The organism is Streptococcus mutans (assembly GCF_006739205.1).
Lineage (GTDB): Bacteria > Bacillota > Bacilli > Lactobacillales > Streptococcaceae > Streptococcus > Streptococcus mutans.
In genome coordinates this window covers 807,401-922,743 of sequence record NZ_AP019720.1, presented here as the reverse complement: position 1 = coordinate 922,743, position 115,343 = coordinate 807,401, and the positions used below count along the sequence as shown (strand labels likewise).

Genomic DNA, 115,343 nt, shown 5'->3' with positions numbered 1-115,343 from the left:
ATTCGCGAAGTGTCAATACAGCTTCAACACCTGTCCCGTCAATAACAAGGTTTGCTTGTTCTCCATCTACAGTTAAGACTTCTGCAGTCACAACGTCGCCTGGATTTACTTCACTAACACTGTTTAGCAAATCTTCAAATTCATTCATTCTAAAAAAACCTCCGACAAGAAATAAACCCTCTTTATCTCTTGATAACAATATATTTCACAAGGTATCCCGCAAGGACAAACAACTAGACGCATATCTCTGACGGTCTTAGACTTGGTCTAATACCTCTGACTGGGGTAGCTGGATTCGAACCAACGCATGAGGGAGTCAAAGTCCCTTGCCTTACCGCTTGGCTATACCCCAAAATTAAATAATACAGACTCAAGAATAATTGGCAAAACTAAGTTGAACACAACCTAAAATCCTAGTGAAAAAGATAAACTTCCTAGCGTTGTAAACAACGGTTCATTAGTTTTCTATTTTCATACGGATTTTTTAACAATCTTTGTATCCTGAGTATGGAAGGGGAGGGATTCGAACCCCCGAACCCGAAGGAGCGGATTTACAGTCCGCCGCGTTTAGCCTCTTCGCTACCCTTCCAGTGACAACAAAAACTAGTTTATCATAATCTCCTGCTAAAATCAAGCGTTTTTCTATTTTTAGTGATTCAAATTATAGGTTTGAATGATAGCTTCAACAGCAGTTTCTAAATTTTTATGGAAATCAACAACTGCAGCATTTTTGATAACAGCAAACTTGTCATCAATCTCAGCAATCTCACCTACAAGTTTGTTTCCAATTGTTAATTGATAACCGACCATTTTTGTCCCATTTGCCTCAACTTGCTTGTCACTTATTTGAATTTCAATCTTCTTATCTTTTTTACGCATAACTTACCTCTCAAGTATTTTACACAAAAAAATAAAAGCTTGCAAGAGCAAGCTCGCTAATTATTTAGTCATCAACTTTATATATCCAGCCCTCTGGTGCTTTAACATCGCCGAATTGGATACCTGTTAACTCATCATACAATTTATGCGTTACAGGACCAACTTCCGTTTCACTGTAAAAGACATGGAAATCATCACCATGCTGTACACCTCCGATTGGTGAGATAACAGCTGCTGTACCGCAGGCTCCTGCTTCAACAAATTTATCTAATTCATCTACGCAGACATCGCCTTCAATGGCTTTCATGCCGAAACGATGTTCAGCTAAATAAAGCAGAGAATATTTGGTAACAGAAGGAAGAATGGACGGACTAAGAGGTGTAATAAACTCATTATCTTTAGTGATACCAAAGAAGTTAGCTGAACCGACTTCTTCAATCTTGGTATGCGTTGCTGGATCAAGATAAATAACATCTGAAAACTGGCATTCATGAGCAACCTTACCTGGCAAAAGACTCGCCGCGTAGTTCCCGCCAACTTTGGCAGCTCCTGTGCCATGTGGCGCAGCGCGGTCATAATCATCTTGAATAAGAAAATTCGTCGGAGCCAAACCACCTTTAAAGTAGTTACCTACTGGCATAGCAAAGATGGTAAAGATATATTCATCAGCTGGATGAACACCGATCACATCGCCGACACCAATCAAAAGTGGGCGAAGATAAAGCGTTGCCCCTGTACCATATGGTGGAACATACTCTTCATTGGCACGAACGACTTGTTTGGCAGCATCAATGAATTTGTCAGTTGGCACTTGCGGCATCAAGAGACGATCAGCTGTACGTTGTAAGCGCTCAGCATTCATATTAGGACGGAAAAGCTGAACAGATCCATCTTTTGTGCGGTAGGCTTTCAAACCTTCAAAAGCTTCTTGCCCATAATGAAGAGCTGGTGAGCTTTCAGAAATGTGGAGAGTCGCATCTTCTGTCAGTTTACCGTCATCCCATTTCCCATCTTTGTAGTAAGAAATATAGCGAAATGGAAGTTTGTGATATTCAAATCCTAAATTTTTCCAATCTAAATCTACTGTCATTTTAATACCTCTTTCCTCGTTTTTTTCTATTGTACGCTTTTTGCTAGAATTTTCAAGTATTTTTTCATAAAATTCTGAAAATTTCTTTAAAAGATAAAATGGAGCAGAATAAAAAGTCGTACAACTATGTAAGTATGACTTTCTATCCTATGTTTTTCTCCATCTTTCAATCTGTTTCCTTAAAAAATAACAAACCTTATCTATTGTTTAATGACTCCTGTCTTTTTGTAAGAAATGTTATCTTAAATTTTGATTTTTGCTGCATAGACTCCTTGATCAGAGATAGTATCTGAGATAAAGGAACCGTTGCTAGTCCGTTCTGATAGCGAGAGTTCAGCCAGATTAACTTCGTATTTTTCTAAACTTTGCGATTGAATTTCTAGAATTTCTTCTTGTCCTTGTTCACCTACAGTGGTAAATAGGTCAATCTCCCCTGCTGCTTCGGAAAAGACTGGTCCTGCCGCAAAAACACGATGAGGTTTACTCTTAAGCTCACGAAGTACTTGAAGCCCACGTTTAGCACGGCTAGTCACTGGGATAAGATTGGTTGACATCCGTTTGAGACTACCTCTTTGTGTCAAAATATAAATACTATCCGTATTGGCAATAAAGGCAGCAGCCAAAGAATCCCCCTCTTTGAGGTTAATAGCCTTAACCCCTGCTGCTTTAGGACCGACAATAGGTACTTCTTCAATATTGAAACGAAGCGCATAGCCTCTAGCAGTAATTAGCATCACATCATCTAATTTAATTGGTGAAATTCTGATAACTTGATCGTCATTACCTTTTAATTTAGCATATTTGACTGCTTTAGACTTATAACTCCGCCAAGGTGTCAAATCACGACGTTCAAACCGTTTAATTTGCCCCAGACGAGTTGCAGCATAATAGGTACCTTCTTCAAAATGATCCACTAAATCAACATAAAGAATTTCTTCATCCGTTGCAAAATTGGTAATGTTTTGGCTGAGGTGCTCACCGATTTCCTTCCAGCGGATATCAGCTAATTCATGAATCGGCCGATAAATAACATTGCCTAAATTAGTAAAAATCAGCAGTTCTTGTGTGGTCTTAGCATTCTGAATGAAGATGACATCATCATCATCACGCTTACCGAGTTCTTCAACTGTTGAAGCATTAAAGGAACGTGGACTTGTTCGTTTAATATAACCGCCGCGTGTGACACTGACATAGGTTTCTTCTTCCACAATCAGACTGGCTGTGTCAATTTCAATGGTTTGTGTCTCAGCCTGTAATTCACTCAAACGTGGATTGCCAAATTTCTTTTTGACTTCACGCAGTTCACGCTTCATAACATTATACATGGTGCGCTCATCACCAATAATAGCATTGAGAGTTGTAATACGTTCACGCAATTCAGCTTCTTCATTTTCCAAAGTAACAATATCGGTATTGGTCAAACGATACAGTTGCAAGGTGACAATAGCCTCTGCCTGTTCTTCTGAAAAGTCATAGCTAATCTTAAGATTTTCCTTGGCATCAGCTTTATTTTCCGAAGCTCGAATAAGTGCAATGACCTCGTCCAGGATGGAAATAACACGAATAAGCCCTTCAACAATATGGAGACGTTTTTCGGCTTTTTCCTTGTCAAATTTAGAACGTGCAACAATAATGTCTTTACGATGGGCGATATAGCTCGTTAACATTGGAATAATGCCAACTTGCCGCGGCGTATAATTATCGATAGCCACCATATTAAAATTATAGTTGATTTGCAAATCGGTGTATTTAAAAAGATAATTTAGAATCGTTTGCTCATCAGCATCTTTCTTGAGCTCGATAGCAATGCGCAGACCCTCACGGTCAGATTCGTCACGAACTTCGGCAATTCCAGGAACCTTATTGTTAAGACGAACATCATCAATTTTCTTAACTAGAGCTGCTTTATTGACTTCATAAGGAATCTCTGTCGCTACAATCTGCTTCTTCCCACCCTTAAGATTTTCAATTTCAGTGCGAGAGCGAACAACAACGCGTCCTTTACCTGTTTCGTAAGCTTTGCGAATTTCATCTTTACCTTGAATAATGGCTCCTGTTGGAAAATCGGGTCCAGGTAGAAATTCCATGAGTTTATCGAGCTTAGCTGATGGGTGATCAATAAGATAGACAACTGTATCAATTACTTCTGCTAAATTGTGCGGTGGAATATCGGTCGCATAACCCGCAGAAATCCCTGTTGCACCATTGACCAAGAGATTAGGAAAGGCCGCTGGCAAAACAGTTGGTTCTTTTTCGGTATCATCAAAGTTCCAAGCCCAAGCTACCGTATTCTTGTCAATATCTTGGAGCAAATAATCTGCAATCTCTGATAGGCGCGCTTCTGTATAACGCATGGCTGCTGGCGGATCACCGTCCATAGAACCGTTGTTCCCGTGCATTTCAATCAGGGTTTCGCGGTTCTTCCAATCCTGACTCATACGAACCATGGCATCATAAATTGAAGAATCCCCGTGCGGGTGGAAATTCCCCATAACATTACCGACAGACTTAGCTGATTTACGGTAACCTTTATCATATGTATTGCCATCTTTATTCATAGAATAAAGAATACGGCGCTGTACGGGCTTGAGACCATCGCGAATATCTGGCAAAGCCCGTTCTTGAATGATGTATTTGGAGTAACGACCGAAACGCTCTCCCATGATGTCCTCAAGGGACATGATTTGAATATTGGACATAATTAAGATACAAAGGGACGTTTCGGCTTGCCGAAAAATTTCGTAGAAAAATAGGAAATCTGACGAAGATGCTTCAGCATCTAGGAAGATTTATCTTTTTTCCTAGACATTTAGTCCCGTGTTCAGTTTTAAAGAATCAACTGAACTTTCCTTTCTTATTTTTTTTTCTAAATTTTGTAAGACTTTCCTAAGTGATGGAGGCACCAGAGAACATCTACACCACTCCATGACTCATTCTAATGTCTAAAATTTTTTGAATTCCCTCAAGTGACTAAATAACTTTTTATTATAGCGGAGACTTCCCAACTTGCTATTCCATATTTCCATAGATAAGTAGAGTTTCTAAACATTGTCTCTTCCTACCTATCTCACTTTTAACTATCTTTTTGAAAGATTCGATAATCCCAAACGCTTTAGATTTTCACTCGTGCAAATTTTCTAGCGGCTTTATACCTATCAAAAATTAATTCTTTATTTAAAGAGGCAATCAAATCCTTGTCATATTTGAATGAACTCTCTAAGTTGTTTTTATTAACTAATAAAAATTGGTAAAAATCTCCAAAAAAACCACCTCGCTCTTGGACATAAACAGGCACTCTAATAATAAGATTATAGGTATTCTTATCTTCAAAGGATTTCTTACCACTTTTTAATTTTATTTTATACTCTAATTGACATGTTCTATCAACTAAAATTGTAAAATCAACTTCATTTGCGCCAGCTGAAACTTTTTGAACACAGTCAGCTGATTGCTTTTTAGTATCATTAGTCAAATCAAGCAGTGGAACATCTTCAATGGGGGCTCCAGCAAAGCCTCTAGGATGATTAACAAACTTTTTATTCTTTCTGTCATAATGAAGCCATAACAATAAGCTTTCAAGCTCTTTACTTTCTCCATCTACTATAACGATTTTTAACTCTTGAAGTTTATCATATGTTTCAAAGAGGTCATAAAACTGAACAAAAGAATCAATAATTAAGCTTTGGACATCCCCTGATTTTATTATAGTCTTTTCCAATTGAAGATTTTTAATCAAATGTCCTTCTTGAAATATACTTTCATAAGCATAATAATTTATACTATCTCCATTGATAAGTGCGTCTGTATTGCCATTATTGTAAGCTATTAAAACAAATTTTTGGTTTTTATCATAAAAGCCACCGTCGTATTGGATATCTTGTATAAGGTAATCTTGCTTCTTAATATCGTATAACTCAATTTCAGTTATTGCCTGTGAAACACTTCTTTTATTTTCCACTGTCAAATGATTAAATATAAAATTTGAATAAACTTTTGGGTTTGAAATTATAGGTTCCTTCATGCCAGACTGATTATTTATATTTGAAATAACATTTCCAGATATTATAATCTTTTTACTATTATCAAAAATATTTTTACCAAAGTGAACAAAAAGCGGGCCAAGAACGCTAGGTATCAGAACTGAGAGCATTATCCACCAATTTTGTTGACTTAATAGTCCTACATTTCTGGTAAAAACGAGCAACAGTATCTTTATCGAAATGCCATAGTCCATCTTAAAACACTCCACTCTCTTCCAGCGTAAACTTAACGTTATCTTCAATCCATTTGCGGCGGGGTGGAACCTTGTCGCCCATGAGGACGTTGACGCGGCGTTCGGCACGCGCCAGATCTTCAATAGTCACACGGATAAGGGTACGATTTTCAGGATTCATGGTTGTTTCCCAGAGCTGGTCGGCATTCATTTCCCCCAGACCCTTGTAGCGCTGGAGCATAGCTCCTTTACCAAATTTTTTGCGGAGATCTTCTAACTCACCGTCTGTCCATGCGTATTCTACGACCTCTTTGGCTCCTTTACCTTTAGACATCTTGTAGAGAGGTGGTAAGGCGATGTAAACATGTCCTGTCTCCACCAATGGTCTCATGTAACGATAGAAAAAGGTTAAGAGCAGGGTCTGAATATGGGCTCCATCGGTATCGGCATCGGTCATGATAATGATTTTATCGTAATTAGAATCGTCAACCTTGAAATCAGGACCGGCACCAGCGCCTATGGTATAAATCATGGTATTGATTTCTTCGTTTTTAATAATATCATCCATTTTGGCCTTAGCGGTATTGAGTACCTTACCACGTAAAGGGAGAATAGCCTGAAACTTCCGATCGCGTCCTTGTTTGGCTGACCCACCGGCAGAATCTCCTTCGACCAGATAGAGTTCATTTTTTTTAGGGTTTTTAGATTGGGCTGGTGTGAGTTTTCCTGAAAGAAGACCTTTATCTTTCTTATTTTTCTTGCCATTTCTGCTATCGTCTCTGGCTTTACGGGCTGCTTCACGCGCTTCACGCGCTTTAATAGCTTTGCGGATAAGATTGGAAGCTAATTCACCATTTTCCATTAAGAAATAGGTCAATTGCTCTGACACCAAACCATCAACGATGGGACGGGCTAAGGGACTTCCCAACTTATCCTTGGTTTGCCCTTCAAATTGCAGGTGCTCTTCTGGAACAAGTATAGAAAGGACGGCAGATAAACCTTCACGGTAATCGGACCCTTCCAAATTCTTATCTTTTTCCTTGAGCAAACCTGTCTTTCTGGCATAATCATTCATAGCCTTGGTAATAGCAGATTTGAGTCCCGTTTCGTGCGTTCCGCCATCTTTGGTACGAACATTATTGACAAAAGAGAGAATATTGTCTGAGAAACCATCATTGTATTGCAGAGCAACTTCTACCTGAAAATCAGCTTCTTCCCCTTCAAAATAAATAACTGGTGTCAAGATTTCCTTGTCTTCATTAAGATATTCTACAAAGTCTTGAACCCCATTTTCATAATGAAAGGCAACATGTTCGGTCTCTTCTGATCTTTCATCTGTCAAGGTCAAAGTCACATTCTTAAGCAGAAAAGCGGACTCATTAAGTCTTTCAGCAATAGTATTATAAACAAAATTAGTCGTGGAGAAAATGCCGGCATCTGGCATAAAGGTGACCTTGGTTCCCGATTTTGACTTGGGAGCCTTGCCAACCTTCTCCAAGGTTGTTGCTGGTTTGCCACCATCTTCAAAACGTTGTTTGTAAACTATACCATCGCGTGTAATTTCAACTTCCAACCAACTGGACAGTGCATTGACAACAGAAGAACCCACACCATGCAAGCCTCCAGAAGTCTTATAGCCACCTTGTCCAAACTTACCGCCCGCATGAAGAACAGTAAAGATAACCTCAACAGTCGGAATACCCATAGCATGTTTACCTGTTGGCATCCCTCGTCCATGGTCAGCTACCGTTATACTGCCATCTTTGTTAATGATAACATCAATTTGATTACCAAAACCAGATAGAGCTTCATCAACAGCATTATCAACGATTTCCCAAACCAAATGGTGCAGGCCTGTCCCATCTGTTGAACCAATGTACATTCCCGGACGTTTACGAACGGCATCCAAACCTTCTAAAACCTGAATGGCATCATCATTATAATTATTAATATTAATTTTCTTTTTAGCCAAAGTTGACCTCCGATTATTTCATCTTTTTTATCTTACAAGTTTTTTAGAAATTTTGCAAAGTAATTTTTGAAAATCAAGAGATTTTCCTTAAAGGATTTGTTATAATAATTTTATGAAACTAATTATTTTGATAATTGCAGCCTATCTTCTAGGATCTATCCCAACAGGACTTTGGATTGGCAAATATTTTTACGGTAAAAATTTACGAGACTATGGCAGCGGCAATATGGGAACCACTAATACTTTTCGTGTCTTAGGCCCAAAAGCTGGGTTATTAACGTTTACAGTTGACTTTTTAAAGGGAACGCTGGCAACTCTGCTGCCCATGTGGTTAGGAGTAACCCATATTTCTCCTTTGCTGTTTGGTTTTTTTGCTATTTTAGGACACACTTTCCCTATTTTTGCTAATTTCAAGGGTGGTAAGGCTGTGGCAACTTCAGCAGGTATTTTATTAGGTTTTGCTCCTTTCTATCTTATTTTCCTTTTGTTCATTTTCTTCTTTACTCTTTATCTAACCAGCATGATTTCCTTATCAAGTGTCATTGCTGCCAGTATTGCTATTATTACCGTATTGATTTTTCCTGCTCTACACTTTCTTTTAAAAGACTATGATTTTCTGTTTGTCTTAATTGTTATTTCAGCAGGCAGTTTGATTATCATACGCCATCGTGAAAATTTGCTACGTATTAAAAATAAAACCGAAAGTTTAGTTCCTTTTGGTCTCAATATTACTAAACAAAAAACACATTAAAAAGAGTTCCCTCAATCGAAATAATTGAGGGAATTTTTACGCGTTTAAGAAATTAAGAAATAGTGATAGTCTTTATTTTTCTTTCCCATAAGCTTTACGATAGCTACTGTACAAGCCATAAGAAGTTAAGGAAAGGCCAGCTAAAATCACAAGAACAGAATTACAGCTGCCAGTTAATGGCAATTCTTGTTTTTCCTGATAGGAAGAAAATTTTTCTGCTAATGGAGCTGTCTGATGAAGAGCAGAGATTAGTAAGGATTGGTCTGCTCTCCAATTTTTTGAATAAGACAAGGTAATAACTTCTGACTTGTCTTGACCAGAGTCAAACCCCTTTTGAGGAACAGTGGCCTTGTTATCAGCAATTAATTGCAAATAATCAGGCTGTCCATCACCATCTGAGTCCTTGGTTGATGATATGGAAATGCTACGCGAATTAGGGTTAATCACTCGATATTGCGTCAAATTAGCACGAGATAGATAATCAGTGAAGATACTGTCCATAGATGGACCTTCTTCGCGGCTACCTCCCAACATGGTATAGCCATCACCGCCTGCTGCTAAAAAGTCATTCGTGACGAGATAGTAAATTTTTGTCAAATCCAGAGGCTGATAGGTCTTTGTTTCTGGATCTAAAATTGCAATATAAAGGATACGTTTTCTCGGTTCTAAGCTAGTATCATAGTAAACCTTAGCACCAGCAATTTGTAAGAAACCGCCGCTTGGCTCAAACAATGGCTGACCATTTTCGTCAAGAACAGACTTGCCTTTAGCATCTGCTTGTAAAATAGAACCTAGAGATTTGGTAAACATATCTTTGATATTCTGCCCTGTCGCGGCGACTTGCGCAACGCTATTACCAAAAGGCAAAACAGCAATAATATCTCCTTTGGTAATAGGCTTATCCTTGGCAATTGTTTCACGAAGACCACCGCCATTAGTAACAGCTAAATTGGACTTATGTGAAAAGCCCGTTTGTCCATAATCAAGCAAGGCATCTGCCACTGCATTCCCCAGATTTGTCTCACGAACACGCACATTCATGCGATCGCCATTGAGTTCAACTGGACTATTGGCAATTAAAATAGTAGAACTGTCAGCTTTATACTTAGTCTCAATCTGATCAACCATCATCTGCACATTGGGGTCAGCTGCTACTGTCTTGGCATCCTGAGCAGAAATCAACGCATTGCTTAGGATCTCCTTGGAATTGAGCTTAATCAGACCAACATTATTGAGATAACTTCCTGTTTGATTATAGGTCACATTGCCATAGGTTTGCGTTTTAGCTGTATGCGAATGACCATCAAGTACAATGACATTTTTACCAGCCAGCAGACTATTCTTAGCCAGTGCTTGAGCGAGACTGTCTCCGCGCCATTCTTCCTTGGTTGTTGTATCAACCCCTAGATGTCCCAAAATAATATAATTTTTATAAGTCTTTCCTTGCGCTCTAGCCTGTGCTTCGGTTTGAGCAATAACATTGTTAACCTCAGTAATCGGATCAGTAAAAGTCACACCCAGAACATTGCGCGGATGGGTTTTAGTGGCTGTTTCAGGTGTCGTGACACCAATAACAACATATTCATCCCCATCAATGTTTTTATTTTTGTCAATAACTGTAGAAGCTTGAAAAAGACGGACGCCATTGACATAAATATTAGAACTGATAATTGGAAAATCAAGTTTCTTGACCAAAGTCTTTAATTGATCTAAGCCAAAATCAAATTCATGATTGCCCACCGTCATGGCATCATAACCCGTAGCATTCATGAGAGCTACTGCATCTTCTCCCTTACTGTTATTGGTAATTGGCAGACCTTGGATAGCATCTCCGGAATCCAATAGCAAGGTAGTCCCTTTTTTTCTGGATTCAGCTGCAATTCCTGCTAATTTTGGCATGCCAATAACACCATTGCTGCTATCTTCTAAGAAACGCCCATGCATATCATTGGTGTGGAGAATGGTGGTTGTTGCTTCATCTGATACGCAATTAACAGCAGGTTTAGGGCTGCTGCTTGCTGAAGATGATGAGACTTCATCAGAATGACTATCTTCAAAAACTGATTTGGAATCATCAGCAGATTTTACTGCTGCAACAGAAGAAATTGCATCAGAGACCTGACTAGTCTCTTGTCCTGAGTCAGCCGTCTGTTCAGAAAAGGAAAGACTGCTTGATTGAGTACTGCTATCAGCAGATGGTTCCGTCGTTAAATCGTCTGCATGAACGTGTGCTGTTAAAATAGCACCAGATAAAAGCAAAGTTGATAAGACCGGTATAATAATTGCTTTCTTTTTCATCATATTCCTTACATTAGATATATCATTTTTTTAAATCGTTAAGAACTTATATTTATAACCCTTTTTGATAGTTTGCTTGGGTAGGCGGAATTTCTTTGATTAGATAAACTTTAACAAGTTCCCTGATGCGAAAATTCCAATCACTATGTTAAACCGAAGCTTCTGCACAATAAAATGTTTTGCCTCATTTATGCTTGATAAATCATTTCACCAGAACAGATGGTATATTTGACTTGACCCTTTAAGGTTTCACCAATAAAGGGTGAATTGGCGGCCTTAGAGGCAAAATGATTAGAAACCAGACGGTCCTCCTTATCCGCAAATATCACAAGATCAGCAGGACCATTTTCTGCTAAATAGCCAGCATCAAAATCATAAAGCTGTGCTGGATTGATGGTCATTTTGGCTAAGAAGTCCATCAAACTAAGATGTCCTGCTTCTACCAAATAAGTCAAGCCTAATGATAAAGAAGTTTCCAAGCCCGTCATTCCTGATGGCGCCTTAGTCACGTCTGCTACATTTTTTTCATCCGCATGATGGGGAGCGTGGTCTGTTGCGATGACAGAAATAACACCTGACTTGAGCCCTTCAATCACAGCCAGACGATCCGCCTCCAAACGAAGAGGAGGATTCATCTTAGCATTGGCTCCCTTTTCCAACAAAAGATTTTCTGTTTTGGAAAAATGCTGCGGTGCTGCTTCTGCTGTTACTTGAGTGCCTAATTTTTGTGCAAATTCAACCACTTTGACAGACTCTGCCTTGGATAAATGCTGAATATGGATATGAGCCTGCCTATCGTAAGCAATCATGACATCACGCGCAATCATACTGTATTCTGCAACGCCTGTTGCTCCACAGATTTTAAAACGTTCTTTGGCAATTTTTTCATTAAAACCTAAAATGCCATTTAACTCTGGATCTTCTTCATGCAGACTAATAAAAGTGTCATTCTTCTTGGCCAAATCCAGAGCTTCCTTGACAACCTTAGAACTTGTCAAAGGAATGCCATCATCCGAAAATCCAACTGCTCCTGCTTTTAAAAGTGTTTCAAAATCAGTCAAATGCTGACCATCAAAATGCTTCGTAATGGTAGCTACTGTTTTAATATGAATATTTTCTTTAGCGGCGCTTTCTAAAACTTCTGTCAGAGTTGCCACATCAGAAATAGTCGGTGTGGTATTAGCCATCATAACAACTGTCGTTACTCCGCCAGCTGCTGCTGCCAAAGCTCCTGTATGAATATCTTCCTTATGGGTTTGGCCAGGTTCACGAAAATGAACATGAACATCAACCAAACCAGGTGCTACAACAAGACCTTCTGCATCGATAACCTGAGCATCCACAGACTCAATATTTTCTGCAATCTTGACGACCTTTTCACCATCAAGCAAAACATCTAATACCCGATCAAGACCAGACTTAGGATCAAGAACACGGCCATTTTTTATAAGTAACATAACATCTCCTTATTTAAGCCAATCAATGGGTTCTAAACCTTGTGCCACTAAAAAATGATTTGTCTGTGAGAAAGGTTTACTGCCAAAAAATCCTCGGTGAGCAGACAAGGGGCTAGGATGGGGCGATTCAATAATATGGTGAATGGAATTGGTAATAAGTGCCTTTTTCTTACGTGCAAAACCACCCCAAAGAATAAAGACAACCGGTGTCTCTTTTTGATTAACAACCTTAATAACGGCATCCGTAAAAGGTTCCCAGATACCATTGGCATGGGCATTAGCCTGATGTTCAGGAACCGTTAAGCTAGCATTTAACAAAAGCACACCTTGCTTGGCCCAAGAGGTCAAATCATGACTTTGTTTTTGTCCAATATCATCTGCCAGTTCCTTTAAAATATTTTGGAGAGATGGCGGAGCAGGCACTTGATCGGGTACAGAAAAAGATAATCCCTGTGCCTGATTGGGTCCGTGATAAGGATCCTGACCAATAATAACAACCTTAACCTTATCCAAAGGTGTGGTCTGAATGGCATTAAAGACCTTATCTCTAGGTGGATAAATAACACCTTGCGCATACACTTCATTCATAAAATGATTAATCTGAGCAAAATAGCCTTCTGGAAGTTCTTTCTTAATCAAATCATGCCAAGCTGAATGTTCCATACATTTCTCCTTACTAAGTTAATCAATAAACACTGAGTTTTGCTTCCAAATGATTTTGAAACATTTCAAACAAAAAACAAAGAAGCCAATAAATAAAAGCAATCAAAATATACATAGACATGTAATCATACTCGCGGCCACCGATAATTTTCGCATTTTGAAAAATATCCGGTACTGTAATCATAGCCGCTAATGAAGAGCTTTTGAGTATATCCAACATAACATTTCCCAAAGGCGCAATAGCAATCCGAAAAGCTTGCGGTAAAATAATACTTTTTAAAATGGATGTCATAGGCAAACCAAGAGCCCTTGCTGCTTCCCATTGTCCCTTATCTACTGCTGAGATAGAAGCTCGAAATATTTCAGATATGTAGGCGGCACTGACTGCGCTAAAACCAATATAGGCACAAAGCAAGGCAGGCAGCTGCACCTCAAAATAAGGCAGACCAAAATAAAGGACAAATAAAACGACAAGCATGGGAACACCACGCATGATAGAAATATATATCCGCGCCAAGGACCTAAGCCAAGAATTCTGAGACATCCTCAGGAAAGAAATAAAGATTCCCAAGAGGCAGCCTGTCAGAAAACTAAGAACTGAAATACCTAAGGTATATGGAATGCCTGTCAAAACAAAGGATAAACTTTTGATGATCAGATGAAAATTAATAAACATTACATCTATCCTTATCTTTCTATCTAGGGCTGAAATAGCTGAAAAGCATCACGCACCTATCAAACCTATTGTAACAAATTTTCAAACAGCATTCCAGTTACGAAAAAAGACAAAACTAAAGCGATCTCTTGAAAAGAGATCGCCTGCTATTAATCAATGTCAGAAATATCAATTTTTTTATAGCTATTATGATGTTTTTTAGTGACGTCTTCTCCTTGGAAAAACTTCTTAGATAGCTTGGTTAGGGTGCCATCTTTGCGCATGTCTTTCACAGCCTTATTGATTTTCTTTTGCAGTACTTTGTTTTTCAAAGACAATGTAAAACTAGTGCTGTAAGGATTGGCATAAAGTCCTTGGTTTATTTTGATAGCGTATTTGTCTTTGACTGCTGCAACAGCTATCTTTTGCAGATAATAATCATTGATAATGACATCTGTACGACCATTAACTAAATCTTTCATATAAACATCGTTGGTGACATTATCATAAACAACTAATTTTGCTCCTAATTTTTTAGCAATCTTCATATAATTAGTGCTGGCAGCTCCGGCAGCTTTTTTTCCCTTAATGTCTGACCAAGAATGAATACCTGAATCATCTTTAGAGCGGACAACCATTGACGTAAAAGAATATTTATAGGGAGAGGTTCTCAAAAACTTACTGATATTTTTGTTGCCGTCTTCTAGGGAATAATTAGCAACATCGATCTGACCGCTCTTGATGGCTGTCAGCATACCATCAACACCCATTTCAGTAAACTGAACTTTCAATCCCAAACGTTTTCCTATTTCTTTTAGAATTTCAACATCATAACCTGTCAATTTATTATGATCATCATGATAAGATTGCGGATAAAGCGTTCCTGCAGTAGCAATTTTAAGCATTCCTCTCTTATTTATCTTATCCCAATTCCTCTGTCCAGAATCGGAAAGATTGGAACAAGCAACTAGAAAAACAGCCGCTAGCAAGAGGCTAAAAGTCATGAAAAAATGCTTTTTCATTATGTATTTTCTCCTTAAATAAAATCAAGTATTTTGCAAGTTTGAAAAGGCTTACTTTGCGAAAATACACTTTTCTCAGAAATTTTTCAAGTATTTTGTCTGCAATCTTCCCGCTTAGACAAAAAGTGACTGCTCCTCAAATGACTGTGCAAGAGCTAAAAGCAAATCTTCTCTGCCTTTAGCAGCTGTCAATTGAACACCAAGTGACAGACCCTGCTTATCTCGATAAAGCGGTAGAGAGATGGCGGGCTGTCCTGTTAGATTGGCCTGCTGTGTAAAGGGCGTCCAAGCTAAACTGTCAGCAAACATCTCCCAAATGAGCTCTTGCTGGCAATTCCTATCAAAATCAGCTATATGCTTTAATTTATTTTCTAAGGTACTTGACAATTGAAATTGATCGTGTTTAGGTGCAACTTCAGCTGTTGTCGGTGTTAGAATAAGATCATACTTTTCATGAAAGACAGCCATGCGATGACTGTATTGATCCCATTGATTGAGTATCTTAGAATAAGATTTGGCAGGAATCTTTTGACCGGATTGATAGAGTGCCCAAGACATGACCTCCATATCATCCAGTGTCAAAAGGCGTCCCAAGGAAGCGGCAAGCTCGTCAAACATGGCAGCCGTTTCGACACTATTCATAATATAGTAGGACTTCATGGCCTCTATACCATTTAAAGGTTGTGACACTTCTTCTACCCTATGACCCGCTGCTTCCAGAAATTTAACCGTTTGCTGAACGGCAGAAATAGCTGAGCGAGAAATACGACTAGCAATAGGCGAATCAAACAATACGGCTATTTTCAGTTTTTTCTTCAAAGGCTGTTCCAGCGATTCTTTGGATAAGGTCGGCAAAACAAAGGGACTTTCCATCTGACAGGTCTGAAGATAATAAAGCAGCCGCTTGGTATCACGCACCGTCTTGGTCAGGGCAAACTGAACAGAGGCGCCCTGCCAGCCTCTAAAAGAAGTGGGTCCAACTGGAATGCGACCACGTGTTGGTTTCAGACCAATAAGACCATTAAAAGAAGCAGGAATCCGAATGGAGCCACCACCATCGCTGGCAGCCGCTAAAGGCACAACATCTGAGCTAACCAAGGCTGCGGCGCCACCACTGGAGCCACCCGCATTGCGGCTGACATCATCAGGCAAATTGACCTGACCATGCAAACTAGAGTCACTAATATTCTTAAAACCAAACTCTGGTGTATTGGTGCGACCAAGAATAATAAAACCCAAGGCTTCTAAGCTTTTGACATAGTTGTCAGAATGACTGGCACGATAATTAGCCAGTAGACGAGAGCCTGATGTTGATAATTCCCCAGCCTGTTCCTGTCCTAAATCTTTGAGAAAGAGAGGAACACCTGCAAAAGGTTTTCCTGTGAAATCGCGTTCCCGCGCTTCTTGCAAAGCTCTTTCATAGCGTTGACTGACGATAGCATTTAAGGAAGGATTATGCTTTTCAGCTTTTTCAATCGTCCATTTTACTAGTTCTCTAGGAGAAACGTCTTTTTGCTTCACTGCATTGGCCATAGCTGTTGCATCTGGAAATTGCATCTTATGCTCCTTTCGTCTAATTCATGAAGGGATTCTTTTCCTATCCAATGATTTGTTTATTAGCCCTGCGTCAATTGACTGCTTTCCAATACCATATTTTTCAATTCATTCTCCGTTAATTCTGTTTCGTTAACCAAAACTGTAAGCCAGTGTTTCTTATTCATATGATAGGCTGGAATCACACCTTTAGTTTCTAGCATATTTTCTACCTGTTCTGGTTTGAGCTTAAGATTTAGAAGGAGATTACCATCTTTTTCTGTTACTAAAGCCAGCATCTTTTGATTACGCCTATGTCGAATGACGGGCGTGTACTTGCTTTTTTCTCGGGTAAAAGGATAGACTTCCTCAGCTCCCGTTACATCCAACAGCCAATCTAAAAGCTGACGTTTTGTGAATTTCATACCAAGCACCTCCTTGATTAAATAGCAAAAGAGAGGTTAAGGTCACATCCTTAGCCTCTTTATCTTCTTTTCAATCTGTCCAAGCTTTTGACCTTCCATAAACTTTTTAGAAACTGTGGTCCATCTGCATTGACACAGATTTAAACCTTGACAGTCATAAGATGTCTCCTTGATTATGCTCTGCCCACCAAATCCATTTGAGCTTGGGCAATTACATGACCTTCAATTGCATGTAAGAGTTCATTAAGATAGAAACCCGCATTAAGAGATAAGTCATCATCAAGCGCATAGACAGTAAGGGTATAGTGATGATCTTTGTCTGGCGGATAAGGGCCAAGGTAACCATCGTACATATCAGAATAATCAGTTGTTAGGAACTTGCTGACCAGACTGTTTTTCCCCTTTAAATGCTTTTGATCTTGTCTTGCAAAATCCTCTGAAATAACAGTGACATCTGTTGGTACATTAGCAACAGTCCAATGAATATAGGCAAAACCGCAAACAGGAATAGAATCATAATCTACCAAAGTCCAAGCTAAGGTTTTAGCATTCTCTGGAATGTCTACAATTTCAAAAGGAAAAGATTTAACAGCATAACCTTTATTAGTTTCACTTGCTTTTTTAGCATAAGCATCAGGGATAATATGATTTTTAAATGGCACATGAATTTTCATCAGAAACCTCCTTTATTAAGATACAAAGGCGTAAAACGACACACCGCAAAATAGGAAAGCTGACGAAGATGCACCAGCATCTAGGCAGTCTTTATCTTTTTGCACAGTGTCGTAGCCGTGTTCAGTTTATTAACGTTTTAATGGCACTTTTAGATTATTACTCAAATAAGAAAAAGGGAAAATTCCATCTATAATGTCCTACCTTTTTGATATTATTTTAGTCTTGCCAAGTCTCTTGGTTTTCTTTAAATTTCTTGAGCAGGGTTAAACCGTCTGCATCAATATAGCCTTGTACCTTAGCAACTTTAATCAGTTCGCTGTAGTTTGACAAAGTCACCAATTTCACACTAGCCTTTTCAAAATTGGCTGTTGCTTTTGGTAATTCGTAGGTAAAAATGGCAACCACACCAAGCACGTCAGCACCTTCACGTTGCGCAGCTGCCACGGCATCCAGTACAGAGCCACCTGTTGAAATCAAATCTTCAATGATGACCATTTTTTGTCCCTTAGTCACACGACCTTCAATTTGATTACCTGCACCATGATCTTTTGGTTTGCTGCGAATATAAGCAAAGGGTAAATTCATCTTATCTGCAATAATAGCACCATGAGGAATCCCTGCTGTTGCTGTTCCTGCAATAACTTCTACCTCAGGAAATGCTTCCTTGATGGTTTCCACAAAACCATTTTCAATCAAAGTACGTGTTTCAGGATAAGAAAGCGTGATGCGATTGTCTGTGTAAATGGGTGATTTAATGCCAGATGCCCAAGTAAAAGGTTCTTCTGGCTTAAGATATACGGCCTTGATATCTAGTAAATCACGAGCAATGTCTTTTGCTAATGTCATAATTATTCTCCTTTATTTCTTCAGTTCTACCAATAAAACCAAGAACTTTCAATTTCATTCCTTTAGTAATTTTTTACTAATTCCTACTTGATAAGTCTCCCTAGCCATTCCATTCAGCTTTAATCGCTTGATAGGCGGCTATTGGCTCCTCTGCTCGCGTGATAGGGCGTCCTAGCACGATATAGTCTGAACCAATGGTACGTGCGTCTGCTGGTGTCATGATGCGTTTTTGGTCACCAATGGCAGAGCCCGCTGGACGAATACCCGGTGTTAGACAGACAAAATCATTCGACGTGGCTGATTTGATGGCATCCACTTCATGAGCAGAGCAGACAACTCCATCAAGACCAGCTTCCGCAGTCTTCTTGGCATAATGAACAACTGACTCCGCTAAGCTGGTTTGAATGTTTTGGAAATCATGCATCTGTTCTTCAGACGTTGAAGTTAATTGGGTCACCGCGATCAGTTTTGGACCTTTTCCCAAACCTTCACGCGCTGCCTTCATCATTTCAACACCGCCAGCCGCATGAACATTAGTCATATCTACACCAAGATCAGATAGCACCTTCATAGCTGATTTGACCGTATTGGGAATATCATGCAATTTTAAATCAAGAAAGACCGAATGGCCAAGACCTTTCACATAGCGCACAATCTCTGGACCGACAGCATAATAGAGTTCCATACCAATTTTAACATAAAGTTTCTCTTCTGGTGGGAATTGTGCTAAGAAGGATTTCACATCATCAAAAGAAGGAAAATCAAGAGCAATTAAGGGACGGGGTTCACGCATTTCTAACATCCTTTCTGAGTTGTTCAAGCGTTTCAATACCATATTTATCCATAACCTTAGGTAAGTCTTCAATGATATTAGGACAGGCAAAGGGGTCTGTAAAATTAGCTGTCCCAACAGCTATCGCCGAGGCACCAGCTATCATCATTTCTAAGGCGGCTTCAGCTGAATCAACACCACCCATACCAATGATTGGCAACTGAGACGACTGAGCCACTTGATGAATTAATTTGAGAGCTACTGGAAAGACTGCTGGACCACTCATACCACCTGTACCATTGGCAATGATAGGTTTTTTAGTCTTTAAATCAAAACGCATACCAACCAAAGTGTTGATCATGGTAAAGCCAGTCGCTCCAGCAGCTTCAACTGCCTTAGCAACAGTTGTAATATCGGCAACACTAGGTGTCAGCTTAACATAAACGGGTACCTGAGAAGCCTCAACAGCAGCTTTAACTGCAGCATAAGTTAGTTCTGGCACCTGTCCAACAAGCAGGCCATGATTCCCGTGGTCAACGTTAGGACAGGAAATATTAAGCTCAATAGCCTTGACATTTGGTGCCTGTGAGATTTTTTCAGACACATAAGCATATTCTTCATTGGAAAAACCAGCAACATTGGCAATAATTGGTAAATCTGGGTAATGCTCTGCCAGCCAAGGCAATTTTTGAGCAATGACAGCATCAACACCCGGATTTTGCAGACCAATGGCATTGAGCATTCCTGAAGGGGTTTCTGCAACACGTGCTGTGGGATTTCCAAAGCGCGGCTGCTGGGTCGTTGCCTTAATCATGATAGAACCCAATTTATTTAAGTCATAATATTTAGCATATTCTTGACCAAAGCCAAAACAGCCTGAGGCTGGAATGATAGGATTTTTCAAATCCAAGCCCGGCAATTTAAGAGCAAGTCTATTTGTCATATCAGCCTCCTAATCTAGAATAATCTGACCAGTTTCAAATATAGGCCCATCTTCACAAACACGCAGGTTTTGAGCATCTTCTTGACCTTTGACATGAACGACGCAGGCATAACATGCTCCCATACCGCAAGCCATCCGTTCCTCTGTTGATAAATAAGCATGCGGGTGCTTTTCAAATTTCTTATCAACATATTTAAGCATTCCAGGTGCGCCGCAAGCATAGATGGCGTCAGCAAGAAAATCCAAATTATCAACGACCGTTGATACATAACCCTTTTGACCGTAAGAACCATCATCTGTTGTTACCACAACAGTCGCATATTGAGACATCTTTTCTTCCAAAATCACCACATCTTTGTTGGCAAAGCCCAAAACAGCATAGGCTTCCACGCCTTTTTTGCAAAGTTGCTTAGCCACTTCCAATAAAGGCGGAACACCAATACCACCGCCAATAATCAAAGCCTTTTGACCTTTATCAATGACAGAAAGGTCAAAGCCATTGCCTTGAGGACCTAAACAATCAAGCTTATCTCCTGCTTTAAGTTGAGAAAAGATAGCCGTTCCCCTACCTTCAATACGGTAAATAATGATAGCTTCTTGAGCTTCTTTGTTAATGTCAGCTATGGAAATTGGTCGGCGCAAGAGTTTACTAGCATCAGGAACACGAATATGTAAGAACTGACCGGCCTGCATTTGCGCAACCATATCACCCTTTAAAACCATTTCAAAAATACGAGGAGCAATTTCACGTTGACTAACTACCGTTAGACTTTCTTTTAAAATCATAACTGCCTTTCTATGAAAAAAACCTTACCAACTAACTGGCAAGGTTACACAAAAAAGTGGGCAGATTGTACCTCTGCCTGTTAATCTTGATTTCCCTTGACAGCCTCTCTGGACTAAATTAAAGGTTATTCATTTTTTACATTATAGCTTGAAATGAAAAAAATGTCAACTAAGAATCAGTTGACGTATATGTCTGCAATCATCACAAGGGAACGCTATTCATAATACTAATTTTGTGCTAAAATAAAGGCATGCGTATTCAACAGTTACATTATATTATCAAAATTGTCGAAACTGGCAGCATGAATGAGGCTGCCAAACAACTATTTATTACTCAGCCTTCACTTTCAAACGCGGTTCGTGATTTGGAACGCGAAATGGGTATTGAAATCTTTATCCGCAACCCTAAAGGGATCACCCTGACTAAGGATGGTGTTGAATTCCTATCCTATGCCCGCCAAGTTGTTGAGCAGACAGCTCTTTTAGAGGAACGCTATAAAAGCCAAGGTCATACGCGTGAACTTTTTAGTGTTTCAGCTCAGCACTACGCCTTTGTGGTTAATGCCTTTGTCAGTCTGCTTAAGGAAACGGATATGACGCGTTATGAACTTTTTTTACGTGAAACCAGAACCTACGAAATTATTGACGACGTGAAAAATTTCCGCTCTGAAATTGGGGTGCTTTTCCTAAATAGTTACAATCATGATGTTCTCACCAAAATGTTTGATGACAATCATTTGACTTATACCAGCCTTTTCAAAGCACATCCCCATATTTTTGTCAGTAAGGATAATCCTTTAGCCAAACATCAGTCCGTATCTCTCAGCGATTTAGAAGACTTTCCCTATCTCAGTTATGACCAGGGTATCCATAATTCCTTCTACTTTTCAGAGGAAATTATGTCACAGATTTCTCATAAAAAATCCATTGTTGTTTCCGACCGAGCGACTCTCTTCAATCTGATGATTGGACTTGACGGCTATACCATTGCAACTGGGATTTTAAATAGTAACCTTAACGGCGACAATATCGTTTCGATTCCGCTTGAAGTAGACGATGAAATTGACATCATTTACCTTAAGCATGAAAAAGCTAACCTTTCCAAAATGGGGGAAAAATTTATCGACTATCTTCTTGAAGAAGTTAAATTTGATAAATAGTATGCAAAAAGGCGACAGCTGCAACTGTTGCCTTTTTTATTATAAACAAAATTGATGAATATTTGCTAATTCTGATAGATACGCTTAATGAGTTCATTCACTTTGTCAAAATAAAACTTGTCATTATCATAATGAATTCCAGAAAATACAGCCAATTGAATGATTTTTTCCAAAAAGGTTTGGGAAGAAAAGCCTGTCGTGCGATGAAGCTCTTCTTCATCAAAAGGTTTGATAAGATGAGCCAGAGGATTTCGTACTGATTTTTCAAAATCTCTTAAAAGCAAAATGTTGTCTTTAATAGCCTGAGGCAAATCAGTTAACTGAATAAAATCCGCCAGACTTCTTGAAGTAATCTTGCTGTCTCTTCCCTTAGCAACAAAGTTTTGAACAAAGGGGTTGGCAGAGTCATGCATCTTGTCAAACTTCCAAGTATCGTATTGATCATTTTTAGCATCATAAATATAATCATTAATATCTGCTACTTGACTTTGAATCAGTCGCATCAATAAACGATACAAAATGGGACTGACACTTCTGACAAAATCAATAATATGATCATTGCGCAACTTGGCTTCTAAATCCATGATATAGTTAGCCAAAAGCTCTTCTTCATAAGCATTATCCAAGAGAGAAATGTGATAAGTCAGTTCCAATTCTTGCAGGTGCACTTGGTTCTGAAAGAGAAAATCAACATTAAGCTCGCGTCTTTCCTTTAACAATTCTAAGAGAAAGATAATATCATCTGAAAAAAACTGACTGGCTTTTACAATTTGGTAAGCCTGATAATAAGCATAGACATCCAAAAGGATAGTTAAGGTTTCTTGTTCAGTCATATTAAGCAATTAAAGTTTCTAAACCTACCTTCATCATGTCAGTAAAGGTTGTTTGGCGTTCCTCAGCTGTTGTATCTTCGTCAGCAACTAAACTGTCTGAAATGGTCATAATTCCCAAAGCTTGGACACCATGTTTAGCAGCCAAATAATAAAGAGCTGCCGCTTCCATTTCAACGGCTTTAACCCCAATTTGTCCAAGCTTAATATTGTTGTCAGCAAAATCTGAATAAAAAGCATCAATAGACAGAACACTTCCCACATGTGTTGTCAGCTCCATATCCTCAGCAATATGATAAGCCTTATCAAGCATTGAGAAATCAGCAATCTGCGGAAAATCGTATTGTGGCCATTCGTTTTTAATCATGCTGGAAGTTGTCCCTGCTGCCTGCGCCAAAACGAGATCACGCACATGGACATCCTTGTTAAGCGAACCTGCTGTTCCAACACGAATTAATTTTTTAACACCATAAGAACGAATGAGCTCATTCACATAAATTGAGATAGAAGGCATGCCCATGCCAGTTCCCATAACAGAAACGCGATGACCTTTATAAATTCCCGTAAATCCAAGCATGCCACGAACTTCGTTAAAACATACCGCATCTTCAAGAAAATTTTCTGCAATGAATTTAGCACGAAGAGGATCACCCGGAAGTAAAATTTTATCAGCAATTTGACCCACTTGGGCTCCAATATGAATAGACATAATTTATGATACAGAAGAGCAACCAGAAAGCGACTGAAAATTAGGAAACCGCAGGAAAAGCCTGATTTCCCATGAGGTTTATCTATTTTCCAAGCTTTCCGCTCGAGTTCAAATTAAAAAATCTGCTCTCTTTCCTTTCTTTTATTTTCAGAATAAAACTCAGAAACGGAGTCAATTCCTTTCATTTTAATTTCTTCATATTATTTTCTTTCTGTCAGTCGATCCAAAAATGAATACAAGGCTTGATTCATTGACGAGTAATCAAAGGTCTGCATTTCCTCAGCTGTCTGTACATAAGTTTCTGTTTGACTTTGAGTATCCAAATCATCTTCTTGCGCAATTAGGGCAGCGACCAATTCAGGTGTAAATTCCAAATGACATTGAAAAGCGTATTGCTTAGGACCAAATTTAATAATTTGTCTAGGACAGCCCTGACTGATGGCCAAAACTTGAGCCTTATCTGGCAAACCAGGCATATCTCCATGCCAATGACCAACAAGCAAGTCATCTGAAAAATCGCTTAAATAAGAATCCATTTTCCCAGCTTCTGTCAAAGAAATCAAGTAATTGCCAATTTCTTTTTTAGGACTATGCAAATAATCTGCACCATAAGCTACTCCCATCAATTGAGCACCCAGACAGACGCCAACAATGATTTTCTCAGCCTTAGCAGCCTTTTGAATTAATTTAACTTCTGCTTGGGCGTCGTAATAAGGAAATTCTTTTTTCGTACTGGAAGGACTTTGAGGTCCTCCCATAAGAATTAACATATCAAAGTCATCAATGTCTTTAGGAAGCTTTTCATAACGATAAACCTTAGTCATAGATACGTCGTGACCACGAAGAGCTGCCCAAGCTAAGTAGGCACCCGGTGCCTCAAATGTTTCGTGAAGGATAAAATGAATTCTCATACTGACTCCTTATAATTCTACTAAAATAGCTTTTACCAGTCCCTTAAAATCTTCTTTTATCTGCTGTGTCACTGCAACAACTTCTTCATGATTGAGTTCCGATTGAAAACCAGATGCATAGTTCGTAATGGCAGAAATACCCAAAACCTTAAGACCTGAATGTGCAGCTACGATAACTTCTGGTACTGTTGACATACCAACTGCATCAGCTCCAAGAGTCTTGAAAGCTCGGATTTCAGCAGGCGTTTCATAGGATGGACCAGAAACACCGATGTAAACACCCTCATCTAACTTGATCCCAATCTTATCTGCAACTTGGTGAGCAACCTCACGATAATCTGCTGTATAAGCATTGGACATATCAGGAAAACGAAATCCAAAATCATCAAGATTTTCCCCCATCAAAGGATTGGCTCCTGTCAGATTGATGTGATCTGAAATAGCCATTAAAGTTCCCGGACCAAAGCCAATTCCGCCAGCCGCATTAGTGACGATAAGTCCCTGACAGCCAAGTGCTTTCATAATACGAATTGGGAAGGTTACAAGCTCCATAGAATTTCCTTCATAATAATGAAAACGTCCCTGCAAGGCCAAAACTTTACGACCTGCTAATTCACCATAAATAAGTTTACCAGCATGACCCGAAACTGTCGAGCGTCCCCAGTTAGGGATGTCAGCATAGTCAAGGACAAGAGCATTTTCAATTTCTTCAGCTAATTCACCAAGACCAGAACCTAGAATGAGACCGAATTCTGGCTTTTGGACTCCTTTTGCTGTTAGAAAATCACGTGTTTCATAAATTTTTTTAAGTAATGACATAGTTTTTCCTTTATTTATATTTAATGAGTGAAATTTCTTTTTTCAAATAAAATGGATGCTTCGGTTCGCCACTCTTATTTTGCCCAAAACAATATATTTCTTCTAGTAAGTTGGTCACTTCTTTTGAGCGCTTTTGGTAAGAACCACGATTGCCCCAACAAGCGACAACCTTATCTGATAATTTAGCGTAATGTGAGATATAACTATCATTATTATCACCAATAGGGTTATCAACTATTCGTATATTGTTGGGATTAGTGCTACGATAAGCAAAAAGATTAACCATATATAGCCCACCATATCCCCATGATTTAGCAAAGTTGATACAACGCCTAATTGTCGGATCATCTGTTGTTTCATCGGCTGTAGAGGGATTTAGCCCAACAAACATAATATTAGGCAAAGTTTCATCCCATGTTCTAGTAAGAACGTAACGATACTTCCTATCTACTGACAAAATTGCTTCTGACTTCATTCTATTATCCATTTTTCAATAAACTTAAAATCCTCTCAGCTGTTTTGCTATTTCAAATGGTTACCTGTCGGTAAAAATCTTCTTTGATGAGCTGTTTATGGTAGCTTGTTTTCAGATACTCCGCCTCTGTGTATTTGCCCCAGTAAATACACAATTCTCCAAAATGAATCACTTCATCTCTCAGAGAAAAAGATTTGATACGCTCAATAACTCTTTTTTTATGCATTTTCTCTGTGAAAAAGAGGGCTCCCTTTCGAGCCAAGTCTTGAAGCCACCAGTCAGGCAGTTCTTGGTAATCTTTCTCGTACTCCTCTTGTGAAAAAGAGGGAAAAATACTAGACAAAGGGATAATGGTCTGCAAAGAATTGTTCAAACCGAGAACTGATGTTCGCACGAGGACAATCCGACTGAAAGAAGAGATTGCCACTATTGATATAGGTTTTGACATTGACAAATCCCATATCGGTTACCTGCTGGCGAAGATCGCTCATCACAAGCTTATTCTTGCCACCAACATTGACACCTCTTAAGAGGACGACATAATTTCCCATCTTATATTAATTTATCTAGGAAACTCTTACCAATCATAGCTGTATCTACACCAAAGTTATCAGCAATCGTTGCTGAAATATCAGCGTAATGACCAACAGGTAGGACTCCATTACCAGTAAATGATGGACTGTAAGCTAAAAGCGGAACATATTCGCGTGTATGATCCGTTCCCGCATAGGTTGGGTCATTACCATGGTCAGCTGTAATCAAAAGCAAGTCATCTACTTTCATCGCTACGATAATTTCTGGAAGGCGTTCATCAAACTCATGCAAACAATCACGATAACCATGTGCATTGCGACGGTGACCATAAAGGGCATCAAAATCAACCAAGTTGGTAAACGAGAAGCCTTTGGTGAACGCAGACAAGCCCATTGTCTTAATCAAAGTGTCCACACCGTGGCTGTTTGATTTGTTGTGTCCCATATCGTTGGTAATACCTGAACCATTGAAAATATCATTGATTTTACCGACAGCATAAGTTGAAACACCCGCATTCGCTAACTTATTCAACACTGTTGGTGCAAATGGCGATAGGGCATAATCATGACGATTAGCTGTCCGCGTGAAATTCCTAGGCTTGCCGACATAAGGACGAGCAATGATACGACCAAGCAAAGCTGGACGTTCTAGGGTAATGCTGCGTGCGTATTCACAAATACGGTAAAGTTCATCAAGTGGAATCACATCCTCATGTGCTGCAATTTGCAGAACAGGGTCAGCTGACGTATAGATAATCAATTCACCAGTCTCCATCTGACGGGGACCGAAGTCATCAATAACAGCTGTACCAGAGTATGGTTTATTAGCTTCACGAATGACCTTACGCCCTGAAAATTTTTCAATTTTGCTGATGATTTCTTCGGGAAAACCATTCCAGAAGGTATCAAAAGGTTCAGTAATGTTAAGTCCCATGATTTCCCAGTGTCCGGTCATCGTATCTTTACCTAAAGAGACTTCTTCTAATTTTGTAACATAACCAGTTGGATGGTTTTCCGCAGGAACTGTCTTAAGCGGCGTATCACGGGGGATATTTCCCAAACCAATTTTAGCCATATTAGGCACATTAAGTCCAACGGTTTTTGAAATGTGTCCTAGTGTGTCTGATGCACCATCTGGAACACCAGCATTAGAGAAATTGTTAGCATCGGGTGCTGCCCCAATTCCAACGGAGTCTAAAACAACAAGATGAATACGATTAAAAGTTGACATAGTTTTCCAATCTAAGACGACGGGACAAACACTCCGCCATCATCATTAATTAATTTATTTATTAGCTTCCAAAATACGAACACCATCTTTACCTGCAACAATCACACGATTAACCATACCATTGAAGAGGCCGTGTTCAACAACACCGACTTGATGATCTAACATATTGCCAAAAGCAATAGGATCAGGGATAGAGCCCAAATCCAAATCAATGATAAAGTTTTTCATGTCAGTCACAAAGCGAACACCATCATATTCGCGAAAAGAAGGTTTATAGCCTTTTTTCTCAAACTCTCGAAAAAGACGCTCAGCACCATATTGAACTACTTCAACGGGTAACCTAAAGGCTCCCAAAGTATCAACCATCTTGCTTTCATCAACCACCCAGATATAGTCTTTTGTCAATGTTCCTACTATCTTTTCCATCAGCAGAGCACCACCGCCGCCTTTAATACCATTGAAATTAGGATCAACCTCATCAGCTCCATCCACTGTCACATCAACAGAGTCAACCTCATCAATAGATTTGAGAGGAATACCTAAAGCTTGAGCTTGAGCAGTTGTCCGACTTGACGTCGTCACACCAATCACTTGCAAGCCCTCTTCTTGCACACGGCGACCGATTTCTTCAACAAAATAATAGGCTGTTGAACCTGTCCCAAGTCCCACAATCATACCATTTTCAACATATTGAGCTGCCCTAACACCAGCAATCTTTTTAAGTTCTTCCATGCGCTCTCCTTCATTCAGATATAATCACTTTATTATAACATGAATTGGATTTCTTGTTAAAGGAAATCTTCTTTGCCTACCTATTTCAAAATCTTGCGGCTTCCTTTTTTTTGCGCTAAAATAAAGCTATGATAACAAATGAATTTGATACTATTACTGCTATCGCTACACCTCTTGGCGAAGGGGCAATCGGCATCGTCCGTATTTCAGGATCGAAAGCACTAGCTATTATTAAAAAGATTTTTAAGGGAAAAAATTTGGATGATGTTCCCTCCCATACCATTAATTACGGACATATTGTTGAGAATGGGGCAATCATTGATGAAGTGATGGTCTCAGTCATGCGCGCTCCAAAAACGTTCACACGTGAAGATGTGATTGAAATCAATACGCATGGCGGTGTGGCTGTCACCAATGAAATCCTGCAGTTGGTTCTCCGCTCTGGTGCTCGTATGGCAGATCCCGGTGAATTTACCAAGCGTGCCTTTCTCAATGGACGTGTTGATTTAGCGCAAGCTGAAGCTGTAATGGATCTCATTCGCGCCAAAACAGACAAAGCCATGGCTGTTGCCGTTCAACAACTGGATGGCTCCCTTTCAAATCTTATCAATAACACACGTCAGGAAATTCTCAATACTCTGGCCCAAGTTGAGGTTAACATTGACTATCCTGAGTATGATGATGTGGAAGAAATGACGACAGCACTCATGCGAGAGAAGACTCAGGAATTCGAAACCCTCTTAACCAATCTTTTAAAGACAGCCCGCCGCGGGAAAATTTTGCGTGAAGGCTTATCTACTGCTATCATTGGACGTCCCAATGTTGGCAAATCCAGTCTGCTCAACAATCTTTTACGAGAAGAAAAAGCTATCGTTACTGACATTGAAGGGACAACTCGCGATGTCATTGAAGAGTATGTCAATATCAAGGGTGTTCCTCTCAAACTGATTGATACGGCTGGTATTCGTGAAACTGATGATCTGGTTGAAAAAATTGGGGTGGAACGGTCTAAAAAAGCTTTAGAAGAAGCTGATCTGGTCTTACTCGTTCTCAACAGTGCTGAGAAACTGACTGATCAAGATCGAACTCTTTTAGAAATCAGCCAAAACAGCAACCGTCTTATCCTTCTTAATAAGACAGACCTCCCAGAGCAAATTGAAACGGATCAGCTTCCAGAAGATTGCATCAAAATCTCTGTCATCAAAAACCAGAATATTGATGTCATTGAAGAGCGCATCAATAAGCTTTTCTTTGATAATGCCGCCATTGTCGAAAAAGATGCCACCTATCTATCCAATGCCCGCCATATTTCCTTAATTGAAAAAGCTCTTAAAAGTCTACAGGCCGTTAATGACGGTCTGGAACTCGGCATGCCTGTTGATCTCTTGCAAGTTGATATGACGCGAACTTGGGAAATTCTTGGTGAGATTACTGGTGATGCAGCGCCAGATGAACTCATTACACAACTCTTTAGCCAGTTTTGTTTGGGGAAATAATTGCCTTCTGCAAAAACATTAAATATAAAAAAGGTCGGAACACTTTTGCCCCATCCTTTTTTATCTTATTCATTACAGCTACAACTTTAACCACATTAAACATTTCGTTTGATAAGTGATACTTTTCGATCTCACTAGCTCTCTCTTAATTAGACAGCTCTAACAATTTTTGAATATTTCCTCCCAATACCATATCTCTAATAGTATCAGTAGGTGCCAAGTATTCAACCAATTCCTTACTCATAAAGGGTTCTCCATAAGGAGCGTCAGAACCAAATAAACATTTTTGAGGAATTTCAGTGATAGCCATCCTTACAGCCAAAGTAGAGAAGGTTCCAGATAAGTCAATAAAAGCATTTGGCGTTTCTTTGACAAAATCAATAACATTCATCCAATAATACCCTCCCATATGTCCAAAGATTACAGAAATATGAGGGTATTTTTTTGTTAAGTTCATCAAAATTTGGATGCCTTTTAAACTGACTGGATTAAAAGTATGTACCCAAACAGGTAAACTAGGAAATTTAGCTAACGCTTGGAAAATAGTTTCTAATTGTCCAACCTGTTCATCTGAACCGGGAGTAAACTCTCCTAAGCCTTTCAAACCATTTCTTACAATTTGTTCTTCGATCCAATCAATAGTATCATTTAAAGATAAACCAAGCGGAACAGAACCAAAGCCATAAAACTTTTGCGGATACTTTTGAATCGCTTGCACAACTTTTTGATTATTTTGTTTCATTCTGTCTAGTGAAACAACCTGCAGTCCATCTCCACTTAGAACTTTAAAAAGTATTGACATCTCTTCTTTTAGTTCTTTATAGGAACGAGCTCTTTCAGGATGCGGTGTCGTACAAAATAAAATAGCTTTATCAACTTTTGCTTTCTCCAGTTTTTCAACCTGCGCTGCTATTGGAAACATAACATGCTGGATATTATCAATAATCATAAACTTACCCTCATTTACTAATTATTACTAGTAATGGTTAAATGACTGATTTTCCCGTCTTCAACCTCGGCAATATCGGTACCAGTCAAGGCAATATATGCTCCATTTTTTCTTCTGCAAACAACTCCCCAGTTGGCCTGTTGAACAGTATCCGATAATTCTCGGATATCATATAAATGTCTTGTTTCAGCATTCCTACTAAAAAATTCTGTAAAAAATGAATCGATCTCTCTTCTTCCAGAATATCTATGCCCATCATTAGCCTCTATAATCGCATCATCTTTGAAGAGACAGCACAATTTCTGGAGACTTCTTTTATCAGTTACTGCCAAATCAGATAAATAAAAATAGTGTTCAAGTATTGTCATAAACAACCTCCTTTTTATTGTTCAATAATTATTGAACAATTTTATTATAATACTCTTTGTGTTAAAATGTCAATAAAAAGGAAGAAATAAATGAAATCACTATCACATCCATCTATTAATGATATTAATTTAGAGCAGATTCTCTCTGCACTTAGCGAACCAACAAGATTAGCGATATTCAAAGAACTGTATTCTGCTCAAGATGAAAAAAACTGTAGCTCATTTTCTAGTTTAGGACAAAAAAATAATCTCTCCCATCATTTTAAGACTTTAAGAGAATGCGGAATTATATATGTACGCATCGAAGGCCGAAAACGTTGTATTTCCTTACGAAATGAGGAATTAAACGAAAAATTTCCTAACTTATTAAAGGTTATCTACGATAATTCTTGACTGATACTTAACAAGCTGACTGAACATGCTTTTATCCATAAAAATACCTCTGCCTTCTAGTTTACTAGATCTCAGCAGAGGTATTTTTATATGTTCAGGTTTGTAGATACAGTGTCATGTCTGATTTTTATGATGATTGAATAATTTGCTGAATGATTTTCTTTAAATCCGGCACGACCTGCGCTTCAAACCAAGGATGCCTAGACATCCAAATTTGATTTCTGGGAGAGGGGTGAACGAGAGGGAAATAGTCAGGCAAGTATTTTTTGTAATGTGCAACTGTATCGGTCAATTTAACAGAAGACTTTTGATGTAAATAATATTTTTGTGCATAATTGCCGATTAAAATCGTCAACTGGATATCAGGCAGCAAATCCAAAATCGGCTGATGCCATTTCTGGGCAAAACCCTTTCGAGGCGGTAAGTCTCCTGATTTCCCTTTACCAGGATAATAGAAATCCATAGGGATAACAGCAAAATAGCCTGAATGATAAAAAGTATCATAGTCCACTCCCATCCACTCACGCAGACGATCTCCACTTTTATCATTCCAATACAGACGCGATTCTTGAGCCTTAATTCCCGGTGCTTGACCAACAATATTAATACGAGCCGTTTTAGGCGCTGCAAAAAGCGGTTCAATATTTTTTTCTGTAAAAACTTTATTTTGACTGTCTGCCATAATGGCTTTGGTAATTTCTTCAAGACTTGTCATAATAACCTCTTTCTCGTTATTAATTGGATAAGACCGTTACACAAATAATATTCGTTGAACTTTCTTGTCTCGCTATTTGATCAATTCATAAATGGCTTCTGCATAAATAGCAGCTGCTTTATACAGATCGTTCACTTCAACAAATTCATTAGCTTGATGCATGGTATCTGTCGAATGGGGGAACATAGCGCCAAAAGCAACTCCGCGCTTGAGCAAACGTCCAAAGGTACCACCACCGATAACCCATTCATGCCCTTTATCTCCTGTATGTTTTTCATAAACCGCTAGCAAGGTAGCTACTAACGGATCATCCATCGGCACATAATGGGGTTTTTGTTCATGCTCAGACAGAGTAACCTCTCTAACACCTGATAATTGTTCTAGGCTGGCCTTGATGGTCTGTGCATCTATCCCTTGAGGATAGCGGAAATTAAGCGCAATGCTATTGTCTTCAGATTGGGAATCAAAACTAAAGACACCAGGATTCATGGAAACAGAACCCATCTTCTCATCCTTATAGGCAACTCCCAGTTTTTCACCCGCATGATCATCTAATAAAACATTGGCAGCTAAATCCAAGTAAGCTTTAGCATCACCAGCAAAATCAAACTGTGACAAGAAGCGTGCCAAATAAGTAGCTCCATTGATACCTGCTTCTGGTGTTGAACCGTGAGCAGACTTGCCATGCAAGGTCAAGACAAAATTCCCTGCTTCTTCCTTAAGATCCGCTGTTAAAGCATGTTGTTCTGTAAAAGCGGTCAAAGATTCTTGCAATTCAGCTAAACGAATCGTTGCTGAAAAAACAGCTGTTGCTGATTCCGGTACCATGTTTTCACGCAGCCCACCTTTGAAAGATTTAAGGATAAAAGAACCATCATTGCTATTGCCAAAATGAAGGTATTCCGTAATATTCCCTTTTTCTCCATTGATAATTGGAAAATAAGCATCTGGTGAAAAACCAAAATCTGGCTCTGGCATGTCAACATGTTCAAAATAATAATCCATATCAGCCCAACCAGACTCTTCATCAGTACCAACAACAAAACGAACTTTCTTAGAGACTGGTAAACCTAATTCCTTAATAATTTTTAAACCATAATAACAGGCAATCGTTGGGCCTTTGTCATCACTAGCACCACGCGCATAGAGTTTGCCATTGATGATTTCTGGCAAATAAGGAGAGGTTTTCCAACCGCTACCCGCTGGCACCACATCCAGATGGGCAAAAATGCCTAAGACCTCATCTCCTTGACCGTATTCAAAATGACCGGCATAGTTATTAACATTTTTAGTCTCATAACCATCACGCTCTGCCATTTTCAAAAAATGTTCAAGAGCTTGAACAGGACCGGGCCCAAAAGGATGTTTTTTATCAGCCTTACTGTCATCACGCTCAGAATTAATCTGTAAAATCCGAAACAAATCGGCCAAAATATCTCCGCGGCGTTTATCTACCTCTTTTTGAAAATCTACAAACATCTTAGGTACAGCTCCTATCTTTCTTCAATAATTTCATCAACCGGCAAACGATAACTTGGTTCTATCTTCTCATCTGTATAACCAACTGTAATCAAGAGTTCTGGGCGAAAACGCTCATCAATATCTAAAATAGTATTGGTTTTCGTCTTATCAAAACCAAGAATAATATTAGACGAAATGCCTTGGTCAGTTAGAGCCAAGACTAGATTCATAGCTACTAAACCTGCATTTAAAGCCAAATATTCTCCTTTGGTTTGTTCATCAAAATCCGCAAACCGAGCTGGCAAAGTTTCCATGAAATAACCAATCATATCATCAGGCAGGTTTTTGCTGCCAATACGTGCAATTTTGCGCGCACGCTGAACTAAGTCGGTGTCGGTAAACAAAGCAATGACATACTGAGCGCCTTCAACCTGATCCTTATTTAAAGCAGGCAGGTCTTTAGCCAAGACTGCCTTTTTATCTTTAACAAGGACAAACTTCCAAGGCTGTATATTATGAGCACTAGGAGCTAATTGGGCAATCTCAATGGCTGTTCTAACATCTTTAAAATCAACTGTTTTATCATTAAAATGTTTAGTTGCATGGCGCTTTTTATTCAGTTCTAAAAATTTCATAAACGAACATCCTTCTAATTCTGTTATAGTTGTTCTTTTATTTTACCACTTTTTGAAACTGTTTACAGCTTTTTCAACATCTTCTTTTATGATTCCATAATAAGTTGCTGATGTATATTGCCTAAAATTAAAACAGTATCTAACATTTAACCTTTTTCTCTTTCCTCTCGCAAGCTCTCTTGAATGTTCTCTGCGACATTTTTTGGAATGCCGCAGTTGATAATATCATCTAGGCTGGCCTTTTGAATATTAGGAAGATTCTTAAAGTGTTTCATCAGCAATTGCTTGCGCTTAGGGCCGAGCCCTGCAATACCGTTCAACTTTGATGAGAAGGTGTTTTTACCGCGCAGCTGCCTATGAAATGTAATGGCAAAGCGATGCACTTCGTCTTGAATGCGCTGCAAGAGAAAGAACTCTTCTGAATTTCTAGGCAGAGGAATCACTTCCAGCGGATCACCAAAGAGCAGCTCATGGGTTTGGTGCTTATCATTTTTTTGCAAACCAGCGATAGGAATATCGAGTCCCAATTTATTTTCGATAACGTCACGCGCTACATTAACCTGACCTTGTCCCCCATCAATAATAATCAGGTCTGGTGGTGTCAGTCCATCTCGCATGACACGGCTATATCTGCGATAAATAACCTCACGCATGCTGGCATAGTCATCAGGTCCGATAACGGTTTTGATTTTAAATTTACGATAATCCTTCTTACTTGGCTTGCCGTCCACAAAAACAACCATAGCTGCAACAGGACTGGTTCCTTGAATGTTGGAATTATCAAAGGCTTCAATGCGCACTGGCTTAGGAATATTAAGTAAATCTCCAATATTTTCAATCGCACCATGCGTTTTTCGAATATCTTTTTCCAAGAGATCAAATTTCTGCTGCAGGCTAACACGAGCATTTTTCGTTGCCAGATTGACTAACTGCTTCTTCTCGCCGCGCTGCGGTTTGATAATCTTAGTATTGACCACCGCTTTAACCAAAGTTTCATCAATATTTCTAGGAATAAAAATCTCCTTTGGAATAAAGTGACGGTTATCCTGATAGAACTGTCCTACATAGGTCAGAAAATCTTCCTCAGACTCATTGTAATAAGGAAACATATTGACATCGCGCTGAATAAGCTTTCCCTGACGAATAAAGAAAACCTGCACACACATCCAGCCTTTATCAACATAATAACCAAAAATATCACGATCCTGCATATCCTGATTCATGACGCGCTGCTTAGTTCGCAACAGACCAATGCCCTCAATAAGATCTCGGTATTCAGCTGCACGTTCAAATTCCATGAGCTCAGAAGCTTTGGTCATTTTATCGCGCAGTTCATTGACAATCTTATCGTCCCTGCCATTGAGAAAGTTTTTCACATCTTCTTTAAGACTATCCCAATAGGTTTGGTCGGTCTGACAAATGGTATGCGCCTTGCATTGCCCGAGATGATAATAAAAACAGACCTTGTTGGCTGGGTTGGTGCATTTTTTAAAGGGAAAGAGACGATCTAAAAGTCGCTTAATTTCAGTAGCAGCTCCCGAATCAGGGTAGGGACCAAAATAAAGACCGCCATCCTTTTTCACCTGACGGGTAATCAATAAACGCGGATAAGGTTCATTGGTAATTTTAATAAAAGGATAAGACTTATCATCTTTGAGTCTGATATTGTACTTGGGCTTATTTTCCTGAATGAGATTAATCTCAAGAAGTAAAGCTTCTGTATTTGACCCAGTAACAATGTATTCAAAATCCTCAATTTCCGAAACCAACAATTCTGTCTTGGTATTATGGCTGCCGTGAAAATAGCTACGCACACGGTTTTTTAAGTTCTTGGCCTTACCGACATAGATAATGGTGCCGTTTTTATCCTTGTGAATATAACAGCCAGGACTATCTGGCAGCAATTCCAGCTTATGTTTAATCAGTTCGTTCATAATCTTTATTATAGCAAAAATGACCTAACTTTTCTGACTTTACTGCGATTAGTTTTACTTTTATTCCTTCTGCTTTTTTGGTAAAATAACGACGTATTTTTAAAGAAAGGAAAAAGAATGTCTCAGTTTTTATCAAAACGTGTCTCCAACTATGAACTCTTTTTCGATCTTGCTGTTGTTTTGGCTATTGGTCAGCTGACTTCTGCTATTCATCTCAACCACATTGGTCTTCAAGAAGTTTTAGCTTTTATTACGACTAATATTATTATCTTTAATATCTGGCATAATGAAGTGCTTTATTTTAATAAATACGGAGATTCTAGACTGCAGGATATTTACACGATTATTGCTCTCATGTTTATAGTGGGCAATATTTCGCTCAACTTCAGTCTCAATATTAAGGGCTACTATGCTGGAAATCCTCAGCTGATGCTCTTTAATTTCCTGCTGATGCTAGCCTATGCTTTTATTGCTCTGCAATATTTTTTAAAAGGGAAAAAATTAGGTTTTAGTCATAATATTAAGCTCAACATACTATCGCAGCTGAGTTACAGTCTGCCTTTGGCGGGTTTAGCCCTAGGTTTGCTACCTCTCAATATCTGGACGGCTCTTATTTATCTCCTGCCCAATCTTCTTCCTATCTTCAGCAGAAAATTTTACAATCATCAGCTGCTCAACTTCCCGCATATCGTTGAACGTCTGCATTTGGTAACTCTTTTAACCTTTGGAGAATCCGTTATTGCTATTATCAAAACCTATCCTTTAAAAGATCAGCCTTTAACTGGATTCATGATCTTTTTTGGAATGGCAACACTTTTTGTTTTTTATATGGGACAAACTTTTTTAAATATCAATCATCACCAAGAAACAACTGCTAGTATTCTCTTTTATGCTCACCTACCAATCTTTGCTGGTATTAATATTTTCACTGTAGGTATCGAATTTCTGGCTGAATCCCACCATGCTAATATTGGTTTTATACTGTTTCTTGCTGGTATTATTAGCTTTTATCTGGGTGTTCTAGCGACTTCCCGCTATAACAAAGACCTTTTTATCGCTTTGACCTAAAAGCTTGGCTGCAATATAGTTGCACTATCTTAACAGGTTTTATACTAATGATTTTACTGAAATCCCATCTCATTTTCTTAGCTTTGATTTTAGTCCTGCAAAATCGGCTTATGATGCGCATCAATATGGCTAATCGTCATAGAGCCCGTGAACGTCACAATGTTCCTCATCCAGATCCCAGCAAAAACTTCAGAGATTTTTCTTAGAATCAGTAAATCTATAAAAAACTGAGTCCATTATGAACAGTCTCAGCTTTTTCGTACTAATAAGGCAAGGAGTTGCTTGTAATCATTGACTTCATAAGTCGGTCTTATACCGGTCTCATTGGTTTTGATATAAGGGTTGTACCAAACAGTATCAATTCCTGCATTATTGCCGCCTTGAATATCAGCTAAGAGACTATCGCCAATCATCAGTGCTCTGCTATAATCAAAATAAGCAATATCATCAGCAATATAATCGTAAAAAGCCTTGTCAGGTTTTTGAAAACCAATCCTATCTGAGATAAAGACTTGTTCAAAATAAGATGCAATGTTGGAATTAGCCATACGCCCTGTCTGAATATTGGCGATACCATTGGTTGCTCCAAAAATACGATAACCCTCATCAGTTAGTTTTTCTAACAAAGTCTCAGCACCAGTCAAAGTCTGCCCTTGCTGGCTTAGAAAATTCTGATAACGATTCGCAAGGGTACGACCATCCACTTTCTGACCAAAATGGGCAAAAAGCTTAGCAAAACGTGTGTTGACCAATTCTTTTTTGCTGATTTTATTCAAGGTCAAATCCTGCCAAAGTTGCTGATTCATGGGAATATAAAAATCCTTATAAGTCTGAACGTCAGGTACTTGGGCCTCTTCCAATAATTGTGTTAAAGCCACATCTTCTGCTGCTTCAAAATCTAAAAGCGTGTGATCAAGGTCAAAAAGCAAAAATTTATAGTTCACAATAGTCTCTCCTCAGTAATTCACTATGCTTATTATAGCATAATAAAAAGCAGGATTTCTACGAATAAAAGCAGGACTTGTAACCACAACCTAATGATATTAGTCTTTAAATTTATTAAAATCATAAGAAAGAAGTTTGGCATAATTTTCCTATATATTCCAAGAAATAAAAACTATGGATCGAAAAAGTTTGTCAATGTTTTCTACATCATCCTAATCATTAAAAACGCAATCTGTGTCACTGATTAATAAGACATAAAAACTTTGAAAGCGCTGAAGGAGGAGATTTTCAAAAAACTTTAGTTCTCGGTCAATCAGTTGCTCCGCTAAATCATATTTATCTAAATAATGGGCATAAAAGGTCCCTTTACTAATTATGCACTCCTTAATCAAACGAGTCGTCGTTAATTTCTCAAAAGGAACCTCGGTTAACAGCTTCAAGAAAGTTTCTTCAATACAGCAGCGAGTTTTAATCACTCGAGAGTCCGTTTTCTTTTTTGATTTATCCATTCTTTAACCTTATATCTTAAAAAGCGCACCCTTTTAGATGCGCTCTTTGTTTTAAATAACTTATTATTTTTTCAAGTTGTAGAATGATTTAAGACCACGGTATTCAGCGACTTCACCAAGTTGATCTTCGATACGAAGCAATTGGTTGTATTTAGCAATACGATCTGTACGTGACAATGAACCAGTCTTGATTTGTCCAGCGTTGGTTGCAACTGAAATATCAGCGATTGTTGAATCTTCAGTTTCACCTGAACGGTGTGATACAACGGCAGTATAACCAGCTTCTTTAGCCATTTCGATAGCTTCAAATGTTTCAGTCAAAGTACCGATTTGGTTAACTTTGATAAGGATTGAGTTTGCAGCACCTTCTTTGATACCACGAGCAAGGTAGTCCGTATTTGTAACGAAGAAGTCGTCACCAACCAATTGTACACGGTCACCAAGGCGAGCAGTCAATGCTTTCCAGCCATCCCAGTCATTTTCGTCCATAGCATCTTCAATTGTGATAATTGGGTATTTGTTAACCAATTCTTCAATATAATCAATTTGTTCTGCAGCTGAACGCTTAGCACCTTTTTCACCTTCGAATTTAGTGTAGTCATAAACACCATTATCATAGAATTCTGATGACGCACAGTCAAATCCAAGGAAGACTTCTTCACCTGGTTTGTAACCAGCTGTTTCAATAGCTTTGATAATTGTTTCTACAGCGTCTTCAGTTCCATCAAACTTAGGAGCGAATCCACCTTCGTCACCAACAGCTGTTTCAAGTCCGCGTTCCTTAAGAATTTTCTTAAGTGCATGGAAGATTTCAGCACCCCAACGAAGAGCTTCTTTGAATGTAGGTGCACCAGCAGGTACAATCATAAATTCTTGGAAAGCGATTGGAGCATCTGAGTGAGAACCACCGTTGATGATGTTCATCATTGGAGTTGGCAGAACTTTAGTGTTAAATCCACCAAGGTAGCTGTAAAGTGGAATTTCAAGGAAATCAGCAGCAGCACGAGCTACAGCAATAGAAACACCAAGAATAGCATTAGCACCAAGTTTACCTTTGTTTGGAGTACCGTCAAGTGCGATCATTGCTTTATCAATAGCTTGTTGATCACGAACATCATATCCGATAAGTGCTTCAGCAATAATATTGTTTACATTATCAACAGCTTTTTGAGTACCAAGACCACCATAACGTGATTTATCTCCATCGCGAAGTTCAACTGCTTCGTGTTCACCAGTAGAAGCTCCTGAAGGAACCATACCACGTCCGAATGCACCTGATTCAGTGTAAACTTCTACTTCAAGTGTTGGGTTACCGCGTGAGTCAAGGACTTCGCGAGCGTAAACATCAGTAATAATTGACATTTGTTCTCTCCTTATGAGTTTTAATTTTTACATGTTAATCATACCACAAAGTTGGAACTTAGGCAAACCAAAAAAGATTTGAGAGTGGGAAACAGTCGCTATTTCTTAAGAACGGGGGTTCTTCTCTCTCATTTCTAGGCGTTCAATACAGAACGCTCTTACAAACAAACCGTTTCACTCCCAGTCTTTCGCATAAATCGATCAAAAAGTGATCCGAACAGAGCTCACGGAATGAAATAATCTCTAATGTGCTAACTTACCATGCTTAAATGTATATTGAAACGAAACTTCGTCCTAACTTTCTTACAACAAAAAGAAAAATCAAAGCAAGGTTTGAAACAATCTTGTATGAGCTCACAACCCTTGTTTTTGATTTTTTATTTCTGTTTAATTTAATTAGACAGTCCTTGATTTCTTTTGCGTCTGTGTTTGTGGTATCCAGTAAGCATTTTCAAAGTTTACTATATAAGGAGAAGACTTGGGAATAGTATAATAAAGCTTAACCTCAATTGTCTTTCCTGCTTCAATAATATCAGGAATTTTTTGCTTACCTGTATAATTACTTGGCTCAGCAATATCATAGTTTCTATCATAGATAAAGAAATCATCCGGACTAAATTGGATCATTTTATCAGTCGTATTCTTAACACTAACAGTAAGGACGATCTTCTTATCCTTTTTAGAAACACCTTTCATCTTGACTTTAGAATCTTCTTTGACTCCTGTTACCGTGACTTCTTCTCCTGTACTCATTTTAGCACTCTCTCCAAAAATATATCTGGTCACCTTGTCAGTAGACTCATAGTCATCACCATAATAATTATCTCTAATTTTTTCTCGAATTTTAAGATTTTTTATGGCCTTTTTCTTATTAGTAATGGTCCGATCTTGCATGCTATTTGTCGCTGTCCACTTATTAAAATCCTGTCTTGATGTCGCATACAAAGCCGTCATAACAATCGTAGCAATGAAAAAGATACTGGCTGTCACTATAAAAATAATGCCAAGGACTTTCCAAACATTGGTTTTATTTTCCATTTTTTACTCCTAAATATTTCCTGACTTCTTTTTCTGCTTAATCATCATAGCTACTAGAGGAATCATAGTCATCATAACTGTAACTATTTTTATAATCTTCGACTTCTTTTTCCTTATATTTTCTAATTCTCTTGCGATAATGAACAATTTTGTCTTCTTTATCTTCTGATCTTTCAACTAACTGATGAACATCGTGATTGGACAAAACATATAAAGTCGTCAGCGTTGCTGTGGAGATAAAGAAAATAGCAGTTAAAACGATAAAGATAATTCCTAGAACCTGCCAAACATTGGTTTTATTTTCCATCTTCTACTCCCCAAACATTTAGTTATTGCTTGGTATTATAACACTAAAGCACCTAAAAAAGCAAATAACATTTAGCATTTCAAGCTTTCTTTTTTAAAATAGTGTATAATTTTTTTAAAAGCTAATAAACGTAGAAAGTGAAGAAAAGATGACTGATTTAGATAAGAAGATTTTAGAAAGTGCCCATGGTGAGCATCGTTTAAATCCCGATGAGCAAAGAAAATATTTCGGTACTTTTGCTGAACGCCTCGTTTTAAGCATTCTCTTAGCGGATGCAGAAAATCAAGCTATCCTTGCAAATTTTGATCAGGTTCTACAGGATCTTAAGGCAAAATATGATTCTCTTTCTCTTAAAATTTCACCAAAATTATCCCTGACCAATCAGATGCTATACATGAAAAAAACACAAGAAGCTGGTCTGATAGCTACTATTGTTTCCGAAGATAAGAGCGATTCACCTTTTGGACTCCTAGTACATACTGACAAAGCTGAAAACATTGATAATCCAGATATTAAGGCTCTTTATCCCCAACTCTTCACAAACGGCAAAGAAACTGGACAGCCACATAAAAAAACCTTTTGGCAAAAATGGTTCCAATAATTAAAAACAAGCAAGTCTCAGCTCATTTGCCTTAGTTTTAAAAACTAAGCAGAAGAAACTGGTATTGCTTGTTTTTTTATAAATCTAAGCTTAAAAGATTACCAATATTTTGTGCTGTTCTCTCCAGATTTTGGCTAGCCTGCGCCAGCGTATTTTCCAAGGAATCAACCCTTGAAATGATAGGAAAGGCTGCTGCAATATGCGCAACTGGAAAATCAGGAAGATCATCCTTGAGACTACCACAAATAGAAATGACTGGCGTTTTACTCGGCGTGCGTCTAGCTACACCGACTGGCGCCTTACCCGATAAACTCTGCTTATCCATACGTCCTTCACCGACAATTACCAAATCTGCCTTTTGAACATGCTGCTCAAAATCTAAAATATCTAAAACCGCATCAATGCCTGAGACAATTTTTCCAGCTGCAAAGGTGACCAAACCAGCTGCCAAACCACCACCTGCTCCTGCTCCTTGAAGTTCCAAAATAGCTGGATTGACAAGCTCATAGAAACGACGCATTGCTTGATCAACTGCTGCAAATTCCGTTTCTGCCAATCCTTTTTGACCAGCAAAAGTATACGTTGCCCCTTGCGGACCACACAGACAATTCGTCACATCTGTAATAATCGTCACATCCAAATCTCTCAAACAAGCAGGAACAGCCTGATCCGAAAAGCTAACAATTTTACCCAAATTGGCCCCAATGGCTTCAACTTTTTCTCCCCTATCATCAAAAAAAGCATAACCCAATCCGGCTGCCAGACTTAGACCACCATCATTGCTAGAACTGCCGCCAACACCGACCATAACTCTTCTAATCCCTTTTTGAGCGAGAAAGACAAGCAATTCACCAATACCACGATTACTAATTATCAAAGGATTTCTCTTGTCTTTAGGAATGTGTTCCAAACCTGTAATGGCCGCAATTTCAAAAACTGCCAAGTCATCCTTGTAGGCATACTGAACCTCAATAGGATCTCCAAAAGGTCCTGAAACCGTATGACTTGCTTTTGTTAGCTGTAAACCCAAAGCCAAAGCTTCTAAGGTTCCTTCGCCACCATCACCAACGGGCAATAGATCAAAAGTTGCTTGAGGCAAGGATTTAGAGAATCCCTTTTGAAGAGCCTGTGCTACTTCCAGAGCTGATAAAGACTCTTTAAAAGAATCTGGTGCAATAAGAATATGCATGGCCACCTCCTTATAACTTATAGACAAAATAATAAGTCGTCACACCCTCAAAAGGCACATCTGCTAACTAGCCATAGATATGAAAACCCTGCTTGAGATAAAAATCCTTGGCCTGATAGGAGCGCGTGCTTAAGGTCAGAGTCAAAATGTTATGAGCACGCGCATAGTCTTTGATATAATCCAATAACTGACTGCCAAATTTTTGCTTTTGAAAGACACTGTCCACTGCCAAATTTTCAATCTTCAGCGTTTGGTAAAGTTGCTGACAAGAAGCTGCTGCCAAAATGCGCGCAGCATCATCTTTGACCACAAACTGTACTTGTTTTTTCTGATTTTTAGGTTTTGCTTCTTGAAAGTACTGAACATATTGTTCTTCAAAAATCTGATTAAAAAAAGATGTTAACTCTTCACTTGTTTCTGAAAAATGAACGATCATCACCGCTACTCCTTTTTCTTTCATTATACAATAAAACAGCCATTTTTAATGCATTTTTTGTGCTATACTAATTTAATGAGGTAAAACCATGTATCAAACCATTCTTTTTGATTTAGACGGAACTCTGACCAATCCTGCTTTAGGAATCACCAACTCTCTTGCTTATGCTCTAGAGAAATTTAACATTGAAGTGACTGATAAGAAGGAACTTTACCGTTTCATCGGCCCACCCTTACAAGATTCTTTTGAAAACTTCTACCATTTTTCAAAGGAAGATAGCCTTAAAGCTGTGGATTTTTACAGAGACTATTTCCGCCATAAGGGGCTTTATGAAAATGAGGTTTATCAAGGCATTCCTGATTTATTGGAAAGATTGAAGGCTCAAGGAAAAAAGCTATTAGTGGCAACCTCAAAGCCTGAAGAATTTGCCAGACAAATCCTGAAGCATTTTGAACTTTTTGATTATTTTGACCTTGTCGCAGGTGCTAGTATGGATGGTAGCAAGCGTCTAAAAGGCGATGTCATTGCCTATGCTCTAACAAGTGCACAAGTCTCTGACCTTTCAGCGACCATCATGATCGGTGACCGAGAGCATGACATCATTGGTGCCAAAAAAAATGGTCTAGATGCCATCGGTGTCCTTTACGGATTTGGAAATCGTGAAGAATTGGAAACGGCAGGTGCTAAGTTTATCGTAGAAACAGTAGAAAACTTGAGAAAGATACTTTTATAACAAAAAACTCTGAGCAGCTCCTATCTGCTCAGAGTTTTTGCAATAAAGAGATATAGGGAAGTTCCGAAGGCAGGATGGCAATGATTCAAAGGTGGTGTTTATGACACACTCTTTTTAGTAAGGTGACCATCATGTCGGTTTACGAGGCACTCGTGTTCATGTTAAACTTTGACATTCTGTTATTGGCTTTATTGACCTATCTTAAGGATAAAAAATAAAACAGTAAAACCGCTCTTCCAACTTTGACAGAGTTGCGAAAAAGCAGTTTTTACTGTTAACTTCATCCGTCTCGTCTTTAAAACGGTCCTGTGAGAGTGGGACAAAAATCGGTAAATCGTCATGAAATAGTGATTTCGATTTTGTTGTCCCACCTCCGCACAGTTTATTAGGATGGCCGCTATCAAATGCCTAGCAAGAGATAAGGACTTCCAATAAACCACTGCGTCAAACATTTGATGTTGCACAGATTGAAGGAGTTTGAAACTTTTGTTCCAAACTTTTTGAAAACTTCTCGATGGGAAATACGTGTTCCATCATCTTCTGCCATGGCTTGACGTAAAATTTGTAAATCATCTTCTATTTTTTCCAACATGGCTTGCCTTGCAAACTCAGAAATGGTAAGACCGTGTGCTTGGACATATTCTGATAAATCATCTGCCTTAAAACAAGCATAAAGAGCCTCTCTATTAGCCTTATCAATTTCCGTAACAAAAACAGGCTGCTTACAGTTATCACAAACAGCTTCCTGACACTTAAAAGTATAATCTTTCCCTTTTAATTTTCGTGTTAACTCACGATTCTCAATATGAAAAGGAACATCATCCAAGAAATGTTCACAAAAGATTCTTTTATCTGCCATGATATACTCCTTTGCCAATATTTCACTAGACTAAAGATTTTTCTGCAATTCTTCTAAATTCATTCCCATAACAGTAAGAATTTCAGAAAAAGTAACCGTCCGAAAACGATCTTCATACTTTTTGCACAATTTAACAAAATCACTAAAAAACATCTTGAAATATGGTTTGTCCAATACCACTTTCAAAAACAAGATAATAACGACTAACCGTTTGTTATCATAGTTTGTAATATTATGATAGGAAGCAATATTTATCATCCGCACATTCTTCAGATTAACGTTATAAAGCCGTTCATCGTGTGCACAGATATTCCTAATAAGATTTACAGCCTTTAGGCCTGAACTAAAATCTTGGTTTGATAACTTCAAACTTTTAATATTATCTTTACATTGCTTATTATATTTGTCACCATAAAATTTAGCAATCTTATTTTTCATGGAGTCTGTTAAGATATTATAAAAATAGGCAATATTACCTATAGTTAAAAAATTTACCAGAACCCATAATGGAACCTCCCCATGTTCTTCTATGTAATGTTTAACAGCTCCCGTTTTATCCACTTTGTCATGAATCGTTTTTGTAAGAATTGAAATCTGTTGAAGAACTTTCTTAGGGGCATCATCCACAAAATTACTAATATCAAGATAAGCATTCTTTTTAGGATACTCTTGTGTAAATGTATGAGCAACCGTTGTTTTCAACGAATTCTCAAAAATTAGTAAGTATTTTAAAAACAGCATACGAAGTTCTCTGTCAAATAAGAATAAATTTTTCAATTCATCAAAATGAGTATTCACAAGATATTCTTCTGGAATGACTGGCCGATTGTTAGCATCTTTCCTTAGAAACAAATCCTTATACCCATTAATTACATTATAATAATTTTCTTGCTCTAAAAATCTTTTAGGCTGACCATTTGTCGGCACTACCATCCCCCGTCCACGAAGGATAGTTAATTGTTGATTAAATGTTTTATGTTCTTTCATCTTTCTCCAAAAAAAATAGCCAGGGCGCCATACGCTTCCTGACCTAATCTTATGTTTGTATTTTATCTTGTACTCTGTGTTTTGTCAAGTATTTTTATTCCATAGTCTTAACCTTCTCCTCAATAAAATCAATTTCATCTTTGGATAAACCATATTTCCTATAAAGCTGTTGGTCAATCTCTGGAATAGATTTGCTCCAGTCAATATCAGAATTAGAAGTGAAATCTTGGAGAGGGACATATTTCCACTTATCACGAGTATTATCTTGGGTAATTTTTAAAATTCCAAGCATAGTTCGAGCAAACTTCCCTTTGATATATTTCAATGCTGATTTAGCTTCACCTTCAGTTTCAAAAGTACCAATTGATAAGAACGTTTCTGTAGCTCCTTCATTAGGAATTCCTATTACAGGTTCTCCAATTAATACTGTGCTTTCTTTCTCTCCAATAGTACCACTCCCACCAGATTTAGGAATAAATACTTTGTATTTATAAAAACTTTCTGGTGTAATAAGATAATCTTTTGCTATCCAATATCTAACCCTTGCTGATTGAAGTAGACCTAATATTTGAACATAGTCCTTGTCAGTCTTTGGTTTATCTTCAAAATAAATAATATCTTTAAGTATTTTAAATGCTGAAGAACCTACGTCAAATTTATGACCTTTTGATTGTATATCTGCTATTTCAGGATAATCCTTTAACGCTACATCAGATAATTTATAAACTCCTCTACCACTTATAATAGTAGATACCATGAAAACTTCTCTTGAAGAAGCAAAAACAAAGATTGAGGAGGCATTAAATCATGTGAAATTTGATGTCGTTATCTATCGGTAATCCGCCATATCAAGATACTGCCTTAGGAAATAATATAACTTATGCACCACCAATTTACCATGAGTTTATGGAAGAGGCTTATATTATTGCAAATAAGGTTAGTTTGATAACGCCAGCTCGTTTTCTGTTTAATGCTGGTAGTACTCCAAAATTATGGAATGAAAAAATGTTATCAGATGAACATTTAAAAATAGTCTTTTATGAAGCTAATAGTGTTAATGTCTTTCCAAATACAGGTATTGCTGGTAGAGTTGTTGTTACTTATGTGGATACTAAATTGTCTACAAAACGAACATTTGTTCTGTAAGGCTTATAGCCAGATAGCGTTCGTTCTGTGATGCTTTTCACCTCCTTGCATCGCAGCGCTGCAGGCAGTACTGGAGTATGGCAAAACGAACTAACGAAGTAAGCAAAGATAAACTAAAACACTATAAAAGCACAACATCTTCTGGTTGACCTTAGTCATCCAACTATTGATGGGTTCGTTAATCCTTTTCAACTCCATACCTTTGATTATAGGGCAAGAAACATCCAAAAGGTTGGACAATTAGATACGGAGGCATTTCAAAAGATCGTGCAACTGTATCACTATATTTTCGTAGATTAATTTTAATACTATCAAAAAAGCTGTCAAAAATGTTTGACAGCTTTTTGAATGATTTATAAATCTCACTGGTCTTCTTTTAGTCTTTTCACTTGCCGTTTAAAGGATTGATTTTCTTTTTCTAGGGTCTTCAAAGTTTCTGTAATGTCATCAAGAAACTCATCAACTTCTTCCTGATTATAACCTCGAAACGTGGCAGAAAACTGTTTTTCTACAATGTCTTCTGCTGTTATCATTTTTGCTACTCCCTAATAATCCGTAATCTCTTTGCGATCATGAACATTACTTTGTTTGCCTTGGCGAGACTTGAGAACGGCTTCGACATCGGCTGGTGTTACACCAGTCTCAACCAGCATGACAGCCAAATGATAAAGAAGGTCGGCTGTTTCACTCGCAATCTCAATCTTGTCAGCATTTTTGGCACCGATAACCACTTCGGTTGCTTCTTCACCAACTTTTTTGAGAATCTTGTCCAATCCCTTATCAAAAAGATAATTGGTATAAGAGCCTTCCTTAGGGTTTTCTTTGCGATCTAGCGCTTCTTTGTAAAGTGTTTCTAGCATAATTAAAATGTGAGAGTGTCTAAAAAGCGACCGAATTTTAGGAAATTATCGGGAAATCAGGATTTCCCAGATAATTTATCTCAATTCCGAGCTTTTAGCTTGAACTCATTTCCTTTCTTTCGATTTTTTGAAAATAGCAGAGCTTAATTTTCATCTTGTTCTTGACCATAAATCTCATTAAAAAAACAAGAGTAAGCTCCTGTATGGCAGGCGGCGCCGACTTGTTCTACGGCAATGAGGAGGGTGTCTTGGTCACAATCTGTCTTGATGGACTTGACATACTGATAATGGCCACTGGTATCTCCCTTATGCCAGAGTTCATTGCGAGAGCGGCTCCAGTAGTACATTTCTTTGCTTTCTAAAGTTTTTTGATAAGCCTCTTCATTCATATAAGCCAGCATGAGAACTCGTCCCGTCTGACAGTCTGTCACAATAACTGGTAATAGACCACCTTGTTTTTTAAAATCTAATGATAAATCGGTCATTATCTCACCTCGATTCCATGCTCTTTCATGGCTTTTTTGGTATCCGCGATAGAAACCTCGCCATAATGGAAAATGGATGCTGCTAAGGCACCTGTTGCTGGGGTCTTTTCAAAAACTTCCACCATATGCTCCATATTTCCGGCACCACCTGAGGCAATGATGGGAATATCAGCCAATTGGGCAACAGCATTTAACATATCTAAGTCAAAACCAGACTTGGTGCCGTCCTTATCCATGCTTGTTAGGAGAATTTCGCCAGCACCCAGCTGAACGGCTTCTTTAACCCAAGATAAGAGATCAATGCCTGTATCTTTTCGGCCACCTGCAATGTAAACATGCCAAGAATCATCTGCTTCTTTGCGCGCATCAATGGCAACGACCACGCATTGACTGCCAAATTTCTCAGCACAATCCTTGATTAACTGGGGATTGGCGATAGCCGATGAATTAACAGCGACCTTATCGGCACCAGCCTTGAGCATTTTATTCATATCATCAACTGAACGAATACCACCGCCAACGGTAAAGGGAATAAAGACTTGGTCCGCTACATGCCTTACCATATCCACTGTCGTTTCTCGATTGTCCGAGGTTGCTGTAATATCTAAAAAGACCAGTTCATCACAACCCGCTTCATAATAAGCACGCGCAGCATCAACAGGATCACCAACATCAGTCAGATTAACAAAATTAACACCCTTAACGACGCGTCCATCCTTGACATCTAGGCAAGGAATAATCCGTTTTTTTAACATGGCTAACCCTCAAATTCTCTTAATTCTTTTAGACTAATATCGCCATTATAATAAGCTTTGCCGACAATGGTTCCGGCAACACCAATCTTTTCTAATTGTTGCAAATCTGACAGGGCATGGATACCACCTGAGGCAATAACCTTGGCACTTGTCAAGTGAGCAATTAGTTTCTCATAATGCTCAAAATTGGGGCCTGTCAATGTGCCATCACGGTCAACGTCAGTATAGACAAAAAGTCTGACACCCATTTTTTCCATCTCTAAAGCTAGGCTGATGTAATCAACGGTGCTAGTCTCCAGCCAACCTTCTGTAGCTACCATCCCATTTTTAGCATCAATACCAACAACAATTTTATCGCTGCCAAATTTATCCAGAGCTTCCTTGACAAATTGGGGATGCTTAACTGCCATAGAACCAATAATCACACGATTAATACCGACAGATAAATAATCTTCAATTTGTTCAATGGTGCGAATACCACCGCCGACTTCAATAGCCAAGCCTGTCATTTCTTTAATCTTGGCAATTAAATCACGATTAGCAGCCCGACCTTCAAGTGCACCATCCAAATCGACAACATGGATGTATTGGATACCTGCTTCCATGAAAATACTAGCTTGGTCGAGAACATTATCATTAACAACCGTCTCTTGCTCAAAATCCCCCTTGACAAGGCGGACAGCATGACCGTTTTTAATATCGATAGCTGGAAGAATTTGCATAATTAAGATACCAAGAGCGTTAAGAAAGCAAGAAGAAAATAGGAAACTGACGACGTGACTTTGTCACTAGGAAGTTTATCTTTTTCTCGATGCTTTTAGCTCGGGTTCAGTTCGAAAAATCTAACTGAACTTTCCTTTCTATATAGTTTAGTCAAGTAAGCGAGCTTTTAGCTCGAACTCATTTCCTTTCTCTTTCTTAATTATCTAGTCAGAAATAACGTGGTCATTCCTAGACTTTAGCTCGGGTTCGGTTCAAAAAATGTTTGAATGAACCGTTCTTTCTAATTTTATTTCCATCAGTCACACAAATCCACAAATTTTTTGAGAATACCTAGTCCGACATCACCCGATTTTTCAGGGTGGAACTGAGCGCCGTAGACATTATCCTTGTGAATCATGGCTGGTACTTCAATAGAATAGTCAACCGTCACATCAATGTATTCTTGGGGGACATCTGTAAAGTAGCTATGCACGAAATAGACAGCCTGACCTTGCAAACCGGCTGTCAAAGCTGACTTCTGCTTGACCTGCAAATCATTCCAGCCCATATGGGGAACAGGAAAACCAGCTTTAGCTGAAATTTCTCGACAAATACCAGAAATAAAGCCAAAACCAGCTGTCTCACAGTGTTCCAAACCTTTTTCCACTAATAATTGCATACCCAGACAAATGCCTAAAAGGGGTATTCCTTTGGCAACAGCTTCTTTGATAACAGTCACAAGGCCTCTTTTTTCAAGTTCAGCCATGGCAGCTGGAAAGGCACCAACTCCTGGCAAAATCAAACCTGAAGCTGCCACAATCTTTTGCGGATCCGCTGATAGTTCTGCCTTGACACCAAGTTTATCCAAAGCCCGCAGGACATTAGCGGTATTGCCTGCGTCGTAATCAATAACTATAATCATAAGGTCTCCTTTCTCTCTAAATCCAAAGCATACATAGCAGTTAAATCAATGACTACTATCAGCGCAAAAATAAGAGTAAAAGTTTGATCATAAATCATCGCAAAACAGAAAATGGTCAGACCGTAGACGAAACATTCCAGAGCGAATTTAGCTCTTCCCTTCAGGCTATTAGTAGACTTCGGAGCACCATAGCGAGACCAAATGAGAGCAATAATCAGTCCCAAGAAAGGATATAAAACTCTGACTACCAGACTGTACTCACAAAATGCTGCTGCGGCTAAACCAATTATTGCCGAAACCTCCAAGACAAAACGAAAAAGAAGTGTCAAACTTGAAAAAATTTTTCTCACGGAATTCACCTTATCTTAAAGCATCCCTTTTGTAGAATTAACGCCCTTAATTTCTGGATTGATGGTCACTGCTTCACGAAGCGCACGGCCAGTTGCTTTAAAGAGACTTTCTGCCTTGTGGTGGTTATTCTTACCATGCAAAATCTTTAAATGCAGATTCATTTGAACATTAAAAGCAAGAGCTTGGAAGAATTCTTCTACCAATTCAGTATCAAAATTGCCTAATTTCGGATTGTCAAATTCCGCATCAAAAACCAAATAAGAACGGCCGGACAGGTCAAGGCTGGCCATGCCCAAGGTTTCGTCCATGGGCACAAAACTTGTCCCATAACGGTTAATACCTACCTTATCTCCCAAGGCTTGGCGCAGGGCTTGACCAAGAGCAATACCGACATCTTCCACCGTATGATGACTATCCACATGCAAATCGCCATCAGCCTTAACCACCAAGGACATCCGTCCATGACGAGCAAAAAGGGTTAGCATATGGTCAAAAAAGCCCACGCCTGTCTGAATATCCACAGGTTCCTGTGTATCTAAATTCAAACTCAGCTTAATCTTGGTTTCAAAGGTATTGCGTTCGATTTTTGCTTGTCTCATTTTTTCACCTCATCTAATATTTCAATCACTTTGTACAAATCTGGTTCATTGATTTGGTAGGGTGCTTGTTGGCGGACAATTGGTTTGGCACAAAAGGCAATACCGATTCCTGCCTCATGAATCATGGGCAAGTCATTGGCACCATCACCCATGGCAATGGTTTGTGAAAGGACAAGTTCATTTTCTGCTGCCCAATCGCGGAGCTTTTGTACTTTGATTTCCTTGGTCACAATATCTCCGTATGTTTTGCCAGTCAGGACACCATCAACGACTTCTAAATGGTTAGCCTTAACATAATCAATGCCAGCTTCTGCTGCTAATCTGTCGACTGTCTCATGAAAGCCACCTGAAACCAGACCGACTTTGTAACCACGCGCATGCAATTCCGCCACCAATTCCTTGGCATTTTTATTGAAATGAATGCGGGCATAAACCTTGTCAACAATAGATTCTGGTAATCCTTCCAAGGTTGCCACACGCTCCTCAAGTGCCTGACGAAAGTCCAACCCCCCTCGCATGGCCCGCTCGGTAATATCGGCAACTTGCTGACCAACTCCAGCCTCATCTCCAAGAAGATCAATGACTTCTTCCTGAACAAGGGTAGAGTCAACATCCATGACCAAAAGTCCCTTAGTTTTTGTCATTTCTCACCTCAATTGCTCTGGCATGTGCCTGCAAACCTTCGGCATAGGCAAGGGTTGTAATGCCTTTTTCAGCTGCATTAACGGCAGCCTTACTGTATTGCGTGTATTGGATGCGTTTGACAAAGTCATGCACACCAAGTGCTGATGAAAAACGACTGGTAGCTGTTGTCGGCAGCACATGGTTGGCACCAGCATAATAATCACCAATTGGTTCACTGGTGTAATGTCCAAGGAAAATCGAACCAGCATTTTGTACCCGTTCCAAATAATCATAAGCTTTATCTATAGCAATTTCTAAGTGCTCTGGCGCCACTAAATTCATGAGTTCAAACATGCTCTCCACATCTTGGGCAATAATAATTCGACCATTATTTTCAATTGAAGGACGAGCGATAGCTTGACGTGGCAAGGTTTGCAACTGCTTTTCAATTTCTAATTCAACCGCATCAGCCAATTCAGCTGAGTTAGTCACGAGAATAGCACGGGCACGTATATCATGTTCTGCTTGAGACAGCAAATCAGCAGCCACATAAACAGGATTGGCTGTACTATCTGCGATGACACCAATTTCCGATGGTCCAGCAATCATATCAATGCCTACCACACCATAAACCAACTTTTTAGCAGTTGCTACAAAGATATTGCCCGGGCCTGTAATCTTATCCACTTTAGGCAGTGTTTGTGTGCCATAAGCCAAAGCTGCAATTCCTTGGGCACCGCCAACCTGATAAATTTTATCAACACCGGCCAGTTTGGCAGCAACCAAAATAGCTGGGACAAAATGTTCCTGCGGCGGTGTAATCATAATGATTTCTTTCACACCAGCAATTTTAGCTGGAATAACATTCATGAGTACAGATGATGGATAAGCTGCTGTTCCACCGGGAACATAGACACCAACGCGCTCAATGGGACGAATCAGCTGTCCGCGAAGCACCCCTTGAGAGGGCTGATCTTCAAAACCTCCTTCTAATTGTTGCTTATGGTAAGATTCAATATTAGCTTTTGCATTTTCAAGTGCTGTGAGAACATCTTTATCAATCTTGTCAAAAGCTTCATTGACAACTTGATCCGAAACGTGCAATTCAGATAATACAACATGATCAAATTTTTCAGAATAAGCTCGTAAAGCCTCATCACCTTCTTCTTTGACTTTTTCGATAATCTCACGAACAGTCGCTTCAACATCTAAATTTTCCTTGCTGAGTTCCAGCTGCTCTTGATATAAAATGTTAGAAATCTCTTCATTTGTTCCTGTTAAACGTTTCATTTAAAAGCCACCTCTCTATCACCGACAAGGTCTTCCATTTTCTTGATGAAAGCCAATAATTCTGGTTTATTTTTCAAACTGGCCTTATTGACAATCATGCGAGCTGAAATACGACAAATATCTTCAAAGACTTCCAAGCCATTAGCGACTAGTGTATTGCCTGTCTCAACAATATCGACAATGGCATCCGCTAAACCAATAACAGGGGCAATTTCCACACTTCCTTGAATAGAAATAATTTCAACATCCTCCCCTTTTTGATTAAAAAAGTCTCTGGCAACTGTTGGATATTTGGTTGCAATCCGCTTGCGTTTATGATCACTAGGATTATAATCTGGTGTGGAGGCTACTGAAAATTTGCAAAGTCCAAAATTGAGATCCAGCATTTCCAAGTAACCTGTTGGATGTTCGATCAGAACATCTTTTCCCACAACACCAATATCAGCTACACCATGACGAACATAGGTTGTGACATCTGGTGCCTTAACAAGCAGAAAACGAAAGCTTTTATCTGGACTTTCAAAAATCAGATTACGGCCCTTATCAGCCATGAAAGACATGTCAAAACCCGCTCTTTCAAGTAATTTGACCGTATCCTTTTCAATTCGCCCTTTTGTCAAGGCAATGGTTAATTGTTTTGTCATAATTCCCTCCTAAAAGCGAATGTGATCATGGATAGCCTGATAAACACTATCAATATCAAGTGCCCAACCGATGGCTGTTAATTCTTTAGCACCAAAACGCTCAAACAGCTTATCATAGCGACCACCTGATACAAAAGCATCTGGAATCTTATCGCCAAATACCTTGAACATAAGTCCCGTATAATAAGGCATACTAGCAATTTGTGCCAAATCCAAAGTAATCTCTGCCAATGAAACCGCCAGTTCTTGCAACAAGTCTTCCAAATCAGTCAGGGCTGATAAGATTGTCTGATGATTAGTTAACTGGCGAGCTTTTTTCAAGACCTGATGACTCTCCCCAAAAAGAAAAGGAAGCTGTCTTATCAAGGCATCAAATTCACTAGGGTAACGATGGGTAAATTCGTTAAGACCTGTGACATTTTTATCTTGAATGAAAGTGGCCAAATCTTTCTTAGCAGTTTCAGGAATGTCTAAATTTGCAAAAATGGTCTGCAAGATATGTGCATGAGAAAATTCAAATTTATAATCTTTTAAGCCACTGGCTTTCAAAGCATCTTTAGCTGAAAGCAGAGCATCTTTAATGGCATCTTGAGTCTTGTAGCCAACAATTTCAACACCTGCTTGTGTGTGCTCATTAGCCAAACCGCGTAGCTCCTCATTATACTTGAAAACCTTGCCCGAATAAGAGAACTTAATCGGTGTTTCAACACGTGTCGAAGCAATGACGCGACCGATTTGGCTGGTAATGTCGGGACGCAGACTGAGGAGATTTCCTTTCTTATCAAAAAGGTGGTAATGCTCAGAAGAAACGTCATCCGCAAAAACTTCAAAATGTTCCAAAGTAGGCGTCTCAATGCGATTAAAACCTTGTTTAATTAAAAGATTACTAATATCTCGCTCAATCTCATACATGACACGTGCTCGCTTGAAGAGCTTATCGTGCATGCCAACTGGTAAACTTGTTTTCTTCATCCTCTTATTTCCTCAATGGCCTTAACGACCTCTTCCATTTCCTCTTGTGTCCCCATCGAAATCCGCAAATAATCTTTAATCCGTTCGACTTTTGGAAAATAGCGGACATAAATTTTTCTAGCTTCTAATTCTTCAAATAGCTTTGCTGTCGCAAGATCATGGGGTTTTGTCAAGACAAAATTTGCTTGACTAGGCAAAACATCAAAACCTTGTTTGACTAACTGCTCAGAAAACCAAGCTCGGGTCTTTTGAATCTTTTTAGCATTTTCCTGATAATAGGACCAGTCTTCAACGGCTGCCGTCGCCAACCTTTCAGCCAACAAATCAACAGAATAAGGATTGATGGAATGTTTAACAGCATTCATAACAGCAATCAAAGGCTCATTGGCAATGGCATAACCAACGCGCAAACCTGCTAAAGCCGCATCCTTAGAAAAGGTACGTGTAATAACAAGATTATTATACTTATTTAATAAGGAAAGAGCCGATTGGCCGCCAAAACTGATATAAGCCTCATCAATAATGACTACGGTATCTTGATTGGCTTTGAGAAGCTTTTCAATTTCATTCAGAGGCTTGTAAATGCCAGTAGGGGCATTAGGATTGGTCAAGATAATCCCGCCATTATCAGCTAAATAGTCTTCTGTGTTTATGGTGAAATCCTCAGCTAAAGGAATTTCATGATAGTTAACCCGATAAAGATCTGCCCAAACCTTATAAAAACCATACGTTAAATCTGGGAAAAGGACGGGTTCATCGTTATTGAAAAAGGCCAAGAAAGCAATAGATAAAACATCATCTGAACCATTAGCAATTATCAACTGTTCAGGCTTAACCTTTAAATTGTTAGCCAAGGCAGCTCGCAAATCAGCCTGTTCAAGCGTCGAATACTTACGTAAATTATCAACATCAAAATTGGCTAAAGCCTCACGAACTTTGGGACTAGCACCATAAGCATTTTCATTGGTATTCAACTTAATCATCTTCCTTTCAGCAGGTTGAACTCCTGCTACATAAGGTTCAATTTGTCGTAATCCTCTAATCATATGTCACCTCAACAAACTATTCAAAAAAGCGCCCTCGCAAAAAATTTGCAAGGACGCTGACACACACGTGGTTCCACCTTCATTCAGTAGCCTGTCGCCAAGACTACCCTCAAGGAGTTTGAAACTCCTATTCGTAACGTGAATAACCCGTCGAGCACTACTTTCCCACGATTTGGCACCCGCACTCAAGAATGTGTTACCTAAGCTTTTTGTATGTTTTCAGCTTCCCATACTCTCTGTTTCATTTCTTAGATTTTTTTCTCTCATCGCTTTTCTATTTTCTTTATTTTACAAGAAAATTCTGAATATTGCAAGCCTTAAATTTTATCTGACTGCCAATAAATGGGCGATAATGCTTATGATATCATCGTAATGGTATTTTATTACTACTATCTCTTATTCAAAGAGCAACGGTTTTGAAGCCGTTGCTCTTTTGTTTGAGCTAGGTCACTATTGTCCCAAGCTCTTGGTTATTAATTGATCTATCTACTGTTTTTCAGATGAAAACTGAAAAATAGCAGCAGCCATAATTAAAATAAATACAAAACCAGCTAAGACCTTTAATATTGGCCACAAGAGCCAAGCAAGTGCCATTGAAGCCAACAGCATGACCAATACAATAATTTCAGTATCTTTTTTGATTCGTTTTTTCTGCCAAAATTCCGCACCTCATTTCCTTACTGCTGAGCATATGCAATTTCAGCAGCTAATGCTAAGTCTGGTACAACCGTTACTTTTCTATATTATTTTTCATAAAATCTATAATGCCTTTGAAGATTTTTACAAAGTCTTTCCAGCAAAATGCAGTGACCAAGATAGATTCAACTATAAAAAGGACAAAAATAACAATCTTAACACTTGTATTTTCTAAAAAGCTGAGGCTAACAAAATAATTGGCAGGCTAAATAAATAGCCATAATTTAGATAAAGTGATCTTTTTGAAAGTATCATGATGACTTGCCTTTCCATATATTAACAACTTATTAAAATGGTAAGTTATATCCGGCAATACCTTTAGTAATAGCACTACCCGCTAATGTGCCAGTGCCGTCTAAATTTGATTGTAAAATAATCAACGATGGTGCCCATTCTATCTTAAATATAGAAAGAGTTTGAGACAAAAGTCGTCCCAAACTCTCAATCTATACAGCATCAAATGTTTGATACAGTATCATTAAAATCGAATGGTTTCACGCGTTTTTTCATAAGAAGAAACAAAACGATCAGTAACGCCGGGTTCTACTGTCTCTAAAGAATAAGAAATTTCATCAAAAGAACCTTGGTAGTCATAATCAGTTTCAAAGAGCTTAAGGGCAATATCAAAGCTTTCTTGAACACTTGGTTCAAAACTGCGGTAACGGTTTGAATATTGCAGCAACTGCTCTGTCAGTGTTGCATTTTGAACAACACGGTAAGCCGTTTCTTCCAAATTCTCTACAGCTACTGTCGCTGCTTCTGTCATCCGATTGACGGTTTCAATATGAATACGAGCACGATTCAACTCATCCATTAAGGCTTCTAACTGAGCACTTGTTGTAAAGAAAACACTGAGAAAATCTTGCGGAATACCAGGCAAATTGCGTTTTTCCATAAAACGTTTAATGGCATGAAGCCGATTAATATAGCTATCTAATTTCTGACGTGCCGTCTTTTCAACATTTTCAATGTTTTTTAAGCTATTAAAAACATCCAGCTGACCTTCTTCAACAAGGTCAAGTTTCTTAATAGCACGATCAAATTTGTCTTCCAAAACAGAGAATGGTTTTTCTTGAGTATCAAAATTCTCAATAATCGGCAAGACATCTTTTTCTACACTAGCTATTTCTTCATTAAAGTCACGCACATTGAGTTCTTCTTTTTCATTTAAGATATATCTGTGATTGAGACGCTCAATTTCTGCTTCTAACTGCTCATTATTTTTCTTGGCATGTTCCAAGTAAGCCGGGATAATCTTTTTGCTTTTGACAATATTCTTATGCGCACGAATTTCACGTTCAAAAATATCATAAAGAGAATCAATTTTTTCCTGAATCGCTTCATTTTCAGACTCAGCCTTATCAAGATCTAGGGAAACAAGTTCATTGGAGTTATTGCCAATAGCTTCACGAACTTCTTGAAAACGTTCCTCAATATTCTTTTCAGGGAAATGATAATTTTCTTCCAAAAGACGGCGGTAGCCTGATTCCAAATCATCCAATTGATCTGGGAAATCATCTTCCAATTTAGCCACAATAGCAGGAATTTTCTCCGTCATTTGCCCAAGAGCAATGGTATGTTCTTCAGCACGATCAAGAATTTCCGATGCTTCAACAGGATCTCCAGATGAATTTAAAGTTACAAATTGCGAGAATTCAGCTTCAATATTTTTGAGCTGCTTTTCGATTTCAGGCATGGTAATACCAAAATTGCTATCTCCTTCTTCAATAGAAGCTTGCAAACTTTCATACATTTCAAGCGCATGTAAAACACGAGCACTGTTTTTTTCTTCCTGCTCTTTCAAAACAGCAAGCGCTTCTCTGATTGCCTTAATATCTTCTTCTGCTAGATTTAACTGGCTTTCAATATTATTAATTTGACTATGAGCACGAATGAAATTAAAGGTATCATTAAGGTTTTCTGCTTCAAAAATATGATTTTCAATATCACTAAATGAATTGAGTGACAAATCAACCCATTTTTGATTCCATTCACGAAAAGTCGTTTGACTTTGACCAATCAAATGCAGTTTCTTTACTTCTTCAATTTCATCATTGACGGGCAAATCAAAAAGATTTTGTTTGCGTTCTTCCAATTTTGTGATTAACGAATCATTTCGTTTTCTGATAATAATAGCAATAAGATAGGCAATAATCACTACCAATACAATTGCCACTATCAGCAATACAATTCCGCTAGACATCTCAATCTCCTTAAATTGTCTTTATTATTATTCAAAGTAGTCCATAACGTTACGATTATAACATACTTCTACTTGCTTTTCAAAAAAATTCCCGATTAAACGTCAAGCGTACTATAAACCGCATTTTCTTCAATAAAACCACGACGAGGTTCAACACGATCTCCCATAAGCATATCAAATATCTTGTCAGCCTCAGCAGCATCGTCCAATGAAACGCGTGCCATCAAGCGATTATCCGGATTCATGGTTGTTTCCCAAAGCTGATGATCATCCATTTCCCCAAGCCCCTTATAGCGCTGAACGGTCGGTTTTGAACGTCCTTGACTGTACTTTTCTAAAGCTTCCTGCAATTTTTCTTCTTGATCATTTCCGGGCTGAATGTATTCTTTAATATCATTGCCAACCTTAATACCATAAATAGGCGGTTGCGCGATATAGACATAGCCTGCTTCAAGCACCGGACGCATGAAACGATAAATAAGTGTCAAAAGTAAGGTTCTAATATGAGCCCCATCAACATCAGCATCAGTCATAATCACCAATTTTTGATAGCGCGATTTAGAAACATCAAATTCTGCCCCAAAACCTGTTCCCATTGCTGTGAAGAGACTTCTGATTTCTTCATTGGCCAAAATCTTATCCATGGTAGCTTTTTCAACATTTAGAATTTTACCGCGGATAGGCAAGATTGCTTGAAATTCACGGTTACGGCCAGACTTAGCAGAACCGCCAGCTGAATCTCCCTCCACGATAAAGAGTTCATTCTGAATGGGATCATTAGAGGAACAGTCTGCCAATTTGCCCGGTAAATTTGAGATTTCAAGTCCGGATTTCTTCCGAGTCACTTCACGCGCTCTTTTAGCCGCAATACGAGCTTTAGATGCTAGTATCCCTTTTTCAACAATCTTTTTAGCGATTTGTGGGTTTTCTAACAAAAAACGATTAAGAGCATCGCTGAAAAGTCGATTGGTAATTTTAACAACTTCTGAATTTCCCAGTTTGGTCTTGGTTTGTCCTTCAAACTGCGGATTGGGATGCTTAACCGAAATGATGGCTGTCAAGCCCTCACGAACATCGTCACCGTTTAAATTATCCTCATTTTCTTTAAGGATTTTATTTTTCTTGGCGTAATCATTGATAACACGTGTCAGAGCCGTACGGAATCCTTGTTCATGCGTTCCACCTTCATGAGTGTGAATATTATTGGCAAAACTCATGATATTTTCATGAAAACCAGTTGTGTATTGCATAGCTACTTCGACAGAAATACCATCCAAAGAACCATCCGTATAAATCGGTTTATCAAAAATAACTTCTTTATTTTCATTGATGAATTCTACATAACTGACAATACCGCCCTCATAGTGAAATTCTTCTTTTCTTTCTTGTCCAGAGCGTTTATCGGTAATTGAAATTTTCAAACCTTTATTCAAGAAAGCAAGTTCTTGAATACGTTTGGCTAATTTATCAAAATCAAATTCAGTTGTTTCCGTAAAAATCTCAGGATCTGGTGTGAAGTGAACAATCGTTCCAGTAATATCTGTATCACCAATGACTTTTAAATCTTCAGCAACCACTCCGCGATGATACTCTTGATAATGAATCTTGCCATTCTTATGGACGCGAACATCCAACTGTGTTGAAAGAGCATTAACGACCGAAGAACCAACACCATGAAGGCCTCCAGATACCTTATAACCGCCACCGCCGAATTTTCCTCCTGCATGGAGAACAGTAAAAACGGTTTCTACAGCTGGTCGACCTGTTTTTTGCTGAATATCAACTGGAATGCCGCGACCATCATCAATAACCGTAATAGAATTATCTTCTTCAATAAAAACCTGAATGTGACTGGCAAAACCCGCCAAAGCTTCATCAATGGAATTATCAACAATTTCCCAAACAAGGTGATGCAGCCCTTCTTTTGAAGTTGAACCAATGTACATCCCTGGACGCATACGAACAGCTTCAAGGCCTTCCAAAACCTGAATTTGACTGGCATCGTACTCTTGTGCTAACTGATCTAAATTTTTATTTTCTTCTGTCATTATTTCATTTTACCTTCATTTATGATTGCTATCAAAGACTTTGACCCATCTACTAAAACAGTATCAAAACCAGCTGCCTGACCTGCTTGAACATCAATCTTTCGATCACCAATGACAAGAGCATTTGTAAGGGCGTATTTTTTCTTTAAATAGAGCATACTGGCTGGATCTGGTTTTCTGGCAAAGCCATTACTGGCAGTAACAACTTCTGTAAAAAGAGAAGCAATCTTTGTTTTATCTAAAATTTCCAAAACTTGATTATCGCGATGAGAGACCAAAAAATTCCGCCCTCCACCAGCAACAATCTTCTCAAGAACTTCCCTAGCTCCTGCAAAAAGAATAGGCTTTTCTAAAAATGCAGCTTCATTTTTCTTATATGCCTCTCGAAATGCTGGACAATTTGGAACAAAATAAGAAATGGCAGTATCCGTCGACTCCCGAAGTTTATCATAAACCTGCTTATAAGTTGCAGTAAGCCCAAAATCAGCTAAAGTCGCAACAAACGCTTTGGTTGACATACCATAGTTATCCAGTAATGTTCCGCCTAAATCCCAGATGTAATCATGATAATCCATACCTTTCATTATAACATATTTTTAAGTTTTTTTACAGATACGATCCTAAGAAAACCAAGCCTTATCCCTTTGTTGCTTTAATATCTTAATCCGATTTCGAGCTTTTTTAGAGTTTGGTTATAATAAGAACCTGTATTCATAACTTTTTTAACAGTTTCCTTGGGTAGTCGGGATGGCAAAACGAAATATCAATGCCATGGCTATTGGCTGCATTTTGTATTAGCTTAGTATGAGAAATATTATTGATTCTTCGTATTGAGCATCGCAGTACTATTTCTCAGTTCCTTTCTAAGCTTTAAACTAAAAGTCTCGAAAATTTCCTTCTTAAATATTGTTATAACAGCCAATTTTCTTTTTGTCAGTGCTTATAGCAACCTTATTGTCGCTTTCTAAAAACTATTTTTACGCTTATTAGTATATCGAAAAGAGCCTTAACTTGTAAGACTCTCCTTTTTGATATGAGCAAAATAGCGTTCTGTGGCTTTTTCCTGATTGAGACTATTTTGATAAGACATAGACAAGACCAATCCAACACCAATTAAATTGGAAATCAAGGAGCTTCCTCCTTGGGAAATAAAAGGAAGCGGAATACCTGTTAAAGGCAAGATACCAACTGCTGCTCCAATGTTCTCAAAAATATGGAAAAGAATCATCATAATAAAACCAGTTGAAATATAAGTATAAAACAGATTGTTTGACGCAAAAGTGACACGCAGCATACGATAAATAAGAATTAAATAGAGGGCCAACACAATACTGCCGCCAATAAAGCCAAAATTCTCAGCAATGACTGTAAAAATCATATCACTTTCACGGACAGGAACAGGAAGTTCAACAATGTTAAAGCCCTTTCCAAATAAGCCACCACTACCAATCGAAATCATGCCTTGAGTTTGTTGGTAAGCAATGCTACCAGCATAATCAAAGGGATTTAGCCAAGCTGAGAGACGATTAATTTGATAGGTATCTACTCCCATATGATGATAGAGAAATTCCTTACCACCAGGAATTAAAAAAACAACCATAAAAAGAGCAACTATCAAGGCAACAGCACCGACGACTGGCAAAATAATCTGCCAAGAGATACCTGCGATTAATACCAGACCAGCTAAAATAGCCATAAAAACCATAGCAGTTCCCAAATCTTTTTGCAAAGCTAAAAGAATCATAATAGGCAGTGTTAACAATGCAAACCAGAGTAAAAGTTTCCCATCTTCTTGCAAATTCTTTTCTTTATACTTTTGTTTAAAAGTGACCGTTAAGCGTGCTAAAATTAAGATATAGGAAATTTTCATAAACTCCGAAGGCTGAAATAAGGTCACTGAACCAATGGAAACCCAGTTTTTAGCACCCGTCGAAGCAACTAATTCAGGACTGTAAAAGATCAAAGGAAAAATCATTAAAATTAACCCTAAGCCATATAAATAAGGAGTGATTTTCCAAAGGAATTCTGTACTAAAGAGCATGACAACAAAACTAATAGCAGCTCCCATAATCAACCAAATCAACTGTTGTCCCATCACGACCATAATTTTACTAGGATAGTCGTGAATTGTCGCTGTATAAACAGAGAAAAGTCCTATCAAAACTAAAAAGAAAACTGGTAAAATAAGAGAATAATCCACCCGACTATCAATCGGCTTTTTTTTGCTTGTCATAATTACTCCATAAGAATGTTATAAAAAACATTATATCATTTTTAAGACTTAATAGTATCTGAAAAATGAAATATTATCATAAAAATAAAGAGTGGAACAAAATCGGGATGTCGTAGATATCAATTTTCTCACTCTCTTGTTTTAAGACTCTGGTAAAAATCATCCACTAGATAAGGTCATCCCCTGCAAAGTTGATTAAGGAAAATTTAAATTTTCAAAACGTCTTTAATAGCCAGCAAAGCTAAATTACTGCCAGCCTGACAATGTTGTTCGCCACCACTTTCCTGCGTAAAAAGATGCGTTTTTATTTCTGCTGCATTGCTGAGTTCTTTTTTGATTTGCCCAAGACGTTTAACTGGCACATATTGATCCTTTTCTCCAGCTAATAGGAGGACTTCTTGATTAATCAGAGGTCCCAAGCCCTTCATATTGTGTTTTTTAATATTTTGAATCAAATCATAAGGTGTTTTTGTCCCAGTCAATTGATAACCTCGCTTTATTTTCCAATTTAAATCCAAATCTCTTGTCATAGCATGCGTAAGCAAAACATCAATCCATGTCTTACACTTAAAATTGACTAAAGTTTTAAAAATAAAAGCTAAAACTGGGTTCATAGCAATGGTCAGAGCATCCAATCCTTGATAAAAAATGTCTAAAGCAATAATCTTCTCAATTCTCTTTTCAAAAGCAGCTGCTCGCATGACAAAGAAACCTCCCCAGGAGAGTCCCAAAGCTGCCACCCTATCCAAAGAAAAATAATCTAAAACAGCTGCCACCGGCTTTTCAAAATTCATTATGAAATGACTTTTCTCTTTTTTAAAAAGCATATTTCCTTGACCCGGACCATCAAAAATAATGAGATTATAACCATTATTTCTTAAAGGTGAAAACCATAGAATGAGTTCTTCCAGATTGCTGTCATAACCTCCAAAGATGAGTAAATTTTTCTTAGCAGAAGGTTGCATAAAAGTGACTGCTGGCAAACTTGTATTATCATAAGGGATTTCATGTTGTTCAAAGCCAAGATCTCCATAGGCACGATAAAAATTTTGCAAACGATGCTCTTGGATTAATTCTCTATCTGTATCATCCTCTAGAAGATAAAAGCTGGCTCCAAAAAAATAAGACGCTGCCAATGCATAATCTCCCTTGGCTTCTCGCATCAAAGCAAACTCTTTCCAAACCTTGTTCCAAGAGGAGATATCTTTTAATTGAGGAACAATTAGCTTGAGATCTTCTTCCACTTTTTCGTTACCTTCAAAAGGGAAGCAAAGACGATTAATTTGTAAATCAAATTGTTGATTTCCTGTATAGCGATAAAACATAACATTTCTCCTTATCATGTGATAATCACAGTATAGAAGGAAGCTTCTTGACAAACAAGCCATAAATTCTTATAATCTATATGAAATTGAACATTTTGTCCAGAAATGTTTGGTAAAAAACAAAAAGGAGCCAATTATATGGCACAAGATATCCGCGTTTTTAAGAGTAAACGCGACGTTGAAACAGCGGTCATCCAACTCATTTTAGAAGAAGATTTTAGTAAATTAACTATCCAGCAAATTTGTCAGAAAGCGCTTGTCAGCCGTTCAACATTCTACAGTCACTACTTAGACAAATATGATGTTGTGGAGCAATTAGTAGCCAAGACAATTACCCAATTAGAAACCATATTTTCTCAAAAATACCAGTCACAGGTTAGCCCAGAAAACTTAAAAGATTATCTAGCAGATATTTATCAATTTTATCAAGAAAATGCCCGCTTACTAAAAGCCCTTCTCAAAACACCATTAACAGGAACGGGTAATTTCGAAGAGGCCTTCAGTAAACTTTGTCAAACCTATATTAACCATCTGGCAGCCACCACCAAAGACAATGACCCTTTACCACCACAACTCTTAGCAGAAATTTTTACGGCAAATGTGGTCACTCTTATGAAATGGATTATTGAGCACGGTCCTTCAGAAAATGTCACTCATTTTGCGGATTGGTTGCATGATCTTTTTCTACAATACCTGCAAGAATGACTTTCGCTGGGAAAACACATGACAGTAGTCGGTTTTGCACCCAGAAAATAACAAAAAGCACTGTTAAGCAGAAAAGTTTTTCTGCTTAACAGTGCTTTTACTATCTTATATCCCCTGCCGGAATCGAACCAGCAACTGCTCCTTAGGAGGGAGATGTTATATCCATTTAACTAAGGGGACAAGCAACTCTTTCTATTGTACCCTAGACTAAAAATGAATGCAAGCCTTACCAAGCTGATTGAAACAATTAAATGAAATATCATTCCTTTTCTGCAATCAAGTAAACACCCTGCCACTCTTCCATTACAGCATTTCCTATCGCCAAAGCAAAGTCTGCATAAGAAATGGATTTACTGAGAAAAAAGTCTTCTTTTTGAGCCGAACTGTAGCGGTTATAACTGCCAGTTCTTGCCCCTTCAGCAACATAAACTGGCGGAGGAATCAAATAGGTCCAAGTGTGGTTAAAAAATGACTTTTCCAAATAGTCTCTAAGCCTAGCATGAGCAATTCCTCTAGGCAGAGTTTGTCTTGGAAAATATTCATTCTCCCAAAAACGCTGATTTGCTTCTAATTTTAGAGCCCCTGCGCCTCCAACCGTAACAAGATGAGTTTTCCTTGATGGATTAAAGGCCTGATGGATCCGTTGATCCAGTTGAATTAAAGCATTCTCTGATATATCTCCCCGTAAACGAATGGCTTGAACAACTATGTCACTGTCAGTAAGAGCCTTACGTAAACTGCAGACGTCAGCAATATCAATCACTACTGTCTCTATGGCTGCATTTATCTTGGGCAGTCTTTCTTTATCTTTTTGACTTCTTAAGCCAGCAATTAACTGAATAGATTTGTATTTGGACAATTCTTTTATGACAAAGCTTCCTGTCCTGCCAGTTGCTCCTAATACCAGTACTCTCTTCATACTACTGTTCTCCTTTAATATCCAAAGTAAATACAACAAGCATACTGAACAACAATAATAAAGCTAAAGTCAAAAAGGTTGCTTTTGCTCCCAGTACAGTCAATAACTGAACACCCGCAATCGGTCCAAAACTAGCACCTAAAAACAAAATAAAGGTGTAAAAAGAGACAGCGATTCCAGCTTGATTCTGTCCAAACCTTCCCCCTAAAATAATTAAAGTGGGAACAATGATTGAAATTCCTGCTACAAATAAAAGACTCATTATAATCAATACATTGAGATATGGACAAAAAGCAATAATAAAAAGGGATACAAGCGAAAACAGCAAAGAAAGGATGAGTAGACATTTTATATCAAATTTTCTAGCTAATTTATCCGCAAAAGGAGCAAACAACATGCCAATCATACCTAAAGCTCTTATCTTAAAAATATTATCTTTACTTAAATGAAATGTATGAACTGAATAACCCTCTAAAACGGTGTAAAAAGCTACAAATGCAAATAATAAAGTCAGAGCAATCAGATAAAGCTTGATTAAATTCTTTTTCCTTAATACCTCCCAATAATGCCTAAACAGTTGAGAAAATAGAATTCCTTTACTTTGGTTAGAAACAGGTGAAGCATAGCTATATAAGATTAGGGCTGTTAGCAAATAAATTATTCCAAATGTACAAAAGACAGCCTGCCAGTTCAACAACCGACTAATGTAAGCACTCATAATTTGCCCGACAATTGCCGAAATCAAAAAACTGGCACTGACAAGGCCTACAACTGTCCCTTTAATCTCTTTTGAAAATTTTTCGGAAATATAAACAACAGCTACAGGGGCAAAGCTAGATGCGGCTATGCCCTGCATGATCCGTCCCATAATTAACCAAGACAACTGATTGCCAAAAGGAATGATAAGAGTAATAACTGATAATAAGATCAACCCTCCAACCATAATTCTTTTTCTGCCAAATCGATCAGATAAAACACCAACTAAGAGACAGCTTAAAGCATAGGCGAAAGAAAAACTGGTTCCCAACCAAGCTGTCTGTTCTGCATTAACATGAAACTGCTGAGTAAAAGCAGACATTAAAGGAATCGTTATGTAATTACTGGCGACAACTATAAGACCACACCAAAATAATAGAATGGCTAAACTTATTTCATTTATTTTGAATTGATTTTCTTTCATTTCCAATCCCTCCCTGAAACAAATAAACATTTTATGTATAAAAACTACATTGATTGTAATATAAATACATATTTAAGTCAAGAAAAATTGTAGTTCTACTCTCAATATTGTAAAATAGAGGTATCAACAAAACTTAAAAGGACTTGTTTTATGGAAAAAAGAAACGAAGATTATTCGGCATTATTAGATGTCAAACTCCTAAAAAAATTAGTTGTCGGTATCGGTGAGGTTTCTAAAATCACTGGTATCCCTATTCGAAAAATCCGTTATTGGGAAGAAAAAGGAATCATCCACTCTCAAAACAATAAAGGGGGAACAACCAGAAGATATGATTATATGAATATCAAAAAAATACTTTTAATTCAAGAAATGCTAGAAGAAGGTTTCACCTTAGAAGCCTCTGTTAAAAAAGTGGAAAAACGTCTGTCTACTTTGAATGATATGTTCAAAAATTTATCCAATCATTTGGAAGACAGGCCATTGAATTCTGAAGACAAATAAAAAAGAGTGGAACACTTTGGTTCCAGTCTTTCAAAATATAGAAAAACTTTGGGATAGAAGATAATAATTATGAACTCTTAGAATTGCCGATATAACAGTATTCTAAGAGTCTTTATTTTGTCAATAAAAAAGATTGAAGAAACCATTTCTTCAATCTAGACAATCTAATAGACCGTTCCTATTGACGGACTTCCTTGATACGTGCAGCTTTACCTTGCAATGCACGAAGGTAATACAATTTAGCGCGACGAACTTTACCATGACGAGTCACTTCGATTTTTTCAACACGTGGTGTGTGAGTTGGAAAAGTACGTTCAACACCAACACCGCTTGAAATCTTACGAACAGTATACATTTCTGAGATACCTTGACCTTTACGGGAAATGACAACACCTTCAAAAATTTGGACACGTTCACGGTTTCCTTCAACAACCTTTGCGTGAACACGAACAGTGTCACCAGAGCGGAAGTTAGGAATGTCTGTACGGAGTTGACTTTCGGTCAAACTTTGGATTAATGGATTCATTTTTTATTCTCCTTCTCTTACTAATCATAAGTGCTCTGTCTCAGCGGATTAGCCGTTTTCGTGCGTCCATTACACACAAAGAGTATTGTAACAAATTTCATCTTGATTGTAAAGGAAAATATTTTAACAGGTATGTGACTCAATTTTTAAGAATGCTGCGTTTTCTCAAAAAGAGTAAGCTACTTTTCTCTAATCTCTAATTTTTTGAAGCGAGTAAATAGACTGCTTACGATTAACAACATAAGCAAAGGTCACCGCGATAAAATAAGCTGGTAAATTCTGATAACCAAAGACTTCACCACCAATTAAAATTGGAGCTAAGAAGGTATTAGTTGCACTGCCAAAGACAGAAATATAGCCCAGAGCTGCCACAAATTCTAAAGGCAGATGAAAAATGCCTGCTAAAACAACGCCCAAAGAAGAACCGATAGCAAATAAAGGCGTCACTTCTCCACCTTGAAAACCTGCTGCCAGAGTTATAACTGTTAGAAAAAGCTTTAGCAGCCAATCATAGACATAAATTTTCCCATCAGAAAAGCTAGCAGAAATCAGATTAGTCCCCAAACCAGAATAACGTCCTTGATAAAGGACTAAAAAAAGTAAACTAAGCAGCAAGCCGACAATAAAAATACGTCTATAAAGATTAGGAAGCAAGCGTGCTTGCACTTGCTTGCACCAAGCTAATAAAAAAGCAAATAAATTGCCTGCTAAACCAAAGATAAGTCCTAAAATAAGCAACTGAATAAAAACAGTCGGTGTCAAAGAAATTGTCCTTGACAGGGTATGTGCAAATTTTTCTAAACCAAGACTATGAGAGGTCAAACTAGCCGTAAAAGAAGCAATGGTCATTGGAACCAAAGCAGAAAGTCCTAGATTACCAAGAACTAATACTTCTAAAGCAAATAATATAGCTGCCATGGGCGTCTGATACAAACCTGCAAAACCTGCCGCCATTCCTGTAAGCAGAAAAATACGCGATTTATTGGGAAAATGGAATAATCGGCTAAACCAGTGAGAAACTGTCGCACCTAGTTGGACAGCGACACCTTCACGGCCAGCGCTGCCGCCACAAAGATGAGTCAACCATGTTGTGACAATAATCATGGGAATGAGGCGTTTAGGGATATGGTCTTCCTCTTCAAAACCTACTTGAAATATTAAACCCATCCCCTTACTGCTTTTAGCACCCCACTTTTGATATAAATAAACAATTATTAAACCAGCGATTCCCAAAAAAGGAAGCCAGTACCAAGGATTAGCATCTCTAACAGCACTCAAATAGATTAAAACTCGTCCAAAGATAGTATCAACAAGACCTACAAGGGCACCAATTAGCAATCCCATAAAAGCTAAGTAAAGCAAAATAGAGTAAGACAGTTCATTTGCTTCTTTAATCTTTTTTTCAATCATAATGCTTTCTTTTTATAAAATACGTGATAAGAAAAGGATACTTATCTTATCAATAGGATTCTTCTTTTTAATTAATCAGGTGATATTAAGCAGTAACCTTTTGTGCACCATAAACACTGATTTGTTTTTTAACAATGCTGGCAAAACAAACCACAATAAAAAAGTAAGGAATGTTTTCAAATCCAAAAATTTCACCACCGATAAAAATTGGTGCTAAAAAAGTACTGGTTCCACTGCCAAATACACTAGCATAACCCAAAGCTGCAACAAAAGCTATTGGTAAATGAAATAGGGGGGCTAATACCGCACCAAGTGTTGCACCAATGGTAAACATAGGCATCACCTCACCGCCTTGATAACCTGCTGATAAGGTTAATACTGTTAGAATTAATTTAAACAGCCAATCAAAAGGATAGACTGTTCCTTTAGCAAAACTAGCAGTAACCAAATCAGTACTCAGCCCTGAGTAACGCCCCATACCAGCAGTAGTAAACAAAACACTTAGTAAAAGCCCTACGATCATAATACGTTGATAGGGTCTTTTAAAGCGTAATATTAAACTTAATTTTGTTCTTCTCAGTAAGTAAGCAAATGATGTTCCAACTAAACCAAAGATAATGCCTAATAAAGCAAATTTCACAAATAAGACAGGATTTAACGTCATGTGAACTTTAATAAGATGGGTAAAATTTTTTAACCCCAATAATTGAGAGGTATAGCTGGCAGTATAAGCAGCTAGGCTGGTGGGTAATAAGGTTGATAATTCCAATCGGCCAATAACAAGAACCTCAAGGGCAAATAATATGGCTGCCATGGGCGTTTGAAATAAACCTGCAAAGCCAGCAGCGATTCCAATAATCAAAAAACTTCTAGAAGACTCTTCAAATTTAAAAACAGGTGAGAACGCATGAGACAAAGCTGCTCCTACCTGAATAGCCACTCCTTCTCGACCAGCGCTGCCACCAAAAAGATGAGTTAACCAAGTGGAAAAAATAGCTAATGGAACCAATCTTTTAGGAATAGTCACTTCTCTTTCATCAGCAACATCAAAAACCAAACTCATTCCTTTGATACTTTTACCGCCAAAATGATCATATATAAAAACAATCAAAAGACCTGCTAGAAAAAGAAAAGGAATCAAATATAAAAAATGCGTTTCTCGAAAAGCAGTCAGAGTATTTAAGACAATTCCAAAAATCATATCAACGATGCCAACCAACAAACCAACTAAAATAGCTGCACCCGAGATGAACAACAGATGACTGTTTTTCTTTAAATCAAGAAAAGACTTGATCTTAATCCCCATCTAATGCTCTCCTTTGATAATTCCTAGAATGTTTTAAAATATCAGCAAAGATAGCTGAAATGGTGGAGCGATATGTATCATTGACAACAAGGCCTGCTACTTTTTCCAACAAGATTTGTTCACGCTTTGTATCTAAGACCGATTTACCAGTTGCTTTTTTATAATCAGCAACCTGACTAACCAAAGTCATTCGTCTTTCTAAACACTGCACCAATTCTTTATCCACATCATCAATTTGTGACCTAATTTCTTGTAAGTCCATAGCCTCTCCTTTTACTTAAATTATAACAAAAAAAAGGCCTTGCTTCTAGCCTTTCTTTTTTTCAAATCGTTTATAAATAGCCAGTAATATCAGTGCAAGTAAAACAATCAGTATTAATTGTTTCATATTTCCAGCTATAATGGCGTGGCCTCCAAATGCATAAAGGATACTGGTTGGTATAACACCTAAGGTGAGGCAAGGCAGCCAACGGTGCCAAGGTATTTTTGTATCTAGAACCATATAATCAACTAAAAAAGAGGGAATAAAAGGTATCATATAGCCCAATGTCAGAGCAAGATAAGGATTTTTTATTTGAGAGAGACTTTCAAGATGATGATTAAATTTACTGTCTCTTTCAGTCAAATCAACACGTGACATCATCTGAATCAGAAAAAAATGTCCTAAGATATTCCCTATGGTATTCATCAAAACGCCAATCCACGGTCCAAAAACTACCCCATTAAAAACAGATAAAACAGAACTAGATAAAAAAGGAATGGCGGCTGTTAAACTCGTTAAAACAGTTAAAACGAGAAAATTAAAGAGATTTTCCGAACGAAATTGCTGCTCAAAATTCTCTATCGCTTTTTGGGGATTACTTAAAAGAAGCCAATGATCCCAATAGCGATAGAGGACAAAGGCTACATAGGCAGCAATAATCACAAGTCCCAGTAAAAGAAAAAAGCGTCTAATTTGCTTATATCTTACATGTATTCTCTTCATAGTATTTCTCTAAAACGAATTAAATAGCATTAATAAATCATATTGTATTGTCTGCCTATTATAAAAGAAAGCAGCAGAAAATTCAAGTATCTTTTCAACCCATCCTTTCCCTTCACCAAAGGGTCTTCCTAACTCTTAAAATTTTCTCTTACGCGCTAATTATTAAAAATGAATACGATTGACAGTAAATTTACAGATAAGCATGAAAAAACAAGCAATATAATCGCAATGTTTAAAATGATTTGAATTAGAATCTCGTGGAAGTTTACACAAAGCTTTATAATCAGCCAACTGACGATAAGCACTGTATACTTATCAGTAAATCTAACTACTGTTTCTGCCCTTCAAGCAAACAATCTAGCTTAGGAGCTTAAGAATGCTTATCTTCCAACTCCTAAGTTCATTATTTAACAAGATTTTTCTAACCAACCGAACCTTCCATACTCATATTAATAAGTGCATTTAATTCTACAGCGTATTCCATCGGAAGTTCTTTAGTAATAGGATCCATGAAACCATTGATAATCATAGCAGTTGCCTCTTCCTCACTAATCCCACGGCTCATAATATAATAAAGTTGTTCTTCAGATACTTTAGAAACCTTTGCTTCATGCTCCAAAGAAACATCTGAATTGTGGATTTCATTGAAAGGGATCGTATCTGAACTAGACTCGCCATCCATTAAAATCGTATCACATTCAATATGTGATTTAGAACCAGCACTGTTTTTTCCAAAAGTAACAGAACCTCGATAATCGGTTTTACCGCCATCTTTGGCAACTGATTTAGAAATCAACGTACTTGAAGTCCGCGGAGCATTGTGATAAACCTTGCAGCCTGCATCCAAATGCTGACCATAATTAGCAAAAGACATAGATAAAACAGAGGTTCTAGCCTGCCTGCCATTTAAAATCGAACAAGGATATTTCATATTAACTTTGCTGCCTAAGTTACCATCAATCCATTCTAAGGTTCCGTTTTCTTCTACCGTGCCTCTTTCAGTAACAAGATTATAGACATTATCAGACCAATTTTGAATAGTGGTGTAACGAAAAGAAGCATCACGTTTGACAATAATTTCAACAGTCGCTGCATGCAAACTATTGGTTGAGTAGGTTGGAGCCGTACAACCTTCAATATATTGAATAGAAGCTCCTTCTTCAATGATCATGAGCGAACGTTCAAATTGACCAGCATTCTCTCCATTAATACGAAAATAAGTCTGCACAGGAATCTGACATTGAACCCCTTTGGGAACATAAATAAACGTTCCGCCTGACCAGACAGCGCCATTTAAAGCTGCAAATTTATGTTCAGCAGGCGAAACAACTGACGCAAAATACTTTTTCACAAGGTCAGGATACTCCTGCAAGGCCGTATCCGTATCAGTAAAAATAATGCCCATTTTTTCAAATTCTTCTTTCATATTGTGGTAAACCACTTCTGACTCATATTGGGCTACTGCACCAGATAAAAACTGACGCTCTGCATTGGGAATACCTAAACGCTCAAACGTTTTTTTGATATCGTCAGGCACATCATCCCAGCTTCTAGAAGGCTGACCGCTAAGTTTCTGATAATAAATAACATCATTAAAATTGATACCAGACAAATCTGGACCCCATTTAGGCATGGGCAATTTGTAAAAAAGTTCCAAACAACGTAAACGATAATCCAGCATCCACTGAGGTTCGTTTTTGATTTCGGAAATATCTCTAACAACTTCTTCTGTCAGCCCTTTACCTGTTGAGTAAAGAGGCTTGACATCATCGTGAAAACCGAAAGCATAATCTCTATTCTTCAATCTGCATCACCTCATATCTAAAAGTAGACCTATTAACACTGAAAGAATTCGTTTTCTTTTTCATTATACTCTTTTTCTCGTGAAAATTCAGTTATAAAACAAAAAAGTAAAACAGTCTAAACTAAGAGTTGCTTTACTTTTATCATTGATAAAGATAACTTATTCTGCCTTTTCAGCAATTTCTTGGGCAAATTTTTCGAGATTTTCAATGTCTTCATCTTCCGCTGCTAAGTCAACCTTAACAGATTCTGCTCCCTTTGTCGCCCCTGTTCCTTCGAAAGCCATTTCAAAATCATCAACAGCCTTACAGAAATAATCATAGAAGGTATCTCCTGAACCAACAACACCATAGATTTTCCCAGATAAATCTAAGTCTTGCAAATCTTCATAAAAATCGACAATTTCATCAGGAAGCTCGCCATCACCATAAGTATAGCTTGCTACAATAGCAATATCAGCATCTTGAAATTCATCAGCATCAACAGTGGTGCATTCATCAACATCAACCGTATGTCCTAGCTCCTCAAGTTTCTGAGCAACAATATCAGCAATTTCCTCCGTATTTCCTGTCATACTAGCAAAAACAATCTTAGCGAAAGCCATAATACCCTCCAAAATAATAATAATTTGATTATAACACAGTTTTTCGACTTTTAAAAATTTAATCAGTCTGTCCATAGGCCTTTTTCAGTTCAGCCAAAAGTTCTGCCTTTTCAGCTTCAGAGGCAAAAGATGCCTCAATCGCATTTTGATTAAAGTGATAAAAATCTGCCAAACTGGTTCCGAAATAATCCACAAATAACTGATATTCCTTCGTTAAATTGGTATTGGAGACAGTACGGTTATCCGTGTTAATTGTTATCTTAGCACCAGCTTCATAGAGCTCTTGATAGGGAAATTCCGCTAGAGATTTGGCTGCCTTAGTTTGAAGGTTACTGGTTAGGCAAAGTTCTGCTGTCACTTTATTCTCAACAAAGTCTGCTATCAATTCCGGATGGTCATGGATAGCTGTGACATGCCCCAAACGTTTGATTCCTAAGGCAATTGATTGGGCAATATGGCTAGGACAGCCGCATTCACCAGCATGAAAAGTCATAGGACGATCCAATCTTTGCGTAAAACGAATGAGATCTGCTATTTCTTGTGGCGGAAAATCATGTTCATTTCCTGCAAAGTCAAAGCCTGCAAATTCTAAACTTTTGGCTTGGTTTATTTGACGAAAAATCTCTTTTGTCAACTGTTTTGAGGACTGTCTCATCCCACAAATTAAAACCTTGGCAACAATATTAAAATCCCTTTGAGCCTTTTGCAGACCCTTTTCAACCGCCTCAACTACCTGAACAGCACTCAATCCCTTATCCATAGATAATTCGGGAGCAAAGCGAATTTCAATATAAAGCACATGTTCAGCAGCAGCCTGCTTGGCCACATCATAAGCTGCTAAACTAAGCGCTTTTTGTGTCTGTAACAGTGGTCGAATAAAGTCAAAAGTTTTTAAATAATCAAGCAAGGTCTCAGAATCCTCAGGAACAGTGACCAATTTTGCAAGTTCACTATCTGATTCAGGCAGCGCTATATTCGCCATTTCAGCTAATTCTCGAATAGTCTCAAATGATAGAGACCCATCCAAATGGCAATGTAATTCGGTCTTTACTAAATCATGTAAAGTATTTTTCATTATCAGACTCCACTTTCTATTGCTATCTATCATAGCACATTTCAGTTGATTTTCTCATTTTTCTGTGCTATATTTTGAAAATATCTTAAAATTTGAAAGGAGAAACGATGTCTTACTATATTCCACCAAAAGTTTGGTCAGCTGAGGAAAGCAACCAAGGAAAATTTTCTGCTATCAATCGTCCAACTGCTGGCAGTCGTTTTGACCAAAAACTACCCCAAGGTGATAAACCATTACAGGTTTATTCATTAGGAACTCCTAACGGACTCAAAGTAGCCGTAATGTTGGAAGAGTTACGCGAACTTGGTGTCAAAGAAGCAGATTATGACCTCTTCAAAATTTCAATCATGGATGGCGACCAATTTGGTTCTGATTTCGTTGCCATTAACCCCAATTCTAAAATTCCTGCTCTTTTGGATAAGTCTGATAGAGAAGCTATTCGCGTCTTTGAATCTGGATCTATCTTACTTTATTTGGCTGATAAATTTAACCATTTTATTCCTGAAGATTGGGCACAAAGAACAGAAGTTCTTAACTGGCTCTTCTGGCAAATGGGAGCTGCTCCCTTTGTTGGCGGCGGTTTCGGTCACTTTTTCAGCTATGCTCCTGAAAAATTAGAATATCCTATCAATCGTTTTACCATGGAAACCAAGCGTCAATTGGACTTATTGGATAAAGAATTAGCTAATAAGCCCTACATTGCAGGTGAAGATTATACCATTGCCGATATAGCTATCTGGTCTTGGTATGGACGTTTAGCACAAGATGCCCTTTATGAAGGAGCTTATAAATTTCTTGCTTTAGGCACCTATCAACACTTATTAGACTGGACTGAAAGAATCGCTCAGCGTCCAGCTGTCAAGCGAGCATTGGAAGTTGATTATAAAGCTATCAAATAAAAATAAGAGTCAATCCTTTCTAAGATTGGTTTTTTCTATGATATAATGTAAAAAAATGAATTGAGGAATTTATGACTGCTTTTAAAACTATTCTAGCTAAAATCAAAGCTTATGACACCATTATTATTCACCGCCATATGAAACCAGACCCTGACGCATTAGGCAGTCAGGTCGGCTTGAAAGAAATGATTACAAGCAATTTCCCCAAAAAGACGGTGAAAGTAACAGGTTATAATGAACCTAGCCTTTCTTGGCTGGCTCAAATGGATGACGTATCTGATAAGGATTACGAAGGAGCTTTGGTCATCGTTGTTGACACAGCTAATCGTCCGCGTATTGATGATCAACGCTATTTAAATGGTAACTTTCTTATTAAAATCGATCACCATCCCAATGAAGACCATTATGGTGACTTATCTTATGTTGATACCAAGGCTTCTAGTGCTAGTGAAATTATCACTGACTTTGCCCTGCAAAATCAACTGAAACTTTCAGATCAAGCAGCCCGTTTGCTTTATGCAGGGATTCTTGGTGATACAGGGCGCTTTCTTTATCCAGCAACAACGTCAAAAACATTTATCATTGCCAGTGAGCTCCTCAAATATGACTTTGATTTTGCTGCCTTAGCACGTCAAATGGATTCTTTCCCTTATAAAATTGCCAAATTACAAGCTTACGTTTTTGAAAATCTTGAAATTGATAAAAACGGTGCAGCACGTATTATTCTAAGCCAGAAAATCCTGAAAAAATTTAATTTGACTGACGCCGAAACATCTGCTATCGTTTCTAGCCCAGGGAAAATTGATACTGTCCAAGTTTGGGCCATTTTTGTGGAACAAGCAGATGGCCATTACCGCGTACGCCTGCGCAGCAAGTCCACTGTCATCAATGAAGTTGCCAAAAGACATGCTGGTGGCGGCCATCCATTAGCAAGTGGTGCCAATTCCTATAGTTTGGCAGAAAATGAGGACATTTATCAGGAATTAAAAAATCTGCTAAAATAGTATAAAAAGCTTGTCAGTCGTCAACTTTTTTGTTAAAATAAAATGGTTACTAACTATGGCTCGAAAAGAGCTATGGCAGAAAGGAAATTTTTAAAAATGAAAAAAGATATTCATCCAGAATACCGTCCAGTTGTCTTTATGGATACTTCAACGGGTTACCAATTCCTCAGCGGTTCAACTAAGACGTCAAAAGAAACCGTTGAATTTGAAGGCGAAACTTATCCACTTATTCGCGTTGAAATTTCATCAGACTCACATCCATTCTACACAGGACGTCAAAAATTCACACAAGCAGATGGACGTGTCGACCGTTTCAACAAAAAATACGGTCTCAAATAAGAAAGAAAACCTTGCATTGGCAAGGTTTTTTGTTTGTATCAATTTCTTTATCATGCCACTTCTATCTGCAACACCTTACTGTTTTCAAGGGCATAGAGATTGTGTACCTGATTGGCAGCAATGCTAATCAATCCTTGATGATTAATAATATGCTTTTCTCCCGCTATTTCCACTTGCAGACTACCTTCTAAAACCTGAATCAATTTGATTAATTTGCTGCTTTCATTGCTAATAGACTCACCAGCTGGCATAGCATAAAGAGTGATGGGATTGTTTGTTTTCAGTTTTTTAGATAAAGAGCGACTGGCAATTTGTCCATCATGGTATTTTATCAAGTCTAAAAGATTATCAATCATGGTCTACCTCTGGTTTCACAACGACTAGAAGCATTTGAAAAGCCTCTTTTGCATACAGACTATGCGGAATATTTGCTGGCATAACAATGGTCTGACCAGCTGCTACTTCAAAGACTTCTTCATCAATGGTGATTTCAGCTAAACCACTCAAAATATTAACCATAGCATCACCGGGTGAAGAATGGCGACCAATTTCTTGATCTTTATCTAAGGAAAAAATAGTCATGCCCAAGTCTTTTCGTTGAACCAAGGTTTTACTGAGCATTTGCTCTTCTTCAATTGGGACTTCTGTTTTTAAGTCTAATACCTGACTATGCTGAATCTTGTCAATATAAACCATAAAGACTCCTTTCTTTTAGCGCCGTTAATAAATTTCATTCTACTTCTAGTATATTATTTTGTGTTGCAAACCGCAATATAGGTCAAATCTTTTCCTGCTTTGTTAAAGACACGGTACATTTTCAGAAATTACTGACGGTTTTCTTTCCTCAAACCTCTGTAAGTAATTCTTAGAGTTCCCCAAAACCCTTCATCCTTAATCATTCCCGGAATAGACATAAGGGTCATTTTACCATAATTCAGTTTGACAGATGAGAAGCCCTGCTCTTCAAACAACTTTTGCCAGTTAGCAACATGCAGGGGCTCAACATTAGCATTGATGGTTTGCCGCAAACTTGCTAATTGTTCTCCCATCCTTTCTTCTGTAAAAGAAACATCATGCGTTAAGAGACGTCCGCCGGGTTTCAAAACACGCAAATATTCCTTAATAGCCTTAATCTTGGCTTCATCGCCTAACATGGTCAACATGGCTTCATTAATAATAATATCAAAAGAATCATCGGGAAAAGGCAGTTTCATAGCGTTAGCTTGCTGCACATGAACCAATTCATCCAAGCCTGCTTCACAGATATTAGCACGCGCTTTTTCCAAGGCCTTAGGATCCCTATCTACACCTTCAATTGAACAACCGTAAGTTTGCGCCAGTTCTATCGAGGTTGTACACATATTGCAAGCGACTTCCAACACGTGGCTGTCCTTACTGAACTGTCCTTGTTCTATTAACCAATTGGTGGCTGTAATTCCACCGGGACGTAAACGTTTCTTGCCTAAACGAGCCAGAAAGTTATGGCCAACTTCTTTTTTTGTCATCTATATCTATCCTTTCGGAAAAAAATTTTGTTTAGGCATTTAGTTTATAAAATATTCTGAAAATAAGCAAGTTTCATTCTGCAAAGTATATAAAAAATAGCCCTCCATGGTTTCATACAATCATGAAAGACTATTTCTTTATTTTTTAACTAAAAGTTATTAATGAGCGACAATTTCTTGAGCAATTTGTTGGCCTGTCAAATTAGCTGGATAATAGGTTGGCCAATTTTCCATTTCTTCCAATAACTTATCTTGACTTTCGCTGCCCCAGAAAAGATGGAAGTGTTCTGCTTTTTGTGATTTAATGCCATGGTCACTAAACTGAACATATTTGAATTCTCCAGCCCCTTTATCCTTAGTTTCAAAGAGATAACGTACACCACGATTTCCTTTTTTATAAGTAAGGATTTTATAACCTACATATTTGTAAGTATATTTGTGCTCCTTACCCTTTTGCACAAAAGTAATAGTGTTCTTCTTACCATCAATCGTAATTTTTTCAACATCTGTCTTGTAACCCTTAGTATAGTATTCTTTGTACTCTTGAGCTGTCATGTCTTTTTTAGATTTGGCCTTATAATCCCAGACACTATCAAGGGTTCCATTTTCTAAATAAGGATAAATAGATTGCCATTTTCCTGACCAATCAGATAATTTGCGATTCTTGATACTCTTATCTTTAAAATATCCATTAGCAACTGTCTTGTCGCTATCCATTTCAGGTTTGATTTCTTTACCGGCAGAATCTGTTGTTTTTTTCAAAGCTTTTAGATTAGCACGCATTACGGAGAAATAATTTTCCCCTGCATCCATTTGCTTTTGTGTTAAACTTTCAAGCGGACTAAGCACAGCTGTTTTAACACCAGCTTCATCAGCTAAAGTTTTAGAAACAGCTGATGAAGCGTTTTCCTCAAAGTAAATATAGTTAATGCCATACTCTTTAACATATTTAGAAAGTTCTGCCAAACGTTTAGCTGAAGGTTCAGACTCAGCTGTTAAACCTGTAATTGGAATTTGAGTCAAGCCATAATCAAGCGCTAAATAGCCAAAGGCCGCATGCTGCGTAACAAAAGATTTTTGCTTGGCATTTGCAAGACCTTCTGCGTATTCCTTGTCCAAGGTCTGAAGTTTGTCAATATAGTTTGCTGCATTTTTCTTGAAGATTTTGGCACGGCGAGGAAATTTTTTAGAAAGAGCGTCACGGATATTTTCCACCAACTTAATAGCACGTTTTGGTGACAGCCAAACGTGAGGATCATAAGCATGGTGATGCCCTTTGTGACCATGTCCTTCTTCTTCTGTTACTCCTGGTGCTAAAATCATATTACCTGTTGCTTTTACAAATGGCACTTTTTGGGTATCAACAGATTTTTTAACAGATTTAACCCAAGTTTCCATACTGTCAGAATCATAAACAAAAGTATCTGCCTCTTGAATCCTTGTCACATCTTTGGTTGAAGGTTCAAAATCATGAACTTCCGTTCCTGCCTTAATCAATAGAGACACCTTGCCTTGATCACCAACAACATTTTTTGTAAATTCATACATAGGATAAAAGGTTGTGACCACATTAAGTTTACCATTACTTCTCTTCTCTCCATCTTTTGCCAATAGAAAAGCTATCACAACCGCTAAAATGACTAACAGAAGAGAAACGATAATAAAAGGTTTTTTCCGCATTTTAAACTCCTTTACTTAACCAGTTAATTATTTACTGGTTAAGTATACCATATTTCAAAATTTTTGCAAGCTTTTATATTTCAAAATTTTTAGCATAAAAAAGAAGCTGAAAAACTTACTATACTGATCCCAAGAATTGGACAGAAAACATCTAACTTGAAAATCATATAAAGTTTAGCTTCTCTATTTTTTAGGTGTTCATATTTGGAAAAATAATCATTTAAAACTAATCACTAACACCATAGCGATTGGTCATCAGATTACTAGCATCAAAGAGAATTTGTTCCAGAAGAACCTGTGTTTGTTCCTCAATAAAATCACTCATGGCTTGATTTTCCCCCTCAAAATCAACTTCTTCTCCTTTTGCTAAAGCTTCATCAACACGGTGGATCATAGCATGCCCTGCTGCCATTGTTTTCTCAACATAGGCTTCTAAATTTCCTTCATGTCTATGATAATGTGAATCGGCAAGGGCTGCAATTAAACGGTTAGTCCAATAAAAATTATCTGTTGTCACCCTTGCACTGGTATTGGCAAAATAGGCTGGTGTTTTTGAAACTTGCGTAAAGAAAGGCACCATCGTATTAAAAGGCATGGAACCATAGGAAAGCCATTGAATCCCCCTAGTTTCTGGTGTTTGATTAGGACGTAATTGCAAAAGAGCTGTCTGGCTGGTTCGATTAATACCAATGGTTCTAAAAGTTGTTTGACTAAGGCGGTCTCCTTCTGATCCATAAGGATCAAAATTTGTATCTTGATAGTGATTGCTCAAAACATACTTAATGTCTTCTACCGTAATCTTGCGATAAGGCTTTTGACACCAAGGAATAAAGAAACTCCGTGGATCTTGTTCGATTTCTGGATTTAAAAAGCGCTGTATAGCCCAAGAACGTGGTGTATTGTAATGTCTATCCTTATCTTTTTGACTGCCAAAAGCATAACGAGGATTAAAGTGCTCATTTGAATAAGTCAAATCAAGATGATTGTCAGCTATGAAATCTTTTAAATCATTGGAATAGCGATAATCATCGGGATTATTAAACTCAAAATGATCAATCCCTAACTGATTAGGATTAGTAACATAAGCATCATCGGGAACACGGCGAGCAATCCAATGATGTCCTCCAATTGTTTCCAACCACCAAATTTCATTGATATCTGAAAAAGCTATACCATTGGATTCATATGTACCATATTCTTCCAGAAGTTTGCCCAGACGCTCAACACCCTCACGCGCTGACTGAATATAAGGCAAAACCAAAGTCAGCATATCTTCTTCCCCAATACCTGATGCTACTAAAGGATCTGCTCCCAACACACGTGCATTAGTTGTGATGGTCTCTGTGGCACTCATAGCAACATTAGCAGCATTAATACCAGCTTCAGCCCAAATACCTTCATTGTCTAAAGCATTGGGAACGGAAGTATAGGATAAAGGGTTATCAGGTAAATCTATTTCAAAATTTGATAAAACCGATCGATAATGCTTTGGTTGATCTTCTGATTTTATCACTTCAAATTTTTTAGGACAAAAGACACCATTTTGTGAATCTTCTGTTCTGGCAATAATGGTAGAACCATCATAACTGGCCTTTTTTCCAACAAGAATGGTTGTACAAATCATCATATTCCTCCTTAAATTAAGATACAAAGGGCGTTAAGCGGATAAAGGCAAAATAGGGAGTACGACGCGGAATCATTAAGATTCTAGGAGGACTCATCTTTTTGCCACAATCCGCAACCCGTGTTCAATTAAATCAAGATACAAAGCCCGTCAAGAAAGCGAGATGAAAATAGGAAACTGACGCCGTGTGACTTGCACACAAGGAAGTTTATCTTTTTCACGACGCTTTTAGGGCGTGTTCAGTTAGTAAGATACAAAGCCCGTCTACCCAGTGATTAGTGGCGGGAGATAAAATCTCCGCGTCACTAAACGAAAATGCTTATAGGCATTTTCTACACTGTGCATTAGCTTTCACTTTCAAAAATAATCGTTTTGAAAGTGAAAGCGTCAAGAAAGCGAGATGAAAATAGGAAACTGACGCCGTGTGACTTGCACACAAGGAAGTTTATCTTTTTCATGACATTTTTAGGGCGTGTTCAGTTAGTAAGATAAAAAGGCGTCAAAAACGAAAAGTCAAAATAGGATAAGACTAAAGAGTCATCAGTCTCTAAGATTTCTGTTTTTTGACACAGCGTTTAATCCTTATTCAATTCCTTTCTTTATTATAAATCTTCAGCAATTTTATTAATTTTTCTTAACCTATGATTAACGCCGCTCTTGGTTAAGGGTACAGCTAAGCTATCAGCAATCTGCTGGATAGAAAAGTCAGGATGGGCTGCTCTGATTTGGGCAATCTGCTGCAATTCTATAGGCAAACTTTCCAAACCAACAGTTTCTTTTATTTTGTTGATATTATTAATCGTTTTGATACTAGCATTAATCGTCTTAGCAATATTAGCTGTTTCGGCATTGCTGGTACGGTTGACATCATTTCTTGTTTCGCGCATAACCTTAATATTTTCAAAAGCTTCCATACCTTCCATACTGCCGATAATAATCAGAAAATCCATGATATCTTCTGCTTTTTGCAAATAAGTAACTGCACCATGCTTATGTTCAATCACCTTGGTATCTAACATAAACTTTTGCATTAGTTTTGCTAAATCTTCAGCATGATCAAGATAAACAGAGAAAATCTCTAGCTGATATTTGCCCGATTCAGGATCTCGGATGGATCCAGTGGAAAGGAAGGCTCCTTTCAAATAAGAACGGCCAGCATTATCATCAGATAAAATTTGCTGTTCAATGCCAGTTTCAATTCCAAAAAAAGAATCCGAAAGCTGTAAATCGGCTAATATTTGTTCAACATTGTCATCTAAAAAAACAGTATAAACACGGTTTTTTCGCAAGTTGGTTTTGTGATGGTACTTTATCTCAGGATTAATCCGATAGAGTCGTTCCAATAATGCGTAAATATGGCGAGCAATTTTAGCATTTTCAGTAATGATGGATAAACTGAGCTTTTTATCTGCCAAGCCTAAACTCCCTGACATTTTAATAATAGCCGACAATTCATTTTTGTCAGCTGAATCCAAATTTAAGATTTCTTCTTTCACCTGTGTGGTAAAACTCATAGCTCTTTCACCTTGATTAAATTCATCAATTCATCCACAACACTTTTACCATTGTGAAAAGCACCGCCATTTTCCAAACAAAGAAAATTAGAAGAAACTACTCGGGGTACCTGCTCTTGAAGTCCAGCAAAGTCATGCTCTACTTGAATGAGGTATTCATCAAATTGATTAGAATTCATATAATCTTGAGGAACTTTTTCTACATTAACCAAAACGGTATCAATAAAGTTTTGCCCCAAATGACGATTGAGAACTCGCACATGATCAGCATCTGTAAAGTGTTCCGTTTCACCATATTGAGTCATAATATTGCAGACATAGGCTACTTCTGCCTCGGTCTCACAGAGTGCTTTTCCAATTTCATCAATGACTAAGTTTGGGAGAATAGAAGTGAAGAGCGAACCCGGACCTAGAACAATCATATCACTTTCCATAATAGCATCAACAACCTTACGACTGGCAGTCGGCTTAGCATCGTCATAGCTATTAGCCACATAGACATGATCAATCATTCCTTTATGCTTGGCAATCTGACTTTCACCAACCACTTCTTGCCCATCCTGAAAAACAGCATGAAGCGTTAAAGCCTTTTCACTTGAAGGATAAATCTTACCTGTTGTATGGAAAAATTTTGACAATATCTGCATAGCATTGTAAGTGGAACCCTGCATCTCAGAAATACCTGCAATGATTAAATTTCCCAAAGGATGACCAGCTAATGCCCCGTCTTCAGCGTTAAAGCGATATTGAAAGATTCTCTCATAAAATTTTGGCATATCACTCATAGCAACTAAGACATTTCTAAGATCTCCTGGAGGTGTTAATTGCATAACATGACGGATAGCACCAGAACTGCCGCCATCATCTGCTACAGTAACGATTGCTGTGATATCTACCTCTTCATGACGCAGACTGTTGAGAATAACAGGTATCCCAGTTCCACCGCCAATAACAGTTATTTTAGGTTTTCTCATGAACGATTCACCGTCTCTTTACGCCGATTTTTATCACGATGGCTCTCATTAACCGTCCAATTTTGTCCTAAATCTTGAGCCAGCCGATGAGCAAAAGCTACACTGCGGTGCTGACCGCCTGTACAGCCAATAGCAATAGTCAGAACAGATTTCCCTTCCTTTTGATAACCCGGTAAAATAGGCGCTAGCAAAGCCAATAAGTGTTGATAAAATTCTTCTGACTCCTGATGCTGCATGACATAATCCGAGACATCTTTATCCAGTCCTGTTTTATCTCGCAGTTCTGGTTTATAGTACGGATTAGGCAGAAAACGCACATCAAAAACTAGATCTGCATCCAAAGGTAAACCATATTTGAATCCAAAGCTGACAACTTCTAAGCGAAAACTCGTTTGACTCTTCTCAACAGAAAATTGATCGGAAATGGTTTTACGGAGTTGACGCGGTGTTAAATCGGTCGTATCAACAACATTTTGGCTGAGATTCTTTAAAGGAGCTAACAATTCCCTCTCAAGAGCAATTCCATCTAGAACACGGCCAGTTGTAGCCAAAGGATGACTGCGACGTGTTTCCTTATACCGTGAAACCAATTCGCTATCTGTTGCATCCAAAAATAGAATGCGAAAATTAATTGTCTCATTTAAGTCAATCTTATCTAAAATAGAACTGACTTCCTTAAAAAAGAGACGGCTACGCATATCAACTACCAAAGCCACTTTATCATTTTCACCGCTGCTTTCAACTAATTCCAAAAATTTGGGAACCAATGCTGGCGGCATATTGTCAATGGTAAAATAACCCAAGTCTTCAAAAGACTGAATGGCAACTGTCTTACCGGCCCCACTCATACCGGTCACAATAACCAAATCAATTTTTTTCTCACTCATTTTCTTCCTTCACTCCCTCCATTTGATTTTGCATGCTTTCTAAACGTGTCAACTGACGGCTAATAGCTGCCAGCATTTCTGTCTGTAGTTTTTGTATTTCTAACAGCTCACTTTGGTCTTGCTGAACAATATGATCCAATTTAGCATGCAGAAAACGGATTTCTTCTTCAGATTTCTTATTAACATTAAAATCATTCAAAGCTTGCAAACGGTCATATTCTGCTGCCCGATTTTGACTCATCATAATGAGCGGAGCCTGCACTGCTGCTAGAGTGGATAGAGCAAGATTGAGTAAAATAAAAGGATAGACATCAAAATGCAGACCAAACAGTCGCAACTGATTGATTAGCATCCAAGCTGCCATCAATAAAATAAAAGAAATAATAAAGGTCCAAGAACCGCCAAATTTAGCCACAGCATCGGCAATTTTTTGTCCAAAGGTAATCTTTGCCTGCAGTTGCTCATCAACATTAATATTGTCTTTTTCCTGACTGAGAGCTGTTACATAACCTTTGATGCTCTCATTTTTTTCCTGAGCCCGAACAATAATTTTACCCATATATCTAAGACTATACTTTGTTAAATGCACATAAGCAATAAAATCATCATCCTTAAGCTTAGGATAATCCTCTAATAACTCATTTTTAATCCCTTGATCTAAATTTTTAAATAAGGCACCATCTACTTTTTGATAACTGCGGCCATCAAAAATATCTTTATAAGTTTGTTTCTTATTCAAAACCGTCGTCATATTTTTCTCCACCCTAACCAGAAAAGAGCCTGAGAATGACTTATTCTCAGAACGGCTTTCTTATGATTAATCATTTGATCCATCAATAAATTTTGCCAAGTGCTCTTTTTGATTCACTATTAAAAACTCTTTAAATAAGTTCAGCAATAACCTCAATTTCAATCTTAACATCTTTGGGCAAACGCGCCACTTCAACGGCTGAACGCGCTGGAAAATCAGATTTAAAAGCTGTTGCATATACCTCATTAAAAGGGACAAAATCATCAATATCACTCAAGAAGCATGTTGTCTTGACGACATGATCAAAGTCTGTTCCAGCCTCAGTTAAAATAGCTGAAATATTTTTTAAGACCTGTTGGGTCTGTTCTTCAATAGTTGTCCCAATCACTTGACCGGTTTCTGGTGACAAGGGAACCTGACCAGAAGCAAAAAGTAAATTTCCCACAATTTTTCCTTGAACATAAGGTCCAATTGCTGCGGGTGCTTTATCAGTATGAATTTTTTTCATATTTTTTCCTTCTTTCTTTTTTATCTCATTTATAATTGCTGACCGAGATAATCAACCGTACGGATAGCTTGAGCAAATTTTTCAGGGTCAAAAGGTGTATTGCGGTATTCATTAGTTGTTAAGGCAACTTCAACAATTTTAGGAATATCTTCCTTAGTCAATCCTAGTTCCTGCAATCTGATTGGCAATCCTAATGCCTTGTTGAAATTAGCCACACGTTCCAGTTCTTCTTGTTCATCAAAATATGCATGCAAGACTAACACACCATAAGAAACAACCATACCATGAAGGTATTCTCCTTCGCGCCTGATGGCAGTTGTACCATTATAAAAAGCATGGGCATGACAAGAGTTGTAGTAAAAATCAGGCTGATTGACCAAGTTAGAAGCATAACCAGTTGATACCACAATATCAAGTGCAATTTCTTCAACTGCCCGAGATACTTTGTTATTTCGTACATCTTCCAGCCCTTGCTGACCATAACGATAAAAGGCCTCTTTTGAAGATAGTGCCACAGCCTCACCTAATCTTGCGGTATGAGGAAACTCTGCTGTCCCTTTTTTCTTTGCTTCCAAGATAGCATGCTCAACTTCAGGAGCTTTTGAAATACCATCGCCAATACCTGCCCAAAAATACTTCTCAGGTGCTTGTGCAATAACACGCGTATTAATAAAAATATGAAGCGGCGAATCAGGATAGCCATATTTTAAAAGAGAATGATCATCATTGTAAACGACTGCAATCGCTGTCCCAGCCGAACAATTAGAGCAAATTGTCGGGAAAGTAAAGGTAGGTTTATCCAATTCTTTAGCAACCATTTTAGCTGTATCAAGTGCTTTTCCGCCTCCAAAACCAAAAATAGCTTCCGCTCTCTGTACATCTGGATTAGCTACCAGTTTATCAATGTTTGTTTGTGTCGAATCAACGCCGTAGACAAAGCTGCCCGTCACTTCGATACCTGCCTGCACCAAAATACTGCGAACCTCATCCTCACTGCTGGCCAAGGCTCTCTCTCCCCCAATTAAGACCACCCGCTTAATATGATAAGGTTTTAAGACTTCGGGAATTTCTTGATAGCAGTCCTCACCATAACTATAGCTTGCCATTATAGTAGTTGTCATTACCTTTCCTCCTATGAAATAATGGCCATCGTCTTTTTCTAGGCGGTGACAATTTATTAACGAAACAGAGACAAAAGATGATTTTCAAGCTATTTGAAGAGCACCTTTTGTATCTGCTTGATGCTTTTTATTATAGCAAAATATTCAGAAGATTAAAACAAGGACTTTACAGAAGAAAAGAACAGCCTTATACTCAGGACTTGTTTAGAATGTAAACAGGACTATTTTTCAACATAAAAATCTATTTAGCTCTGTAAATTCTGGTTTTGTTTTCCTTGTTTGCGAACGAGGTAAGCCCCAAACGAGAGTTTTCACTTCGATAAAAGAGGCTGGGCAAAAACTCATCAAATAGTAAAAAGCCTTAAAATCAAGTTATCAAAAATGTTGGTTTTAAGACTTTTTAAATATCATAATATTTTTGACTAGAAACAGAATTTATGCCCAGCCTCTCGGTCTGAACCAGATTTGTATCTAGGGTTAACTTTCACTAGATTCAGCAATAAAGTTAAGACTATCTATGGTTCAATTCTATGGAGCATCCGCGGGAAAGGAATGGCTTCACGGATGTGTTTCGTTCCTGCTACAAAAGTCACCATACGCTCCAAACCAAGACCGAACCCACAGTGCGGAACAGAACCATATTGACGCAGGTCGAGATAAAAGGCATAATCATCCGGATTAAGTCCGTTCTCTTTGATTTTCGCAAGTAAAGTATCATAATCTGTTTCACGCTCAGAGCCGCCAATGATTTCACCATAACCCTCCGGAGCAAGCAAATCAGCACAGAGAACACGATCCGGATTGCCCGGTACCGGTTTCATGTAAAAGGCTTTCAAGCTAGCTGGATAGTTGACAACAAAAGTTGGTATTCCAAAGTAATTGGAAATCCAAGTTTCATGAGGCGATCCAAAATCATCTCCATGCTCAATATGCTCATAATCAGTATCCTCATCTTCTTCGTGCTCTTGAAGAAGTGTAATCGCATCATCATAAGAGACACGCTTAAACGGTTGGGCAATATACTTCCTAAGTAAATCCGTATCGCGTTCTAAGATACCAAGAGCCTGCGGCGCCCGATCAAGAACACCCTGAATGAGCGTTTTGACATAAGCTTCTTGCAACTCAAGGGACTGTTCATGCGACATGAATGGGTATTCTGCATCCATCATCCAAAACTCTGTCAAATGGCGGCGTGTTTTTGACTTTTCAGCACGGAAAACAGGTCCGAAATCAAAGACGCGGCCAAATGCCATAGCACCTGCTTCCAAATAGAGCTGACCTGACTGACTGAGAAAAGCAGGCTCACCAAAATAGTCTGTCTCAAAAAGATCCGTTGTGTTTTCTGCTGCATTGCCCGATAAGATTGGACTGTCAAATTTGACAAAGCCGTTTTGGTCAAAAAACTCATAAGAAGCATAGATAACAGCGTTACGAATCTGCATAATGGCCATCTGCTTTCGTGAGCGCAGCCAAAGGTGGCGATGATCCATCAAAAAATCAGTTCCATGTTCTTTTGGCGTAATAGGATAATTGTCAGATGTCCCAATGACTTTTAAGTCAGTCGCATCCAACTCATAACCAAATTTCGAACGTTTGTCTTCTTTGACAATCCCCTTAATTTCAATTGCTGTTTCTTGATTAAGATGTTTAATAGTATTGAATTTTTCAAGTCCTGCTTCTTCACCAAATTTTTCGATAAAATTAGGCTTAAAAGCAACCGCTTGGAAAAAAGCTGTTCCATCACGCAACTGTAAGAAAGCGATTTTCCCTTTGCCTGATTTATTAGCAACCCAGGCACCGATAGTAACTTCCTCACCGACATGATTTTTCACATCAATAATAGATATATAGTCTTTAGACACAATAATCTCTTTTCTAATTTTTATTTAAGTTGAATAACTTGTTTTTCTATTTTTCCATAAAAGCTTGTATGCGATTGATAGCTTCCTTAAGAGTGACCATATCTGTTGCATAACTCAAACGGACATTTTCTGGTGCACCAAAGCCAGCACCTGTTACCAAAGCGACACCTGTTTCTTCCAAAAGAGCTGTCGTAAATTCTGTTACATCGGTATACCCCTTCATTTCCATAGCTTTTTTAACATTAGGGAAAAAGTAGAAGGCACCTTCTGGCTTAACAACATGAAATCCCGGAACTTTTGCCAACAAAGGATAAATAGTATTCAAGCGTTCTTCAAAAGCTTGACGCATCACTTCAACTGTATCTTGATTACCTATTAAAGCTTCGATAGCTGCATATTGTGCCGCTGTTGTTAGATTAGAAGTTGTTTGGCTAACAATTTTAGACATAGCTCCAATAATTTCAGGGTCACCAACAGCATAGCCAACACGCCAGCCTGTCATGGAATAGGTTTTAGATACCCCATTAATAACAATTGTTTGCTGGCAAATAGGCTGTGAAATTGTTGAAATAGGCGTAAATCTTGCGCCATTATAAACCAGACGGCCATAAATATCATCAGATAAAATCAAGATATCATGCTTAACAGCCCAATTACCAATAGCTTCCAATTCTTCCTTACTGTAAATCATCCCTGTTGGATTAGATGGACTATTGAGCACAATCATTTTGGTCTTGTTAGTTCTTGCAGCTTCCAATTGTTCGACTGTTGCTTTAAAATGATTTTCTTCACTTGTCCTGATAAACACAGGTACACCATCATTCATCTTGATCTGATCTGCGTAAGACACCCAAAATGGAGTTGGAATAATCACCTCATCTTTTGGATTAATAACAGCTGCAAACAAAGCATAAAGAATAAACTTAGCTCCAGTGCCAACCACAATCTGTTTGCGCTCTACAGAGTATCCATAAAATTTTTCAAAATATTGACTAATGGCATCCTTAAGTTCAGGAAGACCTGAAGCAATTGTGTAAAAAGAAGCACGTCCATCTCTAATTGATTTAATAGCAGCTTCTTGAATATTCTTAGGTGTTACAAAATCAGGCTGTCCTAAAGAAAGTTCTAAAACATCTCGTCCCTGATCCTTAAGTGTTTTAGCGCGAGCACTTGTTGCCAAAGTAACAGACTCTTCCATTTCTAAAACGCGTCTTGATAATTTAGTCATCATGTCTCCTTAATTATTTCCTTTAATTACTAAATCATTTAGCTTTTATACACTAATACTATTTATTATATCAAAAAATGAGTCACTTCAACGAGAATCTTCTGAAAATGTTGACTCGAAACGGAGAAATGACTAGCTAGAGCCTGATAAATTATTTTTCCATAGTTTTTATTGACAACTCGGCTATCTAAAATAACAATTGCTGAAAACTGCCTGTTATTGCGCCTTGTTCGGCCAATAGCCTGTCGCAAGCGTAAAATGCTTGTTGGTAAAGTATAGTCATAAAAAGGATTTTTACCTTCCTGCCGTAATTGACGATTTAATTTCTTAACAAACAAATCCTCCGGATTATCAAACGGCAAACGCGTGATGACCTCAATTAAGCGGTCTTGCTCAACAAAATCAACACCTTCCCAAAAACCTCCTGTTCCAAGCAATATATCAGCTTCTCCACGATCAAAACGCCGCTTAATATTAAAGGGACTTCCATTTTTCTCCTGAGTCAAATGAGTAAGTTTCGCTTCATCCAGCAAATCAGAAACAGCAAACATCGTTTTTTTAGAGTTAAAAAGAACCAACATGGGCTGCTTTAGCTGAGCCAATTGCAACAGCCGTTTGGTAAGCAATGTTTCATACTCTGAATCTGATATATCATTTACTCTAGGCATTGTCTTATCAACCCAAATAGCCTGCTGATGTGACTTTTCTCCCGAAATACTATCAAAAGTAAACTGTTCAAAGCCAAGAAGGTTCGCTAAACTCACTTTGGGACTAATTTGAAGAGTGGCTGAAACCAAGTAAGTCTTTTTGGTAGCCGGTAAAAATTGTGTAAAGTCAGTAAAATCAAGACGGGCTGACTTTAGAAGAACTGTTCGATGATCCCAAAAGAAATCTTCTTCAAACCAAAAGTCTGAATAAGGTTCTTCAAATAAAGCCTGTAAATCCGCTAACTCGGTCAGACTTAATTCTGATAAATGTTGCCGCAAGCGTTCAATAGTTTCTTTCTTAAATAACTGTCGCTTTTCCTTATTAAAAAGATATAACAAATGATTTAATTCAAACTGAATGCTTTCTAACAACCGTTTTTCTAAAATATTTTGAGAATTCTCCAAAAGCTGATTAAGAGTCTGTAAAGTCTCAGTCATGTTGATTTGGCGCCTTGAAAACTGCTCCAAGGTCAAAAAAAGTCTCTGCGCCTCATCAATAACCAAAATCTGATTTTCAACAAAGGCCTGATCATCTTCTATACGCGTTAAGAGATAGGCGTGATTAGTAATAAGCAAACGGCTTGATTTTGCTCTTTGATAACTTTTCTGCCAGAAATCAAGATGATAAAAAAGGGATTGCTTACTCAAAGTGCCATCATGTCTGATTTCGTCAAAATAAGCAGCATAGCGTTGTTTTTGTTTGATCTCATCAAGATCGCCAGTTCTTGTTTCCAACAACCAAACCAAAAGCTGCATCTTATAACGATTGAGCAAACGATTATCATCTTTTCTCATCAAAGTCTTATAAAAGCTATCTAATTTGAGGTAATTTTGAGGACTCTTTAAGCTGTGACTATTGATATGAAAAGCTTCTCTTAAAGCCTGTGCCTCATTAGCCATGATTTGATCTTGAAGAATTTTGGTTGGAACACTGACGATAATCTGTTCCTCCCCATGCTGATTAAGAAGTGGTAAGAGGTAACCATAGGTTTTACCAATGCCTGATTGAGCCTCAATAAAACTAGCCCTACTATCTTCAAATTTCGCTTCAATAACTTGGGCAAATTTAAGCTGCTGAGTTCTTTCTTCAAGGTCTAACAAGGCGATATTAGTCGCAAAATCCTGTGATAACTGCCGTTCTTTTAAAAAAGGCTCTTCTTTTTTTAGGACAATTCCTGCCACTTCCTGATAATCTGATGACAAGTGATTGGAAGCTGCTGCAAAAGCTTCTTCAATAGGTAATTTGGATTCATACAGAAGACTGTCTGAGAATTGCAAGATTCTTTCTAAAGTCAACTTAGGAAGATCTGTCATTTTCTGTTTTAATTTCAAAAAAAGTTCTGCTGTTGCTTTCGCATCGGCAATGGCCGTATGAGCATCTGACAAGTCAATCTTTAAAAGCTCTGTCAAATTTCCTAATGAATATTTTTCAAAAGTTGGGTAAAAAACTTGTGCCAATTCAACCGTATCAACACGAGGTGTTAGCAGCTCAAATCCTTCTAAAAAAAGATGTTCTGCCAAAAGATTGGCATCAAATTTAACATTGTGAGCAACAAAAACACAATCATCAATGAGATGATAGATGTCAGCTGCTACTTCGGAAAAATCAGGCGCCTGCTGCAATTGAGCATCTGTAATTCCTGTCAATCTAATAATAGCTTTAGAAAGCGGCTTATGGGGATTGACATCCGTGGTATAAGTTTGAATAATTTGTTCATTTTCAATAATCACAATCCCAACTTGAATGATGGAAGCTGAGTGGCTAGCACCTGTTGCCTCCAAATCAACCACAGCATACTTTCTTGTTTTTTTCTCCGTCATAACATTAAAATTATACCATATTTCACCAGAAAATGATGGCGTTGTTTCCTTTTCAACTGTGTTCATAAAAGTGAGTTAATTGATCTATAATGACTGTTTAAATACCTAGGCGACAATTACTGAATTAGCTAAATAACAAAACAACTGTTAGGGTAAGTTCATTCACATTCATTTTCTATTTTAAGCGATCTCTGCTATTTTTTCACATTTTTCTATGTTATAATAGGCTTAATTCGATTTCTTCAAGGGAGATATACTGTGAAAAAGAAAACCAAGCTGAATAATTACTATCTTGAAATGATGGAGCATTATCTTGATGTCCCTTATTACAATGAAAAAAGGCGCGTTCGTGTGCTTCTACCCAAGGATTACGACAAGGAAGATTGGGCTACTTACCCCGTTCTTTACATGCACGATGGGCAAAATATTTTTTACAGTAAGGAATCCTTTTCAGGCTACTCTTGGAAAATTATTCCGACCATCAAACAACACAAGGAATTGCCTAAGTTAATTATTGTTGGTATTGACAATTCCGGTGACAACCGCCTCAATGAATATGCTCCTTGGATGACCGATGTTGGAACGACACCTGAAACTGCCAGCAGTGGTGGAGATGGTATGGCTTATGGTGAATGGGTTGTTAATACTGTTAAACCCTTTATTGACCAAACCTATCGTAGCAAGACTGATCCTGCCAATACGCTCTTAGCTGGATCTTCCATGGGTGGTATCATTACGGCCTATATGGGAGCTGCCTATCCTCATATTTTTGGAAATCTCGGCGTTTTTTCTCTAGCCTCTTGGTTCAGCGAACGCGATTTCCTTCGTTTCTTGAATCACCATCCTCTGGATAAAAACAGCAAGGTCTTTATCCAAGTTGGTACCAAAGAAGGTGATGCTGTTGACGATGAATTTGCTCCTAATATGAATCAGGCCTATATTGACTGTACGCTCCACTACTATCAGTCCCTCCTACGCACTGGTCATCCTATGGAGCATATTGATTTACATATCATGGCCAACGAAATTCATCACGAAAAATATTGGGCTAATCATTTTATTGAATTTCTGAAATTCACATTGAAAGGATAACAGAAAAATAGACAGACAGGTAGTTGCCACTTTAGTCTCAAGGATCGAGACTAAAACTGACAAAAAGTAGTCAATCAATAGATGGAAAATAGATTTTCGAATAAGCCTATTAAAAATACGGTTAAACGACATTTAACCGTATTTTTTGATAATACTCAAATGTAAACTTATATTTAGCCGATTTTTTATTTCGCCCAATCAACCTAAAAGGCTATTGTATATCAAAAGCTTGACCAAATGAATGATAATAGGCTAAAAAAGCTGTAAGACTATCATTAAATTTGATTTGTTTGTCCTCAATAAAAATGATTTGTGTTTTTTCAGGAACCAAAAAGTCAAATTGATGAGAGGTGATGATTAACTGCTTTCCTTGATCAAGTTTATCATAAAAGAGACTCAAGATATCAGAGATAACACTGAGATCCAAATTAGCAAACGGTTCGTCGAAAATATATAAGTCTCTTTCGATTTGCAAAAATAACCAGATGGTCAAATACCTGCGCTCTCCCATAGACAAGGAACCAAAAGGTTTATTCAAATTATTTCTAATTTTTTGAGGAAGGTGCTCCATTGTGATAGCACTATCCTCGGACAAATCTCCAATTAAAGTTATTGTATCTTTTACAGTGGCCTCTGCAATAAAGGGTAAGCCTTGACTATGATAAATAATTCGACTATTCTTAGGAAAATCGTGAAAATTTTCAGGTCTATTATGGTCTAAGTCAGAAATTAAATCCAATAACAGTGTCTTTCCTACACCATTTCTACCGATAATAAGATTTAATTTTTGATTGGCAAAGGACATACTGACATTATCCAATAATAACTGCTGATTTATTTTTAAATTAAAATCTTTGATCTGCATTTTAATTCCTATCTTTTATGGAAAATACCGATGACTCTTTCAGACAGTAACTGCCCACAATAAGCCAAGCAAATATTGGCAGGTATAAAGGAGCTGCATCCACAAGCTTACCACTTATAGTTAAGCTAATTTCATTAATCAAAGAAAAAATATTCATAAAATGAAACAAGCCACTTAAAATAATATTTTTAGACGTATACTCCAATGATAGCAAAGAAAGCAACAAATAAGATGTTAAGATAGCCTGCAAGGTTACTGCATTTACAGAAAGCTTTAAAAAGATAGCAAAAGCAAAAAAACAAATTGCTACTCCTAAAAAGGTTAAAATATTAAAAAACACAAATAATTCTAAATCAACACTTTTAGTTATTAATTCAAAAATAAAGAGCAGAATATTAATTTGTACGCTTGTTAAAAGAAAATTGACTAATAAATTAACAGCAAAAATATAAAATTTTGAACCCGTTAGACTAGAAAAAACTTTGAGATAGTTATTTTCTCTAAGAGAAACAATATTTCCTGCCCAGCCAAATAACATGGCAATAACAATAATATAAGAAATATAGGGAGTCAAAAAGACAAATTTCTCTTGAGCATCTAAGCCGATTCCTCTTTTGCTTAAAGCTAAAAACAAATTGACAGCTGGTAAAAGCAGGGTATAAACCAAAAAGAATTTATTGGACAGAGTTATATTTATCTGAAATTTAAACAGTGCCAGTATTTTCTTTAACATGACTAATGATGACCTCCAAGTGATGTTCATACTTAAATTAAGGAAAGGGTAGATATTTTTTCTCATTTGGAAAAGATTGATTTTTATCTTTGTAATAAGAAATGTTATAATTTCGAGGGTCTATCTTTGTATTATCAATTGAAGGAAATCCTTCAGTAGAATAGACTCTAACCAATTTGCAAAAATTCATCACTGAAGCTGTTTCCAATAGTTGAAGACTTATAGGAATATTGAGATGCTTAGAAGCTATCAAGAAATCGTCCATTGAAAAAGTTTTATCTCTCACTACCCAATCTTCAAGAGGTTTAGCTGTTTTTAAGTAGTCATAAGTTTTCAGCAATAACTTTAAAGAAACGTGTTTTTCAAAATAATCTGTATAAATGTTACGAGTATCTTCCTGCTTAGAAATAAATTCTGTAAAGAGAACATCTTCTTTTTCAATATTTGGGAAGAAAGGTTTCCAAATCCAGAAGCTTCCTTAAACGCCTTTAAAAATGCTTCATATTGATCTTTATGGCAACCTAAGCCCATAGAAAAATGCTTCTTCGTCCAATAAATAAAAATAACAACTGAAACATTAGGGACGATACTAATATCATTAACATAATAGTTTCCTTTTTAAAAAAACAAATTGATTTATATTGCTCTTAATTGGAAATAAACAACAAAAATTGTTTTAAAACGAATAAAAAGATACTTTTTATTATAATTTGAATTAAAACACAAGTCAAGAGCTATTTTTTTAAAAACGATTATAAAGTAGCATATTGTTGTTAAATAAATGTAATAAAAATTCTATAATGTCCATCGAAACTATGGGGCTAGCAAAATCTTCATTGCTCGGAATATCAAAAAGAGTTTGGGACAAAAGTCTCAAACTCCTTCAATCTGTGCAACATCAAATGTTTGACGCAGTGGTTTATTGGAAGTCCTTATCCCTTGCTACGCAAGTGATAGCGGACATCCTAATAAACTGTGCGGAGGTGGGACAACAAAATCGAAATTGCCATTTCATAACGATTTACCGATTTTTGTTCCACTCTCAGATATTAGTAGAAGTCAACCCATTAAAGTTGACAATGAACCTATTTTCTATTAAATTCGTCCTTCTTCTTCCAGTTTTCCTAAGAAATAAGGCATCTGCACGCGCCACCATTCCCAGTCATGAGCAACATCTGAACCCCAGAAGTCAAACCATGCTGGAATTGATTTGGCTTCAAAAGCTTCTTTCAAGCGAATGGTATCAATAATATGCGGCTCTTCCCATGCTCCCTGACCGACCGCAACGATGAAGCGATTGCGGCGATAGCGATCTAAGAACCAAGAATCTTCTTGATTCCAGAGGTAATCAATAGGAGAATTGTAGTAAACAGCAGGATCCCCATAAAATTCACCTGTAAAGAAACGCGCATCATAAACCCCAGATAGGGCTACAGAAATATCAAATAAATCTGGATGACGCAGGGAAAAATTCACCGTATGAAAAGCTCCCATTGAACAACCAGTCGCCATCATCATCCCATCCCAATTGGATTCGTAACGAATCAGTGGTACTAATTCATGAACGATATAGCGATCATAGGCTTCATGCGCTAGAGCCATATCATGACCTGATTTTCCCTCAGCTAACCATGACTCCCTATCTAAAGAATCAGGTGTGTAAAATTTTACCAAACCGCGGTCAATAAAACTTTGGCAGGCTTCAATCATACCAAAGTCACCATATTCATTCTGACTGCCGCCCGATGATGGAAAGACAATAATCGGTTTTCCAGCATGTCCGTAAACATTAAAATACATTTCTCGGCCCAATTGACCAGACCAGTGACTTCTTCTCTCAAAATGCATAGTTAAGATACCAAGAGCGAACCAAAAAGTACTTGAAATTAAAAAACTGTTTAAGAAATCAAAATTTGTTAAATAATTTAGTCCCTTTCAAGCTTCTTGACCGCATTTATCCTTTCAATATCATTATTTAATTCTCAAAGTTTAGATTTTAGCATGAGCAAAACAGATAATGTCACGCATTTCATTCATGGTTTCTGTTCGAGCTAAAATACCAACTTCTCCCATAATTTTAGCAAAAATACCCGGAACAGACTCAATTTCAATAATATGATGGCCAAATTTAGTTTCAATATCCTCTATGCTATGCGCATAATGTTTATTAGCCTTACGAGCTATATAAACAACGTTATAAGGACGAGTGATATGAGCTTCAAAACGATTGTCTTTAACAATATGGGCATACTCATTAAAAACATCAAAATCATTGGCATAGTCCCACATATCAATGGTCAGGCCACCTGGCGGACGGCAGTTAACTTCAAGCGCCATTAAATCTTTAGTCTTTTTAATACGGAAGAATTCAAAATGGAAGAAACGTTCTTTAACATTGAAGGCTTCAACACATTGCTCACCTAGTTTAATCAGCTCTGGTGAGATGTCGCGAGGGACATAATAGAACATATCGTTATCTTTTTCTACCGTATCCAAAACCGCTTCAGAATATTCCAAACTAGAATAAAAGACAATATTGCCTTCGTGATCTGTCAAGCCATCGAAAGTAACGATATCACCATCAATGAATTCTTCCATGATATAGTCAACTGTGGGATTTTGATAGCCAAAAAAGTCTTCTAATTCTTCAGCTGACTTGATTTTGTATGTATCCGAAGCACCAACACCAGAGTTGGGTTTAATGATAACCGGAAAACCGAGTTCCTTAGTCAAAGCACGAGCATCTTCAGTGCTAGTAAAGACGCGGCCACGAGCAACTTTAATTCCTGTCTTGCGGAAAATTTCTTTCATACGTGCTTTCGTTTTGATAGAAAGCATATCTTCATTTTTATAACCAAAAACATTAAAATCCGTCCGCAAATGGGCATCTAATTCCAACCAATATTCATTATGGGATTCAATACGATCAATTCTGCCATACTTATGAGCAAAATAAGCAACAGCACGGTAAACCTGATCATAATCTTCCATATTATCAACACGGTAATACTCCGTTAGATGATCACGTAAACCCTGACTTAATTGCTCATAAGGGGTATCCGCAATCCCTAGTGTATTGATACCATTTTCATATAAACGGTGGGCGAAAGTCTCAAAATTTGCTGGAAAATGGGGGGAAATCATTACAAAATTCATTTTTCTATCCATAAATAAATCCTCTTATAGTTTCTACTTCTTTAGTCTAGCACAATTTTTAGGATAATTCTATGGAAATGACAAAATTTTCTGATTATTTACTCTTTTTAAAAATTACTAAAACAAAAAAAGACCCTAAGGCCTTTTTCTCTATTTTAATGAAACTGCATGCCACCATCAACCAATATAGTTTGACCAGTAACATAATCTGAATCAGGGCTAGCCAAGAAAGAAACGACATTGGCAACATCTTCTGGTTTTGATAAACGCTGCAAAGTGATGTCTTTGGCAAATTGTTGCATGCCCCACTCATCATCTTTTCCAGCATTTTGACCGACCTTATGAGCAATATCATACATCATCGGTGTTTTAACAATACCAGGCGCAAAAGCATTAACTGTAATGCCATCTTTAGCTAAGTCACGCGCTGTTACCTGAGTGATTCCGCGTACAGCAAATTTAGTTCCTGAATAGAGTGTCAACTCTGGATTTCCGACAACCCCAGCTTGTGAACTGGCATTGATAATCTTTCCGCCATGTCCCAAAGCTTTAAAATGCTTATAAGCAGCTTGCGTTCCCCAAATGACACCTCCGACATTAACACCGTAGACCTGTTTAAATTGTTCTTCAGTAATTGTTTCAACTGGAGTCGTTGGTCCAAGGCCTGCATTGTTGACCACAACTGACAAATCTCCAAATTTTTTAACAATTTGATCAAAAGCATCAAAAACAGCCTCACGTTTTGAAACATCTACTGTTACTGCTAGGGCATCTTCCTTGGAAATACTAGCAGCAGCTTCTTGAACTGCTTGAGTATTGTAATCAAGCATGCCAATTTTAAAACCATCGGCATGAAGACGTTTAGCAATAGCAAGGCCAATTCCCTGACCTGCACCAGTAACAATTGCAACTTTTGTCATATTAAAAACCTCCATTCTCGAATAATAATAGTATAAACTCGAAAAAAAATAAGGTCAATTAAAAAATGACGGCTTTCCTTTCTTTTTGATTTCAAAAAGAAAGCATTTTTGTTAAACTAAAGATATGAAAATCTTAAGAACTTTAAACGATGCTGCTCGTGAAAGCACCTATTACCTTGTTAATGAAGAGGCAGTCCTCTTGATAGACCCTGGAAGCAATGGTGATGATATCCTTGCTCAATTAAAGGAAATCAATAAACCTATTGCTGCTATTTTACTGACCCATACCCATTACGACCACATTATGAGTCTTGATTTGGTACGGCAGCATTTTAATTATCCGCCAGTCTATGTTTCTGAAAAAGAGGCTTCTTGGCTGGGCAGCCCTATTGACAATTTATCAGGATTGAGTCGTCACAGTGATATGGAAGATGTGGTTGCTGCTCCTGCTGACTTTTTCTTTAATGATAATATGGATTACCATATAGCTGGCTTTCATTTCAAAGTTGTTCCAACACCCGGACATTCTTGGGGAAGTGTTTCCTTTATTTTTATAGATGAAGAAATAGTTTTTTCGGGAGATGCTCTCTTTAAAGAAAGTATTGGGCGTACTGATTTGCCTACTGGAAATTTTGATGAGCTCATTAACAGTATCAAAGAAAACCTTTTTAGCCTGCCAAATCATTTTAAAGTTTTCCCAGGGCATGGCTTTGATACAACAATTGGGCATGAAAAGAACTTCAACCCTTTCTTTAACCAGTAAATAAATGAGAAATCTTCAATCAAGCTACTTGATTTGCTTTATTTAGTAAATATCAAAAAACGGATGATTTAGAATCCATTCTATCATCCCGATAAGCAAAAAAGCCCAATCAAGGGCTTTTTTTATATCTTCAAGAATCGTCTCATTGATAAAATTGAGCCTAAAGCCCCAATCAAAATACCAACGATAAACATGGCACCAATAAGGTAAAAGATGAAAGGACTTGGTTCATAAAGAGAGAGATTTTGAGCAGCAAGATTTGGATTGAATTGCTCAAATGCAAAGATATATAAGTAACCTACAACAACCGCTGGAATAATCGCTCCAATAAGACCAACCCAAGCTCCTTCAAAGAAGAATGGCGTTCTGATATAGCCATTTTTGGCACCAACTAAACGCATGATTTGAATTTCATTACGACGTGACAAAATAGTTATACGAATCGTATTGGAAATCAAAAAGATAGCAACCAAAACTAGGAGGCCAGTTCCTGCAAGTCCCCATGTCCGAACAAAGTTAGCCAAACCAAAAATACGATCAGTATCTGTGCCGCCATAAGCAACTGAATCAACACCAGAAATTTTCCCAATAGCTTTAGCTACTGTTTTGACTTCACTAGGTGAAGTTGTCTGCACAATGTATACATCATATAAAGGATTGGAATCCCCATCAAACAAGTTCCAATCGTCTCCCATGGTTTTCTTAAGTTTCTCTAATTGTTCATCCTTACTTGAAAAGGTAATTGATTTAACGTGTTCAATTTTTTTAATTTGATCATATACCTTATGATAATCAGGATTGTTAACTGTTTTATTGGCATCATTTGAATCTACATAAGATTTAACATTATCCTTAGAATCAACTTGCAAATAAGTATTAATCTGAACATTTTTTTCAATACCAGATGCTAACTTTTCAGTATTTAAGAGAAAGGCTGCAAAGATACCGACCAAGATCAAGGTAATGGTTACAGAGCTAACCGCTGCAACAGTCATCCAGCCATTACGTTTTAAATTTTTAATGGATTGCCATAAATGACGGAAAAATCTTCTAATCATTATATCCATACTCTCCTTCCTCTTCATCACGAACAATACGACCATCTTCAATGGCAACAACACGATGACGAAGTGTATCTACAATTTGGCGATTATGAGTTGCCATCAAAACAGTCGTCCCTTGAAGATTAATACGTTCAAGCAACTGCATAATTTCCCATGAAATTTCAGGATCCAAGTTACCTGTAGGTTCATCGGCAATCAAAACCTGCGGATTATTGACAATGGCACGTGCGATTGCCACCCGTTGCTGTTCACCACCTGATAATTGATCTGGAAAAGAGCGCATTTTGTGTTTCAGCCCGACTAAATCAAGAACTTCTGTTACACGCTTTTTAATAACACGCGGTTTTTCACCGATAACTTCCATGGCAAAAGCAATATTTTCAAAGACCGTTTTGTTAGGCAAGAGTTTATAATCTTGGAAGACAACCCCAATACTACGACGCAGGATGGGAATTTCTCTTTTCTTCATCTTAGCTAAATTAAATTTCCCAACTTTAAGAGCCCCTTTAGTCGTTCTTTCTTCACGATAAAGCAATCTAATAAAGGTTGACTTTCCAGCACCTGATGGACCAACTAAATAAACAAATTCACCTTGATTAACTGAAATTGTTATATTTCGCAGAGCAGTTGCACCGCGGTTATACTTTTTCGTAACACCCTTCATCTGAATTAATGCCATAATTTTTATTTCCTCTCGTTTTTATTCCATACGCCATTTGAGAAAGGCGTCAATAAAACCATCCAGTTCACCATCCATGACCCTATCTACCTGAGAAACTTCATAGTTTGTCCGATGATCTTTCACCATAGTATAAGGTGTGAAAACATAAGAACGAATTTGACTGCCCCAAGTGATTTCCTTTTTGTCACCTTTGAGAGCATCCACTTCTTGAGCCTTTTTTTCCTGCTCCATTTGATAAAGTTTAGCCTGAAGCATTTTCATGGCTCGATCGCGATTTCCATATTGGGTACGATCTACCGTCGAAGCAACAACAATGCCGCTAGGAATATGGGTTAAGCGAACTCCAGTTGACACTTTATTCACATTTTGTCCGCCAGCACCACCAGAACGGAAAGTATCCATCTTGATATCTTCATCTCTAATATCTACTTCTATGGTATCATCAAGCTCTGGCATGACCTCAACAGAGGCAAAGGAAGTGTGGCGACGTTTGGCTGAATCAAATGGTGAGATTCTGACCAAACGGTGAACACCCATTTCTGATTTTAAAAGACCATAAGCATTTGGACCTTCAAAAGATAAAGCGACTGATTTAATACCAGCCTCATCACCAGCTTGATAATCCAAAACGTCTACTTTGAAACCCTTGGCATTCCCAAAGCGGGTATACATTCTCAGCAGCATATCACCCCAGTCTTGGGCTTCTGTACCGCCAGAACCCGGATGGATCTCCAAAATAGCATTGTTAGCATCATAGGGTTCTGATAAAAGAAGCGTCATCTCATAACTGGTCATAATCTTATCAAGCTTGACAAGGTCTTCTTCAAGTTCGCCTTGCAAACTATCATCTTCTTCTAACATTTCTTGCAACAATTCTGTCTCATCCGACAGTTCCTGCATGCTGTTGAAGGTTTCATATTTGAGCTTAAGTTCGTTTAACTCTTGTGATGTCTTTTGGGCAGCAATATTGTCATCCCAGAAGTCTGGTTCTGTCATTTGATTTTCTAAAAGAGCGATCTCTTCTTCTAAGCGATCTAAGTCAAAGAGACCTCCGAAAGCTAGTCAACTTCTCTTTATTTTCTACTATATTTTGGCGAATTTCTGCCATATCCATATTATACATACCTCATTTCCAGCATCTTTTTTATTCTATCATAGTTCTTTTAAAATTGCCATCTATTAAGCAGAGCAGTTCGCTCTTTTATAATAGCGTCATTATCTGAATGAATGCTTAAAATGAAATCATACAATTCTTGAGTTGGCTTTTTAACAATTTCACCCAAAGCCCAGATAGCTGTTGCAGTATGAATGGGATTGTTATTCTTGTCAATGATTTCCATAAGTTTTACAAGAGCACTTTTATCATGACCATTAGCTAGGGCAATAATGGCATTGCGCTGTAAAATATTTTTTCCCCGCCAAGAACCAGCAATCATACCAAATTTTTTCTTAAATTGACTATTAGACAGTTCTAAAAACGGCAGCAGTTCCGGTTCTGCAAGTTCAGGATCGATTTCACTGGCCAAAGGATTATGAATTCCTTTATTGTAAGGACAGCAAATTTGGCAAATATCGCAGCCATAAATAACAGTTTTGATTTTTTTACGAAATTCTAAGTCCATCATTCCCTTATCCTGCGTTTGAAAGGAAAGACAGCGCTTAGCATTCATACTGCCGTCACCAAGAAGACAGGAAGTCGGACAAGCATCTAAGCATCTGTGACAATCACCGCAATCATAATCAACAGGACTGTCAGGCTCAATTTCTAAATTCGTAATAAGTTCACCTAAATACATGTAAGAGCCAAACTCTTTTGAGATGACTAAGCCATTCTTGCCAATAAAACCTATTCCAGAGCGCTGGGCAACGGCTGTATCAACCAAAGCACCCGTATCTACCATAATTTTATGCTCTAAAGGAAAATCTTGACATAAACTTTCAATACCCTGCGCCAAACGCTGTAATTTTTCCTCCAAAACATAATGATAGTCCAAGCCCCAAGAATTTGGCGTAATTTTGCCGCGTTTATACTGAGTTTTAGGTGGTTTAACAGGCAATTTATGGGGATAAGCAATTGCTATTGAAATAATGGTTTTAGCACTAGCTAAAGAAAGTCTGGGCTTGATACGCTCTTCAATATTTTTATGTTCAAAACCTGAAGAACGCCCTTCTTCAACAGAAGCACGTAATGATTTTTCTAAATAATCAAAATCATCAGCTGTTGTAAATCCTATTTTTGAAATCCCAATATCTTGAGCTAATTGTTTGATTGCTTCCTTAATCATCATAATTTTATTTTAAAGAAAAACAGCAAAGACTGCAAGAGTCAGTTATTCTCTCAAACTTTTCCAACAGCTTAAATACACTGATTTGTTATTGTTAAAATCTGTATCTACAAAAAAACTTTTTAGTTAGGTAATTGTAATGAAATGACGATTTCGATTTTGTCAGTTCACCTTCCGCAAAGTTAATTAGGTATTGACAGAAACTAACCTTCATGAACTTAGATAAGCTCCAACTGTTTCCCAAACAATTGGAGCTGTCACTTGCAGTGCAAAGGATACTTTAATAGTTCAGTGGTCTGTTAAAAGTTTGAGTTTAAAAGCCAAGATGCAAAAATTCCAATCAACCACTGTGTTAAATTAAAATCCCTGTACAATAAAAAGGCTGGGGCACTTTTGTTCCAGCCTTAATTAAAAAAACAGGTTCTGCTACAAAATATTAGGTCTCAGAGGCACAATATTTAAGACCTTCAGTTTGAAGCTTAAAAAGAAACTAAGATATTTGCTACGACACTTAGTATGAGAAATCAATAATATACCTCATACTAGGTCAGTACAAAACTCAATCAACAGCTATTCGTTACCCCTGCCACCTAAGGAAACTGTTAAAAAGGTTATAAATTAAGTGTTTTAAGCATCTTTATTAATTAGATATACCCGTGGTGCTAGTTAAACTCAAAATAGCCCAGATTATAAGTCAATAGGATTTGTTCAATCCTAACTTGCAGTCCCGTTAGGCTTCTGGCGAAGGTTTGTTCCATATCAAACAGAAGTACATAATTCAGAAAAACGTGTTTCAACAGTTCGTCTCATAGCTAGCAATCTCCAATTGTTATACTGGCTAGTCCCCTCCATGTTCTGACGCAGTGGTGTCCATAAGTGATACCCTCTTCGTTCCAAGCTATCTTTGAGCTCCTGACTGAGATAGCCTAAGTCTGCTAAAATCACAGATTGCTGGCAACCTTCCAATAAGTCATCTACCACTTTGATATCAGGAACAGATGCTGACGTAACAACATCGTTCAGAATGGAGCCAGATAAGGTAACGAGCATGTGAACTTTGAAACTGTAGAACCATAAGTGCTTAGTCGCATTGTAACCAATGTCTGCTAACCCTTCAAAAATTCTTGCTCTATAGTTGCGAACAGACTAACAAAGAACTAAAGGAAAACTGTCCATGATGACGATAGTATCAGGTAATAGTTGCTTGTTCATAGCTTGGCGAATCAGTTGCACCAGCCAAATTAAGGCTCATTGTCAACTGTAGTGGGTGACTTATAACTAAGCACGAGAGAGAATCAGATTGGTTCTCTCTTTTGTGATGTTCAAAGCGATGAGAATTTTAGTTTTAAAGTTTTTGAAGTTTCGAAAGCCAAAAGCTTGGCGCTTGATATCTTTGATGAGCTTGTTGGTAGCTTCCAACTTGGCATTGGAATAAGGACATTCAAGGGCATTGATGATGTAAGCTTTGTATTTCAGAAAGGTTTTGAAGACTGTTAAAAAGCGATGATTGACTAGGTTCAAATGGTCTTCAATCAGTTCAAAAAATTGAGTTGCTCGCTTTTCTTGAAAATGGAAAAGCAGGAGCTGATAAAGATTGTCATAATAGCGAAGTTCATCAGAGAAAGCCAGCGTCTTGTCGACAATCTCACGGGGTGTTAAGGTTTGCCTGAAAGTTCGTGAATAGAAGGCTTTATCAGAAAGTTTCCGACTATCCTTGTGGAGAATACGCCAATGATTTTTCATAGCTCGATAGGGTAGAGACTTGATGCCAAAACAAACTCTTCATGATGGCTACCCGAGTACTCATCATAGCGCGACTCAGATGTTGGATAATGTGAAACCGGTCCAAAACAATCTGAGCATTTGGAAACAATTGTTTGATGATGGGAATGTAGCTAGCAGACATGTCCACAGTCACGACTTTAACCCGTTCTCGAACCATTCTAGGGTAGTTGTAGAAGTAGTTTTTAATGGTTGATTGCTTGTTGTTCTCAAGGACAGTGACAATCTTTCTCGTCTCAAAATCTTGTGCAATGAAGGCCAATTTGACCTTATTTCGTGAGAATTCATCAAAGGTGAATTGTTCTAATTGTCATTGAACGACAGAAACAGAAATGTGCAATCTTTTAGCGATAGCCGAGTTGGTCAACTTTTCGGTGTGTAATTGCGTGATTTTAGCCCAGATAGCCTTGGAAATCTGACAATTTTTCTGAACGAGAGGTGTCTCGGACACAGAGACTCTACGACAAGCCTTGCACTGAAAACGTCGTTTCTTGAGCTTAAGGACAGTAGGCATTCTTTGACTGTCAAGGATAGGAATGGATGAAGCTTTCTGAAAATCATATTTGCCTGACAATGTGGGCAGGCAGGAGCTTGATAGTCCAGCTTAGCTTTTATTTCGATGTGGGTTTGAAGTTGTCAGACAAACAGGATTTTGATATTTTTGTCTTTCAATCCGATTAAATCTGTGGTATTCTTAAGATGTTCCACATGAGTCTTTCTAATGTAAGTTTGGTCGCTTTTCATTATAAATCATATGGGACTTTTTTCATACACTAAAAAAGCCCTATAATATCCGAAAGGGATTTACCCACTACAGATATTATAGAGTCCAAATTAATTGTCTTGACCGACGATTAAAGCGACTTCTTTCAAGGATTCGGCCACAAGGAAACAGTTGGCAGATTCTATAAAAGTGTCGTTGTGATTTGATTCCTAGTTCAGCTTGCAATAACAATAAAACTAACAGAAATTCGTCCGAAACTTTGGATAGGCTGACATGATGACGATGTGTCAGTGAGTCAGGGCAGTCATCACGATAAAGTTGATGACAAATTTTTGATAATTGCTTCATATTCCATTGTAAATGATGAGATTTAGCAGTATACTGTAAGTGGCTCATTTAGACTACCTCCTGTCTGTTCAGACACTTACAGTATAGTCTATTTGGGCTTTTTATTGTATTTTGATATTAACTAGCACCACGGGTTAGATATACAAAAAAGAAACAGCATTGCACTAACCTCCAAAATTAGACAAGATTTCTATGAGGATGATTGCGTTCTGTATTGCATAAATATTTGATACGGATAATTCTTATTATATCACTTTTAACAAATAACTATGAAAATTATCTATCAGTATAAATTGAATCTTTTTATTAAATCATCAATAAATAATTCTTCTAATTTAGCACAAAAATTATTTTCTTGTGAACAAACAGAAAGGCTGTATCCTTTCTCTATACTATACTTTTTGAAAAAGAATTTTTTATTCAAAGGTTCTTTTGTAAATAATCTAAAATCCTTTCCATCTTTAAGAACAGAAAATTCACTTAATTGCTGAAATAATCCCTTACCTATAGCTTTGATATAAGCTTCTTTTAAAGTCCACATATCATAAAAAGATATTAATTGTTGTGCTTTTCCTAAAGAAAATAAATACTTCCTCTCATCCTTTGAAAAACAATGTTCAACAATTCCAAATTTCATACCTTCAAATTTTTGAATATCTATTCCAATAACTGATTGGCTAATGGCACATACAACCCAATCACCTGAGTGAGAAATATTATAATGAATTGCCCTATATCCTTTTATATGAGGTTTTCCATAAGGATTTTCGACAAGTTTAATCTTATCATTATTTAAATGAAATTGTTGCATAATTGCATATCGTGATAAAAGGTGCCCTAAAAGAGAACGTTGCCTATCTTCCCAAAAATGATAGCGTAAAATTTTTTTTTGATATCTTTCCTCAATTAAAGTTAATAATCTCGAAAACAGATCATATTTCATCAACCTTTTACTATTAATCATTAAAATATTCATTTTATTTTACCTATTACCAGTTTATTTTTAAGTATTGCTAACCTGTGGTAAATCATATTTACTGTAGGTCTTTTCTGTACAGCTATTCCATTCATTTAGTATAGAGCACATGATTTCTTTGCAAGTCTCCTCTTTAGTTAACACTGCTGATATCTGACCTGCCATAACTAAACCATTTTGAACATCTCCATTTTTAACGGCATTTGAAAGCGCATTTATAGTTTTTAAATCAATGTCTTCAATAGATGTACTTCTATTTTTTAAATATTCTAATTCCAACCTTCCAATTAAATTAGTTAATTTGTTTCGAAGACTTCGAATAGGTTTATTTATCATATTTTTTATAACAACAGAATCAAAGTCATTAGAATCAATCACTCTTTTTTTATAATTAGTATGGATGTTACATTCTTTTGCTAATAAAAAACGTGTTCCTATTTGTACTCCCTGTGCACCTAGGTTAAAAGCAGCCATCATACTATATCCACTAGCAATTCCACCTGCTGCTATTACAGGTATAGAAATATCTTTAGTGATGTTAGGTAATAAACACATTGTTGTGATAGAACCAATATGTCCACCCGCTTCCATTCCCTCAGCAATAACGGCTATTGCTCCTAACTTTTCCATACGTTTTGCCATCATATATGAAGAAACTACAGGAATAACTTTCATATTCCATGCATTGAATTTTGGAAAAAACTTACCCGGATCCCCATTTCCTGTAATAACAATATCAACCTTCTCTTCATGAAGAACATCAATGATCTGATCACAAAATTTACTAGAAATAATAATGTTAACTCCAAATGGATAACTAGTCTTTGATTTTGTTTTACGAATTTCTTCTCTAACTTCCTCAGGTTCCATATTACCGGAGGCAAGAATTCCCAACCCTCCAGCTTCACTAACAGCTGAAACTAATGAAGAATCTGAAATATTAGCCATTGCTCCTTGTAAAATTGGATAATTTATCCTTAAAATACTTTCCAAAGTTTGTTTATTTTTCATTGTCTCCATATCCTATTCTTTTGATAAATTTTTGATTACTCTTTGAGTATTAATAAATGCCCCCATCAGTTCATAAACTTCCGAAGTCGAAACATCTGAAATTATGTTCCTAACTGAATTTGCAAGTGTATTTGTAGCACCTAACTCAATATACCGACAACTGTTTCTCTCTAAAATACTAATAACTTCTTCAAAATTTATTGGATCTCGAATCATATCCCAAAACGATTGATCAGAAAAATTACTATCAGTTTTCAATCTCCCTGACGAATAAATTTCATATTCAGAACTTGAATACTGAATACAGTTTTGTTTAACTATTTTTAGATACTCCTCATTTAGATCATCTATCAACCTTGAATGAAATGGAATTTTGACTGGTAAAATTATCGCTGTCTTATTCACAAACGAAGCATAATCCACTATTTTTTGAGCTTTTTCAAACTTCTCAATAGATACTAGATAATTCCCTAGCGAAAACTTTCCCGCAAATTCTGAATTACTAATTTTCAAAATACTTTGTTTAGGATCCTTATTAATATTTATTAAATAACCACTATTTGTTGCATTTTTAAGAAATTCTGATTGAGTCACAATGGTTTTTAAACCATCTTCAAGTGAAATTTTTTTAGAAATGATTGCACAAGAGCATTCTCCGAAGCTAACTCCTACTAAAATATCTGGTAAAATGTCTTCTTTTTCCAAAACTTTAAAAAGTCCATATTGAATAAAAAAGATACCTAAGTTTGATAAAGTTAAATCCTCAAAAGGAGTATTTATTTTTTTTGAATCATCCATAATATTTTCTAAAACAGAGATATTAAACAATTTCTTGACTTTGTTATTTAAATTATTCAATGTATTTCGAAAGAAAAGGTTTTTTTTATAAAAAGATTGTCCCATATGATAATATTGAGATCCTTGTCCATTTAGCAAATAAACTGTCTTCATTTCAACTCCTCATTTTACATTTTATATTTCAGGTTAAAATAAAATTTTTAACTCTATCATTAAATACCATAGAATTCGTTCTAATATGATTATCTGTCGAATTATCAACTATAATTAACTCACTATTTGAAAAATACTCACTTAATAACTTTGCGGACAATCTGTTAGCATTTGTCTCCTTCTCACCAACTAAAATTAAAGCTGGGATATCATTGTCAATAAATAAATTTAAAGGAAGTTTTTTTAGCAAGCCTTCTTGAATAATTTTTATCAGTTGCCTAGGTTTATATCTTTTCATATCATTTAAATAATAATCTTTATATTCTTCTTCAACTCCATAATAATCAAGAGTTTTTTTTATAAAGTCTATATTTTGCAAATTTTTATTCTTTTTTTCGAATTCTTTTTCAATTATTTTAGCAGGTAAAATTTTATGAAATAAGCCTTCTTTAACAGTTTTTATCATAGTACTAGACAAAACAATTTTTTTAACTTTATCATTTGTATATTCTGCTAAATAGTTTAAAATAAGTCTTGCTCCCATTTCATGACCGATTAAAACAACTTCTCCAGAAGCACTTCTGACAGTTTTATCAATCATTTTAATAGCACTTTTAACACTAAATGGTTGAATATTATAATTATCTCCATGTTCTGGAAGTTCTATAAACATACAAGAAAAATTTGAAAAATAATCCTTTTGTTTATACCACATCCAGTTTCCAACTCCACAAGCATGCACAAAAATTAAAGTTAAGTTATCTTTACTAGTAATCATTTTATACCTCTTTCTTTTTCTTTAATAATTATAATTCTGAATTTCTTAAAGATAAACTAAATAATGTTGAAACACAACAAATTGCTATAAATGTTACTAAAAATGGAATACTTGGACTAACAACCTTAAATAAGTAACCATATACCAGTTGTCCAAGAGGAATAGAAGACATAATAAGAGATAATATTAATGACGATACTCGACCAAACATTGACTCATCAACAATTTTTTGCATTTCTGTTTGAAACAAAACATTAACGTTCATTGACAACATACCTAAACAAATATAAATAATAGCAATGAACACATAAGCCATTAGTTGCTTTTTTAAAAGGAAAATACAAATTAAACCTATCATCAAAAAGCAAACTGAAATTACAAAAAGTAATTTGGGGAAGAGGCTAGCCAGAGGCTTATCTTTAATAAGATTTGATGCTACCAGAAGACCAAATATAGAACCTACAATCAATGTAGTTTCTAAAATAGCAAACTCAGCATTACTTACTTTCAATATCTGTTTTGCCAAAAACGGGACTCCTACAGTTGTTGCACCGTTAAAAAAGAAATTTTGAAAAAATATAGATACAACAATGACTAAAATAATTCTATTCCGTACAATATATATCAATCCTGCTTTAAAGTCTTCAAGAAAATTAAAGATGGTTTTAGATTGACTAATCTTCTTTTTATTTTCTATATTAATCATAAATTCCAGGATAGCCCCAATAATAAAACTAGAAGCATTAATATATAAAATTGTATCAATTCCAAAACTTGAGTACACTACTGCTCCTAAAATTGGACCAATAATGTTACCCAGCGCTGTACTAAACATATTAATAGAATTAGCAGTAACAAGTTTTTCCTTTTCTACCAATGATGGTATTAAAGCAACTACCAAAGGCTCATCAACGGAATTCATTATTCCCAAACTAATACAAATAAAATAAATTATTGGTAAAGATAAATTATTTCCATATACCAATGCTGATATAAGTAGAAGAACACCACTTATAAGATCAATGACAACTAGAAATTTTTTTCTATCAAACCAATCAACAAAAACGCCACCAAGTGGACCAAGAATTATTTTGGGAAGTAAGGCACTCATTAATATAGTAGCAAAAATGAGGCTATCATGGAGCGTATCAATAATATAAAGTGAAAAAGCTGTGCTTTGCATATAGGTTCCAATAATAGATAAAAATTTTGCTGAAACTAGTTTATAATAATTATTTTTTTTCACGATATCACCTTTTCTTTTTTAAAACATTTAAATAAAATTAATTTCCTTACAATATTCTAGTAATAGCAATATGGTCTTTTTATCAACACAGCTCCAACAAAAATTGTATTTATCAAGCAACTGATTTGTAAAAATATTATCAATCTTTGCGACATTTTTATTAGCAGTACTTGAATGAATTTTTATAATATCAAAATACTCTTCAGCATCTGTCCCCTTTAGTCCTTGTGTCTCTTCAATTTTTGAAAAAGTCATCTTTTTTAAATATGGATATTGAGTTTTTATAAAATCAAACAATTCATTAAATGAAATTTTATTCTGATTAAATATATGATAAACACCTGTTAAATGTTTATTATTAATTATTTCACTTATTGCTAAAGCACATTCGTCTACGAAAGTGAATTCAAGTGATTTTTCATTACTATCAGGTATCATTTTTAATTTAAAAAATGATCTTAAAATCTGATAAAAGGCATTCTCTTCTATATTCATTTGAAAAATTCCAGTTTTACTGCTTCCAACAATATTACCAACTCTTAATATGTTAGCTTTTAACCCTTCTGAAATTGCTTCAAAAATGGTTTTTTCTGCTTCATATTTTGTTTGCAAATAAACATTTGATGTTGAAGCATTAGTCAAAATAATTTCTTCAGAAAAACTTTGATTTGCCTTTAAATCACAGATATTTGCTAAAGATATAGTTGATATATGAAATAGAGCTGATTGTGATTCTTTACAAAATGTAATGAGATTTTTAACAGAAATGACATTACTTTTATAAAAATCTTCATATTTCCCAAAGTGTTTAACACTTGCTGCACTATTGATAACATCACTAACTTGGGTACATAGCTTTTTAAACTCAGATTCTTCAAGTCCACAGTAAACTTTTTCCAAATCCCCACAGTAAAAATGGAGTTGAGAACTATAAATTGCTAAATCCTCTGAGAAGTAATAATAGAATTTCTCTGCTAATCTTTTATAAATATCTTCTACATTTTTTCCTCTAATCAATAAATGAATCGGTCTTTTCTGTTTGAGAAGTTCCTTCAAAAGATGACAACCTAAAAATCCTGTCGAACCTGTTAGCAGTATGCCTTTTCTTCCAACATTTAATACCTCTCGCTCATTTATTTTCGAAATTTGCGTTCTATCTTTATCCGAATTAACTTTTCGAACCAATTTTTTTTCACTCAAATTATCTAAATAGGAAGACAAGCTACTGATAGTAGGATAATCTACAAGATTAGAATAATCAAC

The 115,343-nt window shown here is 37.3% G+C and carries 117 protein-coding genes, 3 tRNA genes and 7 pseudogenes (2 of these 127 running past the window's edge); 18 read left to right on the top strand and 109 right to left on the bottom strand.

Translation table 11 applies throughout. The features are described from left to right. The 8 genes from rpsA to parE form a co-directional block, all read right to left on the bottom strand. A protein-coding gene (gene rpsA / locus FNL60_RS04815; RefSeq protein ID WP_002280278.1) for a 30S ribosomal protein S1 crosses the window boundary here: on the bottom strand, positions 1-148 show its 5' end (the start). It extends 1,052 nt beyond the left edge of the window; 148 of the gene's 1,200 nt are visible here — the first part of the coding sequence; it begins with the start codon at positions 146-148; its stop codon lies beyond the left edge, outside the window. A 132-nt stretch (positions 149-280) separates the two neighbouring features. Further along, positions 281-352, bottom strand: a tRNA-Gln gene (locus tag FNL60_RS04810). A gap of 156 nt (positions 353-508) precedes the next feature. Further along, positions 509-589: transfer RNA gene (locus tag FNL60_RS04805), tRNA-Tyr, on the bottom strand. A gap of 59 nt (positions 590-648) precedes the next feature. After that, complete coding sequence (locus tag FNL60_RS04800) at positions 649-879, bottom strand: DUF2969 family protein (protein WP_002268586.1); 231 nt, start codon at positions 877-879, stop codon at positions 649-651. 64 nt (positions 880-943) lie between these two features. Then, positions 944-1,999 (bottom strand): branched-chain amino acid aminotransferase, encoded by a 1,056-nt coding sequence (locus FNL60_RS04795; protein WP_226718624.1) that lies wholly within the window; start codon positions 1,997-1,999, stop codon positions 944-946. 212 nt (positions 2,000-2,211) lie between these two features. Further along, positions 2,212-4,668 (bottom strand): DNA topoisomerase IV subunit A, encoded by a 2,457-nt coding sequence (gene parC, locus FNL60_RS04790; protein ID WP_002279652.1) that lies wholly within the window; start codon positions 4,666-4,668, stop codon positions 2,212-2,214. Positions 4,669-5,081: 413 nt separating this feature from the next. Next, positions 5,082-6,203 (bottom strand): hypothetical protein, encoded by a 1,122-nt coding sequence (locus FNL60_RS04785; protein ID WP_002267492.1) that lies wholly within the window; start codon positions 6,201-6,203, stop codon positions 5,082-5,084. A gap of 1 nt (position 6,204) precedes the next feature. Beyond that, a complete protein-coding gene (gene parE, locus FNL60_RS04780) occupies positions 6,205-8,154 on the bottom strand; it encodes a DNA topoisomerase IV subunit B (RefSeq protein WP_002280378.1) in 1,950 nt (649 codons plus the stop codon). A gap of 112 nt (positions 8,155-8,266) precedes the next feature. On the opposite strand from parE, the gene plsY reads away from it, so the two are divergent. Further along, positions 8,267-8,905: a glycerol-3-phosphate 1-O-acyltransferase PlsY gene (gene plsY / locus FNL60_RS04775; RefSeq protein ID WP_002280377.1), complete on the top strand. Its 639-nt coding sequence runs from the start codon at positions 8,267-8,269 to the stop codon at positions 8,903-8,905. 72 nt (positions 8,906-8,977) lie between these two features. On the opposite strand, the gene nt5e is transcribed toward plsY, so the two are convergent. The 12 genes from nt5e to FNL60_RS04710 form a co-directional block, all read right to left on the bottom strand. Beyond that, complete coding sequence (nt5e, locus tag FNL60_RS04770; protein ID WP_002280376.1) at positions 8,978-11,203, bottom strand: cell surface ecto-5'-nucleotidase Nt5e; 2,226 nt, start codon at positions 11,201-11,203, stop codon at positions 8,978-8,980. A 188-nt stretch (positions 11,204-11,391) separates the two neighbouring features. Continuing rightward, entirely contained in the window at positions 11,392-12,660 is a 1,269-nt protein-coding gene (locus tag FNL60_RS04765; protein ID WP_002280375.1) for a dihydroorotase, read from the bottom strand. Between the two features lie 9 nt (positions 12,661-12,669). Then, on the bottom strand, positions 12,670-13,323 hold the full coding sequence (locus FNL60_RS04760) for a uracil-DNA glycosylase (protein WP_002263271.1): 654 nt from the start codon (positions 13,321-13,323) through the stop codon (positions 12,670-12,672). Between the two features lie 22 nt (positions 13,324-13,345). Then, positions 13,346-13,999, bottom strand: a complete 654-nt coding sequence (locus FNL60_RS04755; RefSeq protein WP_002267495.1) for an amino acid ABC transporter permease — start codon at positions 13,997-13,999, stop codon at positions 13,346-13,348. Positions 14,000-14,148: 149 nt separating this feature from the next. After that, positions 14,149-15,000 (bottom strand): transporter substrate-binding domain-containing protein, encoded by an 852-nt coding sequence (locus tag FNL60_RS04750; RefSeq protein ID WP_002271850.1) that lies wholly within the window; start codon positions 14,998-15,000, stop codon positions 14,149-14,151. A gap of 114 nt (positions 15,001-15,114) precedes the next feature. Continuing rightward, a complete protein-coding gene (locus tag FNL60_RS04745) occupies positions 15,115-16,557 on the bottom strand; it encodes an amidase (protein ID WP_002280374.1) in 1,443 nt (480 codons plus the stop codon). A 59-nt stretch (positions 16,558-16,616) separates the two neighbouring features. Then, positions 16,617-16,958: an MmcQ/YjbR family DNA-binding protein gene (locus tag FNL60_RS04740; RefSeq protein ID WP_002263275.1), complete on the bottom strand. Its 342-nt coding sequence runs from the start codon at positions 16,956-16,958 to the stop codon at positions 16,617-16,619. Positions 16,959-17,131: 173 nt separating this feature from the next. After that, entirely contained in the window at positions 17,132-17,632 is a 501-nt protein-coding gene (locus FNL60_RS04735) for a YbhB/YbcL family Raf kinase inhibitor-like protein (RefSeq protein WP_002265064.1), read from the bottom strand. A gap of 217 nt (positions 17,633-17,849) precedes the next feature. Further along, positions 17,850-18,479 (bottom strand): orotate phosphoribosyltransferase, encoded by a 630-nt coding sequence (pyrE, locus tag FNL60_RS04725; protein ID WP_002263221.1) that lies wholly within the window; start codon positions 18,477-18,479, stop codon positions 17,850-17,852. Positions 18,480-18,579: 100 nt separating this feature from the next. Beyond that, positions 18,580-19,272 carry an orotidine-5'-phosphate decarboxylase gene (gene pyrF, locus FNL60_RS04720; RefSeq protein WP_002271691.1) on the bottom strand — a complete coding sequence of 231 codons (693 nt, stop codon included), beginning with the start codon at positions 19,270-19,272 and terminating at the stop codon, positions 18,580-18,582. After that, positions 19,265-20,194 carry a dihydroorotate dehydrogenase gene (locus FNL60_RS04715; RefSeq protein ID WP_002279980.1) on the bottom strand — a complete coding sequence of 310 codons (930 nt, stop codon included), beginning with the start codon at positions 20,192-20,194 and terminating at the stop codon, positions 19,265-19,267. Before FNL60_RS04715 ends, pyrF begins: the two co-directional genes overlap by 8 nt. Positions 20,195-20,203: 9 nt before the next feature. Further along, positions 20,204-20,980: a dihydroorotate dehydrogenase electron transfer subunit gene (locus FNL60_RS04710; protein WP_002279979.1), complete on the bottom strand. Its 777-nt coding sequence runs from the start codon at positions 20,978-20,980 to the stop codon at positions 20,204-20,206. Between the two features lie 251 nt (positions 20,981-21,231). Here FNL60_RS04710 and FNL60_RS04705 point away from each other — a divergent pair, with 251 nt between their 5' ends. Then, the gene (locus FNL60_RS04705) at positions 21,232-22,140 is read left to right on the top strand and encodes a LysR family transcriptional regulator (protein WP_002263217.1); all 909 of its coding nucleotides are present in this window, start codon (positions 21,232-21,234) and stop codon (positions 22,138-22,140) included. Between the two features lie 65 nt (positions 22,141-22,205). On the opposite strand, the gene FNL60_RS04700 is transcribed toward FNL60_RS04705, so the two are convergent. The 9 genes from FNL60_RS04700 to rpiA form a co-directional block, all read right to left on the bottom strand. Next, the gene (locus tag FNL60_RS04700; RefSeq protein ID WP_018110206.1) at positions 22,206-22,973 is read right to left on the bottom strand and encodes a hypothetical protein; all 768 of its coding nucleotides are present in this window, start codon (positions 22,971-22,973) and stop codon (positions 22,206-22,208) included. Between the two features lies 1 nt (position 22,974). Further along, a complete protein-coding gene (gene deoD, locus FNL60_RS04695; RefSeq protein ID WP_002263215.1) occupies positions 22,975-23,679 on the bottom strand; it encodes a purine-nucleoside phosphorylase in 705 nt (234 codons plus the stop codon). Between the two features lie 200 nt (positions 23,680-23,879). Then, a complete protein-coding gene (locus FNL60_RS04690; protein ID WP_002269127.1) occupies positions 23,880-24,590 on the bottom strand; it encodes a type 1 glutamine amidotransferase in 711 nt (236 codons plus the stop codon). A gap of 9 nt (positions 24,591-24,599) precedes the next feature. Further along, a complete protein-coding gene (locus tag FNL60_RS04685; protein WP_002264100.1) occupies positions 24,600-25,409 on the bottom strand; it encodes a purine-nucleoside phosphorylase in 810 nt (269 codons plus the stop codon). A gap of 10 nt (positions 25,410-25,419) precedes the next feature. Continuing rightward, positions 25,420-25,884: a DUF1643 domain-containing protein gene (locus FNL60_RS04680; protein ID WP_002264099.1), complete on the bottom strand. Its 465-nt coding sequence runs from the start codon at positions 25,882-25,884 to the stop codon at positions 25,420-25,422. A 52-nt stretch (positions 25,885-25,936) separates the two neighbouring features. Continuing rightward, entirely contained in the window at positions 25,937-26,227 is a 291-nt protein-coding gene (locus tag FNL60_RS04675) for a hypothetical protein (RefSeq protein ID WP_023470761.1), read from the bottom strand. Continuing rightward, the gene (locus FNL60_RS04670) at positions 26,220-26,435 is read right to left on the bottom strand and encodes a DUF1697 domain-containing protein (protein ID WP_002263211.1); all 216 of its coding nucleotides are present in this window, start codon (positions 26,433-26,435) and stop codon (positions 26,220-26,222) included. Before FNL60_RS04670 ends, FNL60_RS04675 begins: the two co-directional genes overlap by 8 nt. A gap of 1 nt (position 26,436) precedes the next feature. Beyond that, positions 26,437-27,648, bottom strand: a complete 1,212-nt coding sequence (locus FNL60_RS04665) for a phosphopentomutase (protein ID WP_002279978.1) — start codon at positions 27,646-27,648, stop codon at positions 26,437-26,439. Between the two features lie 54 nt (positions 27,649-27,702). Continuing rightward, positions 27,703-28,380 carry a ribose-5-phosphate isomerase RpiA gene (gene rpiA / locus FNL60_RS04660; RefSeq protein ID WP_002267456.1) on the bottom strand — a complete coding sequence of 226 codons (678 nt, stop codon included), beginning with the start codon at positions 28,378-28,380 and terminating at the stop codon, positions 27,703-27,705. Between the two features lie 128 nt (positions 28,381-28,508). Between rpiA and mnmE the strand changes: the two genes are divergently transcribed. Beyond that, positions 28,509-29,876, top strand: a complete 1,368-nt coding sequence (gene mnmE / locus FNL60_RS04655) for a tRNA uridine-5-carboxymethylaminomethyl(34) synthesis GTPase MnmE (RefSeq protein ID WP_002264096.1) — start codon at positions 28,509-28,511, stop codon at positions 29,874-29,876. A gap of 145 nt (positions 29,877-30,021) precedes the next feature. On the opposite strand, the gene FNL60_RS04650 is transcribed toward mnmE, so the two are convergent. Both FNL60_RS04650 and FNL60_RS04645 read right to left on the bottom strand, forming a co-directional pair. Next, positions 30,022-30,825: an amidohydrolase family protein gene (locus FNL60_RS04650; RefSeq protein ID WP_002264095.1), complete on the bottom strand. Its 804-nt coding sequence runs from the start codon at positions 30,823-30,825 to the stop codon at positions 30,022-30,024. A gap of 17 nt (positions 30,826-30,842) precedes the next feature. Next, positions 30,843-31,193: a nuclear transport factor 2 family protein gene (locus tag FNL60_RS04645; protein WP_002263206.1), complete on the bottom strand. Its 351-nt coding sequence runs from the start codon at positions 31,191-31,193 to the stop codon at positions 30,843-30,845. A 90-nt stretch (positions 31,194-31,283) separates the two neighbouring features. Between FNL60_RS04645 and FNL60_RS04640 the strand changes: the two genes are divergently transcribed. Further along, entirely contained in the window at positions 31,284-31,586 is a 303-nt protein-coding gene (locus FNL60_RS04640) for an ArsR/SmtB family transcription factor (protein ID WP_002263205.1), read from the top strand. 127 nt (positions 31,587-31,713) lie between these two features. Here the strand turns inward: FNL60_RS04640 and FNL60_RS04635 are convergent, their stop codons facing one another. From FNL60_RS04635 to uvrC, 4 genes are all read right to left on the bottom strand, one after another. Continuing rightward, positions 31,714-32,301: a uracil-DNA glycosylase family protein gene (locus FNL60_RS04635; RefSeq protein WP_002263204.1), complete on the bottom strand. Its 588-nt coding sequence runs from the start codon at positions 32,299-32,301 to the stop codon at positions 31,714-31,716. 72 nt (positions 32,302-32,373) lie between these two features. After that, positions 32,374-33,780, bottom strand: coding sequence for a dipeptidase PepV (pepV, locus tag FNL60_RS04630; RefSeq protein WP_002279977.1), 1,407 nt, complete (start codon positions 33,778-33,780; stop codon positions 32,374-32,376). 14 nt (positions 33,781-33,794) lie between these two features. Then, entirely contained in the window at positions 33,795-34,397 is a 603-nt protein-coding gene (locus FNL60_RS04625; protein ID WP_002268287.1) for a nitroreductase family protein, read from the bottom strand. 146 nt (positions 34,398-34,543) lie between these two features. Beyond that, entirely contained in the window at positions 34,544-36,331 is a 1,788-nt protein-coding gene (uvrC, locus tag FNL60_RS04620; protein WP_002263201.1) for an excinuclease ABC subunit UvrC, read from the bottom strand. 117 nt (positions 36,332-36,448) lie between these two features. Between uvrC and FNL60_RS04615 the strand changes: the two are divergent. Beyond that, positions 36,449-37,605: pseudogene (locus tag FNL60_RS04615) on the top strand (low temperature requirement protein A). Between the two features lie 42 nt (positions 37,606-37,647). Here FNL60_RS04615 and pynA read toward each other — a convergent pair. The 5 genes from pynA to FNL60_RS04590 all read right to left on the bottom strand — a co-directional run bounded on the left by pynA (position 37,648) and on the right by FNL60_RS04590 (position 41,560). Further along, on the bottom strand, positions 37,648-38,343 hold the full coding sequence (gene pynA, locus FNL60_RS04610; protein ID WP_002263871.1) for a pyrimidine 5'-nucleotidase PynA: 696 nt from the start codon (positions 38,341-38,343) through the stop codon (positions 37,648-37,650). 213 nt (positions 38,344-38,556) lie between these two features. Beyond that, complete coding sequence (locus FNL60_RS04605; protein WP_002263197.1) at positions 38,557-38,853, bottom strand: TetR/AcrR family transcriptional regulator; 297 nt, start codon at positions 38,851-38,853, stop codon at positions 38,557-38,559. 63 nt (positions 38,854-38,916) lie between these two features. After that, positions 38,917-40,215 (bottom strand): surface-displayed alpha-enolase, encoded by a 1,299-nt coding sequence (gene eno / locus FNL60_RS04600; protein WP_002263196.1) that lies wholly within the window; start codon positions 40,213-40,215, stop codon positions 38,917-38,919. Between the two features lie 396 nt (positions 40,216-40,611). Further along, entirely contained in the window at positions 40,612-41,253 is a 642-nt protein-coding gene (locus tag FNL60_RS04595) for a DUF4352 domain-containing protein (RefSeq protein WP_002265582.1), read from the bottom strand. Positions 41,254-41,290: 37 nt separating this feature from the next. Further along, on the bottom strand, positions 41,291-41,560 hold the full coding sequence (locus FNL60_RS04590; protein WP_002269350.1) for a hypothetical protein: 270 nt from the start codon (positions 41,558-41,560) through the stop codon (positions 41,291-41,293). A 148-nt stretch (positions 41,561-41,708) separates the two neighbouring features. Between FNL60_RS04590 and FNL60_RS04585 the strand changes: the two genes are divergently transcribed. Further along, positions 41,709-42,161 (top strand): YueI family protein, encoded by a 453-nt coding sequence (locus FNL60_RS04585; protein WP_002267447.1) that lies wholly within the window; start codon positions 41,709-41,711, stop codon positions 42,159-42,161. A 76-nt stretch (positions 42,162-42,237) separates the two neighbouring features. On the opposite strand, the gene FNL60_RS04580 is transcribed toward FNL60_RS04585, so the two are convergent. Both FNL60_RS04580 and FNL60_RS04575 read right to left on the bottom strand, forming a co-directional pair. Further along, the gene (locus FNL60_RS04580; RefSeq protein ID WP_002268282.1) at positions 42,238-43,350 is read right to left on the bottom strand and encodes a glycerate kinase family protein; all 1,113 of its coding nucleotides are present in this window, start codon (positions 43,348-43,350) and stop codon (positions 42,238-42,240) included. A gap of 67 nt (positions 43,351-43,417) precedes the next feature. Continuing rightward, the gene (locus tag FNL60_RS04575; protein WP_002268281.1) at positions 43,418-43,786 is read right to left on the bottom strand and encodes a GNAT family N-acetyltransferase; all 369 of its coding nucleotides are present in this window, start codon (positions 43,784-43,786) and stop codon (positions 43,418-43,420) included. Positions 43,787-43,874: 88 nt separating this feature from the next. Between FNL60_RS04575 and FNL60_RS04570 the strand changes: the two genes are divergently transcribed. Together FNL60_RS04570 and FNL60_RS10650 are read left to right on the top strand one after the other, a co-directional pair. After that, complete coding sequence (locus FNL60_RS04570; protein WP_002263190.1) at positions 43,875-44,519, top strand: HAD family hydrolase; 645 nt, start codon at positions 43,875-43,877, stop codon at positions 44,517-44,519. 131 nt (positions 44,520-44,650) lie between these two features. Continuing rightward, entirely contained in the window at positions 44,651-44,737 is an 87-nt protein-coding gene (locus FNL60_RS10650; RefSeq protein WP_226706633.1) for a putative holin-like toxin, read from the top strand. A 182-nt stretch (positions 44,738-44,919) separates the two neighbouring features. Here FNL60_RS10650 and FNL60_RS10645 read toward each other — a convergent pair whose 3' ends face one another. From FNL60_RS10645 to FNL60_RS04555, 3 genes are all read right to left on the bottom strand, one after another. Beyond that, entirely contained in the window at positions 44,920-45,378 is a 459-nt protein-coding gene (locus FNL60_RS10645; protein WP_018110207.1) for a DUF6290 family protein, read from the bottom strand. Between the two features lie 30 nt (positions 45,379-45,408). Next, a complete protein-coding gene (locus FNL60_RS04560; protein ID WP_002280221.1) occupies positions 45,409-46,365 on the bottom strand; it encodes an Abi family protein in 957 nt (318 codons plus the stop codon). A 94-nt stretch (positions 46,366-46,459) separates the two neighbouring features. Beyond that, positions 46,460-47,122 (bottom strand): hypothetical protein, encoded by a 663-nt coding sequence (locus FNL60_RS04555; RefSeq protein ID WP_002280220.1) that lies wholly within the window; start codon positions 47,120-47,122, stop codon positions 46,460-46,462. Positions 47,123-47,184: 62 nt separating this feature from the next. Between FNL60_RS04555 and FNL60_RS04550 the strand changes: the two genes are divergently transcribed. After that, entirely contained in the window at positions 47,185-47,511 is a 327-nt protein-coding gene (locus tag FNL60_RS04550) for an Eco57I restriction-modification methylase domain-containing protein (RefSeq protein WP_002263185.1), read from the top strand. 123 nt (positions 47,512-47,634) lie between these two features. After that, positions 47,635-47,811: pseudogene (locus FNL60_RS10485) on the top strand (type II toxin-antitoxin system PemK/MazF family toxin); the annotation flags it as partial. 62 nt (positions 47,812-47,873) lie between these two features. On the opposite strand, the gene FNL60_RS04540 reads toward FNL60_RS10485, so the two are convergent. From FNL60_RS04540 to FNL60_RS10605, 14 genes and pseudogenes are all read right to left on the bottom strand, one after another. Beyond that, entirely contained in the window at positions 47,874-48,044 is a 171-nt protein-coding gene (locus FNL60_RS04540) for a DivIVA domain-containing protein (RefSeq protein WP_002280219.1), read from the bottom strand. A gap of 12 nt (positions 48,045-48,056) precedes the next feature. Next, the gene (gene hisE, locus FNL60_RS04535) at positions 48,057-48,371 is read right to left on the bottom strand and encodes a phosphoribosyl-ATP diphosphatase (RefSeq protein ID WP_002263183.1); all 315 of its coding nucleotides are present in this window, start codon (positions 48,369-48,371) and stop codon (positions 48,057-48,059) included. A gap of 143 nt (positions 48,372-48,514) precedes the next feature. Next, the gene (gene hisI / locus FNL60_RS04530) at positions 48,515-48,856 is read right to left on the bottom strand and encodes a phosphoribosyl-AMP cyclohydrolase (protein WP_002267427.1); all 342 of its coding nucleotides are present in this window, start codon (positions 48,854-48,856) and stop codon (positions 48,515-48,517) included. Next, the gene (hisF, locus tag FNL60_RS04525; protein WP_002270035.1) at positions 48,856-49,611 is read right to left on the bottom strand and encodes an imidazole glycerol phosphate synthase subunit HisF; all 756 of its coding nucleotides are present in this window, start codon (positions 49,609-49,611) and stop codon (positions 48,856-48,858) included. Before hisF ends, hisI begins: the two co-directional genes overlap by 1 nt. 2 nt (positions 49,612-49,613) lie before the next feature. Beyond that, positions 49,614-50,333 (bottom strand): 1-(5-phosphoribosyl)-5-[(5-phosphoribosylamino)methylideneamino]imidazole-4-carboxamide isomerase, encoded by a 720-nt coding sequence (gene hisA / locus FNL60_RS04520; RefSeq protein ID WP_002271070.1) that lies wholly within the window; start codon positions 50,331-50,333, stop codon positions 49,614-49,616. 296 nt (positions 50,334-50,629) lie between these two features. Further along, positions 50,630-51,235: an imidazole glycerol phosphate synthase subunit HisH gene (gene hisH / locus FNL60_RS04515; RefSeq protein ID WP_002269764.1), complete on the bottom strand. Its 606-nt coding sequence runs from the start codon at positions 51,233-51,235 to the stop codon at positions 50,630-50,632. Next, positions 51,232-51,585 (bottom strand): YrdB family protein, encoded by a 354-nt coding sequence (locus FNL60_RS04510; RefSeq protein ID WP_002265596.1) that lies wholly within the window; start codon positions 51,583-51,585, stop codon positions 51,232-51,234. The genes hisH and FNL60_RS04510 overlap by 4 nt, the downstream gene beginning before the upstream one ends. Positions 51,586-51,600: 15 nt before the next feature. Beyond that, the gene (hisB, locus tag FNL60_RS04505; protein WP_002263176.1) at positions 51,601-52,185 is read right to left on the bottom strand and encodes an imidazoleglycerol-phosphate dehydratase HisB; all 585 of its coding nucleotides are present in this window, start codon (positions 52,183-52,185) and stop codon (positions 51,601-51,603) included. Next, on the bottom strand, positions 52,182-52,829 hold the full coding sequence (gene serB / locus FNL60_RS04500; protein WP_002280218.1) for a phosphoserine phosphatase SerB: 648 nt from the start codon (positions 52,827-52,829) through the stop codon (positions 52,182-52,184). Before serB ends, hisB begins: the two co-directional genes overlap by 4 nt. Further along, positions 52,816-54,099, bottom strand: coding sequence for a histidinol dehydrogenase (gene hisD, locus FNL60_RS04495; protein WP_002280217.1), 1,284 nt, complete (start codon positions 54,097-54,099; stop codon positions 52,816-52,818). Before hisD ends, serB begins: the two co-directional genes overlap by 14 nt. Then, positions 54,096-54,743, bottom strand: a complete 648-nt coding sequence (gene hisG, locus FNL60_RS04490; protein WP_002267268.1) for an ATP phosphoribosyltransferase — start codon at positions 54,741-54,743, stop codon at positions 54,096-54,098. Before hisG ends, hisD begins: the two co-directional genes overlap by 4 nt. A gap of 9 nt (positions 54,744-54,752) precedes the next feature. After that, entirely contained in the window at positions 54,753-55,715 is a 963-nt protein-coding gene (locus FNL60_RS04485) for an ATP phosphoribosyltransferase regulatory subunit (protein ID WP_002280216.1), read from the bottom strand. After that, positions 55,712-56,761 carry a histidinol-phosphate transaminase gene (gene hisC, locus FNL60_RS04480; RefSeq protein ID WP_002280215.1) on the bottom strand — a complete coding sequence of 350 codons (1,050 nt, stop codon included), beginning with the start codon at positions 56,759-56,761 and terminating at the stop codon, positions 55,712-55,714. The genes FNL60_RS04485 and hisC overlap by 4 nt, the downstream gene beginning before the upstream one ends. A 486-nt stretch (positions 56,762-57,247) precedes the next feature. Further along, a pseudogene (locus FNL60_RS10605) lies at positions 57,248-57,452 on the bottom strand (hypothetical protein). On the opposite strand from FNL60_RS10605, the gene FNL60_RS10600 reads away from it, so the two are divergent. Beyond that, a complete protein-coding gene (locus FNL60_RS10600; RefSeq protein WP_307777636.1) occupies positions 57,399-57,632 on the top strand; it encodes a hypothetical protein in 234 nt (77 codons plus the stop codon). The pseudogene FNL60_RS10605 and the gene FNL60_RS10600 overlap by 54 nt on opposite strands. A gap of 303 nt (positions 57,633-57,935) precedes the next feature. Here FNL60_RS10600 and ezrA read toward each other — a convergent pair whose 3' ends face one another. The 5 genes from ezrA to FNL60_RS04450 form a co-directional block, all read right to left on the bottom strand. Then, complete coding sequence (gene ezrA / locus FNL60_RS04470; RefSeq protein ID WP_002264984.1) at positions 57,936-59,660, bottom strand: septation ring formation regulator EzrA; 1,725 nt, start codon at positions 59,658-59,660, stop codon at positions 57,936-57,938. A gap of 95 nt (positions 59,661-59,755) precedes the next feature. Further along, a complete protein-coding gene (gyrB, locus tag FNL60_RS04465) occupies positions 59,756-61,708 on the bottom strand; it encodes a DNA topoisomerase (ATP-hydrolyzing) subunit B (RefSeq protein ID WP_002280213.1) in 1,953 nt (650 codons plus the stop codon). Then, positions 61,708-62,283, bottom strand: coding sequence for an HAD-IA family hydrolase (locus tag FNL60_RS04460; RefSeq protein ID WP_181010213.1), 576 nt, complete (start codon positions 62,281-62,283; stop codon positions 61,708-61,710). Before FNL60_RS04460 ends, gyrB begins: the two co-directional genes overlap by 1 nt. A 431-nt stretch (positions 62,284-62,714) precedes the next feature. After that, positions 62,715-63,941, bottom strand: a complete 1,227-nt coding sequence (locus FNL60_RS04455) for an FtsW/RodA/SpoVE family cell cycle protein (protein WP_002265602.1) — start codon at positions 63,939-63,941, stop codon at positions 62,715-62,717. A gap of 206 nt (positions 63,942-64,147) precedes the next feature. Continuing rightward, positions 64,148-65,266: an alpha/beta fold hydrolase gene (locus tag FNL60_RS04450; protein ID WP_002280212.1), complete on the bottom strand. Its 1,119-nt coding sequence runs from the start codon at positions 65,264-65,266 to the stop codon at positions 64,148-64,150. A 138-nt stretch (positions 65,267-65,404) separates the two neighbouring features. Here FNL60_RS04450 and FNL60_RS04445 point away from each other — a divergent pair, with 138 nt between their 5' ends. Further along, on the top strand, positions 65,405-65,971 hold the full coding sequence (locus FNL60_RS04445; RefSeq protein ID WP_002280211.1) for a TetR/AcrR family transcriptional regulator: 567 nt from the start codon (positions 65,405-65,407) through the stop codon (positions 65,969-65,971). Between the two features lie 108 nt (positions 65,972-66,079). Here FNL60_RS04445 and FNL60_RS04440 read toward each other — a convergent pair. From FNL60_RS04440 to FNL60_RS04430, 3 genes are all read right to left on the bottom strand, one after another. Beyond that, positions 66,080-66,151, bottom strand: a tRNA-Arg gene (locus FNL60_RS04440). A gap of 79 nt (positions 66,152-66,230) precedes the next feature. Further along, a complete protein-coding gene (locus tag FNL60_RS04435; protein ID WP_002268538.1) occupies positions 66,231-66,890 on the bottom strand; it encodes an NAD(P)-dependent oxidoreductase in 660 nt (219 codons plus the stop codon). 1 nt (position 66,891) lies between these two features. Further along, the gene (locus FNL60_RS04430) at positions 66,892-68,070 is read right to left on the bottom strand and encodes an MFS transporter (protein WP_002280210.1); all 1,179 of its coding nucleotides are present in this window, start codon (positions 68,068-68,070) and stop codon (positions 66,892-66,894) included. 150 nt (positions 68,071-68,220) lie between these two features. Here FNL60_RS04430 and FNL60_RS04425 point away from each other — a divergent pair, with 150 nt between their 5' ends. Next, positions 68,221-68,571: a MerR family transcriptional regulator gene (locus tag FNL60_RS04425; RefSeq protein WP_002263159.1), complete on the top strand. Its 351-nt coding sequence runs from the start codon at positions 68,221-68,223 to the stop codon at positions 68,569-68,571. Positions 68,572-68,749: 178 nt separating this feature from the next. Here FNL60_RS04425 and rplS read toward each other — a convergent pair whose 3' ends face one another. The 8 genes from rplS to add all read right to left on the bottom strand — a co-directional run bounded on the left by rplS (position 68,750) and on the right by add (position 76,313). Next, positions 68,750-69,097 carry a 50S ribosomal protein L19 gene (gene rplS / locus FNL60_RS04420; protein ID WP_002267279.1) on the bottom strand — a complete coding sequence of 116 codons (348 nt, stop codon included), beginning with the start codon at positions 69,095-69,097 and terminating at the stop codon, positions 68,750-68,752. 189 nt (positions 69,098-69,286) lie between these two features. After that, entirely contained in the window at positions 69,287-70,507 is a 1,221-nt protein-coding gene (locus FNL60_RS04415; protein WP_002276891.1) for a voltage-gated chloride channel family protein, read from the bottom strand. An 85-nt stretch (positions 70,508-70,592) separates the two neighbouring features. Beyond that, positions 70,593-71,813, bottom strand: coding sequence for a voltage-gated chloride channel family protein (locus FNL60_RS04410; RefSeq protein WP_002268380.1), 1,221 nt, complete (start codon positions 71,811-71,813; stop codon positions 70,593-70,595). Next, positions 71,803-72,075 (bottom strand): chorismate mutase, encoded by a 273-nt coding sequence (locus FNL60_RS04405; protein WP_002263155.1) that lies wholly within the window; start codon positions 72,073-72,075, stop codon positions 71,803-71,805. Before FNL60_RS04405 ends, FNL60_RS04410 begins: the two co-directional genes overlap by 11 nt. A 45-nt stretch (positions 72,076-72,120) precedes the next feature. Next, complete coding sequence (locus FNL60_RS04400; RefSeq protein WP_002269752.1) at positions 72,121-72,798, bottom strand: TVP38/TMEM64 family protein; 678 nt, start codon at positions 72,796-72,798, stop codon at positions 72,121-72,123. Between the two features lie 421 nt (positions 72,799-73,219). Beyond that, the gene (sufB, locus tag FNL60_RS04395; protein WP_002263153.1) at positions 73,220-74,602 is read right to left on the bottom strand and encodes a Fe-S cluster assembly protein SufB; all 1,383 of its coding nucleotides are present in this window, start codon (positions 74,600-74,602) and stop codon (positions 73,220-73,222) included. Between the two features lie 159 nt (positions 74,603-74,761). Continuing rightward, complete coding sequence (locus FNL60_RS04390; protein WP_002263152.1) at positions 74,762-75,205, bottom strand: flavodoxin; 444 nt, start codon at positions 75,203-75,205, stop codon at positions 74,762-74,764. Between the two features lie 58 nt (positions 75,206-75,263). Beyond that, on the bottom strand, positions 75,264-76,313 hold the full coding sequence (add, locus tag FNL60_RS04385) for an adenosine deaminase (RefSeq protein WP_018110210.1): 1,050 nt from the start codon (positions 76,311-76,313) through the stop codon (positions 75,264-75,266). 74 nt (positions 76,314-76,387) lie between these two features. Between add and yghU the strand changes: the two genes are divergently transcribed. From yghU to FNL60_RS04370, 3 genes are all read left to right on the top strand, one after another. Next, on the top strand, positions 76,388-77,179 hold the full coding sequence (gene yghU, locus FNL60_RS04380; RefSeq protein WP_002276887.1) for a glutathione-dependent disulfide-bond oxidoreductase: 792 nt from the start codon (positions 76,388-76,390) through the stop codon (positions 77,177-77,179). 71 nt (positions 77,180-77,250) lie between these two features. After that, positions 77,251-78,183, top strand: a complete 933-nt coding sequence (locus FNL60_RS04375; RefSeq protein ID WP_002280209.1) for a DHH family phosphoesterase — start codon at positions 77,251-77,253, stop codon at positions 78,181-78,183. A gap of 96 nt (positions 78,184-78,279) precedes the next feature. Then, a complete protein-coding gene (locus FNL60_RS04370) occupies positions 78,280-78,522 on the top strand; it encodes a type B 50S ribosomal protein L31 (protein WP_002263148.1) in 243 nt (80 codons plus the stop codon). A 50-nt stretch (positions 78,523-78,572) separates the two neighbouring features. Here the strand turns inward: FNL60_RS04370 and FNL60_RS04365 are convergent, their stop codons facing one another. From FNL60_RS04365 to FNL60_RS04295, 14 genes and pseudogenes are all read right to left on the bottom strand, one after another. Continuing rightward, on the bottom strand, positions 78,573-78,878 hold the full coding sequence (locus FNL60_RS04365) for a cupin domain-containing protein (RefSeq protein ID WP_002280208.1): 306 nt from the start codon (positions 78,876-78,878) through the stop codon (positions 78,573-78,575). Further along, positions 78,871-79,218 carry a cupin domain-containing protein gene (locus FNL60_RS04360; protein ID WP_002265182.1) on the bottom strand — a complete coding sequence of 116 codons (348 nt, stop codon included), beginning with the start codon at positions 79,216-79,218 and terminating at the stop codon, positions 78,871-78,873. The genes FNL60_RS04365 and FNL60_RS04360 overlap by 8 nt, the downstream gene beginning before the upstream one ends. Positions 79,219-79,271: 53 nt before the next feature. Continuing rightward, positions 79,272-80,027 (bottom strand): annotated as a pseudogene (locus FNL60_RS04355) (class I SAM-dependent methyltransferase). 159 nt (positions 80,028-80,186) lie between these two features. Beyond that, positions 80,187-81,707 carry a metal ABC transporter solute-binding protein, Zn/Mn family gene (locus FNL60_RS04350; protein WP_002280206.1) on the bottom strand — a complete coding sequence of 507 codons (1,521 nt, stop codon included), beginning with the start codon at positions 81,705-81,707 and terminating at the stop codon, positions 80,187-80,189. Positions 81,708-81,933: 226 nt separating this feature from the next. Continuing rightward, positions 81,934-83,331: a C69 family dipeptidase gene (locus tag FNL60_RS04345; RefSeq protein ID WP_002280205.1), complete on the bottom strand. Its 1,398-nt coding sequence runs from the start codon at positions 83,329-83,331 to the stop codon at positions 81,934-81,936. A 602-nt stretch (positions 83,332-83,933) separates the two neighbouring features. Next, positions 83,934-84,845, bottom strand: a complete 912-nt coding sequence (whiA, locus tag FNL60_RS04340) for a DNA-binding protein WhiA (protein ID WP_002264986.1) — start codon at positions 84,843-84,845, stop codon at positions 83,934-83,936. Continuing rightward, the gene (locus tag FNL60_RS04335; protein WP_002263722.1) at positions 84,842-85,819 is read right to left on the bottom strand and encodes a YvcK family protein; all 978 of its coding nucleotides are present in this window, start codon (positions 85,817-85,819) and stop codon (positions 84,842-84,844) included. Before FNL60_RS04335 ends, whiA begins: the two co-directional genes overlap by 4 nt. After that, the gene (gene rapZ / locus FNL60_RS04330; RefSeq protein WP_002263721.1) at positions 85,816-86,706 is read right to left on the bottom strand and encodes an RNase adapter RapZ; all 891 of its coding nucleotides are present in this window, start codon (positions 86,704-86,706) and stop codon (positions 85,816-85,818) included. Before rapZ ends, FNL60_RS04335 begins: the two co-directional genes overlap by 4 nt. Beyond that, positions 86,699-87,457 (bottom strand): DUF1003 domain-containing protein, encoded by a 759-nt coding sequence (locus FNL60_RS04325; RefSeq protein ID WP_002263720.1) that lies wholly within the window; start codon positions 87,455-87,457, stop codon positions 86,699-86,701. The genes rapZ and FNL60_RS04325 overlap by 8 nt, the downstream gene beginning before the upstream one ends. Positions 87,458-87,587: 130 nt before the next feature. Beyond that, the gene (locus tag FNL60_RS04320) at positions 87,588-87,965 is read right to left on the bottom strand and encodes a RidA family protein (RefSeq protein ID WP_002263719.1); all 378 of its coding nucleotides are present in this window, start codon (positions 87,963-87,965) and stop codon (positions 87,588-87,590) included. 29 nt (positions 87,966-87,994) lie between these two features. Further along, complete coding sequence (locus FNL60_RS04315; RefSeq protein ID WP_002263718.1) at positions 87,995-89,086, bottom strand: iron-containing alcohol dehydrogenase family protein; 1,092 nt, start codon at positions 89,084-89,086, stop codon at positions 87,995-87,997. A gap of 515 nt (positions 89,087-89,601) precedes the next feature. Further along, entirely contained in the window at positions 89,602-90,948 is a 1,347-nt protein-coding gene (gene asnS / locus FNL60_RS04305) for an asparagine--tRNA ligase (RefSeq protein WP_002274025.1), read from the bottom strand. A 46-nt stretch (positions 90,949-90,994) separates the two neighbouring features. Further along, positions 90,995-92,176, bottom strand: a complete 1,182-nt coding sequence (locus FNL60_RS04300) for a pyridoxal phosphate-dependent aminotransferase (RefSeq protein ID WP_002279998.1) — start codon at positions 92,174-92,176, stop codon at positions 90,995-90,997. A gap of 65 nt (positions 92,177-92,241) precedes the next feature. After that, entirely contained in the window at positions 92,242-94,704 is a 2,463-nt protein-coding gene (locus FNL60_RS04295; protein WP_080011554.1) for a bifunctional DnaQ family exonuclease/ATP-dependent helicase, read from the bottom strand. A gap of 258 nt (positions 94,705-94,962) precedes the next feature. Here FNL60_RS04295 and FNL60_RS04290 point away from each other — a divergent pair, with 258 nt between their 5' ends. Beyond that, entirely contained in the window at positions 94,963-95,796 is an 834-nt protein-coding gene (locus FNL60_RS04290; RefSeq protein WP_002263714.1) for an alpha/beta hydrolase, read from the top strand. 211 nt (positions 95,797-96,007) lie between these two features. Here FNL60_RS04290 and FNL60_RS04285 read toward each other — a convergent pair whose 3' ends face one another. The 7 genes from FNL60_RS04285 to FNL60_RS04250 all read right to left on the bottom strand — a co-directional run bounded on the left by FNL60_RS04285 (position 96,008) and on the right by FNL60_RS04250 (position 101,470). Next, positions 96,008-96,661, bottom strand: coding sequence for an ATP-binding cassette domain-containing protein (locus FNL60_RS04285; RefSeq protein WP_002263713.1), 654 nt, complete (start codon positions 96,659-96,661; stop codon positions 96,008-96,010). A gap of 1 nt (position 96,662) precedes the next feature. Next, positions 96,663-97,394, bottom strand: coding sequence for a hypothetical protein (locus FNL60_RS04280; RefSeq protein ID WP_002279999.1), 732 nt, complete (start codon positions 97,392-97,394; stop codon positions 96,663-96,665). Positions 97,395-97,431: 37 nt separating this feature from the next. After that, positions 97,432-97,734 (bottom strand): hypothetical protein, encoded by a 303-nt coding sequence (locus FNL60_RS04275; RefSeq protein ID WP_002263711.1) that lies wholly within the window; start codon positions 97,732-97,734, stop codon positions 97,432-97,434. 5 nt (positions 97,735-97,739) lie between these two features. After that, positions 97,740-97,925, bottom strand: a complete 186-nt coding sequence (locus FNL60_RS04270) for a hypothetical protein (protein ID WP_002263710.1) — start codon at positions 97,923-97,925, stop codon at positions 97,740-97,742. A gap of 564 nt (positions 97,926-98,489) precedes the next feature. Further along, positions 98,490-99,242, bottom strand: coding sequence for an esterase family protein (locus tag FNL60_RS04260; protein ID WP_002268402.1), 753 nt, complete (start codon positions 99,240-99,242; stop codon positions 98,490-98,492). Between the two features lie 141 nt (positions 99,243-99,383). After that, positions 99,384-100,562 (bottom strand): ATP-grasp domain-containing protein, encoded by a 1,179-nt coding sequence (locus FNL60_RS04255; RefSeq protein ID WP_002263541.1) that lies wholly within the window; start codon positions 100,560-100,562, stop codon positions 99,384-99,386. A gap of 143 nt (positions 100,563-100,705) precedes the next feature. Next, positions 100,706-101,470 carry a (S)-acetoin forming diacetyl reductase gene (locus tag FNL60_RS04250; protein WP_002263540.1) on the bottom strand — a complete coding sequence of 255 codons (765 nt, stop codon included), beginning with the start codon at positions 101,468-101,470 and terminating at the stop codon, positions 100,706-100,708. Positions 101,471-101,594: 124 nt separating this feature from the next. On the opposite strand from FNL60_RS04250, the gene FNL60_RS04245 reads away from it, so the two are divergent. Further along, a complete protein-coding gene (locus FNL60_RS04245) occupies positions 101,595-102,233 on the top strand; it encodes an MBL fold metallo-hydrolase (protein WP_002268401.1) in 639 nt (212 codons plus the stop codon). Between the two features lie 122 nt (positions 102,234-102,355). Here FNL60_RS04245 and ftsX read toward each other — a convergent pair whose 3' ends face one another. The 13 genes and pseudogenes from ftsX to mubD form a co-directional block, all read right to left on the bottom strand. After that, positions 102,356-103,291: a permease-like cell division protein FtsX gene (gene ftsX / locus FNL60_RS04240; protein WP_002263538.1), complete on the bottom strand. Its 936-nt coding sequence runs from the start codon at positions 103,289-103,291 to the stop codon at positions 102,356-102,358. Beyond that, positions 103,284-103,976 (bottom strand): cell division ATP-binding protein FtsE, encoded by a 693-nt coding sequence (gene ftsE, locus FNL60_RS04235; RefSeq protein ID WP_002265091.1) that lies wholly within the window; start codon positions 103,974-103,976, stop codon positions 103,284-103,286. The genes ftsX and ftsE overlap by 8 nt, the downstream gene beginning before the upstream one ends. Before the next feature lie 21 nt (positions 103,977-103,997). After that, a protein-coding gene (gene prfB, locus FNL60_RS04230) for a peptide chain release factor 2 (RefSeq protein WP_100243468.1) occupies positions 103,998-105,093 on the bottom strand; the annotation gives its coding sequence in 2 pieces (ribosomal slippage) (positions 103,998-105,020 and positions 105,022-105,093; 1,095 coding nt in all). Between the two features lie 49 nt (positions 105,094-105,142). Further along, entirely contained in the window at positions 105,143-106,267 is a 1,125-nt protein-coding gene (queG, locus tag FNL60_RS04225; RefSeq protein WP_002287738.1) for a tRNA epoxyqueuosine(34) reductase QueG, read from the bottom strand. A gap of 659 nt (positions 106,268-106,926) precedes the next feature. After that, a pseudogene (locus tag FNL60_RS04220) lies at positions 106,927-107,509 on the bottom strand (IS982 family transposase); the annotation flags it as partial. A 33-nt stretch (positions 107,510-107,542) separates the two neighbouring features. Then, positions 107,543-108,754: pseudogene (locus FNL60_RS10555) on the bottom strand (ISL3 family transposase). A gap of 121 nt (positions 108,755-108,875) precedes the next feature. Continuing rightward, positions 108,876-109,166 (bottom strand): annotated as a pseudogene (locus FNL60_RS04210) (IS982 family transposase); the annotation flags it as partial. 235 nt (positions 109,167-109,401) lie between these two features. Then, positions 109,402-110,094, bottom strand: coding sequence for a mutanobactin A biosynthesis phosphopantetheinyl transferase MubP (mubP, locus tag FNL60_RS04205; RefSeq protein ID WP_002267537.1), 693 nt, complete (start codon positions 110,092-110,094; stop codon positions 109,402-109,404). A gap of 27 nt (positions 110,095-110,121) precedes the next feature. Continuing rightward, positions 110,122-111,105, bottom strand: coding sequence for a mutanobactin A biosynthesis reductase MubJ (mubJ, locus tag FNL60_RS04200; RefSeq protein ID WP_002267536.1), 984 nt, complete (start codon positions 111,103-111,105; stop codon positions 110,122-110,124). A 12-nt stretch (positions 111,106-111,117) separates the two neighbouring features. After that, entirely contained in the window at positions 111,118-112,056 is a 939-nt protein-coding gene (gene mubI / locus FNL60_RS04195) for a mutanobactin A biosynthesis transacylase MubI (protein ID WP_002267535.1), read from the bottom strand. 28 nt (positions 112,057-112,084) lie between these two features. Then, positions 112,085-112,834, bottom strand: a complete 750-nt coding sequence (gene mubM / locus FNL60_RS04190; RefSeq protein WP_002267534.1) for a mutanobactin A biosynthesis alpha/beta hydrolase MubM — start codon at positions 112,832-112,834, stop codon at positions 112,085-112,087. 28 nt (positions 112,835-112,862) lie between these two features. Continuing rightward, positions 112,863-114,080 (bottom strand): mutanobactin A system MFS transporter MubZ, encoded by a 1,218-nt coding sequence (mubZ, locus tag FNL60_RS04185; protein ID WP_002267533.1) that lies wholly within the window; start codon positions 114,078-114,080, stop codon positions 112,863-112,865. A 27-nt stretch (positions 114,081-114,107) separates the two neighbouring features. Next, on the bottom strand, positions 114,108-115,343 hold the final stretch of the coding sequence (gene mubD / locus FNL60_RS04180; RefSeq protein WP_080063574.1) for a mutanobactin A non-ribosomal peptide synthetase MubD. Its footprint extends 3,132 nt past the window's final position; 1,236 of the gene's 4,368 nt are visible here — the last part of the coding sequence; its start codon lies beyond the right edge, outside the window — the gene reads right to left on this strand; it ends in the stop codon at positions 114,108-114,110.

Excerpts from the sequence above, each read along its gene's own strand:
- FNL60_RS04640 (WP_002263205.1), top strand. The coding sequence starts at position 31,284 with ATGAAATCACTATCACATCCATCTATTAATGATATTAATTTAGAGCAG.
- FNL60_RS04350 (WP_002280206.1), bottom strand. The coding sequence starts at position 81,707 with ATGCGGAAAAAACCTTTTATTATCGTTTCTCTTCTGTTAGTCATTTTA.
- parC (WP_002279652.1), bottom strand. The coding sequence starts at position 4,668 with ATGTCCAATATTCAAATCATGTCCCTTGAGGACATCATGGGAGAGCGT.
- yghU (WP_002276887.1), top strand. The coding sequence starts at position 76,388 with ATGTCTTACTATATTCCACCAAAAGTTTGGTCAGCTGAGGAAAGCAAC.
- FNL60_RS04785 (WP_002267492.1), bottom strand. The coding sequence starts at position 6,203 with ATGGACTATGGCATTTCGATAAAGATACTGTTGCTCGTTTTTACCAGA.
- FNL60_RS04550 (WP_002263185.1), top strand. The coding sequence starts at position 47,185 with ATGTCGTTATCTATCGGTAATCCGCCATATCAAGATACTGCCTTAGGA.
- hisB (WP_002263176.1), bottom strand. The coding sequence starts at position 52,185 with ATGAGACAAGCAAAAATCGAACGCAATACCTTTGAAACCAAGATTAAG.
- FNL60_RS04560 (WP_002280221.1), bottom strand. The coding sequence starts at position 46,365 with ATGAAAGAACATAAAACATTTAATCAACAATTAACTATCCTTCGTGGA.
- FNL60_RS04750 (WP_002271850.1), bottom strand. The coding sequence starts at position 15,000 with ATGAAAAAGCATTTTTTCATGACTTTTAGCCTCTTGCTAGCGGCTGTT.
- deoD (WP_002263215.1), bottom strand. The coding sequence starts at position 23,679 with ATGTCTATTCATATTGGAGCCCAAGTGGGTCAAATTGCTGATAAAATT.
- hisC (WP_002280215.1), bottom strand. The coding sequence starts at position 56,761 with ATGATTAGAGGATTACGACAAATTGAACCTTATGTAGCAGGAGTTCAA.
- FNL60_RS04740 (WP_002263275.1), bottom strand. The coding sequence starts at position 16,958 with ATGAAATTCACAAAACGTCAGCTTTTAGATTGGCTGTTGGATGTAACG.
- FNL60_RS04415 (WP_002276891.1), bottom strand. The coding sequence starts at position 70,507 with ATGATTGAAAAAAAGATTAAAGAAGCAAATGAACTGTCTTACTCTATT.
- FNL60_RS04580 (WP_002268282.1), bottom strand. The coding sequence starts at position 43,350 with ATGCATATTCTTATTGCACCAGATTCTTTTAAAGAGTCTTTATCAGCT.
- FNL60_RS04445 (WP_002280211.1), top strand. The coding sequence starts at position 65,405 with ATGGCACAAGATATCCGCGTTTTTAAGAGTAAACGCGACGTTGAAACA.
- hisE (WP_002263183.1), bottom strand. The coding sequence starts at position 48,371 with ATGCTAGAAACACTTTACAAAGAAGCGCTAGATCGCAAAGAAAACCCT.
- FNL60_RS04315 (WP_002263718.1), bottom strand. The coding sequence starts at position 89,086 with ATGACAACTACTATAATGGCAAGCTATAGTTATGGTGAGGACTGCTAT.
- FNL60_RS04715 (WP_002279980.1), bottom strand. The coding sequence starts at position 20,194 with ATGACAAATAGACTTGCTCTTAAATTGCCGGGCTTGGATTTGAAAAAT.
- mubJ (WP_002267536.1), bottom strand. The coding sequence starts at position 111,105 with ATGAAAAATAAACAAACTTTGGAAAGTATTTTAAGGATAAATTATCCA.
- FNL60_RS04670 (WP_002263211.1), bottom strand. The coding sequence starts at position 26,435 with ATGGGAAATTATGTCGTCCTCTTAAGAGGTGTCAATGTTGGTGGCAAG.
- FNL60_RS04335 (WP_002263722.1), bottom strand. The coding sequence starts at position 85,819 with ATGAGAAAACCTAAAATAACTGTTATTGGCGGTGGAACTGGGATACCT.
- mubI (WP_002267535.1), bottom strand. The coding sequence starts at position 112,056 with ATGAAGACAGTTTATTTGCTAAATGGACAAGGATCTCAATATTATCAT.
- FNL60_RS04325 (WP_002263720.1), bottom strand. The coding sequence starts at position 87,457 with ATGACGACGGTTTTGAATAAGAAACAAACTTATAAAGATATTTTTGAT.
- FNL60_RS04755 (WP_002267495.1), bottom strand. The coding sequence starts at position 13,999 with ATGTTTATTAATTTTCATCTGATCATCAAAAGTTTATCCTTTGTTTTG.
- FNL60_RS04365 (WP_002280208.1), bottom strand. The coding sequence starts at position 78,878 with ATGATTGATAATCTTTTAGACTTGATAAAATACCATGATGGACAAATT.
- pepV (WP_002279977.1), bottom strand. The coding sequence starts at position 33,780 with ATGTTTGTAGATTTTCAAAAAGAGGTAGATAAACGCCGCGGAGATATT.
- FNL60_RS04680 (WP_002264099.1), bottom strand. The coding sequence starts at position 25,884 with ATGAAGTCAGAAGCAATTTTGTCAGTAGATAGGAAGTATCGTTACGTT.
- hisD (WP_002280217.1), bottom strand. The coding sequence starts at position 54,099 with ATGAAACGTTTAACAGGAACAAATGAAGAGATTTCTAACATTTTATAT.
- FNL60_RS04645 (WP_002263206.1), bottom strand. The coding sequence starts at position 31,193 with ATGACAATACTTGAACACTATTTTTATTTATCTGATTTGGCAGTAACT.
- FNL60_RS04260 (WP_002268402.1), bottom strand. The coding sequence starts at position 99,242 with ATGCATTTTGAGAGAAGAAGTCACTGGTCTGGTCAATTGGGCCGAGAA.
- eno (WP_002263196.1), bottom strand. The coding sequence starts at position 40,215 with ATGTCAATTATTACTGATGTTTACGCTCGCGAAGTCCTTGACTCACGC.
- gyrB (WP_002280213.1), bottom strand. The coding sequence starts at position 61,708 with ATGACAGAAGAAAATAAAAATTTAGATCAGTTAGCACAAGAGTACGAT.
- hisH (WP_002269764.1), bottom strand. The coding sequence starts at position 51,235 with ATGATTATAGTTATTGATTACGACGCAGGCAATACCGCTAATGTCCTG.
- ezrA (WP_002264984.1), bottom strand. The coding sequence starts at position 59,660 with ATGTCTAGCGGAATTGTATTGCTGATAGTGGCAATTGTATTGGTAGTG.
- FNL60_RS04400 (WP_002269752.1), bottom strand. The coding sequence starts at position 72,798 with ATGAAGAGAATACATGTAAGATATAAGCAAATTAGACGCTTTTTTCTT.
- mubM (WP_002267534.1), bottom strand. The coding sequence starts at position 112,834 with ATGATTACTAGTAAAGATAACTTAACTTTAATTTTTGTGCATGCTTGT.
- FNL60_RS04710 (WP_002279979.1), bottom strand. The coding sequence starts at position 20,980 with ATGATTTTAAAAGAAAGTCTAACGGTAGTTAGTCAACGTGAAATTGCT.
- rapZ (WP_002263721.1), bottom strand. The coding sequence starts at position 86,706 with ATGAGTGAGAAAAAAATTGATTTGGTTATTGTGACCGGTATGAGTGGG.
- FNL60_RS04455 (WP_002265602.1), bottom strand. The coding sequence starts at position 63,941 with ATGACAAGCAAAAAAAAGCCGATTGATAGTCGGGTGGATTATTCTCTT.
- pyrF (WP_002271691.1), bottom strand. The coding sequence starts at position 19,272 with ATGCGTGAACCCCGTCCCTTAATTGCTCTTGATTTTCCTTCTTTTGAT.
- FNL60_RS04345 (WP_002280205.1), bottom strand. The coding sequence starts at position 83,331 with ATGATTTGTACAACCATTCTTGTTGGAAAAAAGGCCAGTTATGATGGT.
- mnmE (WP_002264096.1), top strand. The coding sequence starts at position 28,509 with ATGATAACAAATGAATTTGATACTATTACTGCTATCGCTACACCTCTT.
- FNL60_RS04635 (WP_002263204.1), bottom strand. The coding sequence starts at position 32,301 with ATGACAAGTCTTGAAGAAATTACCAAAGCCATTATGGCAGACAGTCAA.
- FNL60_RS04735 (WP_002265064.1), bottom strand. The coding sequence starts at position 17,632 with ATGAAAATTCATGTGCCATTTAAAAATCATATTATCCCTGATGCTTAT.
- rplS (WP_002267279.1), bottom strand. The coding sequence starts at position 69,097 with ATGAATCCATTAATCCAAAGTTTGACCGAAAGTCAACTCCGTACAGAC.
- plsY (WP_002280377.1), top strand. The coding sequence starts at position 8,267 with ATGAAACTAATTATTTTGATAATTGCAGCCTATCTTCTAGGATCTATC.
- FNL60_RS04270 (WP_002263710.1), bottom strand. The coding sequence starts at position 97,925 with ATGGGCTTAGGTTGCCATAAAGATCAATATGAAGCATTTTTAAAGGCG.
- FNL60_RS10650 (WP_226706633.1), top strand. The coding sequence starts at position 44,651 with ATGTCGGTTTACGAGGCACTCGTGTTCATGTTAAACTTTGACATTCTG.
- FNL60_RS04685 (WP_002264100.1), bottom strand. The coding sequence starts at position 25,409 with ATGTCATTACTTAAAAAAATTTATGAAACACGTGATTTTCTAACAGCA.
- FNL60_RS04485 (WP_002280216.1), bottom strand. The coding sequence starts at position 55,715 with ATGAAGAAAACAAGTTTACCAGTTGGCATGCACGATAAGCTCTTCAAG.
- ftsX (WP_002263538.1), bottom strand. The coding sequence starts at position 103,291 with ATGATTAGAAGATTTTTCCGTCATTTATGGCAATCCATTAAAAATTTA.
- FNL60_RS04300 (WP_002279998.1), bottom strand. The coding sequence starts at position 92,176 with ATGACTAAATTATCAAGACGCGTTTTAGAAATGGAAGAGTCTGTTACT.
- FNL60_RS04425 (WP_002263159.1), top strand. The coding sequence starts at position 68,221 with ATGGAAAAAAGAAACGAAGATTATTCGGCATTATTAGATGTCAAACTC.
- FNL60_RS04405 (WP_002263155.1), bottom strand. The coding sequence starts at position 72,075 with ATGGACTTACAAGAAATTAGGTCACAAATTGATGATGTGGATAAAGAA.
- FNL60_RS04570 (WP_002263190.1), top strand. The coding sequence starts at position 43,875 with ATGTATCAAACCATTCTTTTTGATTTAGACGGAACTCTGACCAATCCT.
- rpiA (WP_002267456.1), bottom strand. The coding sequence starts at position 28,380 with ATGGAAGAACTTAAAAAGATTGCTGGTGTTAGGGCAGCTCAATATGTT.
- FNL60_RS04705 (WP_002263217.1), top strand. The coding sequence starts at position 21,232 with ATGCGTATTCAACAGTTACATTATATTATCAAAATTGTCGAAACTGGC.
- ftsE (WP_002265091.1), bottom strand. The coding sequence starts at position 103,976 with ATGGCATTAATTCAGATGAAGGGTGTTACGAAAAAGTATAACCGCGGT.
- FNL60_RS04540 (WP_002280219.1), bottom strand. The coding sequence starts at position 48,044 with ATGATAACAGCAGAAGACATTGTAGAAAAACAGTTTTCTGCCACGTTT.
- FNL60_RS04285 (WP_002263713.1), bottom strand. The coding sequence starts at position 96,661 with ATGCAGATCAAAGATTTTAATTTAAAAATAAATCAGCAGTTATTATTG.
- FNL60_RS04450 (WP_002280212.1), bottom strand. The coding sequence starts at position 65,266 with ATGTTTTATCGCTATACAGGAAATCAACAATTTGATTTACAAATTAAT.
- FNL60_RS04650 (WP_002264095.1), bottom strand. The coding sequence starts at position 30,825 with ATGATTATTGATAATATCCAGCATGTTATGTTTCCAATAGCAGCGCAG.
- FNL60_RS04360 (WP_002265182.1), bottom strand. The coding sequence starts at position 79,218 with ATGGTTTATATTGACAAGATTCAGCATAGTCAGGTATTAGACTTAAAA.
- FNL60_RS04760 (WP_002263271.1), bottom strand. The coding sequence starts at position 13,323 with ATGGAACATTCAGCTTGGCATGATTTGATTAAGAAAGAACTTCCAGAA.
- FNL60_RS04295 (WP_080011554.1), bottom strand. The coding sequence starts at position 94,704 with ATGACGGAGAAAAAAACAAGAAAGTATGCTGTGGTTGATTTGGAGGCA.
- FNL60_RS04745 (WP_002280374.1), bottom strand. The coding sequence starts at position 16,557 with ATGCAATTTCCAGATGCAACAGCTATGGCCAATGCAGTGAAGCAAAAA.
- hisF (WP_002270035.1), bottom strand. The coding sequence starts at position 49,611 with ATGTTAAAAAAACGGATTATTCCTTGCCTAGATGTCAAGGATGGACGC.
- FNL60_RS04765 (WP_002280375.1), bottom strand. The coding sequence starts at position 12,660 with ATGTTACTTATAAAAAATGGCCGTGTTCTTGATCCTAAGTCTGGTCTT.
- FNL60_RS04410 (WP_002268380.1), bottom strand. The coding sequence starts at position 71,813 with ATGGGGATTAAGATCAAGTCTTTTCTTGATTTAAAGAAAAACAGTCAT.
- hisA (WP_002271070.1), bottom strand. The coding sequence starts at position 50,333 with ATGCAAATTCTTCCAGCTATCGATATTAAAAACGGTCATGCTGTCCGC.
- FNL60_RS04700 (WP_018110206.1), bottom strand. The coding sequence starts at position 22,973 with ATGACTGAACAAGAAACCTTAACTATCCTTTTGGATGTCTATGCTTAT.
- FNL60_RS04375 (WP_002280209.1), top strand. The coding sequence starts at position 77,251 with ATGACTGCTTTTAAAACTATTCTAGCTAAAATCAAAGCTTATGACACC.
- FNL60_RS04390 (WP_002263152.1), bottom strand. The coding sequence starts at position 75,205 with ATGGCTTTCGCTAAGATTGTTTTTGCTAGTATGACAGGAAATACGGAG.
- FNL60_RS04585 (WP_002267447.1), top strand. The coding sequence starts at position 41,709 with ATGACTGATTTAGATAAGAAGATTTTAGAAAGTGCCCATGGTGAGCAT.
- mubP (WP_002267537.1), bottom strand. The coding sequence starts at position 110,094 with ATGAATATTTTAATGATTAATAGTAAAAGGTTGATGAAATATGATCTG.
- whiA (WP_002264986.1), bottom strand. The coding sequence starts at position 84,845 with ATGAGTTTTACCACACAGGTGAAAGAAGAAATCTTAAATTTGGATTCA.
- uvrC (WP_002263201.1), bottom strand. The coding sequence starts at position 36,331 with ATGAACGAACTGATTAAACATAAGCTGGAATTGCTGCCAGATAGTCCT.
- FNL60_RS04280 (WP_002279999.1), bottom strand. The coding sequence starts at position 97,394 with ATGTTAAAGAAAATACTGGCACTGTTTAAATTTCAGATAAATATAACT.
- FNL60_RS04590 (WP_002269350.1), bottom strand. The coding sequence starts at position 41,560 with ATGGAAAATAAAACCAATGTTTGGCAGGTTCTAGGAATTATCTTTATC.
- FNL60_RS04605 (WP_002263197.1), bottom strand. The coding sequence starts at position 38,853 with ATGGATAAATCAAAAAAGAAAACGGACTCTCGAGTGATTAAAACTCGC.
- FNL60_RS04625 (WP_002268287.1), bottom strand. The coding sequence starts at position 34,397 with ATGAAATTTTTAGAACTGAATAAAAAGCGCCATGCAACTAAACATTTT.
- queG (WP_002287738.1), bottom strand. The coding sequence starts at position 106,267 with ATGATGATTAAGGAAGCAATCAAACAATTAGCTCAAGATATTGGGATT.
- FNL60_RS04435 (WP_002268538.1), bottom strand. The coding sequence starts at position 66,890 with ATGAAGAGAGTACTGGTATTAGGAGCAACTGGCAGGACAGGAAGCTTT.
- FNL60_RS04430 (WP_002280210.1), bottom strand. The coding sequence starts at position 68,070 with ATGAAAGAAAATCAATTCAAAATAAATGAAATAAGTTTAGCCATTCTA.
- hisG (WP_002267268.1), bottom strand. The coding sequence starts at position 54,743 with ATGACAAAACAATTAACCATTGCCTTGACAAAAGGGCGAATTGAAAAG.
- FNL60_RS04555 (WP_002280220.1), bottom strand. The coding sequence starts at position 47,122 with ATGGTATCTACTATTATAAGTGGTAGAGGAGTTTATAAATTATCTGAT.
- hisI (WP_002267427.1), bottom strand. The coding sequence starts at position 48,856 with ATGACCGATTTATCATTAGATTTTAAAAAACAAGGTGGTCTATTACCA.
- nt5e (WP_002280376.1), bottom strand. The coding sequence starts at position 11,203 with ATGAAAAAGAAAGCAATTATTATACCGGTCTTATCAACTTTGCTTTTA.
- FNL60_RS10645 (WP_018110207.1), bottom strand. The coding sequence starts at position 45,378 with ATGGCAGATAAAAGAATCTTTTGTGAACATTTCTTGGATGATGTTCCT.
- FNL60_RS04460 (WP_181010213.1), bottom strand. The coding sequence starts at position 62,283 with ATGGATTATCATGATTACATCTGGGATTTAGGCGGAACATTACTGGAT.
- FNL60_RS04690 (WP_002269127.1), bottom strand. The coding sequence starts at position 24,590 with ATGAGAATTCATTTTATCCTTCACGAAACATTTGAGGCACCGGGTGCC.
- serB (WP_002280218.1), bottom strand. The coding sequence starts at position 52,829 with ATGACAAAAACTAAGGGACTTTTGGTCATGGATGTTGACTCTACCCTT.
- FNL60_RS04250 (WP_002263540.1), bottom strand. The coding sequence starts at position 101,470 with ATGACAAAAGTTGCAATTGTTACTGGTGCAGGTCAGGGAATTGGCCTT.
- FNL60_RS04370 (WP_002263148.1), top strand. The coding sequence starts at position 78,280 with ATGAAAAAAGATATTCATCCAGAATACCGTCCAGTTGTCTTTATGGAT.
- FNL60_RS04320 (WP_002263719.1), bottom strand. The coding sequence starts at position 87,965 with ATGAAAAAAATTCATACTGATAAAGCACCCGCAGCAATTGGACCTTAT.
- add (WP_018110210.1), bottom strand. The coding sequence starts at position 76,313 with ATGATAGATAGCAATAGAAAGTGGAGTCTGATAATGAAAAATACTTTA.
- pyrE (WP_002263221.1), bottom strand. The coding sequence starts at position 18,479 with ATGACATTAGCAAAAGACATTGCTCGTGATTTACTAGATATCAAGGCC.
- FNL60_RS04245 (WP_002268401.1), top strand. The coding sequence starts at position 101,595 with ATGAAAATCTTAAGAACTTTAAACGATGCTGCTCGTGAAAGCACCTAT.
- FNL60_RS04800 (WP_002268586.1), bottom strand. The coding sequence starts at position 879 with ATGCGTAAAAAAGATAAGAAGATTGAAATTCAAATAAGTGACAAGCAA.
- FNL60_RS04255 (WP_002263541.1), bottom strand. The coding sequence starts at position 100,562 with ATGGATAGAAAAATGAATTTTGTAATGATTTCCCCCCATTTTCCAGCA.
- FNL60_RS04665 (WP_002279978.1), bottom strand. The coding sequence starts at position 27,648 with ATGTCAACTTTTAATCGTATTCATCTTGTTGTTTTAGACTCCGTTGGA.
- FNL60_RS04595 (WP_002265582.1), bottom strand. The coding sequence starts at position 41,253 with ATGGAAAATAAAACCAATGTTTGGAAAGTCCTTGGCATTATTTTTATA.
- FNL60_RS04575 (WP_002268281.1), bottom strand. The coding sequence starts at position 43,786 with ATGATCGTTCATTTTTCAGAAACAAGTGAAGAGTTAACATCTTTTTTT.